Here is a 110,036-nt window from a genome sequence, read left to right as displayed (position 1 = left end):
ACGACCGTGCTCCAAAAGGACACGCCCATGACCGCTGCTTTCCGCCCCTCCGAGACGCCCGCCGATGAAGACCAGCTGCGCTGCGAGACGCGCCGCATTCTGCGCCGTCTGGCCGAGCCGGGCGCGCTCCTGATCGTGGGGCGCGAGATGGACAAGGCCGTGGTGCTTCGCGGCACGGTGCGCACGGCCGTGCTGGAGCGCGCGGTGGCGCAGGCTTTCGCGCTCAAGGACTGGATCGAGGTCGCCCATGCGGGGCGCGTCACCAGCTACGAGATCACGCAGGCGGGGCGCGCGGCGCTGAAACGCGTGCTGGAGGAAGAGGCCGCGGCACGCGGCGAGACCGCCGCCAATCCCTTCGCCGCGCAACATGGCGAGTTCGTCCACGAGACGCGTGCCGACGCGGACGGGCATCAGCGCCGGGTGCGCGCCAATCTGGCCGAAAGCCCGCTCGCGGTGCTGGCGCGGCGACGTGACAAACAGGGCCGGCCGTTCCTCGGCGCCGATCTCGTCGCCGCAGGGGAGCGCCTGCGCGAGGATTTCGAACTGGCGCAGATGGGCCCCCGTGTGGGCCAGAACTGGGAACGGTTTCTGACCGGTGGTGGCGGGCGCGGGCAGTATCGCCCCGAGCTGGCGATGGGCGGCGGCTCCGACACTGCGCGCGAGCGGGTGGCGCTGGCGCTGCGCGATCTGGGGCCGGGACTGGGCGACATGGCGCTGCGCTGCTGCTGCTTCCTCGAAGGGCTGGAGACGGCGGAGAAGCGGCTCGGCTGGTCGGCGCGCTCGGGCAAGATCGTCCTGCGCATCGCGCTACAACGCCTCAAGCGGCATTACGACGACACCTATGGCGGGGCCAGTCCGATGATTGGGTGAACGGCGGTCCGGGCGTGCTGCAAGAGCTATCCGGACGCTCTCACGCGGCCAAACCCTTAATGCCTAACAGTCCGTTAAAGTTAAGGTGGTACCTTAGCTTTGCTTCGCAAGACGCTGATAAAGCGCAAGAAAGGGTTTGAGATTTCCTCGCGCTCTTTCCTTTTTTCGCTGGTCCGCGTCCTGCCGGGCATGGCGCGCACTCTCAAGAGTTCTCTTCGTGGCATGAGCGACCCATGTGAAAATGATATAATGCAAAGTTGTATATTTTTTCGCCTAACGATAATCGAAGCTTATGAACATCACGCTTCGCCAACTCACCTATCTGCGGGCGCTCGGTCAGGCGCGCTCTTTCTCGCGCGCCGCCGAGATCGTCCATGTCAGCCAGCCCGCGCTCTCGGTGCAAATCCGTGAGCTGGAGGAGCAGGTGGGCCAGCCGCTGGTCGAGCGGCGCCCGCGCGATGTCCGGCTGACGCGGGCCGGGCGGCGCGTGCTGGAGACCGCCGAGCGGGTCGCGGGCGAGTTGCGCGATCTGCAGTCCGAGGCGCGGCGCGGGCTGGGGCAGGTCAATCTTGGCGTGATCCCGACCATCGCGCCCTATCTGCTGCCCGCGTCTCTGGCGGGGCTGCGTGCGCAAGGGGGGCTTCGGCTGCGCGAGGCCACGACCGAGTCGCTGCTGGCCGAGATCGCTGAGGGGCGCCTCGATGCCGCGATCATCGCGACGCCCGCGCCGGAACTGTTCGAGACACCGCTGTTCGAGGATCGCTTCCTGCTGGCCGGGACGCCGGATCAGTTGACCATGGTGCGCGGCCTCAGCCCTCAGGCGATCGACCCGGATCAGCTCTTGCTGCTCGACGAAGGTCATTGCCTCGCCGATCAGGCGCTGGCGCTGTGCGGGTTGACGCGGGCGGCGCAGCGCATCGATCTGGGGGCGTCCTCGCTGACCACGCTTTGCGCGCTGGCCGGGCAGGCGATGGGGCTGACGCTGGTGCCCGAGATCGCGAGCTTGCAGGAAACCCGCGCCTTTCCGACGCTCGCGCTCAGCCGGTTCGACGAGGAGCCGGCACGGACCGTAAGGCTGGTCCGTGCCCGCGAAGTTTCCGATGCCGAGGCGTGGTTCGACCCGCTCGCGCATGTCCTGCAAAAAGCGGGCAAGGGGCTGGTCGCGCAGGCACGCAGGCGCTTCTGATCGCCGTGCGCCCCGATCCGTTGGTAGCCGGCCCGATTACGGGCCGGCATAGGATCACGCCGCCGCTTCGGCCTTGGCGTCGACCAGCCAGTTCATGACGGTCTCGGGCGAGGACACGCCATAGGGATCCGCGCCATGGTTGTCTTCAAGGCCCGGCTCCTCGAACCAAGCCTCGATCACGCCGTCATTGACGACAGCCGCATAGCGCCACGAGCGCAGGCCGAAGCCCAGATTGTCCTTGCGCACCAGCATGCCGACGCGGCGGGTGAACTCGCCCGAACCATCGGGGATCACCTTGACGTTCTCGAGGCCCTGCGCCTTGGCCCACTGGTTCATCACGAAGGCGTCGTTGACCGACAGGCAGTAGATCTCGTCGATTCCCTGCTCGGCGAAATCGTCGAAGCCCTTCTCGAAGCCGGGCAGCTGGTAGGTCGAGCAGGTGGGGGTGAAGGCGCCGGGCAGTGCAAACAGCACCACGCGCTTGCCCGCGAAGTAATCCGAGGTGGTCTTGTCCTCCCAACGGAAGGGGTTCGGCCCCTCGATGCTGTCATCGCGCACGCGGGTGTGGAAGGTCACTTCAGGCAGTTTCGAACCGGAAAGCATGGGGAGGTCTCCTTTATCGGTTGGGGAGGTTGCGTTTTGGAGAGTGTCCTGACTAGCGGATGTCCCTTTCGGTCACAATCGCTGACTTTGCAGTTGCGGCATTCGCTGCGCGAGACCCTTTCGGATGCGAGGAGGTGTTCGGCCTCTTTGAATTCGTTATCCTTGTGGTGATCCTGACCGCCGCTTCCGCGCAGGTCAGCCGCGCACCATGTGCATTGCGGCCTTCGGGCCTGCGCATTTGCATCCGACACGCAATCGGCTTATGTGACGATCAACCGCACTCCGAAAGGATGGATCATGCGCGATCTCAAGATGCCCGGTGAACGCCACCCCGAAAAGGCGCATCGCGCCGACAATGCCCAGCCCAAGAAACCCGATTGGATTCGCGTGAAAGCGCCGGTCTCGGAAGGCTACAAGAAGACGCGCGACATTCTGAAGACCAACAAGCTGGTCACCGTCTGCGAAGAGGCAGGCTGCCCGAATGTCGGCGAATGCTGGAGCCAGGGTCACGCCACCATGATGATCATGGGCGAGATCTGTACCCGTGGCTGTTCCTTCTGCAACGTGGCCACCGGTCGCCCCGATGCGCTCGACGTGTTCGAACCGGGCCGCGTCGCCCATGCGGTCGAGACGCTGGGTCTGAACCACGTGGTGATCACCTCGGTCGACCGCGACGATCTGGACGATGGCGGGGCGGAGCATTTCGCCCAGACGATCCGCGCGATCCGTCACCGCTCGCCCGATACCACGATCGAGATTCTGACGCCGGACTTCCTGAAATGCGAGCCCGCCGCGCTGGAGAAGGTCGTCGAGGCGCGCCCCGATGTCTTCAACCACAATCTCGAAACCGTGCCGGGCCTCTATCCCGGCGTGCGCCCCGGCGCGCGCTACTTCCACTCGCTGCGCCTGCTGCAGCGTGTGAAAGAGCTGGACCCGTCGATGTTCACCAAATCGGGCATCATGGTGGGTCTGGGTGAAGAGGCTCCGCAGGTCCGTCAGGTGATGGATGACATGCGCTCGGCCGATGTCGATTTCCTGACCATCGGGCAATATCTGCAGCCGACGCCGAAGCACCATGCGGTGATGCGTTTCGTGACGCCGGACGAGTTCCGCGATTACGAGAAATCGGCTTACGGCAAGGGCTTCCTGATGGTTTCGGCGACGCCGCTGACCCGCTCAAGCTATCACGCGGGCGACGACTTCGCCCGGCTGCGCGAGAACCGGCTGAAGAAGCTCGGCCTGAGCTGAGCGCGCCCCAAGCGATCTGAATGAACCCGGCCCCGCATGGCCGGGTTTTTCATTTCTCCAGCCGCGTGAGTTTTTCGTCCAGGCCGAACAGCGCCCGAAACCCCAGCGCGTCGCGTGCGCCCAAAGCGCGTGCGCCCTGGATGCTCAGATGACCCGCATCGCGGTAAAGCGGTGTGCCGGCTTCCTCCAGCGGGCAGGTATCATCCGGGCAAAGGACGCCGATCAGGTCGAGCACCCGCACCCCCGCGATCGCCCCCAGCCCATCGAGCGCCGCGAAAGCCTGCGCGCGATAGGCCCGCACCTCCGTCTGCCGCATCTCGCAACGCGCGCGGGGGCCAAAGCTGAGAAGCCCGCTCTCCGCCCGCTCGCGACAGGCGAAGAAATTGGTGCCGACGGACGGGGGCGGGCTGACCACGACGATCTGACGGTCGGGGCGCGCGATGGCCTGCACAGCCGCGTGCAAGGCAGCACGGCCCCGGGCGAAACTCATCGCGACGGGGACGATCCGGCCGTGCTCCATCGCGAGGCCCTGCGGTTCAGAGCCGAGGATCTGTGCGACGGGGCTTGAGATGACAACGCGGGTGATCTCGGCATGGGCTTGCAGATAGGCGACGATCGCAGCGTTCGACCGGATGCAGCCTGCGGCCCAGATGGCATCCTGACCGACCTCCGCCTGTATCTGGGACAGGCCGAGCACCGGCGCGCAGGCGGATTTCGTGGCCTGCGCGACGGGGTCGATCTCGGGCGGCAAACTCGCGGCCAGATGCATCGCGTAGCTGTCGCCCCAGAGGAACGTGGTCGGGCGCGGGCCTGTCGTGCACAGCGCCTCCGGGTCGAACGCCCCGGCGAAGTCGCAGCCCGGCGCGATCCCGGTGTTGGCGGCCCCGAGGGCGCGGTAGTCGCGCGGAGGCGTGCGCAGGCCGGGCAGGGCGAGGGCTATCAGCCACAGCGCCACCGTCCCGCCAAGCGCCAGCCCCGCCGCGCGCGGCCATGAGGGCAGCGGCGCGCGGTGCAGCGGGCGCTCGACCCCGACATGCAGCAGATGGCCGAGCCCCAGCGAAACAGAGATCAGGCTCAGTCGCAGCCAGAGCGGCAAAGGCGCATCCAGCCACGCGTTGCGCGTCAGCGCGAAAAGCGGCCAATGCACGAGGTAGAGCGCATAGGAAATCCCGCCGAGCCAGAGGAGCGGTCGCATCACCCGATGATCGCCATTCATCCAGGCGGGCCGCGCCGCGATCACAAGCGCCGTGGCTCCGACCACGATCACCGCGTCCAGCCCCGGATGTACCGAGCCCCAGCCCGCACCCGGCGCGACAGTGCAGACCACCAGCAAAACAATAAGCGCCAAGGGGCTGAGCAGGCGCAGCCCGCGCCCGGCACGCTTTGCGATCTGCGGCTCGAACAGCATCACCACCGCCCCGGCCATCAACTCCCACGCCCGCGTCGGCAGCAGGAAAAAGCTCGCAACCGGGCTGCGCGGGGCCAAAACGAGGCAGCCGGCGAGGCTGACCGTCAGTGCGCCGATCAGCAGCGTCGGCCAATGCCTGCGCGGCGTAATCAGCATGGCGAGGGGCGTGACGAGGTAGAACTGCTCCTCCAGCGACAGCGACCAGCTATGGAGAAGCGGGTTCAACTGCGCACCAGCGGTGAAGTAATTCACGCTTCGCCAGAGCGCGATATTCGAGGTGAAGCTCAGCGCCGCCCCGAGCGTGTCGAGGAACCGCGCCATCTCGGCCTGCGACAGCAGCCACAGCGCGGCCATGGCGGTTGCGAGATAGACGGCAAAGGCCGCAGGCAGCAGGCGCTTGGCGCGCGACAGGTAGAACGCGCGCAAGGAAAACCGCCCCTCGGCCATTGCGCGCGCGATCATCCCGGTGATCAGGTAGCCCGAGATCACGAAGAAGATGTCGACCCCGAGATAGCCGCCCGCGAGGGGCAGTTCCGCGTGATAGAGCACCACCATCGCCACGGCGAGCGCGCGCAGCACCTGAATGTCGCGCCGATGGGGCAGACCCGCGCTCATTCCGAGACCTGTGCGGGGATCGCGCGCAGGTCGGGTGCGATGTCGAGGCTCAGCCAATCGGGGATCAGATCGGGCCGTGGCTCCTGTGCCTCCCAGATCCCGTCCCGCAGCTTGAAGCCGTTCGCGGCATAGACCTCCCGGCACGGCGCGTTGAGGGGGCTCTCGTTGATCCGTCCGTGCAAGGGACGGCGTCCCGGGCGTGCCGCCAGCGCGGTCTGCAACAGCGCCGTCTCGATCCCGTAGCCGAAGGCCCGGCAACTGAGAACGAACTGGGTGATTTCACTCGCCTCGGCTCCATCCGCGATCACGAGCGCGCTCACGATCCCCATCGACCCGAACCTGTCACGCGCTTCGGCGATCAGAACGCGGCGGGAAGGATGGGATAGCTCCTTGGCCGAGATCGGAACCTGCGTCGTGTTGAACTGATTGGTGCGCGCGATCAACTCACCCACCCGGGGCAGATCGCGCCGTTTGGCGGTGCGGATCGCGACCCGTAGTCCAAGCTGGCGATAGGCGGCACCGGGGTCTTCGGAAGGCGTGGCGACATAGGCCTGCCGCGCCGCCCGCGCCTGATAGAGCGTGGTGCGGTCGGAACCCGCAAACGCGGCGCGCTGAACGGCCCAGTCGTCCAACAGTTGCCACGTCTCCGGCGCGTTCGGGTCAAGCGCCAGCAGCCCCGGACACCCGGCTTCGGCCAGCGCACGCTCATCGGCGCGATCGTCGAGAAAGACGAAGCTCTCGGGCGCGAGGTTCAGCCGCGCCGCGATCTTCGCGATATTGCCCGCCTTCGGCGCCCAGTCGATCTCGCACGCGACGAAATCGGAGGCCCGCAGCGCAGCACCCCGCCAATTGACATTTGCCGGATCGTTCTTCGAGGCCACCGCAAGCAGCACCCCGCGCGCCTTCAATCGCAGCAGCAGGGCCTGACGGTCGTGGTGATGCGTGATCGGACCTTCGCCGATTTCGCCCGCCCAGAGCGTGTTATCGAGATCGCTCACCACGAGCTTACGCCGCGCAAGCAGATGCGCCGCACGGCAGGCGCGCAGATAGGGGCCGGATGCAAGCGATGCGGCCAACGCCGTGGGGTGCAGATCGCCCGCCTCGAAGAGAACGCGCCCCGCCGCCGCTCCCAGACGATGCGCCTCTGCAGCCTCCGGGATGCGCAGAAACGGGCGCGCCGCCCGCTGCGCCAGCGCGTCGAGCCTTGCGTTCAGCCACGCCGCCACGCGGGCCCGCCTCCGCGCGCCGATGTGATCCGTCACCGCACCGCGCCAACCCGAAGCCTGACGCGTGCCCGAGACGTCGTGCAGGTAAATCGGGGCATCGGTCCCAGCGAGGAGGTGGGATAGCGTCGCCTCAACCTCATCCAATGCGGCGCGCAAGCCGGGCAGGTCGCGCGCCATAGGGCGCCAGGCGGCACCGGGCGCGAGCGCGCGGGCATAGCTCTGCGCGAAGCCGAAACCGAAGGGCGCGTAGAATACCAGATCGACCGGGCCAGCCTTATCCAGCGCGCGGCGCAATTCCGCCGCGTCGCGCTGGGCGCAGAGATGCGGCGTGATCGCGAGGCCCTCCGCCGCCGCCGCGATCTGAAGCTGGGTCGCGATGTCCCAGATCAGGCAATCCCCGATGAACAGCACCCGCAGCGCACGACCGGGCGGTCGAGCCAGTGTCTCGGTCAACCGCGCCACGCCTTGGATGAGCGTGGTGCGGGCTGCCCCGGACAGCTCCGGGCTGAGCCTGTCGTGCCAGAGAGCGGCGAGCGTCGCGTCGCAGGCCGCCCCTGTCTCGGACAGCCGTGCGGCGCCATAGGTCAGCTTCAGCCACCCCGCCAGAGCCGCGAAACCCTGCGCGGCCTCTCCCTGCGCGAGGTGATGCGCGAGCAAGGCACAGCCCGTGCGCGCCTGCTGCAGTGCCGCAGGGCCCGGCGCCTTCGCCAGCACCTGCAATTCCCCGGCAAGGGCGTCGACTTGCGCACGGATCGCGCGGGACAGCTCCTGCTTACCCCCGTTCATCGCACGGCCCTCCGGGGTTTCAGTCGCAGCCACGCTCTCAGCAGCGAGGGCGCAAGCGCGATCACCAGCGCCTTCACCCAAAGCGCTTTCGGCGCGACCTGCCAATCCACCTGCGCCAGCCGCGCGAGTGCCAAGTCCCGATGGCCCGCATTGGCCTGCCAGATCACCGCATGCAGGCAGGAATAGGCGTGAAACCGCGCCGCGCTCCGCCGTCGTGGCAAAGCGATACGTCCGCGCGCGATCCAGTCCGCGAAGGTCTGGTGCCAATGCGGCACCTCGCCTTGATGCGCGCGCCAGCCGCTCGCGCCGTCTTCGATGTGGTAGCGTGCGACGGGGGCGGGGAGATAGGCAAACCGCGTCTCGCAGCCCAGCCGAAACCACGTGTCGCTGTCCTCGCCGACCGTGACGCCTTCGGGAAATCCGCCCGCGCGGATAAGCGCGCCCCGGCGGATCATCACCGAGGAGGCGGTAACCTCTGGCCCGCCCCGAACCAGATGCGCGAAGTAATCGCTCAGGAAAAGCACCGGGGCCTCGGCCAGCTCCAGCGCGGACAGACTATCCTGCCCCGCTTGGCACACCTCGCCGAAGATCACCTCCGCCCCCGGGACCGTCCGCCTTGCGCTCTCGAAGGTGGCCAGCGCGCCCGGCAGATAGGTGTCATCGGCATCGAGAAAGGCGATCCAGTCGCGCCGCGCCGCCCGCATCCCGGCATTGCGCGCGGCACTCACGCCGCGATTGTCCTGCCGGATCAGCCGAATGATAAGCGGCGAACGCGCGGCGATCCGCTCCACGAGTGCGGCGCCCTCGTCGTTGGAACCGTCGTCGATCACCACCACCTCGGCAGGCGCAGGCCGCTGCGCCTCGATCGAGGCGAGCGTCCGCGCGATGAAGGGCGCCTTGTCATGCAGTGGGATCACCACGCTCAGATCGGCGCAGCGGTCGGGCCCGGCGCTGGGCGTACAGAGGCGGGGCGTGCGGTCCATCCTTGGCGAAAGCGCGGTCATGCGAGGGCGACCTCCTCGGCGAATTCGGTGAAGGCGCGGGCCAGCCCGGCGATCACGCCGTCGATGGCGTCTTGCGGGGCGCAGCTCGCGAGAGCGCACAGATCGGCGAGGCTTTCCGAGCCTGTAAGCGCCGCGGGCTCCCAGCCGCGCCGGGCCACCGCGCTGGCGTAATCGTCGAATTTGAACCGCCCGCCGATCAGCCCCGGCGCGGCAAGCCAGATCGCGGGCAGGCCAAGCGCATCCGCCGCGATGAGCCCGTGCAGCGAGGCCGAGGCGATACGTTCGCATGTGGCGATCTGCGCGATCACCTGCGCAGGCGGCGCGGCGGGCGAGATCAGCCGGATTGCCGCCCCGTGCCGTGCTTTCAGTGCCGCGAATTCCGGCGCGTCGAGATGGGCGTGATGGGCCACCAGCCCGAAGGCGTGGGTCGGCGCGGGCAGGGTGGGCCGTTTCTCGGTCCCTCCAACGAGAAGACGTGTTGCGTAAAGTCCGGGATCGCCGAGGGTCACGCTATGGCCCAGCCCCTCGACCCGGTCCCGGCTCAGCGCGCCGCGCAGCCCCACGATCCGCGCCCCGGTGAAGCGCCGTGTGCTACGCGCATCGATGAACCCGGAGCCGAGGATCGTGCCGCGATATTGCTCGCTCAGGTGTTCGAGCACCGATCCGGTCGCGGTCAGCTGCGCGCGGTCGGGATAGGCATGGACCGGAGTGAAACCGTGATGGCGCAGGATCGCGGGCGTCAGCAGATCGCCGAAATTCAGCGTCTCGCGAAACCAATAGGCGCTGAGCCCGTTGCCCCGCGCCAGCGCAAGACCCTGTTGGGGCAGCCGCTCGGCGAGGTGATAGCTCATCAGCCGGTCGAACCGGTGGCGCAGCATGCGGCTCATTCGCCCGCCCTCCCGAAGAGGTTTGCGATACGCTCGGGGTCTTGCGGCGCAGCACCTTGGCCGCTCCGTGCAGCCTCCGCACGCAGGGCCGCGACCTGCCGATAAAGTGCCGCCATCTGCGCCCCGACCTGCGGCCAGAGATAGGTTCGGGCCACAAGCGCCCGCCCGCGCGCGCCCATCGCCGCCCGCTCAGGTCCGGTGGTCGCACCAAGCGCCGCAATCGCGCCGCCCAAGCCCGCCAGATCGGGCGCGACCCACCAGCCGCAGCCCGATGCGCTCAGTTCACCCCAAGGGCTTCCGGTCGTCGCGATCACGGGACGCGCGGCGGCCAGCGCTTCGGCCACCACAGTGCCGAAATTCTCGGTATGGCTCGGCAGGATCAGCGCATCCGCCGCCGCGATTTCCGCCTGTTTCGCAGCACCCCAGACCGGCCCTGCGAGCGTGATGCGTTCCGCTGCACCCCGCTCGGCGGCGCGCGCGCAAAGCGCCGGGGTCAGGCCGTCCTCGTCGGGGCCTGCGATCCGCAGCTCCCAATTGCGCGGCGCGCAGGCGGCGAAGGCGCGGATCAATGTGTCGAGGTTCTTCACCCGGTGCAGCCGCCCGAGAAACAGGAGGCGTTTGCGCCCGTTCGGGCTGCGCGTCCGGGTTGGCGCACCCTCCGGTGGCAAGGCGATCCCCAGCGGAACCTGCGCGATCCGCGCGACCGGGCAATGCTGCGCGACCGCGTCCGCCTCGGCTTGCGAGGTGACGTGCAAAAGCTCCGCCCGCGCCAGATCGCGACGCTGATACAGGTGCCACGCGAGGTCTTTCTTGCGCCGCTTATGCGCTCGCGCCCATGGCAGCAGCATCCCGTGCGGGCTGACGATCCGGCCCAGCCCCAGATCGATCGCAAGGCGCAGTCCCGCATGGTTCAGCGGATCCCACAGCCCGTGGCTATGCACCACCATCCGCGCGCCGGCCCTCACTTGCGCGCGTATCCCGGCCATCGCCCGCGCCAGCTGCGCGACGTTCGGACCTCGCGTGGGCGCGACGCGCAGGCAGTGCTCAGCGATATCCGCGTCCGGGTCGAAGGCACGGGTCAGAAAGCGGCTCGCGATGCCCTGCGCCGCAAGCGCCTCCGCCAGAGCGGGCGCATTGGCTGCGATCCCTCCGGCGCTGCGGCGCAGGTCCGGCACGACGTGCAGAACCGTGATTTCAGGCGGGGGAGAGGTCATGGGAGAACTCCGGTTGGGGCATCGGGTCGGTAGAGAGATGGTCCATAGCCGCGGTCGCGAGGGCGGCGGTGAACCGGGCAGGGGCGAAGCGCGTGACGTCGGCCTGCAGGGCGGCGCTGAGCCGGGATTGCAGGTCCGCGTCGCGCGACAGGGCCAGCAGGCAGCGCGCGGCCTCTGCCTCGCCCGAGAAGCGGCAGTCCGGGGCGGAGACGATCTCGTCCTGCCCGGTTCCGCGCGGCACCAGAGGGATCATCCCGCTGGCGGCCATCTCGGCGGTGGCGATGCCGAAGGCCTCCACCTCGCAGCAATTGAGCCCGTAGCGCAGCGATCCCAGAAGCGCGGCTTTCGCGGCACCGCTCTGCGGGGGCAGCCGTTCGATCCAATTCTGCCCTGCGATCAGTGCGCGAATCCGGGCAATGTAATCGGGCGGCCCGTCGGGCCCGGCGATCACGAGCCTGCCGCGAAACCCTTGGGCACGGGCGCGCGCGACGATGGCGATGACCCGCTCGATCCGTTTTTCCGGTGCGATCCGCCCGAAGACGAGCACATCCTCCCGCCGCGCCGCCCAGTCGCGGATCGGGCCGGAGGCGGCGGCCAGCGCCACCGGCGGGGCGATAACGCGGACCCGGCCGGGGCAAAGCGGGGCACTCGCCGCAGCCAGCCAGCGCGAATTGGCGATCACGGTGTCATCGGGGCGCGGGCGCAGGGCGGGGCCGTCGATCACGCGGCGCAGGATCTTCGCGCGCGGGCCCATTTGCCCTGCGAGCGCGGGATGCCAATCGCGGGCAGAGAGCAGATGCAGCGCGGGCGCATTCCAGCGGCGGACGCCAGACAACGAGACCCGAAGATCGTAGTCCCGCCCGAGCGCCGCCAGCGCCCGGTTGAACCGCGCGGCCTCAAGCGTGCCGATGCGGCTTCGCGCGGGCAGCGTGAGAACCCGCAGATCGCCGGGAGAGAGGTCGGTGCCCGCCAGCGCGTTGAGCGCCTCGCAGTCGAAGCCGCCGCGGGTGACGAGGGTCAGATCGAACCGCTCGCGCAGCGCCACGAGCGTCCAGGCGGCCACAGCCTCCGCTCCGCCGCGCCCCCAGATCCCATGGGCGAGCACGGCGCGCGGTTTTTGGGGGGGCGCGCTCATGCCGGTCCCTCCGCCGGGCGGCGTCGCAGGAGTGCGGTCAGCCGCGCACGTTCTCGCGCGCTCAGCCCCAGCCGCCAGCTTGCCCCGAGCCAGAGCGCCGCGCAGAGCCCGAGGCTCAGCGCCAGCCGTGGCGCGCCCTCGGGCAGCGTTCCCTGCACCAGCGCCGCGCCAAGCGCCACGGGCAGCGTGCTCGCCACCACCGGTATCAACGTCTCGCGCGCCCAGCGTGTGGCGGTGCCGGGGGAAAGGCGGGTCAGAAGCATAATCCGTAGCGCGGCGATCGCGGTGGTGGCGGCAAGCGCCACCCAAAGCGCCGCGCCGATCTCGCCACTGGCCCGACCTGCGAGGAAGGCGGCGGGTAGGCTCATCACCGCCAGCGCCGCGCCCCAGCCCTGCATCCATGCGATGCGACCGCGCGCGAGAAAGGCCAGCCCCAAGCCCGCGCTCAGCTGATCGAGCGCGAGTGCCGCCAGCATCAGCCGCACCACCAGCGCCATCTCGGGGTTGCTGCGGCCCAGCCAGAGCGACAGCAGCGCCGGGGCGTTCAACGCCATCGGGATCGCCGCCCCGAACGCGATCAGCGCAGCGATCCGGCTGGCGACCAGCGCGCCGGTGACGCTGCCGTCAGAGCCTTGTGCCGCATGATCGGCATAGATGCGCGGGGCCAGAACCTGACGCGTGGCGTCAGAGAATTGGCGCAAAGCGGCGGGGAGTTGGTTGCCCAGCCCATAGGCCGCGCTCGCGACCGGACCGCCCAGCGCGGCCATCAGAAGAACCATGCCCTGCGCCCGCGCACTCGCCGCCAGCCCGCCGAGAACTGACCACGACAGGAGCGCGGCCTGACCGCGCGCAGGGCGGATGTTCAGGATCCAGTGCAGATGCAGCCGCGTCTCGGGCAGGGATTTGCGCACCTGCCACGCCCCCGCAAGGGTTACGCTCAGGCTCAGCCCGGCGGATAGCGCCGCGAAAGCGGCAAGCGGCGGGGTCGGCTGCCCGATCAGAAGATACGCCACCGGGATCAGCGCGACAGCCCGCGCCAGATCGAGCGCGGCGAACAGCCCGAACCGTTCGTGCGCCTGCAAGGCGATCTCGTACGGGGCGAGCGCGATCGCGACGACGCTCGCCGCCAGAACGCAGAAGAAGGCGATCTGGGCCTGATCCGCCAGCGCGGGGGGCAGCTCGAACAGCCCCGCCAGCGCGGGTGGGCCGAGAAACGCACCGATCCCCGCCACGCCGAGCGCGACCCGGAGATGCAGCCCGATCAGCGCATTGAAGAGGCGCGGGCGCTGAGCCAGCGGCGCAAGGGAGAGCGCCCGCAGCGTCGTGCTTTGCAGGGCGCCGGTCACAATGCTCGCGATCAGAGCCAGGGCAAGAGCTGCGAGATAGGCGCCCATCGCTTCGATCCCCAAAGCGGTGAGCGCAAAGCGGGTGCTCAGAAACCGCGCGACCAGCCCGCCTGCGATCTGTCCCCATGCGATAGCCCCATTGCGCATCGCACGCGACGGAGGTGTTTGTGGTGAGGAGGAGGGCAAAGGCCGGGGGGACAATACGGAGACGCTCATCGGACACCTCCTTCCGACGATACGCCATCCGATGCCGCGCGCGGGCCGCGCCCGTCTCCGGCGCTGACATCGCCCAAAACGACGACACGCGGCGGCACGATGGCGCCGGGGCGCAGGACGCGATGCGCCGTGACCCATGCGCTGTCGCCGATCTCGATGGGCCGCGCGAAGAAGCGGAAATCGCCGCGCGCCCAGTCATGGCTGCCGGTGACGATGCGCACCCCTTGGCTAATGCAGACATGTGCGCCGATCCGCACGGGGCCGGGATTGTCGATCCAGACGCGCTCGCCTAGCCAGACATGCGCGCCGATCTCCAGAAGCCACGGGTATTTTATCGTGACGCGTGGCTTGCAGACGAGGCCGGGGCCGACTTTCGCCCCGAACCCGCGAAGGATTGCCGCTTTCGCCCGTGAGGGGATGAGGGCGAAGAGCGACGATTGGAAGAAAAGCGCGTTGACCAGATACCACGCCGCGCGCCAGCCGAAGCGGCGATTACCCGCGATTACCGGGCGGGGAAAGCGGGACAGGTCCTGCGTGGCGATCGGCCGGAAGGGACCTTGCCGGGGGGAGGGGCCCGGTTGCGGCGGGACAGGGACGGGCATGGCGTCACGCATTTGAGCGCACCGCAGCTTGGGGGAAGCGTACCCGGACGGCTTCGATCGCGCCTGCCACGCTCGGGCTGAGCCGAGCGGGCTTGAGCCGGGTGCGAATGCGCTTGGCCAGTGCGGTCGTCATCCCCAGCGCGGTCCAGAAGGCGGGGGTGGCGGCGCCTCCGGGCGAGAGCAGCCATGCCTCGAACTGCGCATGGGTGAAGAGCGCCGCGAGGTAGCCCAGCAACAGCGCCATCAGCACCCGGTCGCTGCGGCGGCGCGCATGTCGGGCCGCGAGAACCGCGCCGCGCGTGATCAGGAGCAGCATTCCGGTGAATAGGACCGCCCCCGCAAGCCCGACCTCTTCGATCAGCGCCAGCGCCGAATTGGTCTTCTCGCGCCCATAGTGCGACGCGCTCGCCGACAGCGCGTAGTCGTCGAACCCATACGAGACGCCGAAGCCCAGCCCGAAGATGCCGCCCGCGCGGGCCCCTTCGAGCGTCGCGGCCCATGTCTCTGCGCGCGAGGCGATCAGGGTCTCGGTCTGTGCGGACGCCTTGAAGAGATAGCGCTGCGTCAGCGCCTCCGCCCGGTTCGGGAAATAAAGCCACAGAAGCGACAGCACGGCTCCGAGCGTTGCCGCCGCCGTCGCCAACCGCTTGAAGCCACGCCCCAGAAGAAAGGCCACGATCAGCACCGTTAGCGACAGCAGGCTCGCCCGCGACAGGCTCATCAGCACCAGCACCGTCAGGATCAGCGCCACAGCCCGCCAGAACAGCCGTCTCTGCCGTCCGATCCGGCGCTGCGCGAGCCGCCACAGCGGCAGTGGCGCGACGGTGAGGATCATCAGGGCGAGGAAGTTGGAATTGGCGCTCAGCCCCCGATAGAGCGAGATATCCGCGTTCATCTCGACCGTGCCGAAGCCCGAGCGCAGCCCGCCGATCCCGGCGAACAGCACCAGCGCCAGCAGCGGCCAGAGGATCGCGAAGAGATCGCGCCGCCGCGTTTGCTGTGCCCAGGCCGCGCCTGCCGAGGCGAAGGCCAGCGCGGTCAACGCGTAGGTCGCGGCTTTCGGCCCGCTCAGATGCGGCACGCTCGACCACAGCGCAGACAGCGCGGCCAAGCCCAGCAGCGCCAGCCGGAAATACATCCCGTCGCCCGGTATCTTGCGCCACAACCGCCCATTGAGGAGAAGCGCGAGGACCAGAATTCCGATCGCCGCCCAACGCGCGCCGGGTCCGAAGAGCATGTTGACATAGATGACGCTCGGCGCGGCGGTGGCGGCGATGCCGAGGCCCAGCAACAGGCCGCGTTTGCGGATCGCGAGCCTCATGCGCGTTTCGCCTTGCGGTTGGGCGCGGGCGCGGCGGTGGCTTCGCGCGTGGTTTCGGGCGCGTCGTGCGTCACCCGCTCGGCCAGCGTGTAGAGCTGGCTCGCCCAACCCGCGCTCGACCAGCCCGCGATGGCCGCAGGCGTATCGGCCCGCATCCGGGCCCGCAGATAGGGATCGGCGCAGACGCGGGCCAGCGCGGCATGCAATGCGCCGGCGTCGCCCGGCGGCACGATCAGCCCGGCCTCGCGCCCGCCCAGCAGGTCGGGAACCGCGCCGCAGGCCCCGCTTGCCACGACACCGCAGCCGGCGGCGAGCGCCTCGCCGATCACCAGCCCGAAAGGTTCGGCGCGGCTTGGCAGGACAAGGCAATCCGCGGCGGCGAGGTGATCGCGCAGCGCCGCCCCTTCGAGCCGCCCGCGCCACAGGATACGGGGATCGCGTGCCGCCGCCTTCGCCAGTGTCTCGCCAAGCGGCCCGTCGCCCGCCACGATCAAACGCGCCTGAGCGGCGTTGAGCTGCGCGAAAGCGTCCAGCAGCAGGTCCAGCCCTTTCTCGGGGGCGAGCCGCCCGAGGAACATCAACACGGGCGCATCGGCCGCGATCCCGAGCCGCGCGCGCATCTTCTGCCGCCCGTCAGGGCCGAGGGTGCGAACGTGGCGCGCGATGGCGGCGGTGTCCGAACTCATCCGTCCGGGGACGATCTTCTCGGGCGGCACGCCTTGGTCGCGAAGATAGTCGGCAGCACGCTGGCCTGCCGGGCAGAAACCGTCGATCATCTCGAGGATCCGACGCTTGAGCACCGCGCGAACCGCGCGTGCAGGGCTGATCCACGTGTCGCTCAGCGCGATGATCCGCGCGCCCGAGAGCTTGCCGAGGACGATCGCAGCCAGCACGGGGACATGCGCCCAACCGGCGACGAAAATGACTTTGGGTCGCGTGCTGCGGATCTCGCGCCAGAGCGAGACGAGGGCAGACAGGCGCCTCGCAGGCAGGACGGTTTCGGGCGGGGCGTCTGCCCAGTTCTGCGTCGCCGCCGCCGAGACATAGCGAACGGTGAGATCGGTAGGCCAGCGCGCGGCCAGCGCGGCGGTCATTGCGACCATGTAGGGCGCGGGCTCGATCAGCACTGCGAGTGCGGGGCCGGGACGGGCTTCGGGGCGGGCAGGCTTAACCGACAAGGCGAGCCTCCTGCGGGTAAGGAGCGGTGCGGGCGCAGGCGACGTGCAGCACTTCGGACAATGCGCGCGCATGGGCGTCCCAACTGGCATGATCGCGGGCGAACCGGGTGCCAGACCGCGCGATCTCGCGCCAAGCGTTGCGCGGTCCGGTCAGCAGTGGGCGCAACGCCTCGACCAGCGCCCCGACCGAGCGCGGCGCGACCAGATAACCGGTCTCGCCGTTGCGCATGAATTGCGCCGGGCCTTGGCCCTCGACCCCGATGCAAAGCGCGCCAGCGGCCATCGCCTCGAGATAGACGATCCCGAAAGCCTCCCGCCATGACGGCAATACGAAAATGTCGCTTTTTCCGAGCGTTGCGAGCACATCTTCATGTGGTTTCTGACCGGCGAGGGTGATCCTATCCCCGAGCCCCTGCCGCGCGATCTGGGCGGCGAGATTGGCACGCTCCGGCCCGTCGCCGATGATCGTCAGATGCCATGGCGCATCCCCCCCGCGGGCAAGCCGTCCGAGCGCCGCGATCAGCAGGTTCAAGCCTTTGGCGGGATGCAGATTGGCGACGCTCACCAGCCGCAGGGGAGCCTCGTCCGGTTGCTGCGGGGCCGGGCGGTCAGGCGTCGGATCGACCCCGTTCCACACCACCTCGATATGATCTGCGCGCCCGGACAGATCGATCGCGAAACGGCGCAGCGGCTCGCCCACGACGATAAGCCGGTCGAGCCCGCCCAGGGCGTCGCGAAACCGCTCGGCCTGCCCGTTGGTCCAGAGATACCGCCAATTGCTGTTCTCGCCATGCAGCACGCCCACCACAGGCAAGCCCATCCGCGCGGCCAGCGCCTGCGCGGCGGGGGCGAGCGTCTCGGTCTGCACCACGATCACATCGGGGCGGCGCGCGGCGATCATCTCGCCCGCCAGTGCCGTGAGCGCCCGATCGAGCGTGCGATTGGTCAGCTTGCGCATCAGCCCGCCGGGCAGCGTCGGGTAGCGCGCGAGGCGGATCTCCTCGATCTCGGGGAAGCGCGCCGCCTCGATCTCGCCGCGATGCTCGGGCGATGCGAGTCGCGCTGTGCCCGCAGGCGTAAGCCCGCGCAACACGCCGACCCGTACGCGGTGACCCTGCCGCGCGAGCGCCCGCGCGCTGTCGGCGACGAAGCGGCTCGGCCAGCCGTCGGGGCGGTTCGGAAACCACGGGGTCAGCATCAGGATGTCGAGCGATGCGCCGCTGATGATCACAATCCCACTCCTTCACTCGGTTCGCGAGGTCGGGAGGCGACGGGGCGCGCGTTTGGTTGACCTCGCGTTAACCGTCGCGCAAGCGAGGTTAATTTGAGGTTAATGGTTGAAAGCATGGCCTGCGGGGGCGGCCAGAGGGCGCATCGGCGAGCGGCCCGCGTGGCCCTGCGCGCTGTGATTTCTCGCGCGCGCGAACCGCGCAGCTGCAAATCTGGTTCCCGCAAAGAAACCTTTGCCGAGGTCCGGCGTTGAAGATATTCCAGCTTCTACGACACGCCGCAGACGGGTTTGTAATGACCAAGATTCACAGGCCCGCGCCTTCGCATGCGGTGTCCTTCCGACAAATCCTGAGACACGAGACCGCCGCCGCGCATGAGGCGGGGGAGGCGCAATTCTCCCAGTTCTTCGCGGCCCCGGCGCAGAAGCTGGGTTGGTTCCTCGCAGCGCAGGCCGCAGGGCTTGGCGTGTTGGCGCGCCATGCGGCCCCCGGCGCGATCTGCGCGGGATTGCTGAGCGATTTTCTCGACCGGCTCGACCGGGATCTGGCGCGGCTGGGCCGTCCGGTGCATCCAATCCCCGACCCGGGGCCAGGCCTGCTCGACCCGCTGGCGGTCGACTATCTCGTGCTTGGCTCGCGGCTCGGGACGCAGGTGATCGACCGTAAGGTCTTCGCCGAGACCCCGGCCGAGGCCAAACCGCTTTATTTTCAGGCCCCCGCCGCTGGGGCGCTGTGGAAACGGCATTGCGCGACGCTCGACGCGCTGAGCCCCGCAGACCCGCGCGCAGCCCGTGTCGTCGCCGATGCGATACGGGGCTTCCATCTTTTCGCGCAGGCTGTGAAGGCGCAGGGTGCGGGCACGCCGCCCGACGCTCTCGCACCAGCGCTTGCCTCCAATTCCATTGACCATCCGCGGCCCGGCAGGATCGCGACAGACACCGATTTGACGCCCAAGGAGCCGACGTGACGTCCGATACCAGCCCCGCCCCCAGCCAGCGCCCCGTCGATCTGACCGATTGCGACCGCGAGCCGATCCACCAACTGGGCCGGGTCCAGAGCTACGGCGCGCTTCTGGCGCTCTCGAGCGACTGGATCGTGCAGCACGCCTCGAGCAATCTCGAGGAGATCCTCGGCATGGCCTGTGAGGAGGCGCTTGGCCGCCCGCTGGCCGACCTGATCGTCTCGGACGGGTTCGATCGGATCCGCGCGAGCCTGCGCACGGCAGAGGGCGGCGAGACGGCGGTGCGGCTGTTCGGTGTGGTACTGAAAGCGAATGGGAAGAGTTTCGACGTCTCGCTGCATGCCTCGGGGCCGTATCTGGTCGTCGAATTCGAGCCGAAGCTGGGCACGCGCGGACGCGATGTGATGACCGATGTCTACCCGCAGATCGCGCGCCTGCGTCGCGACCGGGGGCTGGAGCGGCTTGCGCGCGATGCGGCGATGGGGCTGCAGGCGCTCTCGGGCTTCGACAGCGTGATGATCTACCAGTTCCAGCCCGATCAATCGGGCAAGGTCATCGCCGAGACCCGCAAGGACCAGCAGCGCCTCTATGACGGGCTGCGCTTCCCGGCCAGCGATATCCCGGTTCAGGCGCGGGCCCTGTATAAACGCGCGCTGCTGCGGCTGATCGCGGATGTGGACGATCCCGGTGCGCCGGTGCTGCCGGGGGTCGATCTGAACGGGCAGCCGCTCGATATGTCTCTGGCGGTGACGCGGGCGGTCTCGCCGATCCATATCGAATACCTGCGCAACATGGGCGTCGGTGCCTCGATGTCGGTCTCGATCATGCGCGATGGCGAGCTGTGGGGGCTGTTCGCCTGCCACCATAATCAACCGCGCTACATCGACTACGAATTGCGCACCGCGATCGAGATGTACGCCCATATGTTTTCCTATGAACTCAGCAAGTTCGAGGATGGGGAGCGCAAGAAGGCGCAATCCGATACGGCCAGCCTGCAACGCACGCTGATGGGGCATATGGCCGATGGCAAGGCGCTGTCGGAAAGCCTGATGGCGGTCTCCGACGAGATCCGGCTGGTGATCCCGCATGACGGGCTCGTCCTTTATGAGAACGAGGAATTCAGCGCGACCGGGACGACGCCGACCAAAGAGGAATTCGCCGGGATCGCGCGGATGTTGGACCGGTCGATCGGGTCCTCGACCTTCGCGACCGATCAACTGGGGCGCGCCCACGAACCGGCCCGCGATTTTCCGGAACGGGCCGCAGGGCTGCTCGCCATTCCGATCTCGAAACGGCCGCGCGACTATCTCGTGCTGTTCCGCCGCCAGATCGCGGACACGGTCGAATGGGCGGGCGATCCCACGAAACCCGCGCAGCTTGGCCCGAACGGCGTGCGGCTCACCCCACGCAAGAGCTTCGAGGTCTGGCGCGAGACGGTCACCGGGCGCTCGGCCCCCTGGACGAACCAGCAATGCCACGCAGCGGAGCTTCTGCGCACGGTGCTGCTGGAGATCTTCCTCAAGATCACCGACGCGACCTCGGCCGAGCGCAAGCGCGCGCAGGAGCATCAGGAACTGCTGATCTCGGAGCTGAACCACCGGGTGCGCAATATCCTGAACCTGATGCGCGGACTGCTGGCGCAGTCGCGCAGCTCGGCGCGCTCGCTCGAAGAGTTCACCGACAATCTCGACGGGCGCATTCAGGCGCTGGCGCGGGCGCATGACCAGCTGACGGCGGAGCATTGGGAGCCTGCCTCCCTGCATGGGCTGATCTCGTGCGAATTCGCGGCCTATGCCGACCGCAAGGCCGAGCGTGTGATTATCACCGGACCCGATGCGCTGATTTCGCCGCAGGCCTATACGACGCTCGCGCTCGTGCTGCACGAGATGGCGACGAATTCGATCAAATATGGCGGGCTGTGCGATAGCGGCGGGCGTGTTGAGATCGCGCTCTCCACCGATCACAGCGGCGGTCTGCTGATCGACTGGAAAGAGCGTGGCGGTCCGCCGGTCACCCCGCCGAAACGGCGCGGCTTCGGGTCGATCATCATCGAGAACTCGATCCCGCACGAGCTGCGCGGCGATGCCGAGATTTCCTACAAGATGACCGGGGTGGAGGCGCAGTTCCGCATCCCGCCGACCACCATCGCGGAGCTGATCGATCAGCCCGGCACGGAGGGCGACGTTGGGGCGTCGCCCGCCGCGCAGACCGGCGCTGCATTCCGCCTGTCGGGGCAGGGGCTGGTGCTGGAAGACACGCTCATCATCGCGATGGATGCCGCCGGTGTGCTGGAGGATCTGGGCGCGCGCGACGTCAAGATCACCTCCTCGGTGGAAGGCGCGCTGACATGGCTGGACGGCGCGCGACCCGATTTCGCCGTGCTCGACGTCAATCTCGGGGACGAGCAATCCGTGCCGGTCGCCGAGCGGTTGCACAAGATGGGCGTGCCCTTCGTGCTGGCCACGGGCTACGGGTCTGCGCCTGACCTGCTGGCAATCTACCCGCCCTGCACGGTCGTCCAGAAACCCTTCTCCTCCGACTCGCTCAGAGAGGCTTTGCAAAACGCAATTGCGTGACCCTACGCACAGAACTTCGATCATATCTGACGGTCCAATAACGATTTGACGTATCTGACATGTAAGTTTCCGTGATAATTCTGACCCTGCGGGACTGGGCAAACGGGGGTCGCTATGAATGTGAGTGCCAACACGGTCGGCGGCAGCCGGGCCGATTTCACCGAAGACGAAATCGCGAAGCTCCGCGCGGCGCTGCACACGCTCGGGAATGTCGCCAGTGTCTGCGCCTCCAGCGCCCGCCTCCTGCCGCGATTTTGCGAGGATCAGGCGGCACTCGGGATCTGCGATGGGCTGAACGAGAATGCCGACATCGTCCGCGCCACGATGGAGGATCTGAAAGCGGTGCTGCGCCTCGACAGCCTTCAGTGACGGTCGTGAGACTATGCGCGCGACTCGGGGCAAGTGATCCGGCGCGGCGGTCCTTTGCGTAGCTCTGTCACCCAAGCAAGAGGAGAGTGTCATGCGCCGCCTGTCGATCGCCTTTCTCGCATCAAGCCTTTGCGCTGCGCTCATGCCGAGCCTCGCCCCGGCCTCGATCTTCGGCGGCTGGACCGAGCAGCGGTTTTCGCTGTTCTCCTCCAACGACTGGCAGCAATCGGCCAATGGTGTCGCGATGCGCTCGGACGGCTCGGTGTCGCTGATCTGGCGGGCGCTGCCACAGTCCGAGTGGGGGACGCGCAAGGCCGCGTGGCAATGGTCGGTCAGCCAGAGCGTCCCGCCGACGCCGCTCGACCGAAAAGGCGGGGATGATCGCGATCTGTCGCTCTATTTCGTCTTCATGCCCGAGGCCGTCGCCCGCGCCAATGAAGGGGCCAGCATCCGCAAGCTTCTGGCGGTGAAGGAGGCGCGCGTGCTGATGTATGTCTGGGGCGGCAAGCACGGGCGTGGGGCGCTGCTGCCTTCGCCCTATCTGGGCGCGCGCGGCAAGACGGTGGTGTTGCGCCCGGCGGGTACCGGCACGCATTCCGAGAGCGTCGATCTGGCGCGCGACTACCAACGCGCTTTTGGAGCGCAGCCGACGCAGCTTGTGGGGCTGGCGCTGTCAGGCGACAGCGACGACACCGACAGCGCGATCCGCGCCCGGATCGAGGGGCTGAGCCTGAACTGACCGCGCCACACCGTCCCCGGTGATTTCACACAAAAACACTGCCAAGACATGACTTTGTCGGTAACCTGTGTCAGCAAGGCCCAAAAGGGGGGCAGGATGGCGCTCAATTTCCGACAGTCCGAAATTCTCGAAATCGCGCGCGACGAGGGCCGTGTTGTGGTCGAAGCCTTGGCCGAACGCTTCAATGTCTCGGTCCAGACGATCCGGCGCGATCTGACAGAGCTCTCCGAAGCGGGCCATCTGGAGCGCGTGCATGGCGGGGCGGTGATCCGCACCGGCGTGGTGAATTTCGCCTATGAAGAACGCCGCCGGATGAACGAGGCGGCGAAGGCGGCGATCGGGCGGGCCTGTGCGCAGGCGATCCCCGACAATAGCTCCATCGTGCTGACGCTGGGCACCACGACCGAGGCGGTGGCGCGCGAGCTTCTGCATCACCGCAACATCACCGTGGTCACGAATAACATCAACGTCGCCAATATCCTGCTGGCCAATGAGAGCTGCGATATCCTCGTGGCGGGCGGCAACCTGCGCCGCTCGGATGGCGGGCTGGTGGGCGATCTCACGGCGGATTTCATGGGCGAGTTCAAAGCCGATTTCGCGGTGATCGGGACCTCCGCGCTCGATGCGGACGGGGACATGCTCGATTACGATCTGGCCGAGGTGCGCGTCAGCCGCCGGATCTTGCGGCAGGCGCGGCAGAGCTTTCTGGTGACCGACGCGTCGAAGCTGGAACGCTCCGCGCCAGTGCGGCTTGCCTCGCTCTCCGATATCGACCGGGTTTTCATCGACAAGCCCTTGCCCGACGCGCTCATGGCGCTCTGCGCGCAATGGGACACCGAGATCACCGTGGCGGGGTGAGCCTTAGCGCAGCACGCGCCGCAGCCCGGTCTGCACCCGCGTGAGTTCCGGCAGATAGGTTTCGATCAGGCTCTCCGCCGGATCGACGCTCGCGGCCATCCCGGTGTTGAGCGCGGCCACGACCCGCCCATGCATGTCGTAAAGCGGCACCGCGATGGAGCGCAGCCCGATCTCCACCTCCTGATCGATCACCGCATAGCCGTCGCGGCGCACCTGATCGATGCGCGCAACGATCTCGCCCGGATCGGTCAGGCTGTAGGCCGTGCGCGGCGTCAGGTCCGAGGCCTCCACTGCCGTGCGGGCTTCCTCCGGGGGCAGGGCGGCCAGCAGCACCCGTCCCATCGAGGTGCAATGCGCTGGCAGCCGCGACCCCGGCATCAACCCGATCGACATCACCCGCCGCTGCGCCGCCCGCGCGAGATAGACGATTTCAGTCCCATCGAGGATCGAGACCGAGCAGCTTTGCCCGATCCGATCCGTCAGCTGATCGAGCCACGGCTGCACGATCTGCGGCAGCGGCAGCGAGGCCAGCGCCCCCATCCCGAGCCGAAGAACCTTCGGCGTCAGCGTGAAGAACTTGCCGTCGTATTCCGCGTAGCCCTCCGCGTTCAGCGTCAGCAGGCAGCGCCGCGCGGTGGCCCTGTCGAAGCCCGTCGCCTGCGCCACCTCGGCAATCGAGAGCCGCGGCGTCTCGGCCCCGAAACATTCGATGACGCGCAGGCCTTTCGCGAAAGAGGCGATGAAATCGGTCGATTTGTTCAACATGCGAACAGGTTTTCTCGCGATGCGAACAAATGTCAAGATGCGCACGAAATCCGTGGAAAGCCGTCCCACGCAGGTCTAAATCCGAGGCCTCAGGAGGACCGCAAATGGACAAGAGACTTTCCTCGCTGACCGAGGCCGTGGCCGATATTCAAGACGGCGCCACGGTGATGATCGGCGGCTTTGGCGGCTCGGGGGCCCCGATCGAACTGATCCACGCCCTGATCGACCGCTTTCTCGAAACCGGATCGCCCAAGGGGCTGACCGTGATCAACAACAACGCAGGCAACGGCCATGTCGGCATCGCCGCGATGATCGAGCAGGGTATGGTCAAGAAGATGATCTGCTCCTTCCCGCGCTCGGCCGATCCCACTGTATTCACCGAACGCTATCTGGCGGGTGAGATCGAGCTGGAACTGGTGCCGCAAGGCACGCTGGCCGAACGTATCCGCGCAGGCGGCGCGGGCATTCCGGGCTTCTTCACGCCGACCTCCGTTGGCACCGATCTGGCCGAGGGCAAGCCGGTGCAGCAGTTCGACGGCCGCGACTACGTGATGGAGCGCTGGCTCAAGGCCGATCACGCGCTGATCAAGGCCGAGCAGGGCGACGCGCTTGGCAACCTGACCTACCGGATGGCCGCGCGGAACTTCTCGCCGCTGATGGCGACGGCGGCAGAAAAGGTCGTCGTGCAGGTCACGAAAGCGGTGGAGCCGGGCGAGATCGACCCGGAAGTCATCGTCACCCCGGGCATCTTCGTGGATGCGATCATCGAGGTCGCCAACCCCGCCCAGGAAGAAGAGTTGAACCGCGCCGGAGCCCATCACCCATGACCCAGAAACTGAGCAATGCACAGATCGCCTGGCGCGCCGCCCAGGACATCGAGGACGGCGCCTATGTGAACCTCGGGATCGGCTTTCCCGAGATGGTCGCGCGCTTCCAGCCCGAAGGTCGCGAGGCGATATTCCACACGGAAAACGGTGTTCTCGGCTTCGGTCGTGCGCCCGAACCCGGTCAGGAGGACTGGGACCTCATCAACGCGGGCAAGAAGGCGATCACGCTGAAGCCCGGCACCGCGTTCTTCCACCATGCCGACAGCTTCGCGATGGTGCGCGGCGGGCATCTCGACGTGGCAATCCTCGGCGCCTATCAGGTGGCCGAAACGGGCGATCTGGCGAACTGGTCGACCGGGCCGAAAGGCGTGCCGGCCGTGGGCGGGGCGATGGACCTCGTGCATGGCGCGAAACGCGTGGCTGTCATCACCGACCACGTCACCAAGAAGGGCCAGCCGAAGCTGGTCGAGGCCTGCACCTTCCCGCTGACCGGTGTGGGCTGCGTGACCCGCGTCTATACGTCGCTCGCCGTGGTGGACGTGGTGGATGGCCGCTTCGTCCTGCGCGAAAAGCTCCCCGCGATATCGATGGAGGAGCTGCAAGCCGTCACCGGCGCGACCCTCCATGTCGAGGGCGAGGTGGGTGACCTGATCTGTCCCGAGGAGTTGGCCGATGCGTGACGCTTATATCTGCGACTATATCCGAACCCCGATCGGCCGTTTCGGCGGTGCGCTGGCGCCTGTCCGGGCCGACGATCTGGGGGCGATCCCCTTGAAAGCCCTGATGGCGCGCAACACGGGCGTCGATTGGGAAGCGGTCGAGGACGTGATCTTCGGTTGCGCCAATCAGGCGGGCGAGGACAACCGCAACGTGGCCCGCATGTCGGCGCTGCTCGCGGGTCTCCCGGTGAACGTGCCGGGGACCACGATCAACCGGCTTTGCGGTTCGGGCATGGATGCCATCGTCACCGCCGCCCGCGCGATCAAGGCGGGCGAGGCCGATCTGATGATCGCGGGCGGCGTCGAGAGCATGTCGCGCGCGCCCTTCGTGATGCCGAAGGCCGAGGCCGCCTATAGCCGCGCCAATGCGGTCTATGACACGACAATCGGCTGGCGCTTCGTGAACAAGCTGATGAAAGAGACCCATGGCGTCGACTCGATGCCCGAGACAGCAGAGAACGTGGCCGATGATTTCGGCGTGAGCCGTGAAGATCAGGATGCCTTCGCGCTCCGCTCGCAGGAGGCTGCGGCCAAGGCGATGGAAGCGGGCCGTCTGGCCGAGGAGATCACCCCGGTCACGATCCCGCAGCGCAAGGGCGAGCCGGTCGTGGTCGACACTGACGAACACCCGCGCCCCGGCACCACGCTGGAAGCGCTGACCAAGCTGCGGCCCATCGTGCGGCCCGACGGCACGGTCACGGCGGGCAATGCGTCCGGCGTGAACGATGGCGCAGCGGCGCTGATCATCGCCTCCGAGGAGGCCGTGCGCAAACACGGGCTGACGCCGCTGGTGAAGATCTCCGGCGGGGCGGCGGCGGGCGTGCCGCCGCGGATCATGGGCTTCGGGCCCGCGCCTGCCAGCAAGAAGCTGATGGCGCGGCTGGGGCTGACGCAGGACGCCTTCGACGTGATCGAGCTCAACGAAGCCTTTGCGAGCCAAGGTCTGGCCACGCTGCGCGATCTCGGCATTGCGGATGACGATGCGCGAGTGAACCCCAATGGCGGCGCGATTGCGCTTGGCCATCCGCTGGGCATGTCAGGCGCGCGGATCACCGGCACGGCGGCGCTGGAACTGGTGCGCTGCAAGGGCCAACGGGCGCTTGCCACGATGTGCATCGGCGTGGGGCAGGGTATCGCTGTGGCGCTGGAGGCGGTGTAACGAAAGCAGGGTGCGCGGCGGCCCGTGGGGTGGCGCGCGCCCGTTGTCCGCTGCGGCGGTTTATGCCCGCCACATTCCTCTGAGCTTCCCGCTGGGCACGCCGCCTCAATCGCGCCAGCCCGTCGGGACGGGCCGTCGCGCGCCCTGCGCCTTCGGCGCGCACCGGGCGGGGTGTTAGCTCAGGTCTTGTCCAAGAACGCCTTCAACAGCGCCGCGACAGCCTTGGGCTGCTCGTAACAGGGCAGGTGGCCCGCATTCGCGATCTCGTGGAACGCGGCGCCGCACAGCTCTGCCGTGGCGCGCACCAGATCGGGCGGGGTCGAGGCGTCATCCGCACCCGTCATCGCCATCACCGGCAGTGTCAGCGCCCGTGTCGCCTCGGTCTGATCGGCCCCGGCAATCGCCGCGCAGCAGCCCGCATAGCCCTCGTCGGGCCCACGTTCGAGCATGTTGCGGCAGAGCGCGAACTCCGCCGGGTGGGCCTCGGCGAAACCGGGCGCGAACCAGCGTGCGAGGATCGCGTCGGAGATGCTCGCGATCCCGTCGCGGCGCACATTGGCGATCCGCTCGTTCCACATCTCGGGCGTGCCGATCTTGGCGGCGGTGTCCATCAGGACGAGCGCGCGCAGAAGATCAGGACGGCGCGCGGCGAGGCTCTGTCCGATCAGCCCGCCGATCGAGAGGCCGATAAAGGTCACGTCCCGAAGCCCGAGCGCATCGCAGATCGCGGCGGCATCGCCCGAGAGGTCCTCGATGCTGTAGGGGCCGGGCGGGCAATCGCTCAGCCCATGCCCGCGCTTGTCGAAGCGGATCAGCCGCAGCCCCTCGGGCAGATGCGGGATCAGCGCCTCCCAGAGCCGCAGATCGCTGCCGAGCGAATTGCCGAACATCACCACACGGCCGTCGCGCGGGCCCTGGTCGAGAATGTGGAGCGTCACCCCGTCATGGGTCAGTGCGTGCATGAAAGCCTCCTCTTTGCAGGAGGTTGTAGCGCGCGGGACGGGGGAAGGAAAACATACCGCGGAGGTATCGGGGATTACCCGGGTGATACCTGATGCGGAGGTGGCGCCGGGATCTACTGGCGCGGGGCGACCAGCCCCGGGCCGCGCCAGAGGGCGGCGCCCGACCTCGGGTGGGCGCGTGACGACAGTCGTGGTTCGCGCTTTATCTCGCAAGATCCGAGAGTGATCGGTGCGCGCAGCAGCGTCGCAAAAGCGCCCTCCCGGGGCTGGTCGCCCCGGGCGAGACCGGAGGTCGACGCCATCCCCAAAACCAAAAAGGCCACCCCCGAGGGGATGGCCAGCCTCCGAAACTGCGGAGAGGAATTACTCGGCCGGTTCGGCCACTTCGTCCTTGGTCTCCGCCTCGGCCATCGCGGCCTCGACGATGGGCGTGCCATAGACGAAGAAGTCCTGCGGAAGCTCGCCGCCGAACCAGACACCGCCACCGTTGAAGAAGTTGCTCTCGTCCCAGGTCAGCGTCTTCCAGTCCGGATCGAAGATCAGGTAGCCGGTGTCGCCGAACAGCTCGATGCGGTTGCCGCCGGGCTCGTAGACATACATGAAATAGGCCTGAGAGACGCCGTGCTTCGCCGGGCCCGCTTCGATCGTGACATCGTATTCCTGCAAGATATCGGCAAGGTCGAGCATCTGACCCTGATTGCCATACCAGAAGGCGACATGGTGCAGACGGTTACCCGGACCGGCCTGATCCTTGGTGAAGGCGACCTCGTGCACGAGCGGGCTGACCGAGAACCACGCCGCCAGCTCGTCCGAGCCGCCGAAGACCACGTTCTCACGCTTCAGGAAGCCGAGATTGTCCTGCAGGAACTTGCCGTTCTTGGTCACGTCCGAGCAGAGCAGGTTGACATGATCGAGACGACGCACCGGCACCCCACGCAGCGGACGCTTCTGGGCGCGCGAGAGCAGCTTCGATTTCAGCTCTGCCGGGGCCTCGTAATACTCGACCTCCCAGAACAGATGCTGCTTGTGGCCGTCCGGCGTGGTAAATTCATAGGCGCGGCCGTAACCCTTGTGACCCTCGACCCATTTGCCCGGGTTGCCCGAGGCCTCTAGCACGGCCACGCGACGCTCCAGCGCCTGCGGCGAGGAGGCGCGCCAACCGACCATGCCGATCCCGGCCTTGTCCGAGCGCGTCAGCTTCAGCGAGTGGTGATAGCGGTCCTCGTAGCCGCGCAGGTAGCAGGATTTGCCGTCATCCTCGGTGGGCGTCATGCCCAAAACATCGTGGAAGAACCAGAAGCTTTCCTCGAATTTGGGGGTGAAAAGTTCGATGCAGGCAAGCTGCGCGATATCGTGGATCTGTTCCTGAAAGCTCATGGTGTCCTCCCTAAAGCTCGATACGGTGAATGCGGTCAGTTTGCGGGGGCCTTCTCGTGGCCGTTGGTCGGGGCTGTGCCGTTCGAGGCGGCGGCGGGTTGCTCGCTCGCTTCGACATATTTCGGCTCGCCCGCGACCGCGTAATGGCCCGAGCGCAGCTCGTTGAGCATGATCCGAACGGCCTGCGGCTTGACGCCCAGCGTGTCGACCGCCGCGCGCGTGACCTCGCGCATCAGCGCTTCTTTCTGCGCCTCGGTGCGGCCTTCCATAAGGTTGATCTGGATTACCGGCATGACTGCTCCTCTGTCTCGGGACGCGCCCTCATTCCCCGCGTGTCGGGGCCTCCTCGGCGTGTCCGTGGACCGAGATTGGGGCAGAAGAGGCGATACGATCAAATACCATTTAGTCCGGGTTTCGATACCGAAGGCGCATCGCTCTGGATGAGGGGAACTCCTAGATATGGCATGATTCAGCATCCGGGCTGCGTCCGGCCGGCGACATGAAGATCGTTTTACAGTGCTTTGTTATTGCTGGCTTAAACTGCGTGCGACCTCGAGGAAGTTCGCGACGATCGGGGACGTGTCACCCTCTCGCGAGATGCAGGAGATATCGACCCGCGCGCTGTCGCTCACATCACTGATCGGCAGGCATTTCACGCCCTCCATGATGACCGATGTGATCGATTGCGGGACGACCGAGACGCCGAACCCCGCCGCGACCAGCGCCATCGCGGTAAAGCCGTCGCCCACGACCTGCGCGACATTGGGCGCGAACCCCGCCTCGTGGCAGAGCCCCGTGACCTTCTCGACGAACCCCTGCGCGCGGCTGGCGGGAAACAGCATCATCGGTTCGCGCGCCAGTTCCGACAGCGCGACGCTCTCGCGATCCGCGAAAGGCCCCGGATCGGGCACGACGATATAGAGCGGCTCCGAGGCCAGTTCCTCGATCGCGAGACCCGGCACCGGCGTCAGCATCCGGTTGAAGCCCAGATCGATCGAGCGGTTCTGCAGCCCCTCGATCTGCGCCAGCTTGTCGAGCGCGTGCATCACCACTTTCACATCCGGATAGCGGCGTTTGAATTCGAGGATGATCCGCGGGATGAAGCTGAGGATCGCGGTGCCGAAGATCGCGATGTCGACCCGGCCAAGCCCGCCCTCGGACGCCCGATGGACCCGGTCCGCCGCCTGATCGAGCAGCGCCGCGATGTTGCGCGCCTCATCGAGAAACAGCGCCCCCGCCTGCGTCAGTTCGACACCGCGCGGCGTGCGGTTGAAAAGCTGCGCGCCGAGCTGTTCCTCCAGCGCCTGAATCTGGCGGGTGATCGGCGGCTGAGAGACATGAAGCCGCTCGGCCGCGCGACCGAAATGCAGTTCCTCGGCCACGGCGATGAAATAGCGAAGCTGACGCAGGTTCATGGGTGTCCTCTCCGGCGCTCAGAGTGAGGCACAATCGCGAAGGGGGCAAGCAGGGCGCGCGGCGGCCCGTGGGGTGGCGCATTCTGACATATCAGCGGATGCGCTTTATCCGTGCGGCTTCGCCCATCGCTCGAGCCACGCGCGCGGATGGCAAGGCGCCAGCCCGTGGGGACGGTCCGGCGCGCGCCCTGCGCCTGCGGCGCGCACCGGGCGCGGCTCGCGAGGCTGGCGCTCACAGCTTGATACAGAGGTTCGTCCGCTCGGTGTAGAATTCGAGCGAATGCACCCCGCCTTCGCGTCCGATCCCGGAGGATTTCGAGCCACCGAAGGCCGTTCGCAGGTCGCGCAGGAACCACGAATTGACCCAGACGAGACCCGCCTCCATCTGCCCGCCGACGCGATGGGCGCGGCTGAGGTTTTCGGTGAGGATCGTGGCCGACAGCCCGTAATTGGTGTCAGTGGCCATCGCGATCACCTCGTCTTCGCTGTCGAAGGGCTGGATGTGGCAGCAGGGGCCGAAGATTTCCTCGCGCACGATGGGGCTGTCCTCGGGCAGGCCGGTCCAGATCGTGGGCTCGACGAAGAAACCACCGTTGCGGTAATCGCCATCGGGGAAGTCGGGGACGCCGCCGCCGGTGATGATCTGAGCGCCCAGATCGGCGGCCTTTTTGTAATAGCTCAGCACCTTCTCACGATGCTCGGCGGAGATCAGCGGGCCGATGGTCGCGCCGTCGGTATCCGGTCCGCCTTGGATCAGAGCTTCCGCGCCCGCTTTCAGGCGGCTGACGAATTCCTCGAAGACGGGGCGTTCGACGTAAATCCGCTCGGTTCCCAGACAGACCTGCCCGGTATTGGCGAAACACGAGCGCATCGTGACCTCGATCGCCTTGTCCATATCTGCATCGGCAAAGACGATAGCAGGGTTCTTGCCGCCCAGCTCGAACGACACATCGCGCAGACCCACCGCGGCTTGTTTCATGATCGCCTCGCCGGTGCGGGTCTCGCCGGTGAAGGTGATGCCGTTGACGCCCGGATGCTGGGTCAGCAACTCGCCCGCGCTTTCCGGACCGAAGCCGTGGATGACGTTATAGACGCCTTTCGGGATGCCCACCTCGTTCATCACCTCGCCCAGCAGGGTCGCGGTGGCGGGGCTTTCCTCGGACGGTTTCACGACGACCGTATTGCCGCAGGCCAGCGCGGGGCCAACCTTCCACGTCATCAGCAGGAACGGCGCGTTCCAGGGCGAGATCACCCCGATAACCCCTTTCGGGCGATGCAGTTCGAGATTGGCCGCGCCCGTGCCGTCGGGCGTATCCATGTGGAAATACTCGCCGCCCGTGTTCTTCAGCATCTCCGCGAAGATCCGGAAGTTGGCCGCGCCGCGTGGGATCTCGACCTTCTCGGCGAAACCGCGGGTGTGGCCGGTGTCCTGTACTTCCGCTTCCATGAAATCGGCCTTGCGCGCGTCGATGGCGTCGGCGAGCTTCATCAACAGGTCGCAGCGTTGCGCCTTCGGCATCTTGCCCCAGGGGCCTTTCAGCGCCGCCTGTGCTGCCTCAACCGCGTCATTCACATCCTCGGCCAGCGCCTCATGCACATCGGCGATCTTTTCGCCGGTGGACGGGGAAATCTTGTCGAAGGTCTTGCCCGATTGCGCGGCGCGGTATTCGCCGTCGATGAAGAGCTTATGCGTGGTCATATCGTCCTCCCGTGAGCCACCTCTTGGGCGATAAGCTAGGCAACCTGGTCGATACGCTCCAATGCTTTTGCATCCCGCACGCGATACCGTTTTTGCATGATGCCGCATCGGGGAGCGATGCAAAACCCGTATCAAGCCCGGCCCGTCAAAGTATTGGAGCGTATCGCGCCGCCGTCTTAGCCTTGATCCGGAGGCAGCCCGTATCGGTTTCACCAGACCGACGCAGATGAGGGCCGCGACGGAGGACATATGCTGGACAGCACCAAGATCGAGAGCTTGGGCGATGCGCTTTATGACGCGCTGCGCTCGGGTCGACCGACCCAGAAAATCAGCGCGCTCGAACCCGAGAGCGACATCGAGGACGCCTATCGTATCCAGTTGCGGATGCTCGAGCGGCGTCTCGAGGCGGGCGACGAGGTCGTCGGCAAGAAGATCGGCCTGACCAGCCGCGCCATTCAGGACGCGCTTGGCGTCTATCAGCCCGATTTCGGGCAGGTGACGAAGCGGATGCTGTTCGAGGATGGCGCGACGATCGACCTCAGCAAGCTGATGCAGCCGCGTTTGGAGGGCGAGCTGGCCTTCCGCCTGAAGGAAGACCTGATCGGGCCGGGCGTGACGGTGACGGATGTGATCCGCGCGACCGACTATGTGACGCCGTGCTTCGAGATCGTCGATACCCGGTATCAAGATTGGCAGATCAAGATCCAGGACACCGTGGCGGACAATGCCTCCTGCGGCGTGTTCGTGCTGGGCGAGGCCAAGGCCGATCCGCGCGATCTGGACCTGAGCCTCGCAGGCATGGTGATCGAGAAGAACGGCGAAGTGGTTGCGACAGGGGCCGGGGCGGCCGTGCAAGGCTCGCCGGTGATGGCGGTCGCATGGCTCGCCAATACGCTCGGGCGTCTGGGGATCCCGCTGAAAGCCGGGGAGATCATCCTGTCGGGCGCGCAGGCGCCGCTGCTGGCTGTCACGGATGGCGATCATTTCACTTGCGAGATCGCGGGCATCGGCGCGTGCGAGATGCGTTTTGCCGGGAGGGCGATGGTATGAGCCTCGATCAACCGAAGACCGTCGATGAGGAAGCGATTATCCGCATGGCTGAGCGCGTCGAGACCGCGCAGCGCTACGCGGTGCCGATCCGTAAGCTGACCGAGGATTACCCCGATCTGACCATCGCCGACGCCTATCGCGTCCAGACCGCGCTGCGGCGCAATCTGGAGAAGAAAGGCGAGCGGGTGATCGGCTGGAAAGCTGGGCTGACCTCCAAGCCGAAAATGGCGCAGATGGGCGTCTCGACCCCCGGCGTGGGCTTCCTGACCGATGCGATGGAGCGTCCGGCGAACTCGAAGATCACCGTCAGTGACATGATCCACCCGCGCGTCGAGGCCGAGATCGCTTTTGTCACCAACAAGGAGCTGTCGGGCAAGGTCACCCGAGAAGACGTGCTGGCCGCCACCGATTACGTCCAGCCCGCGCTGGAGGTGATCGACAGTCGCTTCACCGGGTTCAAGTTCGATCTGGAATCGGTGCTCGCCGATAATTCCAGCTCGGCCCGCTATGTGCCGGGCGGGCGGATGATCCGGCCCGATGCGCTCGATCTGCGGACCGTGGGTGTGGTGCTCGAACATAACGGCGAGATCGCCCAGATCGGCGCGGGCGCCGAGGTGCTGGGACACCCCGCCGAGGCGATCGCGATGCTGGTCGGCGTTCTCGATGACATGGGCGAGGTGCTGCCCGCGGGCAGCTTCGTGATGGCCGGCGCGATCACCGCCGCCGTGGCCGTCAAACCCGGCGATTCCATCACCGCGAGATTTTACGAGATGGGCTCGATCACGGTCACTTTCACCGAGTGACCCCGAGCCAAGGAGGTTCAAGATGAACAAGATCAAATGTGCCCTGATCGGGTCGGGCAATATCGGCACCGACCTGATGTTCAAGCTGCTGCGCTCGGACGTGCTCGAGCCGGTCTGGATGGTCGGCATCGACCCCAATTCCGACGGCCTCAAGCGCGCCAGGGACAAAGGGCTGAAGGTCACCCATGAGGGCGTCGACGGGCTGCTGCCCCATGTCGAGGCAGACGGTATCCAGATCGCCTTCGACGCGACCTCGGCCTATGTCCATGCGGAAAACTCGCGCAAGCTCAACGAGTTGGGCGTGTTCATGGTCGACCTGACGCCTGCCGCGATCGGCCCCTTATGCGTGCCGCCGGTGAACCTCGGCGATCTGGCGAAAGCGACGCCGATGAACGTCAACATGATCTCCTGCGCGGGTCAGGCGACGATCCCGATCGTCTCGGCCGTGGGCGCGGTGCAATCGGTCGAATATGCCGAGATCATCGCCTCGCTTTCCTCGAAATCCATCGGGCCGGGCACGCGGGCGAACCTTGATGAATTCACCTTCACCACCTCGAACGCGATCGAGAAGGTGGGCGGGGCGAAGAAGGGCAAGGCGCTCGCCATCATCAACCCCGCCGATCCGCCGATGATCATGCGCAACACGATCTATTGCGAGGTCGAGGGCGAGCCGGACCGGGAGGCGATCACCAGATCGGTGAAGGATATGATCGCGCAGGTCCAGAAATACGTCCCCGGCTACAAGCTGGTGAACGGCCCCGATTTCGACGGCAATCGCGTCGCGGTCTTCATGGAGGTCGCAGGGCTAGGCGACTACCTGCCGACCTATGCGGGCAATCTCGACATCATGACGGCGGCGGCGGCACGCACCGCCGAGATGTTCGCCGAACGGATCCTCGACGGGTCGATGGAACTCAAAAAACTGGAGCCGGCACAATGACCTCAGAGAGCGTGATCCAACAGAAAGTGAAATCCGGCCTCGAGGGCCGCAAGGTCAAGCTGCACGACATGTCCCTGCGCGACGGGATGCATGCCAAGCGCGAGCAGATTCCGGTCGAGATGATGGTGAAGATCGCCAAGGGGCTGGACGCGGCGGGCGTGCCTTACATGCAGGTCACCCATGGCGCGGGTCTGGGTGGCAACTCGATCCAGCATGGCCGCGCGCTGGCGTCCAACGCGGAATATATCTCGGCGGTGGCCGAGGTGGTGAAGCAGGCGGTAATTTCGGTGCTGCTGATCCCCGGTCTGGGCACCATGAAAGAGCTCGAAGAGGCCTATCAGTGCGGTGCGCGCTCGGTCCATGTGGCGACCCATTGCACCGAGGCCGACACCTCGCCGCAGCATATCGCCTTCGCGCGCAAGCTCGGGATGGATGCGAGCGGTTTCCTGATGATGTCGCATCTGAACTCGGCCGAAGGGCTGACCGAACAGGCGCTCCTGATGGAGAGCTATGGCGCCAACACCGTCTATGTCACGGACTCCGCGGGCGCGATGCTGACGCATGAGGTCACCCATGCGATCTCGATGATGCGCGATGCGCTGAAACCGGAGACCGAGATCGGCTTCCACGGCCACCACAATCTCGGCCTCGGCATCGCGAACTCCATCGCCGCTATCGGCGCGGGCGCGACGCGGATCGATGCCTCGCTGGCGGGGCTTGGCGCAGGCGCAGGCAATGCGCCGATCGAGGTGCTGGCCGCCGTCTGCGACCGGATGGAGATCGAGACGGGCTCGGATACCTTCGCGCTGATGGATCTGGCCGAGGATGTTGTGGTCCCGTTCACGGATCACGTCGTGCGCGCCGACCGCGAGGCGCTGACGCTGGGCTTTGCCGGGGTCTATTCGACCTTCCTGCTGCCCGCGAAACGCGCAGGCGAGCGCTTCGGCATCCCGGCGCGCGACATCCTTGTCGAACTGGGCCGCAAGAAGATGATCGGCGGTCAGGAAGACATGATCCAGGACACGGCGATGACCATGGCCCGCCAGCGCGGCCTGCTGAAGGAGAGCGCCTGACGAGACCCTTTCCGCGCGTCGGTCCCAACGGCGCGCGGAAAGCCGGACCGGGTAGGGGAAGAGGAGCCCTGACGCCCGGAGCGACCGGACCAGAGAAACGCGAAGGGAGGAAATCCATGAAACTGAAACGCGCCGCGCTCGCTTTGAGCGCGCTGATGTCGCTTGCCGCATTGCCGGCCCATGCCATCGACGTGGCTCCGGGGGATTACAACATCCTGCCGCCCGGCACGAATATCGGGCTGCTTTATCTGCAGCATCAAAGCGCCGATACGTTCGAGCTCGGCGGGACCAAGGTGCCCGACAGCAAGGCCAAGGTGAATGTGATGGTCCTGCGCGGGCTGCATTATTCCGAAGCCTTCGGGATGCCCGCGCTCTATCAGGCCGTGCTGCCGCTCGTGAATTTCGACACCGCGCGCATCGGCGGTGGGGATATGCCGACCAAATCGGGCGTGGGCGATCTGACGCTGGGCTTCTCGGTCTGGCCGGTACAGCCGGCGAACCCCGAGACCGGAACCACGCTGGGCGTGACCGCCTTCGTGACCGCGCCCACGGGGCGGTATGACGCGGCGAAGGTCAGCGCGGGCTCTGGGACGTGGACTCTGACGCCGCAGATCGGGTTCATTCAGGGGCTCGGGCAGGGGCTCTATTTCGACGCGATGGCCGATGTGGCGGTCACGATGGACCACACGGAGAGCGGCCAGAAGATCGAGCGCAGCCCCGCCACGCAGGTTCAGGCCTATCTGCGCAAGCAATTCGGCCAGAAAACCTCCGTCTCCTTCGGCCTGTCCTCGCAGCGTGGCGGCAAGATCAAGGTGGGCGGCGCCGATACCGGCCAGCGCACCGAGCGCGATCAGCTCCGCCTTTATGCCAATACTTTCGTCACCCCGACCGTCCAGGTGCAGGGGATGCTGGCGAAGGACGTGAACAGCGATGGCGGGTTCCGTAACGACGTGGTCGCGGAGCTGCGTTTCCTGAAGGTCTTCTGATCCTCCCCGGCCGGGCGCGAGCCCTCATTCGTGCCCGGCATTATCCAATACCTTTTGCGATAGTGAGGAGGGTTCCGTTATGACCTATATGGTATCAACGGGAGGAGGCGTGGGAATGGACTTCAAGCGGCTCAAATATTTCCTCGCGGTGGCCGAGGAATTGCATTTCGGACGCGCGGCGAACCGGCTCGATATCGCGCAGCCGCCGCTGTCGCGCCAGATTGCGGCGTTGGAGGCCGAGCTGGAGGTGCAGCTTTTCGACCGTTCGCGCAGCCAGATCCGGCTGACTCAGGCGGGCGAGGTGCTGCAGGATCACGCGCGGCAATTGCTCGAGCGGCTGGATGCGGCCTATCGCGAGACGAAGATGGTGGGCTCCGGTGCGGGCGGGCGGCTGCGGATCGCCTTTGTCGGATCAGCCTCGCATGGGGTGCTGCCGACGCTGATCAAGTCCTACCGCTCCTTCTACCCGGAGGTCGAGCTGCAGCTCTCGGCGATGAACAATGCCGAGCTGCACACCGCGCTGGTCAGCCGCGAGATCGACATCGCGGTGGCGCGCCCGATCCTCGACGACGAGGAGTTCCGCCGCGAGCCGCTCTGCACCGAGCCGCTGATCCTCGCGCTGCCCGACAATTCCGACCTCGGCGCCCGCGCCGAGATCCATTTCGCCGATCTCGCCGATAAGACCTTCGTGCTCTATCCGCGCAAGCCCCGGCCCAGCTATGCCGATGTCGTGCTCGATATCTGCGCGCGCGAAGGGTTCAAGCCGAAGGCGGTCGATCTTGCGCAGGATTTTCAATCTGCGATCAGCCTTGTGTCCGTGGGCGTGGGGATCGCCGTGGTGCCGCAATCGGTGTCGCGCACGCAGCGCCCCGGCGTGATCTTCCGGCCCTATAAGGGCTATAATCCGGGGACCGGCCTGACCGTGCATGCGCGGCTCGACAATCGCGCGCCGCAGGTGATGCACTTCCTTGAGGTGACGCGTAAATTCGCGCGTAAACAGTAGGTTGTGGCGCGAAGTTCAAGTGATGCGTTAAGTTGGGCGCGGGTCGTCGCGGAAGGTCGTGGCCTGCACGGAGGGGCGTTCGGCAAAGCCCGCGTGCCATTCCGCCAGCGCCGGACGGCCCTCGCGCCAGCCCTCTCCCTCGAAGCGGAAATCGAGATAGCACAGCGCGACGCCGATGCTGAGATGGCCAATGTCGAAGGGCCGCTGGGTCAGTCGCGCGGCATGACCTTCCAGCCAATCCGCAACCCGGTTCATCTTGGTCCGGTAGACGGCGAGCATCTGCTCGGACCGCTGTTCCTCGGGCCGCATCTTCAGCTCCACCAGCCACGGCAGCGCCACGTCCAGAAGACCCGTTCCCAGCGCCTCGTCGCGCTCGGCCTCGAGCCGCGCGGCGGGATCGGCGGGGAAAAGCTGCGGGCCGTCCGCGCTTTCCAGATCTGCCCATTCGCAGACCACATGGCTGTCGAACAGCACGCGGCCGTCTTCCAGCTCCAGCGTCGGGATCTTCGATAACGGGTTGATCGCCATCAGCCCCTCATGCGGGATCATCGGATCGGCATGGGTGCGCACGGTCTCGACCTTATCGGCCAGACCTTTCTCATGCAGCGCGACCATCGCTTTGCGGACGTAGGGCGAGCGCGGGGACCAGTGCAGGATCGGCATCGGCTCAGCCTTTCCGCGCGACGGAGGCCAGCACGTCCTCGTTCACCGTGATTCCGAGGCCGGGGCCGGTCGGGCAATGGACGTGGAAATCGGCAAAGCGGATCTCGCCGCCGGTGAGGTCCGTTTTCAGGATTTTCGGGCCGAAATGCTCGCAGCCCCATTCGAGTCGGGGCAGGGTGGAGAACACGGCAAGATGCGCCGCGGCGCCGATGCCGCTTTCGATCAGGCAGCCGCCATACAGCTCCATCCCGCAGGCCTGCGCGATCCCGGCGGCGCGCTTGATTTCATTCAGCCCGCCCGATTTCACCAGTTTCAGCGAATAGACGGAACCGGCTGCAGCGATGCCGTTGGCGATAATATCGGGGCCGGTGAAGGCGGCCTCGTCTACCATGATCGGGATCGCGGCGCGCGCGGCCACGCGCGCGGTGGCCGCAATCAGGCCGGGGCGCAGCGGCTGTTCGATCAGCGAGACACCCATTTCGGCCAGCTGCGGCAGGTAGCGGATCGCGACCGCTTCGGTCCAGCCCTGATTGACGTCGACGATGATCTCGGTGGCTTTGCCCTCCAGCGCCGAGACGATCTTGCGCAGGCGGATCATGTCCTGATCGGGTGTGTTGAAGCCCAGCTTGATCTTGAAGCGGCGATGCTCGCGCGCCTCGAATTTGCGGTTGGCTTCCTCGATCTCCTGATCGGCATCGCCCGAGGCCAGCGCCCAGATCACCTCGATCTTGTCGCGCACCGCGCCCCCCATCAGGACCGCGACCGGCAGATCTAGCGAGTGCCCGGCGGCATCGTAAATCGCGGCATCCACCGCGGCGCGCGCGGCGTTGTTGCGGCTCGCGGCCTTGGCCATCTTGGCGGCGTTCAGCTCGAACTCGAGCGCATTCGCACCCGCCAGCGCGGGCGCGAGATAGGTGTCGATATTGGCCTTCATCGCCTCGACGCTTTCCTCGGCCCAGCGGGGCCCGCCCAGCGTCGATGCCTCGCCCCAGCCGACCGATCCATCGGCCAGCTCGGCGCGCACGATCACATAGGACTGGAAGTTGATTTCCGTGTTGGACAGCTTGTGACGCCGGGTCGTCGGGCAATCGACGATCATAGTCTCGATCTTCGCGATCTGGCGACCCGCATGGGCGTCCGCGCCCTGAAAATGATCTGCGAGTTTCGCAACGCCGGGCGTAGTCATCGGCTCTGTCCTTCGAAATATGTCATTGGTCTTCAAGGTAAATCCGGCGCCACGCGTGCGGCGCCGGGAACTCTTTACGCCACTCGGATCATTCCGCGGCCATCGCCTGAGCCTGATTGCCCAGCGTGAAGTCGAAGCGCAGAACCAGATCGGTGTCCGAACCTTCGGGCGCCTTCTCGAACTTGCCGATCAGGTCCTCTTTCACGGCGAAGACCGAGTCGCTGTCGAGATAGTCGCTATCGGCGTCGTAGATCTGCGAGATCAGCGGGCGGTAGCCCTCGCGCGTGACCATCATGTGGATATGGCCCGGGCGCATGCAGTGGTGGCCCATGTAACGGATCAGCTCGCCCGCGGTCTCGTCGCCGGGGATCGGGTAGGGCACGGGGCGGATCGCGACGAAGGCGTAATGCCCGTTCTCGTCGCTCTCGAAGCGGCCGCGCAGGTTGTATTCGGGCTGATCGGGATCGTGGTTCTCGTAAAGACCGTTCGGCGCGTCTTCCCAGACGTCGATGATCGCGCCGGGGATCGGGTTGCCCTTGTTGTCGCGGATATAGCCCTCGACATAGACGGTTTCCTGACCCTCGAAGTTCTTCTGAACGGTCGAGGCGCCTTTCGGCATCACCGGAGCGTTCTCGCGGAAGAACGGCCCGAGCACGGTCGAGACCGTCTCGTCGCCCGAGATCGGGTTCGAGAGCATGTCGACCAGAACTTCGACGCCGAGAATGTCGCCCAGCAGGATGAATTCCTGACGCTTGTCCGAGCACAGCGCACCGGCGCGGCCCAGATAGTCGCAGGCATAGAGAAATTCGTCATGGGTCAGGTTCACGTCTTTGCAGAACCCGTGCAGATGCTTGATCAGGCTTTCCATGATCTCGCGCTGGCGCGGCTCGAGCGTGGCGTGCTGGCCCAGCGAGTCGATGACCACATCGGTCACATTATCCACGGTTACGTTGCGCATAAGTCTCCTCCTCGGATGCGGCGGGCGGCCCTCCTCCGGGCGGCGCCTTCAATTCGATAAGGGAGATTTGCATGGCGCACGCGGCTTGGGCCAGACGGGTGCGCGGTATCCTGTAATACCTCAAAGGTTCAGTTTGGCCGAAGTTCATACCCCAGGCGTTCGGAAATCGTCCGCGCGGCGCCCAGGGCGATATTGCGGAAGGCGCGCGGCTGGACCTCGTGGCGCGAGCGGGGGACCGAGATGACCAGCACCGCGACGGGCTGGGCGATGTGGTCGCGGATCAGCGCCGAGACGCAGATCACATCCGCCTCGTCCTTCGGCGCGCCCGCGTTGAACCCGTCGCGTGCGAGCGCGTCCAGCTCCGCGCGCAGGCGCGCGCGATCCTCCAGCCGCGAACCGGGCCTTGTGTGCCGGTCGAGATATTCGTCGAGCTGGGCCGGGGAGAACTGCGCCAGATGCAGCATCCCCGGCGGGCTGTCATGCAGCGCGATCCAAGACCCCAGCGCCTCGCGCGAGACCCGCAGTGCCTGCGTGCCCTCCAGCGCGTCGAGCACCAGAAGCCGCCCGTGATCGTGCAAGGTCAGGTGCAGCGTCTCGCCATAGTCGCGCCAGAGCGCCGCCAGCACGGGCCGCGCGGCCTCCGTCAGCGCCGAGCTATCCTCCAGCGCGCGGTTCAGCGTCGCGACCAGCGGGCCCAGCCGATAGCGCCCGCGTTCGACCTTTCGCAGCAATCCGATTCGCGCCAGCCCGTTCACAAGGTCATGCGTGCCGCTCACGGAATTGCCGATCGCGCGCGACAGATCCGTGACCGAATGCTCCGGCTGAGCGGCGGTGAACTGGCGCAAAAGCTCCCCCACCTTGCGTAATGTCTTCATCTGGACCCTCCCGCGGTGATTTCGGGTCTCAGAATTCCGGTATTGCCGGAAAAAGTCGCGGTATTTGTCGATACCTTTCGGTATCAGCCCGGCTCCGGCACCGTGAAGGAGACAGGTCGGACATGTCTTTCGTTCATCCGACCTGATGGAGGAGGAACCATGAAAGACCAAGTGAAAGACGCCCAAAGCGGCGTCACGACCCCCTATACCGGTGACGAATATCTCGCGAGCCTGCAGGACGCCCGTGAGGTCTATGTCCATGGCGAGCGCGTCAAGGATGTGACCAAGCACCCCGCGTTTCGTAACTCGTCGCGCATGGTGGCGCGCTGGTATGACAAGCTGCATGCCGAGAAGGACACGATCGGGCGTCCCACCGATACCGGCTCGGGCGGCTGGACGCACCCGTTCTTCAAGGGCGCGAAGACGAAGGAAGACCTGATCGCGGGCCGCGACGCCATCGCCGAGACGCAGCGCGTCGCCAATGGCTGGATGGGGCGCGCCCCGGATTACAAGGCGGCCTTCCTTGGCACGCTGGGCGCGAATTCCGGCTATTATGGAGAATACGAGCAGAACGCGAAAAACTGGTATGCCAAGTCGCAGGAGCGTCTCGACTACTGGAATCACGCGATCATCAATCCGCCGATCGACCGTCACCTGCCGGCTGAGGAGACCGGCGACGTGTTCATGCAGGTCGAGAAGGAGACCGATGCGGGCATCGTGGTGTCTGGCGCGAAAGTGGTCGCAACCGGCTCGGCGCTGACACATTACAACTTCATCGGCTATTACGGCGTGCCGATCAAAGACAAGAAGTTCGCGCTGACCTTCACCGCGCCGATGGACAGCCCCGGCGTGAAGCTGATCTCGCGCGCGTCCTACGAGCTCAACGCCGCCGTCATGGGCACGCCCTTCGACTACCCGCTGTCCTCGCGCCTCGATGAGAACGACGCGATCCTCGTTTTCGACAAGGTGCTCGTGCCGTGGGAGAACCTGTTCCTCTATGGCGATATTGAGAAGGTGAACGGCTTCTTCCCGGCGTCCGGCTTCGCGCCGCGCTTCACGCTGCATGGCTGCACCCGTCTTGCGGTGAAGCTCGACTTCATCGCGGGTCTGTTCTCGAAGGCGCTCGATGCGACCGGGGCAGGCGGCTTCCGCGGCCCGCAAACCGCGGTGGGCGAGGTGATCGGCTGGCGCAACCTGTTCTGGGGCCTCTCGGACGCGATGGTCATGAACCCCGACGACTGGGTCGGCACCGATGGCTATCTCGCGCCGAAATCGTCCTCGGCGATGGCGTATCGCGTCTTCGCGCCGATGGCCTATAGCCGGATCAAGGAGCTGATCGAGCGCCACGTCGCCTCGGGTCTGATCTACCTGCCGTCCTCGACGCTCGATTTCCAATCGGAAGACGTGCGCCCCTATCTCGACCGCTTCGTGCGCGGCTCGAACGGGATGGTCGCGGTCGACCGGGTGAAGCTGCTGAAGCTGCTCTGGGACGCGATCGGCTCGGAATTCGGCGGCCGTCACGAGCTCTACGAGAGCAACTATGCGGGCAACTACGAAGCGATCCGCATGGAGACCATGTTCACCGCTCAGGCCACGGGCGAGTTGGATATGATGCGCGGCCTCGTCGACAATTTCATGAGCGAATACGACCTCGACGGCTGGGTGTCGAAAGACCTCGTGAACCCCTGGGACGTGAACCGCCTCAAGGGCGGGTTCCAGGCCTGAGACTGAAGGGGCTGCGCGGGATCCTCGCGCGGCCCACGACCCCGGGGAAGGAGGAGCCCCATGAGTTTGGATTTCACAGGGATGAAGACGCAGGTGCTGCGCGACGATCAGATCGCGCTGCCCGCGAGCGTCCTGACCATCGGCGCGTTCGACGGCGTCCATCGCGGCCATCAGGCGCTGATCTCGCGCGCCGTGGCCGAGGCACGGGCGGCAGGCGTGGCGTCGGTCGTCTGGACCTTCGATCCGCCGCCGAAAGTGTTTTTCGGCCGCGCCAAGCAACTGTCGCCCGTCTCGGAGAAACTCGCGCGGATCGCGCGGCTCGGGCCGGATTACATCGTGCTGGCGTCGTTTTGCAAAAGCTACGCGGCGCGCAGCCCGCAGGCGTTTCTGGACGATCTGGCGCGGATCAACCCGGCCCGCATCCATGTCGGCGCGGATTTCCGTTTCGGCGCGAAACAGGCGGGCTGCGTGACCACATTGGCCGAGCGTTTCGACGTGACGCTGGCGCCTGCGGTGCTGTGCGAAGGGGGCGAGGTGATCTCGTCCACGCGCATCCGGGGCCTGCGCGCCGAAGGCCGCGCGCGCGAGGCCGTGGCGCTTCAGGGCTCGACCGATGCCGCCGCGCTGATGTCGGGCGCGCTTCTGACACAGGATATGAGATTTGGGGAGGAATTCGATGTCCGGAATTGATCCGCGCGATCTGCGCGACGCTTGCGGCAGTTTCGCAACCGGCGTGACGGTGATCTCGACGCGCACCGAGGATGGCGATCACGGGATGACGGCCAACGCCTTCATGTCGGTCTCTCTCGACCCGCCGCTGATCACCATTTCGCTCGATCACAATTGCAAGCTGCGCGAGAAGGTGCGCGCCTCGGGGCGCTACGCGGTCTCGGTGCTCAATCACGAGATGGAAGGGCTGGCGATGCATTTCGCGGGCCGCCACGATCCGGCGCATAACGACCCCTTCATTGAGCGCGCCGGGATGCCCGTCGTGCCCGGCGCGGCCTGCGTCTTCGTGACCGAGGTCGCGCAGGAGGTGGAGGCGGGCGATCACACGCTCTTCATCGGCAAGGTCGTCGAGATCGAGCGCGATCTGGAGGCCCGGCCGCTTCTGTTCTGTGGTGGCAAGTTCGGCGCGCTGGCGAGCTAGGCCAACGCTATTGCGCGAAGATATCCCGCCAGCGTTCGAGGAAACGCGCGGTTTTCATCGTGTCGGTGGCAACCAATAGCGGCGGGCCGAGGGCGATCAGGCGTTGCAGGGCCAGCGTCTCGTCGCTGTCGCTGCCGCCACCGTCGCGCGTGATCGGGTCGATCAGCTTGGTCTTCGCTAGCGCCCTCTGACCCGCTGGCGAGAGCAGGAAATCCAGCAGCTTCGCGGCGGTCGGATTGGGCTCGCGCCCCGGCAGATAGGCTGCGCGCGACAGAACCAGCGTGTAATCGGCAGGCGCGATGATGCCCAGATCGGGATTGTCGCGCGCCGCCTGCGCCGCGTAGGAGCCGAGGATATTATAGGCGATCAGGTAGCGCCCGCCCGCGACGCCGTCGATGATCTCGGCCGAGCAGCAGGTGGCGACCGCGCCGGAGCGCGCGAAGGCCTCCATCAGCGCGCCGAAGGTGCTGGCCTCCTGACTGTCGAGGAAAGCGAAGAGGAACCCCAGCCCTGAATCCGCGATGTCATAGGTCGCGACCTTGCCGGTGTAGGGCGATTGCGCAGGTCGCAGCAGGTCCACCAGATCGAAGCGCGTGCGCGGCACGTCCTCGGGCGGGACCAGCGCGCGGTTGTAGATCATCACCGCAGGCTCGCGCGAAATGCCCCAGACCTGATCGCGCCAGCGCAGGTCTTTGGGCAGCGCCGTGGTCTCGGGCGAGACCCATGTGGCGGCGCAATTGTCGTTCACCAGCTTCACGACATGCTGCACGCCCGAGCTGATCACCAGATCGGCGCCGGGTTTGCCGGACGCGCAGTCGGCCTCGGAAATATCGTAGAGGTCGTTCGAGCCCCATTGCTCGAACCGGATCGCGAGGCCGGGCTGGGTGTCGAGAAACGCCTCGATCGCGGGGGCGAGGATGTTGACGTCGGTCGTGGTGCGCAGGGTGATTTGCCGCGCGGGCTGATCGGGGCCGAAGGTGCGGACGGCCTCGGGCTCGGCCGCCGCGACGGCGGAGCTCAGGCCCAGCCAGAGCGTCAGGGAGAAGAGCGCGCGGATCATGTGATTTCCTCCGCCTGGGGCAGGGTGATCGCGATGGTGAAGCCTGCCGCATCGCTCTCCATTTCCAGCGTGCCGCCATAGGTTTCCGCCACCGATTGCGCGATGGCGAGGCCCAGCCCGCTCGACGCCCCGCGCCGCCGCGTGTCCGAGTGTCCCGGCGCGAAACGCTCGCCCAGACGCGCGCGCAGCTCGGGCGTGGGGCCGGGGCCTGCGTCGCGCACCCAGAGCCGGGCGCGCCCGTCGCGCAAGTTCGCGCCGATGGTGACCGGGGCCTCGCCATGCGACAGCGCATTGCCCAGAAGGTTCTTCGCGGCCTCCGACAGCGAAAGCTCATCGGCCAGCACGGGCACCTCCGTCTCGGCGATCTCCAGCCGGATTTCGCTGCCCGGCGCGAGGGTGGCGTGATCGCCTTCCTCGAAGATATCCAAGGCGATGTTGCGCAGATCGACCCGCTCGCGCCGCGCACTGTCGGCGCGGTGGATCACAAGCGCCCGCGACAGCATCTGATCGAGCAGGCGGCTCAGCCGCACCGTGCCGGAATGCATCTTCGCGACGATCTGGTCGCGCCGGGCGGGATCGTCTTCCTCGGCGGCGAGGTCGGATTGCGCGCGCAGGGCGGCAACGGGGGTGCGCAGCTGATGCGCGGTGTCCGAGATCAGGCTTTTCATCGTGGCGAATTGCCGGTCCAGCCGCCCCATGAACCCGTTCGTCGCCTGCACCATCACATCGACCTCGCGCGGCACGGCGGCGCGGATCGGGGTGAGGTCCTGCGGGTCGCGTTCCGAGATGCGATGGGCCAGCCGCTCCAGCGGGCGCAGCGCGCTATGCACGATGATGATCGCGAAGGCGAGCATGGCGATGCCGCCGACCGCCAGTCCGCCAAGCGCGTTGCGGGTGATGCTGAGCGCAAGCTGGGTGCGCGCCCGCAGGGTCTGGCCCACGATCACCTCCACCGTGCCGGAGAACTGGCGCTCCGCGAAACGGCGCGTGACCCGGATGTAGCGCGCGGGCTCTCCCTTGAAGCGCGCGTCGTAAAGCTCGGAATCCTGTGCAGTCGTGTCGGGGCGGGGCAGGTCTTCATAGCCCGTGAGCACCGCGCCTTTCGGGCCGCTCACCTGATAGGCGATGCGGTCATCGGGCGCGAGGGCGAGTAGTTCGAAGGCCGAGACCGGCAGATCGACCACCGGCGCGCCGTCGCGGATCGAGATCGAGGCGGCGATGTCATTGGCCGCGCCCACCAGCAGCCGGTCAAAAGCGTCGCGGGCCGCCGCGCGCCCATAGGCGAAGGCCGCCAATGCGAGGATCAACCCGCCGACGATCATCAGCCCCGACAGCCCGGTCACGAGCCGCGCGGTCAGCGAGCGCGTGGCGGAAAGGCCGGTTTCGCGGGGGAGAGCGCCGTCAGACATCGCCATCCCGTGCCGCCAGACGATAGCCGCGTCCGCGCAGGGTTTCGATCTCGACCCCGCTGCCGGTCAGCTTCTTGCGCAGCCGCGCGATATAAAGCTCGATCGCATTGTCGCCCGGCACCGCATCGTCGAAGGCGTAGAGCCCCTCGTGCAGCCGATCCTTCGACATCACTTGCCCCGCATTGCGCATCAGAATGCCCAGCAGCGCGAATTCGCGGCCCGTCAGCTTCAGCGCCTGATCCCCGACCGTGGCGCTGCCTGCTGTCGCGTTATAGCGCAGATGGCCAAGCTCCAGATCGGCGGAGCGATCGGTTGCCTGCCGTCGCCCAATCGCATGAAGTCTTGCTTCCAACTCACGGTGATCAAAAGGTTTTACGAGGTAGTCGTCCGCGCCGAGCTCGAAGGCGGAGATCTTGTCATCCACCGAGAATTGCGCGGTCAGCATCAGCACAGGCATCGTGGCGGCCTGCGCGCGCATCTCGCGCAGAAGGTCCGTGCCGCTGCCATCGGGCAGGTTGATGTCGAGGATTACCGCGTCATAGGCCTGCACCGCCAGAAAGTCGCGCGCTTCCTCGACGGTGGCGGCGAGATCGCAGGCCATGCCTGAGCGCGCAAGCCGACGTTGCGTGGCCTCGGCCAGCTCCTCGGCATCCTCCACTAGCAAGAGCCGCATTCTTCCTCCCTCATGCGCCTCTGAACCTGTGACAGGTTCGTGACAGGTTCAAGCGGTAAAACCCGGTCCATAGCCCGCTGCGGGAGGCAACGGGCGGACAGTGGAGGATATACCATGGCTTTTAAACTCATGCGCGCGGCGATTGCCGTGGCGGCACTCACCGTTGCGACCGGCGCCTCGGCGCAAGAATGCATCGCGCCCGCGAACCCCGGCGGCGGCTGGGACTTCACCTGCCGTCAGGTCGGCAAAACCATGCAGGATCTGGGCCTCATCGACTCGACCATGCAGGTCGTGAACCTCGCCGGTGGCGGCGGTGGCGTGGCGTTTGCCGAAGTGGTCAACAAGCGCAATGACGACGACAACCTGATCGTCGCGGCTTCCTCGGCCACCGCGACCCGTCTGGCGCAAGGCGCCTATCCGGGCAACTCGATGGATCAGGTCCGCTGGGTCGGCTCGATCGGCGCGGATTACGGCGTGATCGCCGTGGCAGCCGACAGCGACATCCAAACGCTTCCGGAACTGCTCGACAAGATCAAAGCCGATCCGAATTCGGTCTCCGTCGCGGGCGGCTCGGCAGTGGGTGGCTGGGATCACCTCAAGGTGCTGATCGCAGCCGACGCCTATGGCATCGACGATGTGCGCAAGGTCAAATACATCGCCTTCGACGGCGGCGGCGAAGCGGTCACCCAGCTTCTGGCGGGTTCGGTTCAGGCCTTCACCGGCGATCTGTCGGAAGCCAAGGGCTTCGTCGACTCCGGCGATATCCGCGTGATCGCGGTGCTGGCGCCCGAGCGTCTGGACGGCGAATTCTCGGAATTCCCGACCGCGAAAGAGCAGGGCGTTGACGCGATCGGCGCGAACTGGCGCGGCTTCTACGCGCCGGGCGGCATGTCCGACGAGGCTTACCAGATGTGGGTCGACAAGGTCGGCCAGCTCTACGCCTCCGACGAGTGGAAGCAGGTGATGGCGGCCAACGGTCTGGCCCCGCTCGACCTGCAGGGCGCTGAATTCGAGAGCTTCGTGCAGAACTCGGTCCAGCAGATTCAGGACATCTCGCGCCAGATCGGCATCATCAAGTAAGCGAGACAACCCATGCGCGCGGCGGGCTTTCGAGCGCCGCCGCGCCTTCATACCAAGGGAGGGGATCATGAGTGATCGCATCTTCGGCGCCGTCGGCCTGTGCCTTGCGCTGTTCTACGGCTGGGCGACGCTGCAAATCCAAGAAAGTTTCCTGTCGGATGCGGTGGGGCCGAAAACCTTCCCGCTGGTGATCGCGGTGATCCTCGGGCTGGCCTCGCTCGTGATCTTGCTGCGCCCCGATCCCGACCCGGTCTGGCCGAGCCTCGCGCGGCTCGCCGAAATCCTCGCCGCCGTTGTGGTGATGATCCTCTATGCCGAGTTTCTGCCCATCGTGGGCTTCCTGATCGCAACCGCTTTTGCCAGCGCCTACCTGACTTGGCGGTTGGGCACGGGACCGTTGCAATCCGTCGTCGTGGGCGTCGCCACCTCGATCGGTATCTACGTAATTTTCAAGCTGGTTCTGGGCCTCTCGCTCGCCAGCGGCCCCTTCGGCTTCTGAGGTGATATGATGGACACCCTAATGTCACTCGCAGACGGTTTTCACACCGCTCTGACCTTCGAGAACCTGCTGCTCGCCCTGCTGGGCACGTTCCTCGGCACCATGATGGGCGCGCTGCCCGGGCTTGGCCCGTCCAACGGCGTCGCGATCCTGATCCCGCTGGCCTTCACGCTGGGGCTGGGGGCCACGCCCTCGCTGATCCTGCTGACCTCGGTCTATTACGGGGCGATGTATGGCGGGCGGATCAGTTCGATCCTGCTCAATATTCCGGGCGACGAACCCGCGATGATGACCTGTCTCGACGGCTATCCGATGGCCAAGAAGGGCCTTGCGGGCGAGGCGCTGTCGCTCTCGGGCATCGCGAGCTTCGTCGGCGCTTTCATCGCGACCTGGGGGCTGATCCTGCTGGCACCGCAGCTGGTGAAATTCGCGCTGCTGTTCGGACCGGCGGAATATTTCGCGCTCTTCGCGCTCGCCTTCGCCACGCTGGGCGGTGTCTCCTCGACCAATCAGGCGAAATCGGCTTTCGCCGCGATGTTGGGTCTCGGCCTGTCGGTGATCGGGGTGGACACCCAGACTGGCGTGCCGCGTCTGACCTTTGGCGAGGTGCACCTCTATGACGGGCTCGATTTCCTCGTCGCCATCGTCGGCCTCTTCGCGCTGTCGGAAGTGTTCATCTTCCTCGAGCACCGCCACGGTTCGGCCACTGGCGCGGGCCACAAGGTCTCGGTCGGGCGCATCACGCCGCCGTGGAAGATGGTGAAAGAGACGACGCCGACCATGCTGCGTTCGTCGCTGCTGGGCTTCGTCGCGGGCGTGCTGCCGGGGGCAGGGGCGTCGCTTGGCTCTTTCATCTCCTATTCGATGGAGAAGAAGCTGGTCGATCGCAAGAACACCTTCGGCACGGGCGATCCGCGTGGTGTGGCCGCTCCTGAGGCAGGCAACAACGCGGCCGCAGGCGGTGCGTTGGTGCCGATGCTGGCGCTTGGCGTGCCGGGCTCGGGCACCACGGCGGTGCTGCTGGCGGTGCTTTTGTCGCTCAACATCACGCCCGGCCCCTTGCTGTTCCAGAACAACCCCGACGTGGTCTGGGGCCTGATCGCGGCGCTGTTTATCGCCAACTTCATGCTGCTCGCGATGAACATCCCGATGGTGGGCATCTTCACCCGCGTGCTGATGATCCCGCCGCGCATCCTGATGCCGATCGTCGCGATGGTGTCCTTCGTGGGGATCTACGGGATTTCCGGCTCCAGCTTCGATCTGCTGGTGATGATCGGGTTCGGTGTAATGGGCTGGCTGCTGCGCAAGCTCGACGTGCCGCTGGTGCCGATCATCCTCGGGACGCTTCTGGGCAACACGATGGAGAACAACCTGCGCCGGGCCGTCACGATCTCGAACGGCGATTACTGGACGCTGGTCGGCAGCCCGCTGGCGATCGGTCTGTGGACCGTGGCGATCGTGGGCTTCATCCTGCCGCTGTTCCTGAGCCGCTTCGTGAAAGCGCGGATGCATGAGCGCCGCGATGACGAGGGTGCGATCTCGGACTGAGACCGCACCCCCTAGCGCAGGCATCACACCTCCCCCGAGGTGCCTGCGCCGGTTCGAAGGAAGGGGCGGCGGTGGTCAACCCGCCGCCCCTTTCTCACCTCCGAGCCTTATTGCGTGGTCCAACCCCCATCGACCGGGATCGAGGTGCCGGTGACGTTATGCGCGATCGGCGCACAGAGCCACAGCGCGAGCGCCCCGATTTCGGACGGGTCGGAGAGGCGCCGGGTGGGCTGTTTCTCCGCCAGAAGATCCGCGATCCCCGCCGCCCGGTCACCGCCATGCGCCGCCGCGCGTTCCGCGATCTGCGGTCCGAGAATGTCGGTTTCGGTCCAGCCCGGGCAGATGCAGTTCACCGTCACGCCGCCCGCCTCGCGCGTGCCCGCCTGAGCATATTCCAGCGCCGCGACCCGGCTCATGCCGACGAGACCGAATTTCGAGGCGACATAGGGCGCCTTGTTGGCCGAGGCCACGAGCCCATGCACCGAGGCGATGTTCACGACACGGCCATAACCGCGCTCGGCCATGCCCGGCATCGCGCGCCGCATCGTGTGGAACGCGCCCGACAGGTTCACCGCGAGAATGGCGTTCCAGATTTCGGGCGTGGCCTCGGCAAGGCTCGCCGTGCGCTGGATGCCTGCGTTGTTCACGAGGATATCCGCGCCGCCCCAATCCGCGACCGCATCCATCATCGCGTCGATTTGCGCCGGATCGGCCATGTCGGCGTCGAAGAACTTCACCTCCGGCGCGCCCGCTGCCTCCAGCACCGCTGTCGCCTCGGCGACCTGCGCCGCATCGGCGAGACCGTGCAGCGCAATGCGCGCGCCCGCCTCGGCCAGCGATTTCGCGATAGCCAGCCCGATGCCCTGCACCGAACCCGTTACCAGAGCCGTCTTTCCATCCAGTCGCGACATTAGTCCTCCTCCGTCACTTTCTTGCGCAGCTCGGTCTTGAGGACCTTGCCATAATTGTTCTTGGGAAGCTGCGTCACCACACGATACGCCTTGGGGCGCTTGAACCGCGCGATCTGGTCGCAGCAATGCTGATCGAGGGTGGCGGGGTCGATCTCGGCCCCCGGCGCGGGCGTGACGAAGGCCACGACGCTCTCGCCCCATTCCGGATCGGGCTTTCCGACCACTGCGACCTCGTGGACCGAAGGGTGCAGAAGCAGCGCCTCCTCGACCTCGCGGGGGTAGATATTCGTGCCGCCCGAGATGATCACGTCCTTCGAGCGGTCCTGCAGCGTGACGAAGCCGTCTTCATCCATCGTGCCCAGATCACCGGTCCAGAGCCAGCCGTCGCGAAGCGCCTTCGCACTCGCCTCGGGGTTCTGCCAGTAGCCCGCCATCACCGCGGCCCCGCGCACGAGGATCTCGCCGGTCTCGCCCGCGGGCAGGGGGCGGCCTTCGGCATCGGCGATGCGCACCGAAACCGGGCTATGTGCTTGACCGACCGAGGCCAGCCGCTCGCGCCAGCGCGGATGGGTTCGGTCGGCGACCAGCTCGCGCGACAGGGCTGTGATCGTCATCGGGCTCTCGCCCTGGCCGTAAATCTGAACGAAGCGCGGCCCCATCACCTCGACCGCGTCGATGATATCGGCGACATACATCGGCCCGCCGCCATAGACGATCGTCTTGATGCCCTCGCCGGTCTGGCCCGTCGCGCGGGCGCGGTCCACCAGACGGCGGATCATCGTGGGGGCTGCGAACATCGAGACATGTTGCAGCTTCGGCGCAAGCTCGAGGATCTCGTCAGCCTCGAACCCGCCCGAGCGCGGCACCACATGGCGCGCGCCGCGCATCACATGGACGAAGTTGTAAAGCCCCGCGCCATGCGACATCGGTGCGGCGTAGAGGATCGCATCCTGCGGTTCGACGCTGTCGACATCCGAGAAATAGCCCAGACACATCGCCTGCACGTTGGCCGAAGTGATGCACACGCCCTTGGGCCGCCCGGTCGTGCCGGAAGTGTAGAACAGCCAGACCGTCTCGCTTTCCGCGATCTCGACCGGGGCGGGCATCGGGTCATAGCGCAGAAGATCGGCATAGGCCGGGCCTTTGAGGTCCACCGTCTCGACGCCCAGATCAGTCCCCGGATCGCCGGTGAAGGCGAGCTTCGCCTCGGAGGCCTCAATGATCCATGCGGCCTCGCGCGGGTGCAGCTTGCCGTTGATCGGCACCGCCACCGCGCCTGCGAACCATATGCCATAGATCGCCTCGAGATATTCGGGGCAGTTCTTGGCAAACAGCGCCACGCGGTCGCCCGGAGCGATCCCACACGCCACCAGCCCAGCCCCGATGCGGGCGGCACGGTCGGCGAATTCCGCATAGGTGGCGCGCAGCTCCTCGCCCTGCAGCAGCGCGGGGGCGTCGGGGGTGCGGACCGCACTGCGGATCAGCCACTCCGCCGGGTTCATGCCGCGCGCTCCGCTTCGAGGATCGAGCAGTAATTCGCGACGCCCGAGCCGCCCATGTTGAAGACGCAGCCCAGCTCCGCGCCGGGCAGTTGCATCTCGCCCGCCTGACCGGTGAGCTGCATCGCAGCCAGCACATGCATCGACACGCCGGTCGCGCCTACGGGATGGCCCTTCGCCTTCAGCCCGCCCGAGAGGTTCACCGGCAGCTTACCGTCGCGCAGTACCAACCCGTCGTCGATGGCCCGCGCACCGGAGCCTTGCGGCACCAGCCCCATCGCCTCGTAGACGAGCAATTCCGCGATGGTGAAACAGTCATGGACCTCCGCGAAGGAGAGATCGTCGACCCGCACGCCCGCCGAAGCATAGGCGCGGCGAAAGGCCTCTGCCGGGCCCTCGAAAGCCAGCAGATCGCGGCGCGACATCGGCAGGTAGTCATTGACTTGCTCGGCGGCGCGGAAACCGATGGAATTGGCGAAATTGCCCGCGCGGTCGTCGGCGACCATGACCAGCGCGGCCGCCCCGTCGGAAATCAGCGAGCAATCGGTCATCCGCAGGGGCGGGGCGATCATTGGGTTCTTGTCGCTCACCGTGTTGCAGAACTCGAACCCCAAATCCTTGCGCATCTGCGCGAGCGGATTGGCGAGCGCGTTGTGGTGGTTCTTCGCCGCGATCCGGGCGAGTGCGGCGGAACGGTCGCCATGCGCTTGATAATAGGCCTGCGCGAAACGCGCGAAAATCTGCGGGAAGGAGACACCCGCTTCCTCCATCTGGTAGGACGCCCCGGCCAGCGCCTCGGTGACGCCTGCGGTGTCCTTCGCGGTCATCTTCTCCGCCCCGATCACCAGCGCGGCCTTCACCCGGCCCGAACGGATCGCATCGCGCGCGGCATAGATCGCAGCCGAGCCCGACGCGCAGGCATTCTCCACACGGGTCGCAGGCGTGAAGCGCAGCCTGTCGTCGATCCCCAGCGCCAGCGAGCTTGCGAACCCATCCGGCACCAGCCCGGAGTTGAAATGCCCCAGCCAGATGCCGTCGATCTCTGCCGGGTCGATCCCTGCGTGCTCCAGCGCGCCGCCGCCCGCTTCGAGAACCAGATCCTCGAGCGTGCGCCCCTCCAGCTTGCCGAATTTCGTATGGCCCCAGCCGACGATCTTCGCGTCCATGCGGCTCTCCTCCCAATGATCCTCCGTTGCGGGGGAGACTAGCGCAGGGGCGGCACGACCTCTATTCGTAGAACTACGCTATCGGGAGAAGAGGATGGAGCAGGATCTGCTGGACAGCGATGAGATGGCGCTGCTGGCGTTCGAGCATGCGCCGGTCGGGCTGGCGGTCACCCGCGACCGGGTGATCGAGCGGTGCAACGCGCGGTTTTGCGAGAGTTTCGGCTATCGCGAAGACGAGCTGCCGCAGCGCTCGCTCGCGGTGCTCTACCCGTCGCAGGAGGAGTTTCTGCGCATCGGGGAGATCGGGTTGCGGCGAATGCGCGAGACCGGGCGCTATGCCGATGAGCGGATCATGCAGCGCCGCGACGGGTCGCTCTTCTGGTGCCGGGTGCGGGGGCAATCGCTGACGCCCGACGATCCCTTCGCGCGTGCTGTTTGGAGCTTTGCCGATCTGTCGGAATTGCGGCCCGTCGTCGATCTGACCGCGCGCGAGCGGCAGGTGGCGGCCCTTCTGGCCGAGGGGCAGACCAACAAGGAAATCGCGCGGGTGCTGGAGCTGTCACCGCGCACGGCAGAGGCCCATCGCGCGCGGCTGCAGGCGAAACTCGGCGCGCGCAACACCGCCGAACTGGTTGCGCGGCTGACGGGGCTGCCGCTCTAGCCGCGGCGTCCCAAGGAAAAAGGGGCGCCGCTGCGCCCCTTTCTGTCCCAAATCCAAGTCACGAATGCGGTTCAGGTGTCGCCTCAGGTGTCGACCGAGGCGGCCGTTCGCCACGCTGCGGGGTGAGCTTGCTCTGGATGATCGCGAGTGCGCTCGACAGCGAGGCGGCTTCCTGAGAGCTCGTCGCTTCTTCGGGGAAGACGTATTTGCCGTTCGCGATGCTCTTGGCATCCTCTGCCAGCCGCTCGACCGGGCGCAGCAGCAGCTTGAGGAACACCAGCGTCACGCCCAGCAGGCACAGCGCCGCGGCTGCGACCGTCGCCAGCGTCACCTGCGTCAAAACCGGCAGATCGTTCGAGATGTTGTCGCGGCGCAGAACCGCGAAGACGCGCCAGCCGAAGTTGGGCAGTTTGTTCCAGACGAAATCCGGCGCAAAGGCATAGGTCCCGCCGTCCTTGCCGTCGACAAGGTGGAAGACGCCGGAAGACTTGCTGCGCAGGCTCGCGCTCGAGGTCAGGCTTTTGGGCAAGGGCGTGCTTTCGTGACGGGTGTCGATGACGGGATCGCCGTTGATGTCCTGCACGACCACGTCGATGCCAAGCTCCTTGCTCGCCTCGAACAGGAAGCTACGCACCCATGCGATCCGCACGCGGTAGACCAGGACGCCGATCTTCTGGCCGTTCGCGCCCTTCACGGGGGTCGAGAGGTTCAGGAATTGCTCCATCTTGCCGGTCAACGCATTGGTGGCCGTCTCGGTGATCGAGTCGACCGACGGCACGCGGATACCATCGCGGAACCACCGCTTGGAGCTGACATTCTTGCCGACATCATAGCCGTTCGAGCCGGAGATGATCGTGCCATCGGGCGCGGCGAAGCCTGCCCAGGCGACCTGACCCCCGGTGCGGGAGACGGCGTCCATTAACTTGTTGATGTCGTCTTTCGACGCATTGCTGACAATGCGCGCAACGGCATGCATACTGTCCCATTCGCGCATCAGGGCCGTGTTGAAGCTTAGCGCGATCGCATCCGAGCCTCTCAGGACCAGTTTGTGTTCAATGGCTGTCTGAAATTCATGGGCCTGATCCGACACGACCTTGGCGACGAAGACGGCGGTCGCTGCCACGACGAGCACCATCGCCAGAGCGGTGCGTAGGAAAATGCCCCCGAGATTATGATGTCGACGAATGGTCATCTTCGCTTCAATCCTCAGTTGCGGTGGAGAAAGGATCGCCTGATTAGTCATGGTTAATGTCTAATTGAGGCGAGAAAATGGTGGGGAGCACCTCTCTTTAAAATTGTTGAGCTCTCGGGCCGGGTCGCTTGCAAACTGCACGTCGATGCCGAACACTCGCGGGAGAAAGAGGCTCCGCGTCCCGGTGCCTGGCAGCAACGAAAAGTTGCGCCTTTCCGGGGGGATAAAAGTAAATCGAGGGGGGCGTAAAGGTCCCGGGCACAGGCACAGGAATCGAGAAATGCACAAGAATTACGGGGTAAGCGTTGCGATCGCGACCTGTCTGGCACTGACGCTGGGGCCGGTTTCGCAGGCCCGCGCGGACGGCACGTTTCTGCAGTTCGACGCGGCGCAGAATACCTCCGACACGGTCTTTTCGATGTCGCGCGGGAAAGTGAGCTTCAGCGCGAATTTCTCGGATTACGATGGCGGATGGTCGACCGGCGCGGCCGTGACGCGGGACTTCGCGCTCGAGGGAATCGGCACGCTGAAACTCGGCCCCAGCATCGGGCGCACGCTGGACGATGATAACTGGCGACTCGGCGCACGGGTGGGGCTGGAACATTACAGGCCGACCAGCTTCGGGCGTGTCTTCATGCTGGGGCAATACAACACGATCGATCAGGACTGGTTCGCGCTGTTTCAGGCCGGGAACCGCTCCGGGCTGGGGCTAGAACTCTCCGCTGGCGGGAGCGACACCTATTCCGAGCGCACCATCGCGGTGACCCAGAAAATCGACGGCGGGCCGGTCTCGATCCGGGCGGGGTGGCGCGCCCTTGCCAAGGAGGCCTTCGTCGGCCTTTCCATTAACACCTATTAATTCGCGGCGCCCGCAGGCTCACTCGTCCGAGGAGAATTTCGGCAAGAAACGGCGGTAGATGTCGTGCAGAAGCGCGCTCGGGCGAACATGGCTGACGCCCGGCTCGTTCCCTTCGGCATAGAAACGCACGAACAGTTCTTCGCGCTGCTCCTCGGTCGGCAGAAGCTGGAGCCGCGCGCCGTCACGGGTCTTCGCGATGACGTAGCATTTGATCGGGTCGGTGATCTGGTCGATCGTCAACATCCCGCGGGTCTGTTCCGGCAGGGTCAGGCCGCGCAGGCGCACCGTGTCCATCGTGAACGAGGTCATCCAGACCCAGTATTCCGTGCCGTCGGAGACGAAGGAAATCCGCTCGGGCTTGTCGGCCACATGGATTTCGCGCCGGGGTAGCTCGACGCAGGCACGGCAGGTCGCCGCCAGCAGGAACAGGTTATAGACCGTCCAGAACAGGATCACCCATTTGCCGTCGCCCGCGTCGTAATAGGCGAAGCGATCCCAGACGATCCCGATCAGAAGGCCGCCCAGCGTCAGGAAGAACAGGATCAGGAACGGCATCATGATCCGCCATTGCACGACTACTTTCGACCGGTCCCCGCCTTTCGCCGTCACCGAAAACGGGTGGCCATGGGGCCGCAGCAACCCGGTGAAGGCGGCGCGGGCGATCGGGATCGCGCCGATCAGCTGGCTCACGTCGTTCAGGAGCGGCACGACCATGCCTCGGCTGAGCATGTTCAGTATCATCAGGCTCCACAGGTAATAGACCCCGAAATAGCTCAGCACATCCGCGAGGCCCGCATTCACCACCGTGATGTTGAAATACCAGTAGAGCAGGGGGTAGCAGATCGCCGCGATCCGGAAGGGAAAGGTCGTGGTCCAATAGAAGATCGAGTCGATGACGCTCCAGCGGTCGCGCAGCCGCAGATTGCTTTTCGAGAACGGGCCGAGTGAGGACCGCGCGATCTGCATCAAGCCGAGGCACCAGCGGGCGCGCTGGGTGATGTATTCCTTGAGCCCTTCGGGGGCGAGGCCTTCGGTCAGCGGCTCGGCCAGATAGACGGTGCGCCAGCCTGCGTTCTGCAACGCCAGCGTCAGCATGAAATCCTCGGTCACGCTCTCGGTGTTGAAGCCGCCGATCTCGCGCAGCGCGCTCCAACGGCAGACCGAGGAGGTGCCGCAGCAAAAGGCGATCCCCCAGCCGTCGCGCGCGGGCTGCATCTGGTCGAAGAAGAAGCGCTGCTCGTCGGGATAGGAGCTGTCGAGCCGGAAATTGTGCTGGATCGGGTCGGAGTTGAAGAAGTGTTGCGGCGTCTGCACGAGGCCCACTTCGGGGTCGTGAAACAGCGCCAGCGTGCGCGAGATGAAGCCGCGATGGGGCACGAAATCCGCATCGAGGATCGCCACGAAATCGGGCTGCACCTCTTCCTCGGCCAGCCGGTCCAGCGCGTGGTTGATATTGCCCGCCTTCTGCCCCTCATTGTCGGCCCGGCGCATGTAGCGCACGCCCTTGGTCTCGCAGAAATCGCGCAGCCAGTCGCGGCGGCTGTCGTCGCAGACCATGATCATCTTGTTGCGATGGCGCAGGAATTTCGCGCCCACGATGGTGCGTTCGAGAACGTCGCGATCCTCGTTATAGGTGGCGATAAGGATCGCGACGAGCGGCTCCTTCTCCGTCGGGAGATTGGCGTATTGATCCGCTTCCTCGCTGCGCAGCTTGATCCGGGACAGGACGAGAAAGGCGCTGAGCGAGCCGATCATGGTGAAGGCTTCGAGGCCGAAGAGCGACCAGCTCGCCAGGGCATCCAGCGTCAGGCCGGGCGGGGCGAGGGTCTCGGTTCCGCGCCACCAGATATAGCGCAGCGCCAGCACCGCACTGATCCCCAGCAGCACCGCACGGTGCCAGTTGCGCCGCGGTTTGACGAAGCTCGGCAGAATGGCTGTGATACCCACGACGAGGATGAGCTGCATCGCCGCCGAGCCAAGCTCTCCCAGTTGCGGATAGAAGAACATGCCGCCCCGCCCTCAGCGCAGGAAGTCGAGGGGGCGGTGCTCGAAGAACACCCGCCCGGTGCGCCCCACGGGACAGTCGAGGTCGGGATCGGATTTCAGGTCCGGAACGAGAAGGGTCACGTCGTAGCGCTCGAGATGTTTCTGGCTCGGCGCGATGGCAAGGGTCTGGTAGACGCGCGCCGCGCCGCTGCCGGCGAGCCGCGCGATCGTCGCGTCGTAGATCTTGTCGCGCGAGGCCAGCTTGAAGGTCGCGGAATCGCCCACCTTGAGGGTGTTGTAGACGCCTTCGCTCACCGAAGCGGTCACCAGCGAGACATCGCAATCGACGAGCGACATGATGGGGTCGCCCCGCTGCACCGTCACGCCATCCGCCTGCAGGGTCTCCCAGTAGATCCCGTTCGCGGGCGATGTCACCTGGCTCGAGGACAGGGTGTTCACCCGCGTCTGTTCCTTCGACCGGCGCGCGTCGAGCGTCTTGACGCGGGCCTCGGCCTCGGTGAGGTCCGCCTCGAGCGCGGCGATCTCCTCATCGAGAAGCGCACCGCGCTGTTCGGAGCTTGGGGCGTCGTTATAGCCGTCGCCCAGATAGACGCCGGACTTGGCGGCATCGAGCGCGTTTTCGAGCAGCGCCACGTCCTCGCGCGCTTGCGTCACGGGGCCATTCTCCGCCGGGGCGGCAGGGGCGGTCTGCGCGACTTTCGTGGCACTCGTCTCCGTGCTCTGCGCATCGGGCTGCAGCCGGTCGAGCCGCGCGCGGGCGAATTTCAGCTTCGTCTCGATCTCGGCGATGCGATGCGTGCGATAGAGCTTGCTGCGCGCGGCATAGGCGTCGCGTTGCGTGTGCTTGGCGGCGAGGTCGCTTTTGATCCGCGCGACATTCGCCTCGGCATTCGCCAGCTCCATTCGCAAATCTTCGAGCTGCGTCGTGTCCGAGAGGATATCATCGACGGTGGCCAGCCGCTCGCCCTTGTCGACATGGGCGCCGAGCGGTCGTTTCGGCATCGACAGCTTGCCGGCGGTACTGCTGCGCACCGTGACCACGGGCGCATTGACGACGGCATCGGCGCTCACGCCCGACATCTGCTCTCCGACGATCACCCAAAGCGCGCCCGCGACTAAAACGATACCGATGACAGGGCGAAAAGTTTTCAATTCGGGGCTCCTCGAGATGACACGTTACAGCGGGGCGGGGCCAATAGGTTTAACAACCTATAAACGTAACGTAATTGCAAGATGCAACCCAGGGTCTATTGAGAATATTTGGTTTGTGATGCGACGCGGCACGCTAGATCAGCCGCGGCGTGAGGAGGGCGCCTCGCATGAAATGCGCGTCGATAATGCGACGGAAAATCACTCGTTCGTGATATGCTTCCCGGTCTCAGGAGGAGGATTCACCATGACCGATCCAGCCAATGCGCGTCGCTTGACGGCGGCCGATTTCGACCAGGAACTTCTCGATCTCTACGATTACTATGTCCATGGCAAGATCTCGAAACGGGAATTTCTCGATCGGGCGGGGAAATGGGCGGTGGGCGGCGTGACCGCGCTGGCGATCCTCGGCGCGCTCGCGCCCGATTACGCGCTCGCCCAACAGGTGGCCGAGGACGATCCCGAGATTCAGGGCGAAGACATCACCTATCCCAGCCCGAACGGCACCGGCGAGATTGCCGCCTATCTCGTCCGCCCGACGCAGATCGACCCGGACAATCCACCCGCGGCGATCCTCGTCGTGCATGAGAACCGTGGCCTTAACCCTTATATCCGCGATGTCGTGCGCAGGCTGGCCAAGGCGGGCTTCGTGGCGATGGGGCCCGATGGGCTGTCCTCGCTCGGCGGCTATCCGGGCAATGACGACGAGGGACGCACGATGCAGCGCAGCCTCGATCAGGGCGCGCTGCTCAATGATTTCTTCGCCGGGTTCGAGTATCTCCAGATGCTCGACGGCACCAATGGCAAGGTCGGTGCGACCGGCTTCTGCTATGGCGGGGGCGTGGTGAACAAGCTAGCCGTCGCCTATCCCGAGATGGGCGCGGGCGTGCCGTTCTACGGGGCTGCGCCCGACTCTGCGCAAGTCGCGATGATCGAGGCGCCACTGATGATCCAGCTCGCAGCGCTCGACCAGCGGATCAACGCGATGTGGCCGGAGTATCAAAAGGCGCTCGAGGAAAACGACAAGCGCTACGAGGCCTATATCTATCCGGGCGTGAACCACGGGTTCCACAACGACACGACGCCGCGCTACGACGAGGCCGCCGCCAAGCTGGCCGAGGAACGCATGATCGCGTGGTTCCGGACCTACCTCGCCGGGTGATCTGGCGCGCTCGCGACCTGCCGGGGGTGCGCTCCGATTTGGCGCGTGCTACGCCTCTCGCAAGATCCGCGTCATTGCGCGGAGCCGCAAACGGGAGAGAGACGCGCGCATGAGAAACGGTGGTCAGGTTCTGGTCGAAAGCCTCGTGGGGCTTGGTGCGCGCAAGGCATTCGGGGTGCCGGGCGAGAGCTATCTCGCGGTGCTCGATGCGCTGCACGACACGCAGGGCACGCTGGATTTCGTGCTGTGCCGTCAGGAAGGCGGGGCGAGCTTCATGGCCGCCGCTTACGGCAAGCTGACCGGGGAGCCCGGCATCTGCATGGTCACGCGCGGCCCCGGGGCCACCAATGCCTCGATCGGGGTGCATACGGCGATGCAGGATTCTGCGCCGATGATCCTCTTCGTGGGGCAGGTCGGCACCGATATGAAGGGCCGCGAGGCGTTTCAGGAGCTCGATTACAAGGCGGTCTTCGGCACGATGGCGAAATGGGCCGTCGAGATCGACCGTGTCGAGCGCATCCCCGAAATTCTCTCCCGCGCCTGGACGATGGCCGTGAGCGGGCGGCCCGGCCCGGTCGTGGTCGCTCTGCCCGAGGACATGCTGACCGCGATGACCGAGGCCACGCCGCTTGCTGCGCCCGTTCGGATCACCGAACCGCAGCCCGATCCGGCGGCGATGGGCGAGCTGCGCGAGATGCTGGCCGGGGCCAAGCGTCCGCTGATCCTCTATGGCGGGTGCAACTGGCGCGGGGGTAGCACTGCGCACATTAAGTCATTCGCGGAAGTCTCTGATATCCCTGTTCTTTCGGTCTTTCGTTATCAGGACCAGTTCGACAATAACTCGCCCGTCTTCTGCGGCGATGCGGGTGTCGGGATGGCGCCGCATGTGAAGCGCCTGATGCGCGAGGCCGACGTGATCCTCGCGATCAATGCGCGCTTTGGCGAGAATTCGACCGATGGCTACACGCTTCTGGACGTGCCGCAGCCCGCGCAGCGGCTGATCCATGTCCACGGCTCGGATCTGGAGATCGGCAAGATCTACCGTCCCGAACTGGGCATCCATGCCGGACCGAACGCCTTCGCCGCAGCCCTTGGCGCGCTGGAGCCGGTGAAAGGCGATTGGGCCGACTGGCGGGCCGAGGGCCGCGCGGCCTATGAGGCAGGCTTCGATCTGCCCGATCTGCCCTCGCCGGTCGATATGGGCAAGGTCTGCGCCTATCTGCGCGAGGAACTCCCCGAGGACATGATCCTGACCAACGGGGCGGGCAATTTCGCGGTCTGGCCGGGGCGATTCTTCCGCTTCGGACCGCAAGCCACGCTGCTTGCGCCGCAATCGGGCGCGATGGGCTACGGGGTGCCGGCGGCCATCGCGGCCAAGGTGGCGCAGCCCGAGAAGACGGTGGTCTGCTTCGCGGGCGATGGCGATTTCCAGATGACCTCGCAGGAGCTTGCCACCGCCGCGCAGGCGGGCGCGCAACCGATCATCCTGATCCTCAACAACGGGATTTACGGCACGATCCGCGCTCATCAGGAGCGTAATTATCCGACCCGCGTGTCGGGTACTTCGATGGCGGTGAACCCGGATTTCGCGGCGCTGGCGAAGGCCTATGGCTTCCACGGCGAGCGGGTCGAGCGGACGGAGGATTTCGCCGCCGCGTTCGAACGTGCGCGGGCGTCCGAGACCGGCGCGGTGCTGGATCTCGTGATCTCGCCCGAGGCGCTGACCCCGCGCCAGTCGCTCTCGGCCATGCGCGCGGCGGCGCTGGAGGCGGGCAAGGGGCGCTGAGCGCCCGCCGCCTCAGAACGTCTCGACCCATGGGCGCAGCGTGATCTCGTTGGTCCAGGCGCTGCGATCCTGCTCGATCAGCTGGCGATAGGTCTTCGCGATTGCTGCGGGGCGCAGCATCGAGCCGGGTTTGTAGGGCGCCTCGCTGCGGCCCGGATTGAGGATCATGCCGTCGATATTCACCCACGCGACATGGATGCCTTGGGGATGCAATTCGCGCGCCATGCTCTCGGCCAGCCCGCGCTGCGCGAATTTGCCCATCGCGAAGGGGGCGGAGCGCGCGAACCCTTTCACCCCGGCAGAAGCCCCGGTGAACAGGATCGTGCCGCGAACACCTTCGGCGGGCTCGGCTTCGAGCATCCGCCGCGCGGCGTGTTTGCCGGTCAGAAACGCTCCGATTGCGGTGATCTCGACGGCGGCGCGAACCTCGTCGGCATCGAGTTCCGCCACCGGGCCGCGCACCCGGCCGGACGGGTTGTAGACGACGACGCGCGGCGGCGCGGGCAGGGCGTCGAACAGATCGGTAATCGCGGCTTCGTCGGTCGCGTCCAGCTGCACCATGCGCGCGCCGGTCTCCTCGGCCAGTGCCTGCATCTTCTCGGCGCTGCGGGCGGCCAGCGTGAGGTCATAATCGGGCGCAAGCTCCCGCGCCACGGCGGCTGAAAGCCCGTCGCCCACTCCGATAATCACCGCCTGTGCTTTGCTCATGGTCAGTCCTCCTCCAGTTCGCGTTCCCGCGCTTGGCGCGGTTGCCTTACGACATAGCCCGGCGCGACACTGGCCCAAATCGGGGTCGCCCGCATCGCGGACAGCTTAGCCGAAGAGGATCAGATGCGAGCGCCAGATCACGATCAGGCAGACGATCCCGAAGGTGGCGAACCCGGCCATCGACCAGATCAGCAGCCGCCGCATCAGACCCGGCAACGGCCCCGCCAGCGAGGCGCGCTTTTGAAACGGGCTGAGCGCGCCCGCCCCAAGCCCGGCTGCGGTGGCCAGAAACAGCGGGACATAGAGCGCGTAGCCGACATAGCCGTATTCGGGCTTGAGGATGCAGAACGGGCAATGATGGTTGGGGTTTTCATAGATATAGAGCGAGATCGTGGCGACGATCGCGGTCAGTCCCATCCCGAACATCAGCGCCGAGGCCAGCGCGTAAAGCCCGTAGCCGCGCTTGCGGATCAGCGCCGCAATCCCCGCAGCCAAGCCGATCAGTGCGGTGAGGCCAAGCAGCCAGAGCGCCTGCGCCTCGCCGACGCCCGCCATCTGGTTCGCGAGATTGGGATTGTTCGGCGTGAACAGCTTCGAGCAGCACGAGGTGATCACATCGGTCTGCATGTCGAGGAAATAGCCCAGCTCGACCGCGCCATCGGCAAGGATCAGCGGCGTGATCGCGAGAAGGGCTGCGTATTTCACGCGGGTCAGCGGGTAGTCCCGGCCCAGCCTGTCGGCCCGGTCGAGGATCAGCCAGATCACGGCGGCGAAAAACACGCCGATCTTGAGATAGAGCGCGGGGAAGCCGTAATCGTTCACGTTGAGCGTGCCGACCGCACACATTGCGCCGACGAAGAGCGACGACATCCGGTCGGCATTGAAGACGAAGAGCAAAAGCGCCGCGAGCTCGGCCAGCATGACGGCGGCGAAGAGGGTCGAGACCAACTCGGTCATCCGCTCCATGCGCAGCTGGCGCGCGCCCATATCCGTCAGATCCCAGCGGCGCAGAACGGTGACGGCGAAGCCGCCCGCCCAGAGGGCCGTCAGCGCGGCCAGACCCGCCACCAGCAACAGCGCCATGATCGGCGTTTGAAAGATCATGGCTGCGGCTCCTGCTGGGCAGGGGCATCCTCGATCCGCCCGTCGCGCATCGAAACCACCCGGTCGACGCAGTCCGCGCCCCAGACGCGGGGGTCGTGGCTCGACATGATGACGGTGCGCCCGCGCGCTTTCTCCTCGGCGACGATCTGCAGGAAGGTCTCGGAGAGCGCGCTGTCGAGATTGGCCGTGGGCTCATCCGCGATCAGGATCGGCGGATCGTTGATGAGCGCCCGCGCAATCGCTGCGCGCTGCGCCTCGCCGCCCGAGAGCAACTCGATCCGGGTCTGGGCGCGCGGCCCCAGACCCAGCGCCTCGATCCGGTCCATCGCCCGCGCGCGGAGCTCTCCGAAGGGCTGACCCAGCGGCGCGGCTGGCAGCATCACGTTTTCCAGCACGGTCAGACCGCGCACGAGGTTGAACCGCTGGAAGATGAAGCCGAACCGCTCGCGCCGCAGTTCGGTCTGGAAGTGCTCGGGCAGGCCCGAGACGACCTCGCCGTCGAGGCTGACGCGGCCCGTGGAGGGGCGCGCCATGCAGGCCACGACCGACAGGAGCGAGGATTTTCCCGAGCCCGACGGCCCCTTGAGCACGGTGACGGCCCGGCCCTCGATGCTCAGGTCGATCCCGTCCAGCGCGGTCACGGCATTCGGGCGGCCCGCATTATAGGTCTTGGTCACGGATTGCAGAGTGATCATGGGGGCCTCCTCAGCGCATTACGGCATCGGGATCGGCCGACGCCGTGCGCCAGATCGGCACCACGGTCGCGGCGATATAGGGCAGGGTGGTCAGCAGCGCGAGCGTCAGCAGTTGCAGCCCGTCCACATGCGGGCTCAGCGGGAAATCGGGATAGATCACCGCCCAGCCCTTCAGGATCGGCGCGAAGAGTGGGGCGCCGAAGAAGAACACATGGGCGAAGCCCGCAACGGTGCCGATCAGAAAGGCTGCGAGCGAGATCAGCCCGCCTTCCCACATCTTCATCGCGATCACGTCGCGCGTATTCCAGCCCACAGCCTTGAGGATGCCGATCTCGCGCGCTTCTTCGGCCGAGAGCCCGCTGGCTTTTTCGGCGGCGAAAATGACGAAGGCGAGGATGCCCGCGAACGCCAGCGCCGTCAGCAGCCCCTCGCGCCAGTCGAAGAGTTTCTGATAGGTGCGCGCGATATCGGCGCGGGTCACGAAGCGCATCTGCGGCAGCGCGTTCGAGCCTTTCTGGACGATCGTGGCGACCTCGTTGGGGTTGCGCACGCGGGCCACGACATCGGTGTAGCGGCCTTTGGGTATGTCGAAGAAGTCGCGGAAATCAGCCTCGTTCATCAGCATCAGATCCGAGGTCATCAGCGCGGAATCGCGGCTGAAGGTCTTGGCGACGTCGAATTTCTTCAGATCGCCCTCGTAGCGCGACAGGAAAACCGGCGCGCCTGCCCATTCGAGGCCGCGTGCGCGGGGGATGCCCTCGCCAATCGCGATCTGACCGGGGTCGGGCATCATCTCGGGGTCGTCGGGCACCATGACGGTGTAATTCGCGCCATTGATCCGGTCGTAATAATAGCCCCAGAGCCGGGGATGGGCCTCGGTCACACCGCGGATTGCGGCGATCTCGTCCGCGACCGAACCGTCGATCAGGTCCTGACGGCCCAGCGTGATCTTCTGCACGGTAATCTCGGGCGCGCCCTCGAGCACGGTCGTGGTCTCGAACCGCAGGCTGGCGGCGAAGAACATCGCCGAGGCGAGCACGAAGACCACCACGGAATAGACTGCAATCAAGGCGATATTCTTGCCTTTGCGGCGGGCGAGAGCGGCGAGGGTGAAATCGGCCAGCGCGCGCTGGCGGCGCAGGAATGGGGTCATTTCGCGGCCTCGGGTTGGAAGAGGAGCCAGCCCTGTCCGGGCGTGGCGGGGGACGGCACGAAGGTGCCGGAGGGGAAGTGGTCGAAGCTGCCCGGATGATCCTGAAACGGCGTGTTCAGATCGGCGAGGCTGGGGTTCCGGGTATAGCGCGCCTCGGTAAACAGCGCCGGGTCGGTCAGCCCCAGCCGTGCGACCAATGTGCGTTCTTCGAGCAGGCGGCCGTCGCGATGGGGGCGCGCGAAGACGGGGTAATATAGCTCCACCGCCAGCAGCAGCGTCAGGCAACCGAGCGCCGCGAAAACATAGCTAGAGCGGCGCATCAGAACGGGCCGCCCTGATCGAGCGCGTCGAGCAACTCCGGCGAGACCTCGTCATGGCGTAACAGTTTCTGGCCCTTGTGGTCGCGCATGAAATCCTGCGCATCGACCGCGTTCATCAGCGGCACCAGCTCATGGCCCATCGGCCCCAGAACGTCCGAGCCCACGACATAAAGCGCTTCACGCGCGTCGATCAGCTTGAGCCCGTAATACTCGGTCACGCCCATGCCGGTGATCTGGTCGGCTTTGCGGCCGAGGGCGTATTTCTCCATGTCGAACATGTATTTGAAGTAGTCCTTGGCGCCGTCGAAATGATCGGCATAGCCATCCGCGTAGAGCACGGTGGTGACCCATTCGGGGTATTTGTAAACGAACATGCCGCAGACCGGGCAGGTGTCGCCGGGGCCGGGCGGGGGCAGGTCGAGCGTGGGCGCATCGGCGCGCGCAACACTCAGCCCCGGACCGAGCGAGAGGGTGGCGGCGAGGCCCGCGGCGCGTTTGAGCATCTGGCGGCGTGTCGGGCGCGACAGGGGGCGTGCGGGCGTGCCCCCGTGATGGCAGGAATGGTTGCACATCGTCTTGCAACTCCTTGAAACGTATTCGGAAAGTGGCGGGGCCGCGCGGGCCCCGCCTTGAGGCGATCACTGACCGGCGCGGGCGCGGCGCTCGGCGCGGCGTTTGCGAATGTTGATCGTGTCGCGCGCCATGTCGGCATAGGCCATGACCAGCGCCTCGTCGAAGCTCGCCAGCTTGCCCCCGTCCTTGGCCGCCGCATCCGCCTTGGCCGGGTCGGCATAGGCGTATTTCGACGTGCCGGTCATCGTGCCGGGCTTTTTCGTGTCGATCACGTAGGTCATGTCATCGACCACCGCGAGCGGCTTGACCTTGGCCGTGGCCCCCGCATCGCCCGCGTAGATCGTCTTCGGTCCCGCATCCACGTTCAGCGCGAGGCTGATCGCCGCGCAATGCAGCGAGCAGGTGCCGTCGACCGTGTCGTTGTCATAGACGATCAGGTGGCGCGTCTGGCTGAACATCTGCCGCATCATGCCGCAATAGGGGCAGCGGGGATATTTCTCGAACTCGTTCTCGAGCGGCGCGGTGTCGGTCTTGAGAAAGCGGGTCAGCCCGTTCTGGTCGGTCCAGTCCATCGGCGACATCGGCATGCCGTCCATCGGTTTCATATCCTCGGCAGCTGCGCCGGAGGCCACCAGCGCGAGGCCGGTCGAAGAGGTCAGAAGAAAGTCGCGTCGTTTCATTGGGATCATCCTGTCATATCGCAACGCACCGCCATCGAGAGACGGGCGCAGTCGCGAGCCATGTGTCTGGTTTGGAAAAGGCACGTCCGGATCGACGTGCAGGGACGCACTCAGACGACAGGAGGGGCGCGGGCGTGCCGGAAACGGGGCGCGGTCTGCACCGGGAGAGAGAGCCGCTCAAGGGACGCGTGGAGCGGGGCGATCTCGCGGTCGAGACGGGCCGGAGTGACGATCGTGTCGGGGGCTTCAAACGCGCAGACCGAGGCCGAGCCGCAGACCGCGCATTGGCTGTGGACCTGACCGGTGGGCGCGGTCTGGCCGGGCAGGGGCGCGGCCCCATCCGGCGCGGCGACCGTTTCGCCCTGCGGGGTCATGTAGACGATGCCCTCGCCGGTACAGATCTGCAGCAGCCCCATCTGCGCGCCGGGCGCGGCCCGGCCGGTAGCGGCGATGGCGGCAGCGCCCAGATGATCGGTCAGCAGGACGACCTGCAGCAGGATCGCGACGAGCGCGGTCAGCAGCGCCGATTGCGCGCGGCGCAATCCAGCGAAGCGCGGCGCGTGCAGGCGCGGGCCGCGGTCGATCTTGCCGTCAAAGGCTCTGGAGGCGCGTTGGGGTCGGGTCATCACTCAAGCTCGTATCACATGAGGGTGAGCCGAGAATTGATCCGCGTCAAACGCTTGAGGGGTGACTCAGCGTCGCAGTGTCGCGCGCCCAGAGCGCAGGAGGCCAGGCCATGGCCCGGCCTGACCCTGTGCCCTCAGGCCCCGCGCCGCCAAGGCTGCGCGGGGAAGTGCACGGCCTCCCCGGTCTCGATCGAGCGCTGCACCGGGTCTTTCGGGTTCCGCTGCGATATCTCGACACAGCAACTCGGAAACCTGATGATCGGTCGGCAGGCCGGTGCGCTATCAAGCAGGTTGCTTACTTCAGTTGAGTCGAAAAGGAACCGCGAGGGAGAGACGCATGACTGCAGTGCGGATGAGAACGGCTATGTCGCGCCGAACCTTTGGACCGGGGTGGGGCGCGCGCTCCGGCTGCGGTGCGGCGCTGGTGGACTCTCCCGATCAAGTGCTCTCGAAGCTCAAAGAATACCGCGAGATGGGCATTCGCGCCTTCATCTTGTAGGGCTATCCGCATATCGACGAGGCACGCCAGTTCGGCCGTCTTGTGATGCCGCATCTCGACACGGTCTCGCTGCCCGAAATCTATGGGACCGCCCGCAACACCGCTCGCAGAAGGGAAACGCCGCTAATGGAAAAGATCGACCTTACCTCGGATGTCGCGCTCAGCCGGATCGTCTATGGCATGTGGCGGCTCGCCGATGATGCCGACACCTCGCCCGCCCATGTGCGCGCCAAGATCGACGCCTGTCTGGAGCAGGGGATCACCACCTTCGACCATGCCGACATCTACGGTGGCTATACGGCGGAGGGGGTCTTCGGCGCGGCGATGCGCGAGGACCCGTCGCTGCGCGATCAGATGGAGATCGTCACGAAATGCGACATCATCGTCTCGGCAGGCCGTCATTCGCATCGCAAGGTGAAGCATTACGACACCTCGCGCGCGCATATCGAAGCCTCGGTCGAGGCTTCGCTGCGGGAATTGGCCACCGACCGGATCGACCTGCTGCTGATCCACCGCCCCGATCCGCTGATGGACCATCACGAGACGGGAGCGGTGCTCGACGATCTCGTGGCGTCCGGCAAGGTGCGCGCGGTCGGCGTGTCAAACTTCCGCCCGTGGGATTGGGAGCTGCTGCAATCGGGGATGAAGACGCCGCTGGTGACGAACCAGATCGAGATCAGCCTTGGCTGCCTGCAGCCCTTCACCAATGGCGATCTGGCCTTCCATCAGCGGCAGGCGCAGCCGGTGATGGCGTGGTCGCCACTGTGCGGCGGCGCGTTGATGACGGGCGAGGGGCCGGTGCAAAGCGTTCTCGACGAGATCGCCGAGGCGCAGGGCGTGGACCGTGCCGCCGTCGCGACGGCTTTCCTGCTGGCGCATCCCGCGCGGATCATCCCGGTGATGGGCACCAACAATCTCGAGCGGATCGCGAAGCTTTCCGATGCTTTGAAGGTTCAGATCGACAGGGAGACGTGGTTCCGCCTCTACGAGGCCGGGCTCGGTCAGCCGGTCCCATGATGGACGCAATGCTCTAATTTACCCCGCGCCACCCGGCGCGGGGTCTTCTTTTTCGGGAGGGTTAAGTGACCCCTCAGGCCGACAGCCAACCCTCGAGCTTTCCGCTATCCGGCAGGCCGCCCGTATGGACGAGCTTCCCGTCGACCGAGACACCGGGGGTCGACATCACGCCCGCCATGGCGATTGCGCGGGGGTCGGTCACCTTCTCGACCGAGACCTCGATGCCGAGCTTGGCGGCCGCTTCCTTGACCATCTCCTCGGTCTTTTCGCAGCGCTTGCAGCCGGGGCCGTAAACCTTGACGTCCTTCATCTCTTTTCTCCTTAGAACAATGCGTTGAACAGGAAGCCGACGGCGAGGATGCCGCTGGCGACGACCCCGATGAACACAGCGATCAGGCGCAGTTTGAGAACCTGACGGAGGATGATCATCTCGGGCATGGAGAGCGCGATCACCGACATCATGAAGGCGAGAACCGTGCCGAGCGCCGCGCCCTTGCCCAGAAGCGCCTCGACGATCGGGATGACGCCGGCGGCGTTGGTGTACATCGGCACGCCCATCAGTACGGCGGCCGGCACCGACCACCACGTGCCCGAGCCCATGATGCGCACCATCAGATCTTGCGGCACATAGCCGTGGATCAGCGCGCCCATGGCGATCCCGACGATGATCCAGATCCAGACCTTGGCGAAGATCTCGCGTACGGCCTCGAGGCCCAGGCGATAGCGGTCGGTCATACTCAGATCGTCGCTCTCGGCCGCGCCCGGCGTCGTCGCGCCGGAATGGATGTCGCGCACCCAGTCCTGCAGCCAGCCCTCGACATGGAGTCTGCCGATCACCCAGCCCGCGACGATCGCGATGGCGAGGCCGAAGCCGAGATAGACCAGCGCCACGGGCCAGCCGACGAGGCCGACCAGCAGGATCAGCGCCACTTCGTTGACCATCGGGGCGGCGATCAGGAAGGAGAAGGTGACGCCCAGCGGGATGCCCGCGGAGACGAAGCCGATGAACAGCGGCACCGCCGAGCAGGAGCAGAACGGGGTCAAGACGCCCAAGCCCGCCGCCATCACGTTGCCGACGCCCTCGCGCTTGCCCGACAGAAGCGCGCGGGTCTTTTCGGGGCTGAAGAAGCTGCGCACGACCCCCATCGCGAAGACGATCAGGGTGAGCAGCATCATCACTTTCGGCACGTCGTAGAAGAAGAAGGCCAGCGCTTCGCCGGTATGGGTGTCGCGGGCGACTGGCAGCAGCGAAACGATCCATTCGGAGAGTGCCGGGAGCTGGTGGTAGACCACCCACCAAGCGACGAGACCTGCCGCGACGACTGCACTCCACGCCCAGCCGGGCATCCCGCCATGCGGGGTTTCATGCTGTGTCACACTCATGCCGCGGTCCTTTCCGTGTTGGCGCTGGCTTTCATGACCGCGCTCAGAATCTGCTGGATTTCCGGGGAGAGGTCGGGGTTCACCCGATACCGGACCCATTGCGCATCGCGCCGGTCGACCACCAGCCCGGCGGCTTTCAGCACGCTCATATGGCGCGACATGCGCGACTGGGTGGCATCGAGACGCGCCATCAACTCGCAGGCGCAATGCTCGCCCCCGTCATGCAAAAGCTGCATCGCCCCCAGCCGGGTGGGTTCGGCAAGCGCGGAAAGAACAGTCACGATCATCGGTGCCTCCATTTCTACATTCGCATATGCGCATTCGCGCAAATGGAGTCAACGCGCCCGAGGTGGAGCATTCGGTCGCACCCGTCCTCCGGGGGGGGGCGGAAATCTATCGAAGAGAGTGAGCGCATCACGGGCCTCCGACCTTCACGGGATCGGGGCCAGATTAGCGCTGAGGGGACGAGTCGCTTCAATGCGCTCGATCAAGTCGGGTGCGATTTTTCGCGGTCTTTAGCGAAAGGCCATCGTGCCGGTCGTCAGGATTGGCCCTTCGCGATGTTACGCTCCATCAGCCGCTGGAACAGCCGGGGCGAGGCGCGGTTGATCCACCACGCGAGCCGCGCGACGCGGCCCACCGGGATCATCGGGCGGCCGCGCTTCAGCCCAGTAAGGATCACCTGTGCGGCAGCCTCGGGCGTCATGTAATCCACTCCGTCCGCAGCCGCACCGGGGCGCGTGATGCCGTCCGATTGCCGCTCGGCCCGGTCGATATTGGTCGCCACGAAGGACGGCGCCGCGATCTGCACGCGCACGCCATGCGGCGCTTCCTCCGAACGAAGCGACTTGAAGAACCCTTCCAGTGCATGTTTCGACGCTGCATAGGCCATGCGGTGGTAGAGCGGCGAAAACCCCGCGACCGAGGAAATCGCCAGATGCGTGCCGTGGCTTTCGCGGAGCGGTTCGAGGAACTGCCGCGCCATCGCGGTCGCCGCGAAATAGTTGATCTCGAAGACCTTGCGATGCGCGGCCTCGGTCAGCTCGGAGAACGGCCCGATTTGGGTGACGCCCGCATTATAGATCACCAGATCGATGCGGGGATAGCGCGCGCGGATATCGGCGCAGGCGCTGGCAAGCTGATCCGCGTCGGTCAGATCGCAGGCGATCGCCTCTTCGTTCGGCGCGGCGGTAAGGCCCGAAATATCCCGGTCGAGCAGCACGACCTGCCAGCCCTCGGCGCGCAGCCCCGCCGAGAGCGCCTGCCCAAGCCCCCCGGCGCCGCCCGAGATTACCGCAACCCGCGTGCTCATAGCCCGGCCTCGCGCGCCCAGAGATCGAAGACTTCCGCGCTGGTCAGCTCGGGCGTGTAGCCGAAGACCTCCTTCAGCGCGTCATTGGCCAGCACGGGGCGGTATTGCAGGAAGCGCACCTGCTCGGGTCCGTAGCGGCTCAGCCCAAGCGGATGGGCGATGGCTAGCGCCGCCTTGATGCCAAGCGCGGGCAAGCGGCGCACAGGTTTGCCAAGACGCCGCGCGAGATCGCTGACGCCGAGCGCGCCGTCGCCCGCGACGTTGAAGATTCCGGGCGGCCCATCGGTCGCAGCGCGGATCAGGATGCGCGCGAGATCGCGGGTCCAGATGAAGACGAAGGGGCTCTCGCACCCCCTCAGCGCGAGCAGGCGCGGCTTGCGAAAAAGCGCTGTGATCTGGTTGTCCGTGCCCTTGCCCAGAACGGTGCCGACCCGCAGCACGACCTGTTCGAGGGCCGGGTGGGCGGTGCGCGCCTCGGCCAGCATCTCCTCGACCAGCCGCTTGTGATCGGCATAGGCGAACTCGGGATTGCCGCGCACCGGATCGCTCTCGCGCAGCGGCACAGGATTGTCGGCGTGATAGCCATAGGCCGCGCCCGAGGAGGTCACGACGAGCCGCCGAACCCCGACCGAAAGCGCCGCCTCCAGCACCTTGCGCGTGCCCTCCACATCGACCCGGTAGGCCAGCTCGCGCCCCATGCCGGGGCCCGGCGTCACAATGGAAGCGAGATGCACGATCACCTCGGGCCGTTCGCGCGCGATCACCTTGGCGGGGGCGTCGGTGGTCACATCCATCGCCACGAAGCGCACGGCTTCGGGCAGGGTGTCGGGGGCCGCCAGATCGGTCGCGATGACCTCATGGCCGCTCTCAGACAGCTCTGCGGTCAGCACGCGGCCGATCATGCCGCCCGCACCGGTAATCAGGATCCGGGTCATCGCGCGGCCTCCTTTCGTCTCATGATGGTTGAGATCGCGAAGCCCGCGATGATGTGCCAGATGCCCCAGAAGGCCGCGACGATCGCCATGCCGCCCAGGCCCCCGAAGAAGGCGAAGATCAGCACGAGGCCGAGGCCGGAATTCTGGATGCCGGTCTCGATGGTGATCGCGCGCCGGTCGAAGGGCGACAGCCGCGCTAGCGTCGCGGTGCCATAGCCGCCCGCGAAGGCCAGCGCGTTGTGCATCACGACCATCCCCGCGATCAGCCCGACGAATTGCACGAAATACTGCCAATTGGCGCTGAGCGAGAGCGCGACGAAGGCCACGAAAATCGCCATCGAAATCCATTTCAGCGGATCGCGAAGGCGCGTCGTCAGATCGTAGCGGTAGTGGTTCAGCGCGATCCCGGCGATCAGCGGTAAGAGCAGCATGACACCGACGGTGATCGCCACGCTTACCGGGTCGATATGGGTCTCGTGCAGCAGCGCCCGCGTCGGGGCGTACAGGCTTCCCCAGAAGGCGATATTGAGCGGCGTCAGCACGATTGCCGCCACCGTGGCGAAGGCGGTCAGCGAGACCGAGAGCGCCGTGTTCCCACCCGCCCGATGGGTGAAGAAGTTCGAGACATTCCCGCCCGGGCAGGCCGCCACGAGGATCAGCCCCAGTGCGATCGACGGGCTGGGCTGCAGCGCCAGCACCAGCCCGAAGGTGAGCGCGGGCAGCACCAGAAATTGCGACGTGAACCCGACGATCAGCGCCCAGGGCCTGCGCACCAGCGGGCGGAAATCGCGTGGGGAGAGGTCGATCGCGACCGAGAACATGACGATGCCGAGGATCGCGTTGAGCAGATGCAGGGCGCCGGGGCTGAAATTCAGCCGAACCGCGTCGAGCCCCGTCATGCCGCCGCCTTCCCGCCGAGCGCCTTGATCCAGCCGGTGACCGCCTTGCGATAGGTCGCCTTGTCCACGTAATAGGCCATCCGCGCGAGCTTGAGATAGGCCATGCCGCCGGTCGCGCGCTCGAACCCTTCGGCCTTCTTCGCCTGCAGGCGCTTCGCGGCCTCCGAGCCATCGTGCAGCCCGCGAATGTAGCGCGCCACCATCTCGGCCTGTTCGTGGCGACCCTGCCAGCCAAGCCCGCTCGCCTCCAGCATGCCCAGCACGAAGAGATCGTCGCGCTTCGGGTGCATCGCGTTCAGGTACAGATGCGGCGCATCGCCTTGCCAGTTCAGCAGCTCCGGCGCGATGAACGGGTAATGCAGCTTGTAGCCGGTGGCCGCGAGGATCATGTCATACTCGGCCTGCGTGCCATCCTTGAAATGCACCGTGTGACCGTCGAGCCGCTCGATATCGGGGCGCACTTTCAGATCGCCGTGGCCTGCGTGGAACAGAACCAGCGAGTTCACGATCGGATGGCTCTCGTAGAGTTTGTAGTCGGGCTTGGGGAACCCGTATTTCTGCGGATCGCCGACGAACCATTTCAGCAGCGCGCCGTCGATCTTGCGCTTGAGCCACATCGGCAGCTTGATCGCCCCGCCCAGCGTATCGGCGGGTTTGCCGAAGACGTATTTCGGCACGAAGTAATAGCCGCGCCGCATCGAAAGATCGCAGCTCTTGCCGTGGTGGATCGCGTCCACCGCGATGTCGCAGCCAGAATTGCCCGCGCCCACGACGAGCACGCGCTTGCCTTTGAATTGCGAGGGGTCGCGATAGGCCGAAGAATGGATCAGCTCGCCGTCGAACTGGCCGGGGAAGTCCGGCATGTTCGGCTCGGAAAGCGTGCCATTGGCAATCAAGACGCCCGCATAGACCTCCGAATGCTCGCCCTCGCCATCGCGCCAGCTGACCCGCCAGCCTTCGCCATCGCCGCCCAGCGGTTCAAGTTTCGTCACCTCGGCGCCGAAACGGTAATGGCGGCGAATGTCGAAATGATCGGCGAAATCGCGGAAATACTGCGCCATCTCGCGGTGACTGGGATATTCGGCCACCTCCTCGCGCATCGGAAAATCGGTGAATTCCGTCATCCGTTTCGAGGAAATCAGATGCGCGCTTTCATACATCGTCGAATGCGCACCCTCGATATCCCAGAGCCCGCCCACATCGCTGTGCAGCTCGAAGCCCTGATAGTCCACTCCCTGTTCGCCCAGCACCTTGGCCGCGGCCAGACCCATCGGGCCCGCGCCGATCAGGGCGAACGTGCCCCTCGTATTTGTCATGTTGCGTCTCCTCCCAGACATTCTTAAATTGAACCATTGTTCAAAATAAGCAAGCCCCGATCTGATGACGAAAAAGACGACCGAGAAACAACGACTTAGAGCGCCCTCGAAGCGCTCCATCGCGAGTCGTTCACGGATTCTCGATGCGGCGGAAACGGTGTTCGCGCGGGATGGATTCGAGGGCGCGAAGGTGCGCGACATCGCCGCGCTGGCCGAGGTGCCGCTGGGTCTGGTGAACCATCACGGAGGCTCGAAAGAGGCGCTGTTTCGCGAAGTTGTGGAGCGGCGCGCCGAAGAGCTGGCGCGTCTGCGTCTGGAAGCTCTGGCGCAGGCGAAGGGGCAGGGGGCGCTTGACTTGACGGCGATCCTCGGCTGTTTCTTCCGACCCTATCTGGCGAAGGCGGCGGGCAGCGATCCGCAATGGCTGGCCTATGCGCGGCTCGTGGCGATGGTCTCTGCCGATCCGGCCTGGGCGGATATCTCGACCGATCTGTTCGACCCGACCGCGCAGCGCTTCATGGACGAGATCTGCGCGCTGCATCCCAAGGTCAGCCGGGCGGTCGTCGCCGAAGGTTTCGTCTATTCGGTCGCAGCCCTTCTGGCCTTCCTGACCTCGGAATGGCGGATCGCGGCGCTGGCCTCGCAGTCAGATGCGCAAGCCTCCGTCGAGGGGCTGGTCGCCTTCTGCGCGGCAGGCTGTGCGGCGCGCATCGCGCAGGCCGAGACGTGACCGGATGCTGAGCACAACGACCCTGCTGGTCATCACCGCCGTGTTCTTCTCGGCTTTCTTGCGCGGCATCGCGGGGTTCGGCTTCGCGCTGGCCGCGGTCCCGATCGTCTCGCTGATGGTGCCGCCGATCGAGGCGGTGACGCTGGCGGTGCTGCTGCAGGTCGTGGTCGGGTGCCGCGATCTTTTCACCCTGCACGGGCATGTGCACAAACCCTCGCTCGCGCGGCTGTCGCTGGGCGCGATTGTGGGCACTCCGGTCGGGATTTTCGCGCTCACCGCCGTCAGCGCCGATGCCGCGCGGGTGATGATCGCGCTCGCCGTGCTGGCGGGGCTGGCGCTGCTGTTGCGCTACAAGCCTGCGCGCCCGCATCCCCATGGTGGGCTCGCGCTGTTGGCGGGCGTGGCCTCGGGAGCGTTTTCCGGACTGGCCGCGATGCCGGGGCCGCCTGCGGTGGCCTATTATCTGGGCGCGGGCACCACGGCGGTGCAGACGCGGGCCTCTTTGCTTCTGTTCTTCTTCGTGGCCTCGCTGCTGGCCACGCCGGGACTGATCTGGGCGGGCGCGGTGAATGGCGATGCGCTCTGGCTGACGCTGGTCTCGGTGCCCGCGCTGGCTCTGGGGACATGGGCGGGCACGGCTGCCTTCGCGCGGCTCGACAACACGCAGTACCGGACGATCGCCATCGTGGTCATGGCGATTTCGGCGGTGCTGGCAGGCTGGCGGGGGCTGTCGGTCTATCTCTAGGGCCGAGAGCGAGCGCCCGTCTTAGCTGCCGCGGGCGAGGATGAACCACTCGCCGATATTCTCGCGATTGATGAAGCCCACGAAATTGCCGGTCTTGCCGATCACCGCCACGGCCGGAATACGCCCTTTCGCGAACGCGTCGAGCACTTCGTCCATCCCCGTCTTCAGTGACACGACGGGCACATTGTCGAACATGATCTCGGAAACGGGGCGCTGGCGGAATTCAGGGTCGGGCCGGGCCAACACGCTCTCGCGGGTGACGAAGCCGACGAACTGTCCCGCCGGTGTGAGCACGGGGAACTCCGATTGCGAGCTGTGCAGGATCGCCTGTGCGGCGGTGTCGAGCGTATCGTCCGGCGTCAGCGACACGAAGGAGGTGATGACCGCGTCCCGCGCGGCCGAACGATGGGCCAGACCACGCATCGCCGCATCCGAGCTTTCCGCCCCGGCCGCGAAGAAGATGAACGCCGCGATCAGTACGAGGATCGGGTTGCCGCTCGTCAGCCCCCAATAGGCAAAGAGCACGGCGATGACCTGCCCGGTGCGCGCCGCGACCTGCGTGGCTTTCACCCGGTCCATGAACATCGCAAGTGCCGCGCGAAACACCCGTCCGCCATCCATCGGGAAGGCGGGGATCAGGTTGAACGCTACGAGAAGCGCGTTCACTAGCGCGAGCCGCCCCCAGAAGCTTTGGCCTGGATTGTCGAGCGATTGCAGGTCGCTCAGCCAGCCGCTGCCGCCAAGGAAGATCGTCAGGATCAGGAAGATCACCACATTGACCGCAGGACCTGCCACCGCGATCAGGATTTCCTGCTTGGGGTTTTCCGGGATCCGCTCCAGCCGCGCCAGCCCGCCGATCGGCAGAAGGGTGATGTCGGGGGTGCGCACGCCGAACCGGGCCGCCATCGTCGCATGGCCGAATTCGTGCAGCACGACACAGGCGAAGACCGACAGGATGAAGAGCATGTTGATCAGCGCCGCCTGCGGCCCGTCCGCCGCCCAGGCCGAGGCGGTGATCCAGATGATCAGCAGGACGAAGGTGACATGCACCTTGAGAACCGTGCCGCCGATCTTGCCGATTGAATAGGACCAGCTCATGTCATCCCTCTCTTTCCGCCGTGCGGTTGCCCCGAAAGCGGGGCGCGACACACGGATGTCCGCCGCCCTCAATCTGACCCTTCGCTCCGGTCACCACAAGCAAGCAATCCCAATAAGTGACGGGGTTTGAAAAAGCTTCTGCTCGCGCAGATCAGAACTCGGTCACGCGCCGCGTCGTCTCCGGGTCGAGGAAACCCGCGACCGTGGCATCGGTCTCGAGCTCCAGCGCCCGGTGCAGGTCCGGCACCGCGGCGTGATTGAGAACGCGTTTCATCGCGCGCACCGACAGGACGGGAAGATCGGCGAGGCGTTCGGCGGTCTGGACGGCCACCGCGATCAGCGCGGCATCGTCGACCACATTCCAGGCCAATCCGATCTCGCCCATGTCCTGCGCCGAATACCGGTCGCCGAAGATCAGCATCTCGCGCGCCTTGTTCAGCCCGACCAGCGCGGGCAGGAGCGAGGTGACGGCCCCGGTGACGAAGAGGTTCAGCGAGACCTCGGGGAAGAAGCCCTTGGCGCTTTCGGCCCAGATCGGGAAGTCGCAATTGATTGCCCATTCCAAGCCGCCGCCGACGGCCCAGCCGTTGATCGCGCCGACCACCGGCTTCGCGCCCAGCGTAATCGCGTGGGTCGCGCGCTGGATCGCGTGCACGATCTCGCGCGCCTCTTCCTCGGTCTCGGGATGGGTATGGGCCTTGCGGTCGTCGCCCGCGCAAAACGCTTTGCCCGCCCCGGTGAAGATGATCACCTTGGTGGCCGGGTCGGCATTGGCGTCCTCAAAGGCGCGCGCGACATCGGCGACCAGCTGACGGTTCATCGCGTTGAGACGCTCAGGGCGGTTGAGGGTGATGGTGCGCACGCCCTTGGCGCCAAGCTGGCTCAGGACGGTGTCGTAGCTGAAATGGCTCATTGGAAACTCCGGATGACGCGTTTGGTCTTGCCCTCGGTGCGCGGGAAGCTGTGGGCCGGGAGCAGGGTGACGCTCGCCGTTGCACCCAGTTTCGACTTGATCCGTTGCTCTACCTTGCGCGCCAGATCGGGCGTCGCGTGCACGCCTTCCGCCAGTTCGGCGCTGACCGGCAGCGTGTCATAGGGCGGGGGCGTGTCGAGCGTGATGCGGTAGTCGCCCGAAAGCTCGGGGATCTCGTTGAGCACGGCGGCGACCATCGAGGGGAACATGTTGAGGCCCCGCACGACCACCATGTCATCGGAGCGCCCGACGACCGAGAAACGAAACCCGGTGCAGCCGCAGGCGCAGGGCTCGGTCTCGCCGATGGTGATGATGTCGCCCGTGCGGAACCGCACCAGCGGCTGGCAGTCGCGCACGAGGTGGGTCAGAACCAATTCGCCGCGCGCCCCGGCCTCCAGCGGGATCGGCGCGTCGGTATCGGGGTCGATCAGCTCGGGATGCAGCACGTCGGCGGCCATGAAATGCAGCTTCGTGTCATGCGGGCATTCCGCCGCGAAGTTCGAGAAGACGTCCGAGACGCCGTAATTCGCGTTGCGCGGCTCCATCCCCCAGGTCTCGCGCAGGCGGGCGCGGAAGGCGGGGTCGTCGAGCCCCGGCTCGCCCCCGAACAGACCCAGCTTGAGGCCCAGATCGCGCGGCGTCAGTCCGGGATGTTTCTCGGCGATGACCCGTTCGAGCACGGACGGATAGGAGGGCGTGCAGGAAATCGCGGTGATGCCGACCTCGCGGATCGTCTGGATCAGCAGCTCGGTCGAGCCGACGCCGAACGGCACGACCAGTGCGCCCGTCGCCTCCAGCGTCATGTGATCGGTCAGCCCGCCCATCCACATCTGGTAATTCAGGCAATGCACCACCGTATGCTCGGGCGTCAGCCCCGCAGAGCGGTGACAGCGCCCGCCGACCTCCTGCGTCACCAACGCGTCGCGGGCCGACAGGGCGAGGTTCATCGCCTGACCGGTGGTGCCAGACGTCCGATGCAGGCGGTTGGCGGTGCTGCGCGTGGCGGCGAGGTAGTCGCCGAAGGGCGGATGCTCGGCCTGCGAGATCCGCAGTTGCGATTTGTCCGAGAGAGGCAATTCGGGCAGGTCTCGCAGATCTTCGGGCGGCCCGCGTCCCTGCCAGAGCCTTTGGTAGAAGGCAGAATGCGCGGCGACATGGGCGCGCTGAGCCTGCCAGCGGCGTTCGATCTCGGGCTGCAGCTCCGCGCGGGAGAGTTTTTCGGCGCGAGGAATGGTGCTCATGCCGTCATCCCCCGGTCCCAGAGCAGCGAGAGCGTCTCCAGCACCGCATCGCGATCCTGCGATATCTCTATCACGGCCGGGTCCTTCGCCAGCAGAAGGTTGGAGAGGTATTGGTCGACCATGCCCCCCAGCGCATAGGCGCGGCGCAGCAATTCGTCGTGCGGGGGTGCCGTCTTGCCCTCCTGCCGCTGCCTGCGTTCCACGGAGGCGACCACCGCCTCGATCCATTCCCGGTTCAGCGTCTGAAACGCCGCCTGCGCCTCGGGGAAGCCGTCGGTCGGGTGGATCAAGCTGCGCATCAAACCGCTATTTTGTTCGAACAGGCGGAGATAGGCGCGGGTCGCCGCGCGCGGCGCATCATGGCCCTCGCGCTCGCTCGCCGCTCTCATCGCCAGTTGGAGGAAGGCCACGAAGTCGCGCAACAGGCTGTCGAGCAGGGCGTTACGATCCTTGAAGTAAAGGTAAAACGTGCCGTTCGAGACGCCGGCTTCCTTGCAGATTTCCGCGACGGTCAGGCCCTGCGGCCCGCTGTCCTGCAAAACCTTGCAGGCGGCAATCTGCAGCTGGGCGCGGGTGCGCTCTCCCTTCGGGCGTCCGGCGCTGGTCGTGGCAAGATGCTCCGGAAAAGAGAACACGGCGGCGTCCTGCGACGCATTTGCGAGAGTGGGGGACACGTTCCGGCTCCCAAAAAATGAAACTGACGTCAGTTTTATATTTAGGGAAGACCAACCCGTCAACGCTGACGTGGCTCTGCGTCGCGTCAGGGCAATGCGCTCAGGTCGTGGAGGGTGCCAGATAGACCTCGCCCGGGGCGAAGGGGAGGAAGCGCTCCGCCGCGATCCCCGAGGCTGCGAGGCTTTGACCCAGCAGCGCGGGCGGCTCCTCGCGCGGCTCGTCGGTCAGCTGAAACGTCCCCCAATGACAGCCAAGCGCCTGTTTGGGGCCGATATCGGTGAAGATGCGCACGGCTTCTTCGGGCGCGACATGCTGGGGATGCATGAACCAGCGCGGCTCATAGGCCCCGATCGGGATCACCGCGATGTCGGGCGCGCCGTGCCGGGCGCGGATATCGCGAAAGAGCGCCCCGTCGCCATAGCCGGTATCGCCCGCGAACCAGATCCGGCTCTGCGGCGTGTCGATCCAGAACCCGCTCCAGAGCGCCATGCGCCGGTCGCCGAGCCCGCGCGCCGACCAATGGTTCGCAGGCGTCAGCGTGACCGAGACCTCGGAAGTCAGCGCGATCCGGTCATGCCAATCCCCGGTCTCGATCTGTGCCCCGCGGACCGCTTTTCGCACCGTCGCATCCGTGCCCAGCGGCATCACCATCTTCGGGCGGTGACGCTTATGCAGTTTGCGCAAAGTGAAGGTGTCGAGATGGTCGTAATGGTTATGGCTGATCAGAACCGCGTCGATGGGCGGGAGGTTGTCGAAGGCGATACCGGGCGCGGTCACCCGTCGGGGCCCGGCAAAGCGCAGCGGGCTCGCGCGCTCCGACCAGACCGGATCGGTCAGCAGGTTGAGCCCCGCGACCTGAATGAGAACTGAGGCATGCCCGACCATGGTCACCCGCGCCGCGTCGCTACGCGCGGGCGGGATGTTCGGCTCGACCGGGACATGCTTGGGCCAGCGCGCCCGCTGACCCTCGCGGTGCCATTTGAGAATGTCGCGAAAGGAGCGGTCGGTAGAGGGCTGGCCATGCGGGTGAAACCGCTCGCCGTCGAAATGGTCCGTGACCGGGCCGGAATAGTAGCGGTTACGTGCCATCTCGTGCCTGCCTTTGTCTTTCGGGGGGAGCGGACCGGACCCGGCCTGTCGCGTCCCGGGATATCAGCGCGCCAAGGCCTCGAGATGAGCCGCAGCGCCTTCCGCGAGCGCGGTCGGGTTATAGCCGCCCTCCAGACAGGAGACGATGCGACCCTCGCAACAGCGGCGCGCGACGCTCCGGATCGCATTGGTCAGCCACCAGTAATCGCCCGCGGTCCAGAGCAGCCCGGAGATATCGTCCTCGCGATGCGCGTCGAACCCGGCGGAGACGATGATCAGCTCGGGCTTGAACGCCTCGAGCCGCGCGAGCCCGTCCTCCCAGGCCACCTTCATCTCGGAGGCGCCGCTTCCGCTGGCCAGCGGCAGGTTGAGCACGTTGTCATGCGCGCCCGTCTCCGAGCGCGCCCCGGTGCCCGGCCAGAGCGATTTGGGTTCCTGATGCGACGAGATGAACAGGCTGCGCGGCTCGTCCCAGAGGATATCCTGCGTGCCATTGCCGTGATGCACGTCGAAATCGAGCACCGCGACGCGCGAAAGGCCATGCCGTTCGAGCGCATGCAGCGCCGCAAGCCCGGTATTGCCATAGATGCAGAACCCCATCGCCCGCGTCCGCGTCGCATGGTGCCCCGGAGGGCGGGTCGCCACGAAGACGCGCTTGGCCTCGCCCGAGAGGACAAGATCGACCGCCTGCAAGGCACCGCCCGCGCCCAGACGGCTCGCACGGCGCGACCCGGGCGAGACATGGGTGTCCGAGTCGAGATCGGCATGCTCTTGCCGCGCGAAGACCTCTTCGAGCGCTTCGAGATAGGCCGGATCATGGCCCAGCAGGAGGTCCTCGTCATTGGCCTCGCGCGCCTCGATGACGGGCAGCTCCATCTCGTCGATCAGTCCGCGCACCGTCTCCAGCCGCCACGGACGCTCGCGATGATGAGGCCCGGTGTCGTGGCCGAGGCAATCCTCGTGGGTGATCGTGACGAAACTGCTCATGAAGCTCTCCAGAGAAGGGGCGTATCGGGGCTATAGGCGCGAGTCGGACCCCGCCGCACCGTTACTCGTCCGGTGCTGCCCGTTGCGAAGCTGCGTCAGCCTTGGGGAAATGACAAGCACCCCCAAGGACGGAAACGCGCTTCCGCCGTGACTTTGAAGGGACGTCGCCTAAACGCGGCGCATTGCTGTCAGCAGGGAGGCCCGATCAGAAACACGGGCGGCAGCTCGCGCGCGCGGCGCTCTGCCAGCCGTCGTTTCGCGGTGGCCAGCTTGACCTGCGTGACCTCGAGGCGCACCAGCGCCCGGCTGCGCGCGTCATAGAGCCGCCGTATCGGTGAACCCGGATTTCCGATCATTCCCGGACGACGGTTCGCACTCGGCGGAAACCAGTCGTTCAAGGCCACAAGCGCGTCTCGCCACGCTCTGTCCGCCTCGATGTACCGCTCGAACGCAAGACGCAAGGCGCGGCGGCGCGTCGTGAGTTCCGGTCGCATTCTCTCTCCTCCCCAGAAGATTCGACATTCATCAATTATAGCAGAAACGCGGCGAGTCGTCAGGTTTTGCTGGGCTCCGCGGCGATCACCGTCTCGAACACGGTTTCGCGAGCAGCGCAGGATTTCCTTGTCTCGACGCTTTAGGGTTGCATTAAATGAACCATCGTTCATTTAATATGAGCGCCCCCATGGAGGATCGTTGGCCCAATTTGCCGGCGATGGGGTGTCAGAGGAGGAAATCATGCATAGCGAGACGAACCCGCACCCTGAACTCGGTGTGGCCCCGAAACGCGGTCTGGCCCATGTCGCCGGACCGACCGATACCCCGCTGATCGAGGATACGATCCCGGCCGTGTTGAAGCGCACCGCCGCGCGCTGGCCCGATCGCGAGGCTGCCATCTTCACCTCGGAAGGGATCCGCTGGAGCTGGGCGGAATTCGCGGAACGGGTCGACCGGCTCGCCTCCGGTCTGCTCGCGCTCGGTCTGCGGCATGGCGACCGGCTCGGCATCTGGTCGCCCAACCGTTCGGAATGGCTGCTGACGCAATTCGCGACGGCGCGGATCGGGGTGATCCTCGTGAACATCAACCCGGCCTATCGTCTGCACGAGCTGGAATTCGCGCTACGCAAGACCGGTTGCCGGGGGCTGGTGCTGGCGGAGACCTTCAAGAGCTCGGATTACCTGTCGATGATCCAGCGCCTGCTGCCGGAGCTTGAGAAGAGTGAGCCCGGACAGCTGGAAACCATGAAACTGCCCGACCTGCGCGACATCATCACTCTGGGAGAGACCCAGCATCCCGGATGCCATCGCTTCTCGGATGTCGAGGCGCTGGGCGAGGCGCAGGACCGCAGCGCGCTCGATCCGATCACCGAACATCTCGACCCGAACGAGCCGATCAACATCCAGTTCACCTCCGGTACGACCGGGTCGCCGAAAGGCGCGACGCTGACCCATCGCAACATCGTCAACAACGCGCATTTCGTGACCCACGCGATGTTGGCGACCGAGCAGGACCGCGTCTGCATCCCGGTGCCGTTCTATCACTGCTTCGGCATGGTGATGGGCACGCTGGGCTGCGTCACCAAGGGCGCGACCATCGTCGTCCCCAGTGAGGGCTTCGATCCCCAGAGTGTGCTGGAATGTGTCGCCGCCGAGCGCTGCACCGCGCTTTACGGCGTGCCGACCATGTTCGTCGCGATCCTGGAACATCCCGATTTCGCGAACCACGATCTGTCCTCGCTGCGCACCGGCATCATGGCGGGCGCGCCCTGTCCGATCGAGGTGATGAAGCAGGTGCAGTCGAAGATGCACATGTCGGAAGTGACCATTGCCTACGGGATGACCGAGACGGCGCCGGTCTCGTTCCAGTCGGCCACCGATACGCCTTTGGAGAAACGCGTCTCCTCGGTCGGGCTGGTGCAGCCGCATCTCGAGGTGAAGATCGTGCGCGAGGATGGCTCGCTTGCCAATGTGGGCGAGCAGGGCGAGCTGCTGACGCGCGGCTACTCGGTCATGTGCGGCTATTGGGGCGAGCCCGAGCGCACGGATGAGGCGCTCGATGCGGACGGCTGGATGCATACGGGCGATCTCGCCCGGATCGACAGCGAGGGCTATTGCAACATCACCGGCCGGGTGAAGGACATGATCGTGCGCGGTGGCGAGAACGTCTATCCGCGCGAGGTCGAGGAGTTCCTCTACACCCATCCCGATATCAGTCAGGCGCAGGTCTTCGGCATCCCGGATCACAAGTTCGGCGAGATCGTCGCGGCATGGATCGTGCCGCGCAACGGCGCCGAGTTGACCGAAGATGCTATCCGCGCGTTCTGCCGCGATGAGATCGCGCATTTCAAGGTTCCGGCGGTGATCCGGTTCAAGGACAGCCTGCCGCTGACGGTCTCGGGCAAGCCGCAGAAATTCGTCATGCGCGATGCGATGATCGAGGAGCTGGAACTGGAGGTCGAGGCGACCGCCTGAGCTGTCTCAAGCGTTGCGCGGGGTCTCCGCGCGGCGCTCTCTGAGTCAGCCCGCATCCTTGGGTTTATGCGTGCCATTGAACCGCGAGCGCAGCGGCAACAGGCTCAGCGCCGCTGTCGTCGCAAAACCCGCGCCCGCCAAGAACGTCCATTGCGCGCCGCCGATTTCCCAGAGCGCCCCGGCAAGCACGCTTGCGATCAACAGCCCCACGCCGGTCACGAGGTTGAACATGCCGAACGCGGTGCCGCGCAGCTCTGCCGGGACCGCTTCGGCTACCAGCGCGGCCAGCAGCCCCTGGGTGAAGCCCATATGCATCCCCCAGAGCAGCACGCCGACCGCAAGCCCGCCGATCCCGCTGACCAGCGCCAGCGTCAGGTCCGCCGCGATCAACAGCCCCAGCCCGACCAGCAGCAGCCCCACGCGCCCGACCCGGTCGGAAAGCGCACCCACCGGATAGGCGATCAGCGCATAGACCGCGTTCATGCCCACCAGAACCAGCGGTACCAGCATCACCGGAATGCCGTCGTCATTGGCGCGCAGGATCAGGAAGGCCTCGCTGAACCGGGCGAGGGTGAAGAGCGTCGCGACCACCACGACCCACCAGAACATAGGGCCCAGGAGCTTGAGTTCCGAACGGGCGAGGGGATTGCGCACGCGGCGTTGCGTGCGGGGATGGACAGGCTCTTTCACCACGAACAGGATCAGCCCGAGCGACAGGAAGGCCGGGATCACCGCGACCCAGAAGACCGAGCGGAAATCGTCCGAGAACAGCCACATCAGCCCGATCGCGGCGAGCGGCCCGAGGAACGCACCCACCGTGTCGAGCGATTGCCGCAACCCGAAAGCCGCACCGCGCATTTTGCCTGGCGCGAGGTCGGCGATCAGCGCGTCGCGCGGCGCACCGCGGATGCCTTTGCCCACCCGGTCGATGAAGCGCGCGGCCACCAGCCAGTCGAATGTCGGGGCGAGCGGAAAGATCGGCTTCGTCACCGCCGCCAGCCCGTAGCCGAGCGCGGCCAGCTCCTTGCGCCGCCCGATCCGGTCCGACAGCGCGCCCGAGAAGACCTTGGTGATCGCGGCGGTGGCCTCGGCGATCCCTTCGATTACGCCCACCGCCAGCGCCGTCGCCCCAAGCCCGGTCATCAGATAGACCGGCAGCAGCGCGTGGATCATCTCGGAGGAGATGTCCATGAAGAGCGACACGAACCCCAGCGCCCAGATGCCCACCGGCAATCCGCGTCCAAACTTGCCCGCTGGCGTGTCCTGTGCCTCTTGCACGTCGTCCGTCATGTGCCTCCTGCGCGCGCCGTGAGGGGCTCAGTGCCCGCGCGCCTGTGCTCTGCGATCATAAAGCGCGCGTATGAGCAAGGCCATCGCCCCTTCGAGGGGCAGCCAGACGAGGCAATAAAGCCAGACCAGCAGCGCAGGCCCCCAGCCGATCGGCGTCACGAACAGCCCATAAACCGCGATCAGCGTGCCCAGAAGCTGCGTGGCCTCGGTCGTCGCGAATAGCCGCAGCGCCGGGAAGGGCCGCCGCCAGAACCAGCTTTGGTGGCGCGTGACGAACAGCGTCATATGCCCCGAGACGAGAAGCTTGAGGAAGATGATCGTCTGGATCTGGTCGCGCGGCAGGCCGAGATAGGCATCGACGAACCAGAACAGCACGAAGGTCTCGATGACCCCGGTCACGCCAAGCGTCGCCGCCACCGTCAGCACGCGGCGCATGTCCCAGCGTACCGGGCGCTGCGAGACCGAGACATTGTCATAGGCGATCATCATGATCGGGAAGTCGTTGAGCACCGCCAGCAGCACGATCATGATCGCGGTGACGGGGTAGAAATCGAAGATCAGGATCGAGAGCGTCATGAACAAGAGCACACGGATCGTCTCGGCCACGCGGAAGGTGGCGTAGCTCGTCATCCGCTCGAAGATCCGGCGGGCTTCCTCGATGGCGGTGGTGATGATCGACAGGCCCTTGTCGGTCAGCACCAGATCGGCGGCGGCGCGCGCGGCATCGGTCGCCCCGCTCACCGCGATCCCGGCATCGGCCTTGCGCAGGGCAGGGGCGTCGTTCACCCCGTCCCCGGTCATCGCGACGATGGAATGCCCGGCCTGCAGCACCTCGACGATGCGGAACTTGTGCTCGGGCAGGACGCGCGCGAAGCCGTCGGCGGCGCGGACATTGGCCTCCACCGTGGCCGGGTCGCCATCGAGCAGCTGGCCCGCCGGGTAGATTTTCTGCCCGAGATCGAGCTTGCCCGCGATCTGGCGCGCGATCGCCTCGTGGTCGCCGGTGATGATCTTGACGTCGATCCCCATGTTGCGGGCTTCTGCGATGGTGCTGGCGGCATCGGGGCGCGGCGGGTCGATGATCGGCAGCAGGCCGAGGAATTCCCACGCCTGCCCGGCGCGCTTCTGTGCGGCCCCGAGCGCGCGGTAGCCCTGCTGCGCAAGGGTTTCGACCTCGTCCTCCACCGCCTTGCGCGCCTCATCTGTGAGGGCGGCAAGCTCCACGATCACCTGCGGCGCACCTTTCGCGACCTGCCAGCGATCGGCTTCGTGCTTGACCTCCGCCTCGCTGCGTTTGCTGACCGGATCGAAGGGCGTGAAGCTGAGCGTCTCGATGGCGTCGAGCGCAATGCCCTCCGCCGCCGCCAGCACCGCCTTGTCGATCGCATCGGGCACGTCGCGGTCGCAGGCAAGCGCCGATGCGCGCAGCAGATCGTCGACCGCGATGCCCTCTGCCGGGCGCGGGTCCTCGACCGTCAGCTCGTTCAGCGTCAGCGTCCCGGTCTTGTCCGAGCACAGCACATCGACGCCCGCCAGTTCCTCGATCGAGACCAGCCGCGAGACGATCGCCTTCATCCGCGCAAGCCGCTCGGCGCCCACCGCCATCGTCACCGACAGAACCGTGGGCAGCGCGACCGGGATCGCCGCCACCGTCAGGATCAGCGCGAACTGGATCACCTCGAGCGGCGGATTGTGCCGCTGGAAGGAGACGATCACGATCATCGCCACCAGAACCAGCGCCGCTGCGATCAGGAAATTCCCGATCTGCATCACGGCCTTCTGGAAATGCGACTTGCCGTTCGTGGTCTGCACGAGAGAGGCCGTGTGGCCGAAATAGGTTTCCATCCCGGTCGCGGTGACCTCGCCGGTCATCTCGCCCAGCTTCACCACCGAGCCGGAATAGGCGCTGTCACCGACCGCCTTGTCGACGGGCAGGGACTCGCCCGTCAGCGCCGCCTCGTCGATGGAGAGATACTTGCCTTCGAAGAGCGTCAGATCCGCCGGGACGATCTGGCCGATCGAGAGCCGCACGATATCGCCCGGCACAAGATCGCGCGCGGCGATCTCCTGCCATTGCCCGTCGCGTTTCACGCGGGCGCTCGGGGCCAGCTGCGCCTTGAGCGCCGCGATGGCCGAACTCGCCTTGCTCTCTTCCTTGAATCCCACGGCGGCGTTGAGCAGCAGCATCACGAAGATCACCGAGAAATCGGACCAGTCGCGCAGCACGAGCGACAACAGCGCCGCCAGTTCGATCAGCCACGGGATCGGCCCCCAGAAATAGCCCGCGATCCTCTGCAGCAGGGTTTTCTCGTCGCTCTGGAGCGCATTGGGACCGTATCGCTCGAGCCTCTGTGCCGCCTCTGCCGCGCTCAGACCTGTCTTGCGGTCCGTTTCCGGCACATCCTGCGTCATCGGTTCAGCGACGGTCTGGTCCATTATTCGTGTCTCCAGCTTTGGCCCCGAGCTTGCCGAGCCACTGGCCGATTTCCGGCCAGACATTCGAGAGGGTATGGCTGCCCATGAAGAGGCCGATATGCCCGCCCTCGACGAGGCGGCTCACGATATCCTTGCGCGGCGTGCCGAGCAGCGTCTCGGCCGCGAAGACCTGTTCGCGCGTGGTGATGTCGTCCGCCTTGCCCGCAAGCAGAAAGGCCGGGCAGGTGATCGCGCCCAGATCGAGCTTGCGCCCGAGGCCCACGAACTCGCCCTTGGCGAACAGGTTCTGTTTGAACAGCAGGTCGATCGCCTGCAGGTAATAGCGCCCCGGCAGGTCGATGGGATTTTCATACCAGCTCTCGAACCGTTCGGTGCGCTTCATGAAATTGCGGTCGTCGATATGCTCGTAGAGATCGACGAACTTGCCGAAATACTGCTGATCGGCATGCATGTTCTTCCAGCCGGTGAGCATGAACCGCCCCGGCATCCGGCCCTCACCGGCCTCGACCATTTCCTGATAGGCCGAGAGCGGCATCTCATGGGCCAGCTTGCGGATCGGGCCGTGCCCGGCATCGGTGTCGATGGGCGAGCCGGCAAGTACGAGACCCGCGACCTTCTCGGGGAAGCGCGCGGCATACATCGCCGACATCCAGCCGCCCTGACACAGCCCCACCAGCATCACCCGCCCGCCGAGCTCATCGACTGCGACATTGATCTCGGCGAGGTATTTATCGATGTCGAAATCGCGCATCTCGGGCGTCGCGCTTTTCCAATCGGTGCAAAGGACGCGGCCGAGACCTGCATCCAGCAGCGTCTCGATCAGGCTCTGGCCCTTGGCGTAATCCGCGATGGTCGAGGAGTGCCCGGCATAGGGCGCGTCGACAATCACCGGAATGCCGCCGCCCGTGCCGCCGAAATCGCGCAGCCGCATCGTGTCGAGATCGAGCAGCACGTCGTTCTTGGTGGCCCATTTCGGATCGGGCGGGTGCGTGATCTTCGCCGCCTCGTCGAGATAGGTCAGCCCTTTCTCGACCGCGTCGAGCCCGATCTTCTGCCATTCCATCGCCGCCGCCATCGGCCAGAAGAAGGGAACGCTGTGTTCGTAGGTATTCTTGGCATCGCTCATGTTCGACACTCGCAAGACGCTTTGGTGCACAGATGCACTCTTTTGAGACCCCAAGGCCCGTTAGAATGCAAGCGCAGCAAAGCTCGAGCGCGCGAACGTGAAGCTGATGTGTGGAACGGTGAGGCGGTTTTGGCGGCGGGTGACGCTTTCTTAATCCGTGCTCAGAAGCGCCGTGACCAGCGCGCTGGACGGATCGGACAGCTCCTCGATCACGTCGAAATGGTGCCGCCCGTAGGCCGCGACCAGATCTGCTTCCGGCCAGTGCTCGGCGAGCAGGGACGACTGGCGCAGGAATTCCGGACGCTCCGCCGCGCCGACCCAGACGGTGACTTTCACGCCGGGGCGCAGCTTCAGCAGGGCGGGGCTCTCGCTCGCGGCGATCTCGGGCGTGATCCCCAGCCGCGCGTTCATCGAATGCATCTGCAGCGGACGCAGATCATGCACGCCGCTCACCGAGATCACCCGCCGGATGCGCGCTGCGGTTTCGTCTGACAGCGCGCTGCCCTCGGACACCGAGCGCGTTACCAGATGCCCGCCCGCAGAATGGCCGACGAGATGGATCGGGCCCTCCACGAGCCCCGCCGCGTGATCGATCGCCCGTGCGATCTGCTGCGCGATGCCGGGAATGCTGTTCTCCGGGGCGAGCGTGTAGCCGGGCAGGGCGACGGTCCAGCCCTGTGCCAGCGCGCCTTGCGCCAGATGAGACCACATGTCCTTGCTGAATTTCAGCCAGTAGCCGCCATGCACGAAGACCACGAGCCCCTTGGACGCGCCTTCGGGGCGGAAGAGGTCGATCTTTTCGCGGGACGCTTCGCCATAGGCGACCTCGGTCATCCGATCGGCATGGCGCGACCGGAACTCGGCGGCGCGCTTGGCCCAGAGATCGGGGTAGGCGCTGCCATTCTCGATATAGCCGCCGTTCTCGAAAGCGTCTTCCCAGTCGATCCCGCTCAGGTCTTCCATGTTCCCTCCCGCTCATTTTGCGTCCCATTCGGAGACAGAGCATATAGCGCGGGATATTGCGAGGGCATGGTTGCGCGGGTAGCGTGCGCCGGAGCCGAAACTTTCGTGATCCATCAGCCGATTGCCGGGTTTCGAGACGCGCTTTCGGGCCGTGAGAACAAGAGGAAGACGACCATGCCGAACCTGCCGAGAAAGCATCTTTTCGATCTGCCCGAGGGGGTGATCTATCTCGACGGGAACTCGCTCGGGCCGCTGCCGCGCGGCGTGGCGGAGCGGCTGGAGAGTTGCGCGCGCGACGAATGGGGGCAGATGCTGATCCGGGGCTGGAACGAGGCGCACTGGATGGATCAGCCCGCCCGCGTCGGCAATAGGATCGGTCGGCTGATCGGCGCGCCGGAGGGCTCGGTCGTGCTGGGCGATACGCTCTCGATCAAACTCTATCAGGCGCTGGCCTCGGCGCTGGAGATGCGCCCCGACCGCAAGGTGATCCTGTCGGACAACGGCAATTTTCCGACCGATCTCTACATGGCGGACGGGCTGATCCGCTCGCTGGATCGCGGGCACGAACTGCGCACGCCCGCGCCCGAGGACGTGGCCGACGCGATCACCGAAGAGGTGGCGGTGGTGATGCTGACGCAGGTCGATTACCGCACCGGACGGATGCACGATTTCGAGGCGATCACTCGCAAGGCCCACGCGGTCGGCGCTGTGATGATCTGGGATCTCGCCCATAGCGCGGGCGCGGTGCCGGTGGACATGACGGCGAACGGGGCCGAATTCGCGGTCGGCTGCACCTATAAATATCTCAACGGTGGGCCCGGCGCCCCGGCCTTCATCTATGTCCGGCCCGACATCGCTGGGACGGTGCGCCCGGCGCTCAGCGGCTGGCTCGGCCATGAGGCGCCCTTCGCCTTCGATCTCGACTATCGCCCCGGCCGCGCGGTCGAGCGGATGCGCGTCGGCACGCCGCCGGTCCTGCAGATGACTGCGCTCGAAGAGGCGCTCAAGGTCTGGGACGGGCTGACGATGGAGGAGGTGCGCGCGCGCTCCGTCGAGCTGTCGGAGCTGTTCATCCGCGAGGTCGAGGCGCGCTGCCCAGACCTCACGCTGCTCAGCCCGCGCGACCCGGAGGTCCGCGGCAGTCAGGTGTCGTTCGGTTTCGCGGATAGCTACGCCGTCGTTCAGGCCTTGATCGCACGCGGGGTGATCGGAGATTTCCGCGCACCCGATGCGATGCGCTTCGGCTTCACGCCGCTTTACCTTGATGAGGCCGATGTGACCCGCGCCGCTGAAATCCTCGGCGAAGTGATGGCACAGCGGGCCTGGGATACCCCTGCGTTCAAGGCGCGCGGACGGGTCACCTAGACGTAGGTCTTTGCGCAGCCGTCAGCCCGGCGTCGTAAACTCGGCGACCAATTCGCGGATCAGCTCGCGCAGCCAGACATGACCCTGATCCCGGCGCAGATGCGGGTGCCAGGCGATCTGGCTGGGAAAGGTGCCGAGGTCGACCGGCACGGGAACATCGCGCAAGCCATAAGGTCCGGCGGTCATCGCGGCGACCCGCGCGGGCACCGTGGCAATCCCGCCCAGCCGAGCCACCGCAGGTGCGGCGGTCAGGAAATGCGTGACCACGACAGCCGTGTTCCGGTGCAAACCTGTCGCCTCGGTGCGTTTGTGAACTCCGGTGCGCCACTTGCCGGGCGGGGCGACGACGACATGCGGCAACGTCTCATAGAGGTTCCGGTCGAGCGACGCGCCCTCGGGTAAAGCCTGTGGGGCCACGATACAGCGGAACCCGTCCTCGAACAGGTCGGAGACCACGAGATCCTCGGGCGGGGAGTCGAACCGCCCGACCGCCAGATCGAAGGCCCGCCCGGCAAGCGCGCGGGGGTCCAGATCTGGCCCGATAGGCGAGATTTCGAGACGAGCCGACGGGGCCCTGTCGGCAAAGGCCGCCGCGAGTTCTGGCGCGAGAACGATCTCGGCATAGGGCCCCAGCAACAGCCGGAAGCGGCGCGTGGTGCGCGCGGGGTCGAAGGGCTCTGCGGCGCGGAAAGCCTGTTCCAGCCGCTCTAGCCCGGCGGCGATGTCGGGCGCGATCTCGAGCGCCTTCTCGGTGGGCTCCACGCCGTAGCGGGCGCGCAGGAACAGCTCGTCGCCAAGCGCCGCACGCAGACGTGACAGCGCCGCGCTCACGGTGCTCTGGGATTGGCCGAGCCGCTGGGCCGCGGCGGTGACATTGCGTTCTTCCATGACCGCATGGAATACGCGCAGAAGCGATACGTCGGGTGTCATATCTCCGGAATATCGATTTCTGACGTTGTCTGCATCAATTTCTCGATCAGCGAACGCAACCTATCTCTGTTGGGACGCGTTGACGGCTCGAAGCGAACAGGGCCGGAAATGCCCTCACATTCATGACGAAGGAGGCCAAACCCATGGCACGTATTCTTATTCTTTCGACCGCAGCCGACGCTCTGGGCGACACCGGCAAAAAGACCGGCGTTTGGTATGAGGAACTGGCGACGCCCTATTACGCCTTCCTCGACGCAGGCCACGAGGTGAAAGTGGCGACCATCGGCGGTCGCGCGATCCCGATCGACCCGAATTCCGACGTGACCGGCGATGACGCGCCGGCCTCGGTGACGCGCTTCCGGGATGACGCCGACGCCAAAGCGGTTCTGGAGAACCCGTCGCGGATCGAGGACGAGGACATCACTTCCTATGATGCGCTCTACATCCCCGGCGGCCACGGCGCGATGTATGACCTCGCCGAGAGCGACATCTCCGCGAAGGCGATCAGCACGGCTTGGGACGGCGGCAAGATCGTCGCCTCGGTCTGCCACGGCCCCGCAGCCTTCGACAAGGTGAAGGACAAGAACGGCGACTCCATCGTGAAAGGCCGCAAGGTTTCGGCCTTCACCGATAGCGAAGAGCGCGGCGTGGGTCTTGCAGACGCGGTGCCCTTCCTGCTGGAAACCCGCCTGCGCGAGCTTGGCGCGAAGTTCGAGAGCGTCGACGACTGGCAGCCCCATGCGGTGGCCGATGGGCGTCTGGTGACCGGCCAGAACCCGGCGTCGTCCGAGGCGGCTGCGAAAGAAGTTCTGGCCCTGCTGGGCTGATATCGAGAGGCGCCGCCCAGTCCGGGTGGCGCCTTCTTCGTTCCCACAATTCAGAGAGGCTGACATGTCGAAAATCATTCTCATCACCGGCGCCTCCACCGGGATCGGCGAGAGCTGCGCGCGCCATGCGGTCGAAGCGGGTCACAAGGTGGCTCTGGCCGCACGGTCCGAGGAGAAACTCGAAGCGCTCGTCAAGGATCTGGGCGAAGACAACGCCCTCGCGCTGCCCACGGATGTCACCGACCCCGACGCTCAGGAACGCATGGTCGCGCGCGCGGTCGAGCATTACGGTCGTCTCGACGTCGTGCTGGCCAATGCGGGCGTCGGCGCCTCGGCGCGCGGGACCGAGGCCGGATCGGTCGAGAGCTTCCAGAAGATGATCGAGGTGAACTGCCTCGCCGTGACCTACACCGCGAAATTCACGCTGCCGCATCTGCGCGCCTCGAAAGGGCATATGGTGCTGACCGGTTCGAAGGCGTCTCAGGGCGCGATGTTCGGCTCGGTCTATTCGGCGACGAAGTGGTTCATCCGCGGCTATGCCGACAATCTCGGCGAGGAACTTGGCGCGGCAGGCGGCCGCGTCACTTGCCTGCATCCGGGCATGGTCGACACGCCGTTCTTCGACGAGGCAAAGCCCGACGCGCTGCGCCCCGACGATGTCGCGCGCGCCTTCCTCTTCGCGATCGATCAGCCCGATCACGTTCTGATCCCGCATCTGCCGGTCTATCCCAAACCGAAGACGGACTGATCGGGGCGGGCCGCGTCTGCGGCGGACCGACATTGAAAGGAGCCGGCCCATCGGGGTCGGCTCCTTGCTGTTTCGACCCTCTGAGAGCCCGGCTCAGATCGGGTAATGCTGCTTGGGGTCCTCGACGGTGATCCAGCGCAGATCGGTAAATTCGGCAATGGCCGCGCGCCCGCCGAACCGCCCGTAGCCCGAGGCCTTGACCCCGCCGAAGGGCATCTGCGGCTCGTCGCCCACCGTTGGGCCGTTGATATGGCAGATCCCGGTTTCGAGCCGGTTCGCCAGCGCCATCGCGCGCGAGACATCGGCGCTGAAGATCGCGCTCGACAGCCCGTATTCGGTGTCATTGGCCACTTTCAATGCCTCTTCGTCGCCCTTCACGCGGATGATCGATTTGACCGGGCCGAAGCTTTCCTCGGCATAGATGCGCATGTCTTCCGAGACCCCGTCGAGCAGCGTCGCCGCAACGATCGTGCCTTCGCGCGACCCACCGGCGACCAGCTTCGCGCCTTTCCCGGTCGCATCGGCGATCAGCGCATCCATCTTCTCGGCCGCCGCTTCGGAGACAAGCGCCCCCAGCGCCACATCGCCACGGGGATCGCCCGCGGGCAGGGCACTGGCACGTGCGGCGAGCTTCTCGACGAAGGCATCGGCCACTTTCTCGTCGACGATGATCCGCTCGGTCGACATGCAGATCTGGCCTTGGTTCATGAAGGCGCCGAAAATCGCGGCATTCACCGCCCCGTCGAGATCGGCATCGTCGAGCACGATTAGCGGCGCTTTGCCGCCCAGCTCCAGCAGCGAGGGCTTCAGATGCTCGCCCGTAAGCCGTCCGATGATCCGGCCGACGGCGGAAGAGCCGGTGAAGTTCACATGCTTGACCGCGGGATGCGCGATGAGCGCCTCGACGACATCGGCCGCGTCCTCGGGGGCGTTGGTCACCACGTTGAGCGCGCCCTCGGGAAGTCCCGCTTCCGCGAAACATTCCCCGATCAGGCGATGCGTCGCGGGGCACATCTCGGACGCTTTCAGCACCACGGTATTGCCGCAGGCAAGCGCCATCGCGACCGCCCGCGTGCCGAGAATGACGGGCGCGTTCCACGGCGCGATGCCGAGGCAGACGCCCTTGGCGCGCGCGACGCCCATCGCCATCGTGCCGGGCTTGTCGGAGGGGATGATCTCGCCGCCGATCTGTGTCGTCATCGCCGCCGCTTCGCGGATCATGCCCGCGGCGAGATGGACGTTGAACCCGGCCCAGGGCCCGGTCGCGCCGGTCTCGGTGATCATCGCCTGAATGAAGTCGTCGGCGCGCGCCTCCATCACGTCAGCGGCTTTCAACAGGATCTTGCGCCGCCCGTTCGGCCCGGTTGCGGACCAGCCGGGAAAGGCGCGCGCGGCAGAGGCCACGACGGTTTCGACATCGTCACGACCGGCCGCAGCGGCGCGGGTGGCGACCTCTCCGGTCACGGGATCGATCCGGTCGAAACTTGCGCCCGAGGCGGCAGGGGCGGAGGCCCCGTCCAGCAGCATTCCGATCTCTTTCATGGGTAGTCTCCTCCTCGATTTCTGTCGCATTTGCGGAGTACCGCGCGCGTCCGTCGGGTGTCGCGTCTTCCCCGGCAATCACAGCGATAGTCCGGGCACCGAGGTGCGGATTGCAAGGGGGGATGACGTCACAAAGCCGAAGCGGCGGTGGTACCCTCCAGGCGGAGAGCGTCAGGCCGACGCTCTCCGAACCAGATCGGGCGAAGACCTCGGTCAGACGCGCAGGGCGTCGGCGGGGTGCTCGACAGAGGGGGCCGTCTCCTCGGGCTCTGGATCGGCGGTTCGGATGCCGAAATCCTCCAGCACGGCGAGGATCGCCGGGGTCACGAAGAGCGACAGCACCGTGGCCGCGCTCAGACCGAAGGCGAGGCTCGCCACGATCGGGCGCAGGAATTGCGCCTGCGTCGAGGTCTCCAGCAAAAGCGGGCCAAGCCCGACCACCGTCGTCAGCGAGGTCAGGAAGATCGCGCGGAAGCGGTCGCGCACGGCCTCCTTCCCGGCCTCGAGCATCGGGGTGCCGGTCGCACGTCGCTCGCCGATGAACGCGTCGAGCAGGATCGCGTCGTTCACCACCACGCCCGCCAGCGTCGCCAGCCCCACGAGGCTCGGCAGTGAGAGCGGAAGGCCAAGCAGCACATGCCCCCACATCACGCCGATCAGGCTGAGCGGGATCGTCGCGATCACCGCGATGGGGCGGATGAAGCTGCCCATGTAGAAGGCCAGCAACAGATAGACCCCGATTGCCCCCGCCGTCATGAAACGCACGAGCGACGCCCCGGTGGTCGCGGTGTCCTGTTCTTCGCCCAGAACCTGCACCTTCACGTCGGGCCGCTTTTGCGCCAGTTCGGGCAGGTAATCGGCCCGCATCGCCGCCATCAGCTCGCGCGAATTGGCCCGCGTCGGGTCGATCGTGCCCTGCACCGAGACCGCGCGTTGCCCGTTCACATGGGTGATCGTGGTGTAGCCGCGTGTCTCGCTGACCGTCGCCACGGCCGAGAGCGGCACCAGCGCGCCGTTCTTGCCGGGCACCCGCAGCGCGAGAACATCGCCGATAGCGCGCCGCTCGGAGGGCGCGAGCCGGGCCACGATATCGACCTGACCGCGCGCATCGGCGAAGCTGACGGCGCTGTCGCCACGGAAGGCCGCGCGTAGCTCACCCGCCAGCGCAGCAGGCGTCACGCCCAGCAGGTTCGCCACCGCCGGTTTCATCCGCACCACCAGCTCGGGCTTGCCCGGCTGCAGATCGAAGGTCACATCGCGCACCCCGTCGAAGCCGCGGAAGAAGCGGCGCAGTTCGCGCGCGGTGGTTGCCAGTTCGCCAAGATCCGGGCCGGTGACGAGCAGATCGATCGGCTTGCCTCCCGCACCGCGCTCCTTGTCGGTGATCCGGAAGGCGGCCATGTCGGGCATCTTGCCGACCAGCTGCTTCCAGCGGTCGAGCACCGTGCCGACATCGGTGGTGCGCGTCCCGGCAGGCAGCAGCGAGGCGCTCACCGTGGCCATGTTCGGCCCCGTGGTCGGGCTGTCGGCATTGCTGCCATAGGTGATGGTGTAGCTTCTGACGAGGGGCTGGCCGTCCGGCTGAGCGGGGCTCAGCTCGGCATCCATCTCCTTGAGCGCCTTGACGACCTTGCTCACCCGCGCCTCGGTCAGCGAGAGCGGCGCGCCCGCGGGCAGCAGAAGCCGCGCCTCGACCGTGTCGCTCTCCAGCGTCGGGAAGCTCTGGTATTTCAGGAAGCCCCCGGTGAAGGGCGCCACGGAAAGCGAAACGAGCAAGATCGCAAGCCCAAGCGTCAGATAGCGCCAGCGAAGAGCGACCCCGGCAAGCGGGACGATGACACGGTCGCGCAGCCGCTCGAAGACGCCGTTGACCGCGCGTTGCACGGGGCCGGGGCGCATGTCGTGTTTCAGCGAGTGGCGCATATGGGCGGGCAGGATCAGGAAGGCTTCGATCAGGCTGACCGTCAGCGTGATCAGCAGCACGATCGGGATGTATTTCAGCAGCGCGCCGATATTGCCGGTCAGGAAGCTGAGCGGCCCGATCACCATCGCGGTCGTCAGGAAAGACGCCAGAACGCCGGGAAAGACCTGCATCGTGCCTTTGACGGCGGCGACGCGGGCGGGCTCTCCCGTTTGTCGCCTGCGCACGATGTTTTCCGAGATCACGATGGCATCGTCCATCAACAGCCCGGTGGCGACCAACAGCGCCACCATCGTCATCATGTTGATCGTGTAGCCGAGGAACTGCATCGCGAAGATCGCGCCGAGGAAGCTGATCGGCAGGCCCATCGCGACCCAGAAGGACATGCGCAGCCCGAAGAACAGCCACATCGCGACGAGCACGAGGATCAGACCCTGCAAGCCGTTAACTCCGATGATGCGCAGGCGCTCGACGATGTTGCGCGTGGAATCCGCCGAGATCGCGAGCTGGATATTGCCCGGCGCCTCGGCCTGCGCCTGTGCCATCTCGCGATCGAGTGCGGCCCGCACCCGCAGCGCATCCTGCGAGGCGGTCTTCTGGACCGAGACGATGGCGGCGCGCTTGCCGTCGAAATAGGTGGCCTGCGAGGGATCGGCGAAGCCTTCGCGGATCGTCGCGACATCGCCCAAGCGCACCTCGCCGCCCGCGGCACTGCCCGCAATCGGGATCTGCGCAAGCTCGGCAGGCGTGCGCCTCTCGCCGAGGAAGCGGATCGCCACCTCGCCGGAGCGCCCTTCGAGCGAGCCCGCGGGCATGTCGAGGCTGTAGCGCGCCAGCGTCGCACCGACAGAGCCCATGTCGAGCCCGAAGCGTTCGAGCGCGGCGCGGTCGAATTCGATCGCGATCTCGCGGTCGGAAAAGCCGTTCACCGAGACCAGCGAGATTGCCGGATCGGCACGGAGCTGATCGGCGAAGCTTTGGGCATAGGCGTAGAGCACCGCCGGATCGTCCGGCCCGGTCACCGCCACCGACGAGACCGAGGCGGTGCGCTCGACGATCTGCACCACCGGATCGTCGGCCTTGTCGGGGAAGGAATTGATCCCGTCCACCGCATCCTTGATGTCGTTGTAGAAGCGCGTCATGTCCGCACCCTCGATCATCTCGGCGGTGATCTGGGCGCTGTTGTCGCGCGCAAGACAGGTCAGTTTCGCAAGGTTCTCGACCCGAGTCAGAACCGGATCGGTCACGGTGCAGATGCCGGTCTCGACCTCCGAAGGCGCGGCGCCGGGATAGGTGATGCGGACCGAGACATCCGAGGGTGGCGTGGCGGGGAAAGTGTCGCGCTGCAGGCTCGGCAGCGCCATCAACCCGAGGCCCGCAATCGCGATCATCGCGATATTGGCCGCCGTGCGATGACCAGCAAAAAGCGCTATCATTGCGCATCTCCCGCGGGTTTGGCGGCGCTGTCTCCGCTGGGTGCGGCGTCGCCTTCGGGCGCGGTGCCCTTGCCGCCGCCGCCACCTCCGCCGCCACCGCCACCGCCACCGCTGCCCGGTTGCGGGCTGGTGGCCGTCTGGCCGAGCGCCTCGGCGGCAATCTCGGCCTTGCGCGCCTCATCCTCGGTCGCTTTCACCGTCATGCCCGGCACGGCGATCGAAGGATCGGTGACGACCAGCTTGTCGCCCGCCTTGAGGCCCTGCGCGATCACCGCCAGATCGCCCGAGACGAAGCTGGTCTTCACCGCGCGCTTCTCCAGCGTGCCATCTTCCGACACCACCATCGCACTCCCGCCCGCGACCGCCTCGGCGGGCACGACGAGCAGGCTCTGCTTCGGCGCGGCGAGTTCCACCGCCACCACCATGTTGCGCCGCAGGGGCGGGCGCTCGCCCGCCTGCGCCTGACCCAGCGGATCGTCGACGCGCACCACGACGGGCGCGCTTTGCGTGGTCTCGTCGATCGCTTCGCCCATCCGCTCGACCCGGGCCTTCCAGACAATGGGATGCTCGGGTTCGGGCAGGGTGACGCGCGCCTTTAGATCGGTGACCTTGGTGCCGTCGCCCGCGAGCCGGAGCAGGGGGCCCATCCGCCCGATCGGGAATTGCGCCGAGATATCGACCGCCGCGACGCCTTCGCCACTCAGCAGAACCTGACCGCGATTGACATATTGGCCCAGATCCGCGTCCAGCGCGTTCACCCGCAGCTCGAAGGGCGCGGTGATCGTCGACAGCCCGATCGAACGGTCGATCGTCGCCGCCTGCGTATCGAGCACCTCGCGTTCGGCCTCGTTCAGCTTCAGCTGGCTTTCGAGATCGGTCACCTTGGTCTGCGCGGTCAGCTGCTGGCGGCGCGCCGCGTCGAGCTGGGGCTGGGTGATCCGGCCCAGATCGTGCAGCGTCTTCTGGCGGTCGAGCTCGTCCTGGGCCAGCGCAAGGTCGGAGCGCGCCAGTTCGAGGCTCGTGCGCACCGTCTCATCCTTGACCTTGGAGGCCGCGACCTGCGCCTCGAGACTGGCGCGCTGCAGCTTCAGATCGCTGTCGTCGATGGTGAAAAGCGGCGTGTCCTTCGCCACGATATCGCCCGGCGCGAGCGGCTTGGCGATGTCGCGGATCTCTCCCTCGATCCGGGCGACGGCGCGCCACTCGCGCACCGGCGCGACCGTGCCATAGCCGGTGACGCGCGGGATCATCTCGATGGGCGCGAGCGTGATCACCCGCACCAGCGTTGCCGGGCGGTTCGCCTCGCTCGGGCTGGGCAGAGATTTCAGATCGCCCGCAAAAACGATCGCCGCCACACCAAGTGCGCTCGGCACCGCCACCATCGCGAGCCGTGCGAGGCCCGTACCAATTCCAACCATGACGTCCCTCTTCGCGCATGTCTTTTGACTACTTATGCAAACCTTGGCGCGTCGGGCTAGCGCAAATGTGACGCACCCCCTGAAAGGCCCCGTGGCCGGGCCGGGGCGTCGCATGCGGCTGGTGGGTCGGGGGAGGCTTGGCGGGCGCGGGTCGGGCCCTACCTCAGGCAGGATCACGTCTCGAGACACGCACAGACATCAGTCAGGGAGCCAGACCAGCCATGAAATATCCTCTCATCGTGGCCGCTGCGGTCTTCGGGGGCGCGCTCGCCTCCGCCGCGCAGGCCGATATCACCGTCTCGTCCAAGATTGACACCGAAGGCGGTCTCTTGGGCAATATCATCGCGCTATCGCTGGAAAATGCCGGGATGCCGGTGGAGCGGCGGCTGCAGCTGGGTGGCACGCAGGTCGTGCGCAAGGCGATCCTCGCGGGCCAGATCGACATCTATCCCGAATATACCGGCAATGCGGCCTATTTCTTCAACGAGGCCGATAGCGACATCTGGAAGGATGCGACAAAGGCCCATGACCGCGCCGCCGAGCTGGACAAGCAGAACGATATCACCTGGCTCGACTCCGCGCCGGCCAACAACACCTGGGCGATTGCCGTAACGGGCGCGCTGGCCAAGGAAAACGACCTCACCACCATGTCCGATTTCGGCAAATGGGTGTCGAATGGCGGCGATGTAATGCTCGCGGCCTCGACCGAGTTCGTCTCGTCGCCCGCCGTGCTGCCCGCGATGCAGAAGGCCTACGGGTTCAAGCTGAGCCCCGATCAGACGGTGGTTCTCTCGGGTGGTGACACCGCGGCGACCATTCAGGCAGCGGCGCGCGGCACGTCCGGCGTGAACGCGGCGATGGCCTATGGCACCGACGGCGGTGTCGGCGCGGCGGGGCTCGTCGTGATGGAAGACGACAAGGGCGTGCAGCCGGTCTACGAGCCCACCCCGATCGTGCGCGACGCGGTGCTCAAGGACTATCCGAAGATCCCCGAGGTGCTGAACCCGATCTTCGACAAGCTCGACATGCAGACGCTGCAAAAGCTCAACGGTCGTATTCAGGTCGGCGGTGAGCCCGCCGAGGCGGTCGCGAAGGACTACCTGACGCAGATCGGAGTGCTGAACTGACTGCGGCGGCGCGCAAACGGGCGGGCACAGGCTCCGCGATGGCGGGGCTGTCGCCGCCCGGCGTGCTGTTCGCGGTGCTGGGTCTGGCCGCGATCTTCGCGCCCTTCATGACCTTGGCGGCGAACCGGATCGTCGCCGGTGAGGGCAGGGCGCTCTGGACCCTCGCCGCGCCGCAGATCACGGGGCCGGGGATCGCGCTGATGCTGCTGGGGCTTGCCTTGGGCCTGCCTGCCGCGCGGCCCTTTCTGCGTATCGCGGGGGCTGCGCTTGGCCTTGCGGGGCTGGTCTGGCTACTGGTTCTCGGCGCGTCGTCCCTGCTTGCAGAGGCGGGAGACTATGCCCGCGTCTCTCCGGCGGCGGGATTCTGGTTCCTGCTGGTCGTCTTCGCGCTGATGATGGCCGATGCGCTTTCCGCGCTGTCGCCGGGGCCTGCCGCGCGGGCCGGGCTGCTGGTTCTGGTGATCGCGCTGGTCGGCGCGCTGCTATGGTCGGGGGCGCTGAGCAATCTGTCGATCGCGCAGGAATTCGCGAGCCGCAAGAATGCGTTCTACACCGCGAGCCTGCGCCATCTGGGTCTCGCCTTCGGCTCGCTTCTGGCGGCGGCGGTGATCGGCCTGCCGCTGGGCGTGCTCTCCCACCGCAACGCCGGGCTGCGCCGCGCGCTGCTGCCGGTGCTGAGCTTCCTGCAGACGATTCCCTCGCTCGCGATGTTCGGGATCATGATCCCGGTTCTGAGCTGGCTGAGCGGCGTCATCCCCGGCGCCCGCGCGATCGGCATCGCCGGGATCGGCTTCGCGCCGGCCTTCCTTGCGCTCACCCTCTATTCGCTGCTGCCGGTGGTCGCCAACGTGCTGGCGGGTCTGCGTACCGCGCCTGCTGCCACGCTCGAGGCCGCGCGCGGAATGGGCATGACATGGCGCCAGCGCCTGACCCGGGTGGAACTGCCGCTGGGCCTGCCGGTCGTGCTGTCGGGGCTGCGCATCGTGCTCGTGCAGAATATCGGGCTGGCGGTGATCGCCGGGCTGATCGGCGGCGGCGGGTACGGCACATTCGTGTTTCAGGGGCTGAACCAGACGGCGGGTGACCTGATCTTGCTGGGCGCATTGCCCACTGTCGCGCTGGCGCTGGTTTCGGCCATCGCGATGGACATCCTCGTCGAACTGACGACCCCCCGAACGGAGCGTGAAGAATGATCGAAATCGACGAGATCACGAAGCTCTATGAGGGCACGGCAGCGGTCGACCACGTGTCGATGACGGTCGAGACCGGCACGATCACGGTGATCGTGGGCACCTCCGGCTCGGGCAAGACCACGCTTCTGCGGATGATCAACCGGCTGATCGAGCCCAGTTCCGGCGAGGTGCGGATCAACGGCGAGGCCACAAGCGCGCTGGCCAAGCACGAGCTGCGCCGCCGGATCGGCTATGTCATTCAGGGCGACGGGCTGTTTCCGCATTACACGATCGCGGGCAATATCGGCGCGGTGCCCAAGCTGCTCGGCTGGACCAAGGACAAGACGCGCGCCCGCGTCGACGAGCTGCTGGACCTGTTCTCGATGGAGCCCGCGCAGTTTCGCGACCGCTACCCGGCGGAGCTGTCGGGCGGCCAGCAACAGCGCGTCGGCGTGGCCCGGGCCTTGGCGTCGCGGCCCGATCTGCTGCTGATGGACGAGCCCTTCGGCGCGCTCGACCCGATCATTCGGGCCCGGGCGCAAGCCGATCTGCGCCATATCCAGCGGCAGCTCGGTTCGACCATCGTGCTCGTGACGCATGACATGGAAGAGGCGATCCATCTGGGCGACCGGGTGGCGGTGATGGATGGCGGAAAGCTGCTGCAACATGGCACGCCCGCCGAGATCATCGCCGCGCCCGCCACCGATTTCGTCGCTCAGATGGTGGGCGGGGTCGATCGTCCGCTGCGGCTTTTGTCGCTGATCCCGGTGTCGGAGGCGTTGGAAGACGGCACTGCTGACGGTGAACCGATTGCGCCCGACACCAGCCTGCGCGATGCGCTGTCGCTGTGTCTCTGGCGCGGCGTCGAGGCGCTGCCGGTGGCCGACGGGGACACCCCGCTTGGCCGGGTCACGCTGGCAACGATCCGCGCCCGCGCGGCGGAGCTGGCATGAGCCGTAGCGGCATGATCCGGGCCGCCTGCGTGGCGCTTTTGCTGGCGCTGGTCCTGCGCCCACATTGGTTCACGCCGGTCTTCGCGCCTTTCGCTCCGGCGGGCGGCCCGGTGATCTACGAGCGCGCCTCGATCCTGTCGCTTTCGCTGAGCCATCTGGGGCTCGTGGCGCTGGCCTCGGGGCTGGCGACGCTGGTCGCGGTGGGCCTTGCCATCCTCGTGACCCGGCCGGCGGGGGCGGCCTTCCTGCCGCTGTCGCGCACGATTACCAATATCGGGCAGACCTTCCCGCCCGTCGCGGTGCTGGCGCTGGCGGTGCCCGCGCTCGGTTTCGGGGCCGGGCCGACGCTGGTGGCGCTGTTCCTCTACGGGTTGCTGCCGATCTTCGAGACGGCCATCGCGGGGCTTTCGACCCTGCCGCCCGCCACGATGGAGGCCGCCCGCGGCATCGGCCTGACTCGATGGCAACGTCTGATCCGGGTGGAATTGCCGCTGGCCTTGCCGGTGATCCTGACGGGCATACGGCTGTCGGTAGTGATCGCCATCGGCACGGCGACGGTCGGCTCCACCGTGGCCGCGCGCACTTTGGGCGAGGTGATCATCGCGGGGCTTCTGACGAGCAACACCGCCTTCGTCCTGCAAGGCGGCGTGATCGTGGGGCTGTTCGCGGTGCTCGTCTATGACGCGCTGAGCCTGTTGGAGACCGCTCTGACGCGGCGCTTGGGCAGGCAGTCCGCTGGGGCGGAAGCGTAGCGCGATGCCGGGGCAGAGCGCGCCTTTTCGCAACATCGGGGAGGCGCGCAACCCTATGTCGGATGACAGTGTTTCGCTGCGCCCGCATGCCGTGGAACAGGCTTTCCACCGCGCGACACGGTGCTGGAATTCGTTCCGCTCCCGCCATGCGAGAGGGAATAAAAGACTAATTTTATCATATGTTTGCCTGCCGCATCGACTTCGCCTTGCCGCATTACTAGGTAAGGCGCCTGTTATTCTGACCCGCCACAGGGCGGCGTCTTCGACCTATCGGAGGTATCTCGCATGAAACCCATTCGCACCCTCATCGCCATCGCAGCCCTTGCCGGGATCGTGGCGCCCGCAGCCCAGGCCGCGAGCCTCGCCGACATCCAGAAAGACGGCGTCTTCCGCGTCGGCACCGAAGGCACCTATCCGCCCTTCACCTACCACGACGAGTCCGGCAAGCTGACCGGCTTCGACGTCGCCATCGCCCGCGCAATTGGCGAGAAGTTGGGCGTGAAGGTGAAGTTCCTCGAAGGCCGCTGGGACGGTCTGATCGCTGGCCTCGACGCCGACCGCTACGACGCGGTGATCAACGAGGTGGGCATCACCGATGCGCGCAAGAAGAAATACGATTTCTCCCAGCCTTATATCGCGTCGAAAGCGGCGCTGATCGTGCGCGAAGGCGAGACCGACATCACCAGCTTCGACGATCTGAAAGGCAAGACCGCAGCGCAGACCCTGTCGAGCAATTTCGGCAAGATCGCTTCCGATCACGGCGCCGAACTGATCGGAACCAATGGGTTCGATCAGTCGATCGCGCTCGTCTTGCAGAACCGCGCGGATGCGACGGTGAATGACAGCCTGTCCTTCCTCGATTTCAAGAAGCACAAGCCGGATTCCCCGGTGAAACTGGCCGCGACGCAGCCGGACGCGAACTATTCCGGCGTGATCATCGCCAAGGAGCAGCCCGAGCTGCTCGCTGCGATCAACAAGGCGCTCGACGAGATGAAGGCGGACGGCACGTATCAGAAGATCTCGCAGGAATATTTCGGCGAGGACGTCTCGAAGTAAGGCGCATGTAGAGCCGCGCGCGCCTCGGGGTTCGGCCCGGAGGCGCGCGTGAGGCTCTCGGAAAGGATCCGCTATGGCTGACTGGTTGCCCCTGATGTGGTCGTCGCTCGTGCCGCTTTTGCAGGCGACGGTGACCTTCACGATCCCGCTGACGCTTATCACCTTCACGCTGGGCCTTGCGCTCGGGCTGCTCTGCGCGGTGATCCGTCTCTTCGGTCCGCGCCCGCTGGTGTGGATCGTGCGGTTCTATGTCTGGGTGATCCGGGGGACGCCGCTTCTGGTGCAGCTGTTCCTGATCTTCTACGGGCTGCCGAGCCTCGGGATCACGCTCGATGCTTTCGTGGCGGGGCTGATCGGCTTCACGCTGAATGTCGGCGCCTACACGTCCGAGATCCTGCGCGCGGCGCTGTCTTCGGTCTCCAAAGGCCAGTGGGAAGCGTCCTATTCCATCGGCATGAACTGGCGGCAGACGATGACCCGCACCATCGTGCCGCAGGCCTCGCGGGTCGCGGTGCCGCCTCTGTCCAACAGCTTCATCTCGCTGGTGAAGGATACGTCGCTCGCCGCCGCGATCACCGTGCCGGAACTGTTTCAAGCGGCGCAGCGGATCGTCGCGACCACCTATGAACCTCTCGTCCTCTATGTCGAGGCGGCGCTGATCTATCTCGCGCTCTGCTCTGTCCTGTCGGCGCTGCAGGGGCGGCTCGAGCGGCGCCTCGGCCAATATGGCGGCTTTCTGGAGGAACGCACATGATCGAGCTGTCGAATATCACCAAGCGGTTCGGCGAGAACGAGGTGCTGTCGGGGATTTCGCTGTCTCTGCCTGAGGGCTCCGTGACCGCGCTGATCGGCCCCTCGGGCGGCGGCAAGAGCACGCTCTTGCGCACGATCAACCTGCTGGAGGTGCCCACGAGCGGAACTCTCGCCATCGGCGACGCCTCGGTGACGCTGACCGAAGGCGGCAAGCTGTCGCGCGCCCAGATCCAGAGCATCCGGCAACAGACCGGCATGGTGTTCCAGAATTTCCAGCTGTTCCCGCATCGCACGGCGATTGAGAACGTGATGGAAAGCCTTGTGACCGTGCAAAACTGGCCTGCCGCGAAAGCCCGCGAGCGGGCGATGTCGCTGCTCGAGAAGGTCGGCATGGCGCATAAGGCCGATGCCTGGCCCGCGACGCTTTCGGGCGGTCAGCAGCAGCGGATCGCGATTGCGCGCGCGCTGGCGCCGTCGCCCAAGGTGCTGCTCTGCGACGAGCCGACCTCGGCGCTCGATCCGGAACTGGCCGCCGAAGTCGTGGACGTTCTGGCGCAGCTTGCCCGCGAGGGCACAACGATGGTGATGGCGACGCACGACCTGCGGCTGGCCTCGCAAATCGCCGAGACCGTGGTGGTGCTGGAAAGCGGCGGTGTGGTCGAGACCGGTCCGGCGCGGCAGGTCTTCGATGCGCCCGAGCGCGAGCGCACCAAGCGGTTCATCGCCACGCTGAAATCGGGCGGCGAGACAGCGCCGTCTGATACCGACCCGCGCCCCGTCTGAGGCGCGGTCCGCCGGCAGGGCTTCAGAACGCCCAGTCTTCGTCCTCGGTCGCGACCGCCTTGCCGATCACATAGCTCGACCCCGAGCCCGAGAAGAAGTCGTGGTTCTCGTCCGATCCGGGCGAGAGGGCGGCGAGGATCGCGGGGTTCACGCGGGTGGCCTCGTCGGGGAATAGCGCCTCATAGCCGAGGTTCTGCAGCGCCTTGTTGGCGTTGTAATGCAGGAAGTGCTTCACATCCTCGGTCAGGCCCAGACCGTCATAGAGTTGCTCGGTGTAGCGGCCCTCGATGTCATAGAGGTCGAACATCAGCGAGAAGGCGAAATCCTTGATCTCGGCGCGCTCGGCCTCGGTCACATGTTCCAGTGCGCGCTGGAACTTGTAGCCGATGTAATAGCCGTGGATCGCTTCGTCGCGGATGATCAGGCGGATCAGGTCGGCGGTGTTGGTCAGGCGTGCGCGGCTCGACCAGTGCATCGGCAGGTAGAAGCCCGAATAGAACAGGAAGCTTTCCAGAAAGACGCTCGCGACCTTGCGTTTGAGCGGGCTCCCGGTGGCGTCGTATTCGTCGAGGATCAGCCGCGACTTGGCCTGCAGATGCGGGTTTTCTTGCGACCAGCGGAAGGCCTCGTCGACCTCG

The 110,036-nt window shown here is 66.3% G+C and carries 103 protein-coding genes and 1 pseudogene (2 of these 104 only partly in view); 42 read left to right on the top strand and 62 right to left on the bottom strand.

Annotation, left to right across the window (positions count from 1 at the left end):
• Together BMI91_RS01160 and BMI91_RS01155 are read left to right on the top strand one after the other, a co-directional pair.
• On the top strand, window positions 1-870 hold the 3' portion of the coding sequence (locus BMI91_RS01160; protein ID WP_078603715.1) for a DUF6456 domain-containing protein. 255 nt of this gene lie to the left of the window's left edge; 870 of the gene's 1,125 nt are visible here — the last part of the coding sequence; the start codon falls outside the window, past its left edge; the stop codon is at window positions 868-870.
• A 292-nt stretch (window positions 871-1,162) separates the two neighbouring features.
• Complete coding sequence (locus BMI91_RS01155; protein ID WP_078603714.1) at window positions 1,163-2,056, top strand: hydrogen peroxide-inducible genes activator; 894 nt, start codon at window positions 1,163-1,165, stop codon at window positions 2,054-2,056.
• 54 nt (window positions 2,057-2,110) lie between these two features.
• Here the strand turns inward: BMI91_RS01155 and BMI91_RS01150 are convergent, their stop codons facing one another.
• Window positions 2,111-2,659 (bottom strand): peroxiredoxin, encoded by a 549-nt coding sequence (locus BMI91_RS01150; protein ID WP_078603713.1) that lies wholly within the window; start codon window positions 2,657-2,659, stop codon window positions 2,111-2,113.
• A gap of 297 nt (window positions 2,660-2,956) precedes the next feature.
• Between BMI91_RS01150 and lipA the strand changes: the two genes are divergently transcribed.
• Window positions 2,957-3,907, top strand: a complete 951-nt coding sequence (lipA, locus tag BMI91_RS01145) for a lipoyl synthase (RefSeq protein ID WP_078603712.1) — start codon at window positions 2,957-2,959, stop codon at window positions 3,905-3,907.
• Window positions 3,908-3,956: 49 nt separating this feature from the next.
• Here lipA and BMI91_RS01140 read toward each other — a convergent pair whose 3' ends face one another.
• The 11 genes from BMI91_RS01140 to BMI91_RS01095 form a co-directional block, all read right to left on the bottom strand.
• On the bottom strand, window positions 3,957-5,930 hold the full coding sequence (locus BMI91_RS01140; protein ID WP_078603711.1) for an acyltransferase family protein: 1,974 nt from the start codon (window positions 5,928-5,930) through the stop codon (window positions 3,957-3,959).
• Window positions 5,927-7,942: an HAD-IIIC family phosphatase gene (locus tag BMI91_RS01135; RefSeq protein WP_078603710.1), complete on the bottom strand. Its 2,016-nt coding sequence runs from the start codon at window positions 7,940-7,942 to the stop codon at window positions 5,927-5,929. The genes BMI91_RS01140 and BMI91_RS01135 overlap by 4 nt, the downstream gene beginning before the upstream one ends.
• Entirely contained in the window at window positions 7,939-8,946 is a 1,008-nt protein-coding gene (locus BMI91_RS01130; protein WP_158522061.1) for a glycosyltransferase family 2 protein, read from the bottom strand. The genes BMI91_RS01135 and BMI91_RS01130 overlap by 4 nt, the downstream gene beginning before the upstream one ends.
• The gene (locus BMI91_RS19770) at window positions 8,943-9,833 is read right to left on the bottom strand and encodes a polysaccharide pyruvyl transferase family protein (RefSeq protein ID WP_146683978.1); all 891 of its coding nucleotides are present in this window, start codon (window positions 9,831-9,833) and stop codon (window positions 8,943-8,945) included. The genes BMI91_RS01130 and BMI91_RS19770 overlap by 4 nt, the downstream gene beginning before the upstream one ends.
• Window positions 9,830-11,047 (bottom strand): glycosyltransferase, encoded by a 1,218-nt coding sequence (locus BMI91_RS01125; RefSeq protein ID WP_078603708.1) that lies wholly within the window; start codon window positions 11,045-11,047, stop codon window positions 9,830-9,832. Before BMI91_RS01125 ends, BMI91_RS19770 begins: the two co-directional genes overlap by 4 nt.
• Window positions 11,028-12,182 (bottom strand): glycosyltransferase family 4 protein, encoded by a 1,155-nt coding sequence (locus BMI91_RS01120; protein WP_078603707.1) that lies wholly within the window; start codon window positions 12,180-12,182, stop codon window positions 11,028-11,030. Before BMI91_RS01120 ends, BMI91_RS01125 begins: the two co-directional genes overlap by 20 nt.
• Window positions 12,179-13,675 carry a lipopolysaccharide biosynthesis protein gene (locus BMI91_RS01115; RefSeq protein WP_078603706.1) on the bottom strand — a complete coding sequence of 499 codons (1,497 nt, stop codon included), beginning with the start codon at window positions 13,673-13,675 and terminating at the stop codon, window positions 12,179-12,181. Before BMI91_RS01115 ends, BMI91_RS01120 begins: the two co-directional genes overlap by 4 nt.
• A gap of 65 nt (window positions 13,676-13,740) precedes the next feature.
• Window positions 13,741-14,358 (bottom strand): LbetaH domain-containing protein, encoded by a 618-nt coding sequence (locus BMI91_RS01110; RefSeq protein ID WP_146683976.1) that lies wholly within the window; start codon window positions 14,356-14,358, stop codon window positions 13,741-13,743.
• Complete coding sequence (locus BMI91_RS01105; protein WP_078603704.1) at window positions 14,351-15,667, bottom strand: O-antigen ligase family protein; 1,317 nt, start codon at window positions 15,665-15,667, stop codon at window positions 14,351-14,353. Before BMI91_RS01105 ends, BMI91_RS01110 begins: the two co-directional genes overlap by 8 nt.
• On the bottom strand, window positions 15,664-16,845 hold the full coding sequence (locus BMI91_RS01100; RefSeq protein ID WP_158522060.1) for a glycosyltransferase: 1,182 nt from the start codon (window positions 16,843-16,845) through the stop codon (window positions 15,664-15,666). The genes BMI91_RS01105 and BMI91_RS01100 overlap by 4 nt, the downstream gene beginning before the upstream one ends.
• On the bottom strand, window positions 16,835-18,076 hold the full coding sequence (locus BMI91_RS01095) for a glycosyltransferase family 4 protein (protein ID WP_078603702.1): 1,242 nt from the start codon (window positions 18,074-18,076) through the stop codon (window positions 16,835-16,837). Before BMI91_RS01095 ends, BMI91_RS01100 begins: the two co-directional genes overlap by 11 nt.
• Before the next feature lie 293 nt (window positions 18,077-18,369).
• Between BMI91_RS01095 and BMI91_RS01090 the strand changes: the two genes are divergently transcribed.
• The 5 genes from BMI91_RS01090 to BMI91_RS01070 all read left to right on the top strand — a co-directional run bounded on the left by BMI91_RS01090 (window position 18,370) and on the right by BMI91_RS01070 (window position 23,577).
• Window positions 18,370-19,041, top strand: coding sequence for a heme oxygenase-like domain-containing protein (locus BMI91_RS01090; RefSeq protein ID WP_078603701.1), 672 nt, complete (start codon window positions 18,370-18,372; stop codon window positions 19,039-19,041).
• Window positions 19,038-21,611, top strand: coding sequence for an HWE histidine kinase domain-containing protein (locus tag BMI91_RS01085; protein WP_078603700.1), 2,574 nt, complete (start codon window positions 19,038-19,040; stop codon window positions 21,609-21,611). Before BMI91_RS01090 ends, BMI91_RS01085 begins: the two co-directional genes overlap by 4 nt.
• Before the next feature lie 114 nt (window positions 21,612-21,725).
• On the top strand, window positions 21,726-21,980 hold the full coding sequence (locus tag BMI91_RS01080) for a hypothetical protein (RefSeq protein ID WP_078603699.1): 255 nt from the start codon (window positions 21,726-21,728) through the stop codon (window positions 21,978-21,980).
• Window positions 21,981-22,071: 91 nt separating this feature from the next.
• A complete protein-coding gene (locus BMI91_RS01075) occupies window positions 22,072-22,719 on the top strand; it encodes a DUF3047 domain-containing protein (RefSeq protein ID WP_078603698.1) in 648 nt (215 codons plus the stop codon).
• Window positions 22,720-22,815: 96 nt separating this feature from the next.
• The gene (locus BMI91_RS01070) at window positions 22,816-23,577 is read left to right on the top strand and encodes a DeoR/GlpR family DNA-binding transcription regulator (protein ID WP_078539379.1); all 762 of its coding nucleotides are present in this window, start codon (window positions 22,816-22,818) and stop codon (window positions 23,575-23,577) included.
• A 3-nt stretch (window positions 23,578-23,580) separates the two neighbouring features.
• Here BMI91_RS01070 and BMI91_RS01065 read toward each other — a convergent pair whose 3' ends face one another.
• Entirely contained in the window at window positions 23,581-24,342 is a 762-nt protein-coding gene (locus tag BMI91_RS01065) for an IclR family transcriptional regulator (RefSeq protein ID WP_078603697.1), read from the bottom strand.
• Between the two features lie 104 nt (window positions 24,343-24,446).
• On the opposite strand from BMI91_RS01065, the gene BMI91_RS01060 reads away from it, so the two are divergent.
• From BMI91_RS01060 to pcaF, 3 genes are read left to right on the top strand one after another with little or no spacing between them, the layout of a single operon-like run.
• Entirely contained in the window at window positions 24,447-25,169 is a 723-nt protein-coding gene (locus BMI91_RS01060) for a 3-oxoacid CoA-transferase subunit A (RefSeq protein ID WP_078519252.1), read from the top strand.
• Window positions 25,166-25,849, top strand: a complete 684-nt coding sequence (locus tag BMI91_RS01055) for a CoA transferase subunit B (RefSeq protein WP_078603696.1) — start codon at window positions 25,166-25,168, stop codon at window positions 25,847-25,849. Before BMI91_RS01060 ends, BMI91_RS01055 begins: the two co-directional genes overlap by 4 nt.
• Window positions 25,842-27,047 (top strand): 3-oxoadipyl-CoA thiolase, encoded by a 1,206-nt coding sequence (gene pcaF, locus BMI91_RS01050; RefSeq protein ID WP_078603695.1) that lies wholly within the window; start codon window positions 25,842-25,844, stop codon window positions 27,045-27,047. The genes BMI91_RS01055 and pcaF overlap by 8 nt, the downstream gene beginning before the upstream one ends.
• A gap of 179 nt (window positions 27,048-27,226) precedes the next feature.
• Here pcaF and pcaD read toward each other — a convergent pair whose 3' ends face one another.
• The 5 genes from pcaD to BMI91_RS01025 form a co-directional block, all read right to left on the bottom strand.
• Window positions 27,227-28,009 (bottom strand): 3-oxoadipate enol-lactonase, encoded by a 783-nt coding sequence (pcaD, locus tag BMI91_RS01045; protein ID WP_078603694.1) that lies wholly within the window; start codon window positions 28,007-28,009, stop codon window positions 27,227-27,229.
• Between the two features lie 363 nt (window positions 28,010-28,372).
• Window positions 28,373-29,386: a VOC family protein gene (locus tag BMI91_RS01040; protein ID WP_078603693.1), complete on the bottom strand. Its 1,014-nt coding sequence runs from the start codon at window positions 29,384-29,386 to the stop codon at window positions 28,373-28,375.
• 35 nt (window positions 29,387-29,421) lie between these two features.
• A complete protein-coding gene (locus BMI91_RS20270; protein WP_078603692.1) occupies window positions 29,422-29,862 on the bottom strand; it encodes a 2-hydroxymuconate tautomerase in 441 nt (146 codons plus the stop codon).
• Window positions 29,863-29,910: 48 nt separating this feature from the next.
• A complete protein-coding gene (locus BMI91_RS01030; protein WP_078603691.1) occupies window positions 29,911-30,801 on the bottom strand; it encodes a LysR family transcriptional regulator in 891 nt (296 codons plus the stop codon).
• A 232-nt stretch (window positions 30,802-31,033) separates the two neighbouring features.
• On the bottom strand, window positions 31,034-32,500 hold the full coding sequence (locus BMI91_RS01025) for a 2-hydroxymuconic semialdehyde dehydrogenase (RefSeq protein WP_078603690.1): 1,467 nt from the start codon (window positions 32,498-32,500) through the stop codon (window positions 31,034-31,036).
• A 249-nt stretch (window positions 32,501-32,749) separates the two neighbouring features.
• Between BMI91_RS01025 and BMI91_RS01020 the strand changes: the two genes are divergently transcribed.
• The 6 genes from BMI91_RS01020 (at window position 32,750) to BMI91_RS00995 (ending at window position 38,355) form a co-directional block, all read left to right on the top strand.
• Window positions 32,750-33,550, top strand: a complete 801-nt coding sequence (locus BMI91_RS01020; RefSeq protein ID WP_279627320.1) for a fumarylacetoacetate hydrolase family protein — start codon at window positions 32,750-32,752, stop codon at window positions 33,548-33,550.
• Window positions 33,547-34,353, top strand: coding sequence for a 2-oxo-3-hexenedioate decarboxylase (gene dmpH, locus BMI91_RS01015; RefSeq protein WP_078603689.1), 807 nt, complete (start codon window positions 33,547-33,549; stop codon window positions 34,351-34,353). Before BMI91_RS01020 ends, dmpH begins: the two co-directional genes overlap by 4 nt.
• A gap of 22 nt (window positions 34,354-34,375) precedes the next feature.
• Window positions 34,376-35,293, top strand: coding sequence for an acetaldehyde dehydrogenase (acetylating) (locus BMI91_RS01010; RefSeq protein ID WP_078603688.1), 918 nt, complete (start codon window positions 34,376-34,378; stop codon window positions 35,291-35,293).
• Window positions 35,290-36,366 carry a 4-hydroxy-2-oxovalerate aldolase gene (gene dmpG / locus BMI91_RS01005; RefSeq protein ID WP_078603687.1) on the top strand — a complete coding sequence of 359 codons (1,077 nt, stop codon included), beginning with the start codon at window positions 35,290-35,292 and terminating at the stop codon, window positions 36,364-36,366. Before BMI91_RS01010 ends, dmpG begins: the two co-directional genes overlap by 4 nt.
• Before the next feature lie 116 nt (window positions 36,367-36,482).
• Entirely contained in the window at window positions 36,483-37,352 is an 870-nt protein-coding gene (locus BMI91_RS01000; RefSeq protein WP_078603686.1) for a transporter, read from the top strand.
• Between the two features lie 115 nt (window positions 37,353-37,467).
• Window positions 37,468-38,355, top strand: coding sequence for a LysR family transcriptional regulator (locus BMI91_RS00995; RefSeq protein ID WP_078603685.1), 888 nt, complete (start codon window positions 37,468-37,470; stop codon window positions 38,353-38,355).
• A 27-nt stretch (window positions 38,356-38,382) separates the two neighbouring features.
• Here the strand turns inward: BMI91_RS00995 and BMI91_RS00990 are convergent, their stop codons facing one another.
• The 4 genes from BMI91_RS00990 to BMI91_RS19765 all read right to left on the bottom strand — a co-directional run bounded on the left by BMI91_RS00990 (window position 38,383) and on the right by BMI91_RS19765 (window position 42,037).
• Entirely contained in the window at window positions 38,383-39,018 is a 636-nt protein-coding gene (locus BMI91_RS00990; RefSeq protein ID WP_078603684.1) for a glutathione S-transferase family protein, read from the bottom strand.
• A gap of 4 nt (window positions 39,019-39,022) precedes the next feature.
• Complete coding sequence (locus BMI91_RS00985; RefSeq protein ID WP_078603683.1) at window positions 39,023-40,204, bottom strand: muconate/chloromuconate family cycloisomerase; 1,182 nt, start codon at window positions 40,202-40,204, stop codon at window positions 39,023-39,025.
• 88 nt (window positions 40,205-40,292) lie between these two features.
• The gene (locus BMI91_RS00980; RefSeq protein WP_078546917.1) at window positions 40,293-41,162 is read right to left on the bottom strand and encodes a dioxygenase family protein; all 870 of its coding nucleotides are present in this window, start codon (window positions 41,160-41,162) and stop codon (window positions 40,293-40,295) included.
• Window positions 41,163-41,290: 128 nt separating this feature from the next.
• Complete coding sequence (locus BMI91_RS19765) at window positions 41,291-42,037, bottom strand: IclR family transcriptional regulator (protein ID WP_158522059.1); 747 nt, start codon at window positions 42,035-42,037, stop codon at window positions 41,291-41,293.
• Between the two features lie 159 nt (window positions 42,038-42,196).
• On the opposite strand from BMI91_RS19765, the gene BMI91_RS00965 reads away from it, so the two are divergent.
• From BMI91_RS00965 to BMI91_RS00955, 3 genes are read left to right on the top strand one after another with little or no spacing between them, the layout of a single operon-like run.
• Entirely contained in the window at window positions 42,197-43,762 is a 1,566-nt protein-coding gene (locus BMI91_RS00965; RefSeq protein WP_078603682.1) for a 4-hydroxyphenylacetate 3-hydroxylase N-terminal domain-containing protein, read from the top strand.
• Window positions 43,763-43,822: 60 nt separating this feature from the next.
• Complete coding sequence (locus BMI91_RS00960) at window positions 43,823-44,452, top strand: FAD synthetase family protein (protein WP_078603681.1); 630 nt, start codon at window positions 43,823-43,825, stop codon at window positions 44,450-44,452.
• Window positions 44,439-44,912: a flavin reductase family protein gene (locus BMI91_RS00955; protein WP_078519234.1), complete on the top strand. Its 474-nt coding sequence runs from the start codon at window positions 44,439-44,441 to the stop codon at window positions 44,910-44,912. Before BMI91_RS00960 ends, BMI91_RS00955 begins: the two co-directional genes overlap by 14 nt.
• Window positions 44,913-44,919: 7 nt before the next feature.
• Here the strand turns inward: BMI91_RS00955 and BMI91_RS00950 are convergent, their stop codons facing one another.
• Genes BMI91_RS00950 through BMI91_RS00940 form a run of 3 tightly spaced genes read right to left on the bottom strand, consistent with a single transcriptional unit; the run spans window position 44,920 to window position 48,054 of the window.
• On the bottom strand, window positions 44,920-45,972 hold the full coding sequence (locus BMI91_RS00950) for an ABC transporter substrate-binding protein (RefSeq protein WP_078603680.1): 1,053 nt from the start codon (window positions 45,970-45,972) through the stop codon (window positions 44,920-44,922).
• Window positions 45,969-47,381, bottom strand: coding sequence for a sensor histidine kinase (locus BMI91_RS00945; RefSeq protein ID WP_078604433.1), 1,413 nt, complete (start codon window positions 47,379-47,381; stop codon window positions 45,969-45,971). Before BMI91_RS00945 ends, BMI91_RS00950 begins: the two co-directional genes overlap by 4 nt.
• A complete protein-coding gene (locus tag BMI91_RS00940; RefSeq protein WP_078603679.1) occupies window positions 47,374-48,054 on the bottom strand; it encodes a response regulator transcription factor in 681 nt (226 codons plus the stop codon). The genes BMI91_RS00945 and BMI91_RS00940 overlap by 8 nt, the downstream gene beginning before the upstream one ends.
• 114 nt (window positions 48,055-48,168) lie before the next feature.
• Here BMI91_RS00940 and BMI91_RS00935 point away from each other — a divergent pair, with 114 nt between their 5' ends.
• The 3 genes from BMI91_RS00935 to BMI91_RS00925 all read left to right on the top strand — a co-directional run bounded on the left by BMI91_RS00935 (window position 48,169) and on the right by BMI91_RS00925 (window position 51,181).
• On the top strand, window positions 48,169-49,134 hold the full coding sequence (locus BMI91_RS00935; protein WP_078603678.1) for a Bug family tripartite tricarboxylate transporter substrate binding protein: 966 nt from the start codon (window positions 48,169-48,171) through the stop codon (window positions 49,132-49,134).
• Between the two features lie 67 nt (window positions 49,135-49,201).
• Complete coding sequence (locus BMI91_RS00930) at window positions 49,202-49,633, top strand: tripartite tricarboxylate transporter TctB family protein (protein ID WP_078570398.1); 432 nt, start codon at window positions 49,202-49,204, stop codon at window positions 49,631-49,633.
• 9 nt (window positions 49,634-49,642) lie between these two features.
• Window positions 49,643-51,181 carry a tripartite tricarboxylate transporter permease gene (locus BMI91_RS00925; protein ID WP_078547322.1) on the top strand — a complete coding sequence of 513 codons (1,539 nt, stop codon included), beginning with the start codon at window positions 49,643-49,645 and terminating at the stop codon, window positions 51,179-51,181.
• A 107-nt stretch (window positions 51,182-51,288) separates the two neighbouring features.
• Here the strand turns inward: BMI91_RS00925 and BMI91_RS00920 are convergent, their stop codons facing one another.
• From BMI91_RS00920 to BMI91_RS00910, 3 genes are read right to left on the bottom strand one after another with little or no spacing between them, the layout of a single operon-like run.
• Window positions 51,289-52,092 carry a 3-hydroxybutyrate dehydrogenase gene (locus BMI91_RS00920; protein WP_078603677.1) on the bottom strand — a complete coding sequence of 268 codons (804 nt, stop codon included), beginning with the start codon at window positions 52,090-52,092 and terminating at the stop codon, window positions 51,289-51,291.
• The gene (locus tag BMI91_RS00915; RefSeq protein ID WP_078603676.1) at window positions 52,092-53,594 is read right to left on the bottom strand and encodes a class I adenylate-forming enzyme family protein; all 1,503 of its coding nucleotides are present in this window, start codon (window positions 53,592-53,594) and stop codon (window positions 52,092-52,094) included. The genes BMI91_RS00920 and BMI91_RS00915 overlap by 1 nt, the downstream gene beginning before the upstream one ends.
• Window positions 53,591-54,757 (bottom strand): acetyl-CoA acetyltransferase, encoded by a 1,167-nt coding sequence (locus BMI91_RS00910; protein ID WP_078603675.1) that lies wholly within the window; start codon window positions 54,755-54,757, stop codon window positions 53,591-53,593. Before BMI91_RS00910 ends, BMI91_RS00915 begins: the two co-directional genes overlap by 4 nt.
• A gap of 94 nt (window positions 54,758-54,851) precedes the next feature.
• Here BMI91_RS00910 and BMI91_RS00905 point away from each other — a divergent pair, with 94 nt between their 5' ends.
• Window positions 54,852-55,418 carry a PAS and helix-turn-helix domain-containing protein gene (locus BMI91_RS00905; protein ID WP_244176527.1) on the top strand — a complete coding sequence of 189 codons (567 nt, stop codon included), beginning with the start codon at window positions 54,852-54,854 and terminating at the stop codon, window positions 55,416-55,418.
• 58 nt (window positions 55,419-55,476) lie between these two features.
• On the opposite strand, the gene BMI91_RS00900 is transcribed toward BMI91_RS00905, so the two are convergent.
• On the bottom strand, window positions 55,477-56,610 hold the full coding sequence (locus BMI91_RS00900) for a cache domain-containing protein (RefSeq protein ID WP_078603674.1): 1,134 nt from the start codon (window positions 56,608-56,610) through the stop codon (window positions 55,477-55,479).
• A 280-nt stretch (window positions 56,611-56,890) separates the two neighbouring features.
• Between BMI91_RS00900 and BMI91_RS00895 the strand changes: the two genes are divergently transcribed.
• Window positions 56,891-57,469, top strand: coding sequence for a hypothetical protein (locus BMI91_RS00895; protein WP_078603673.1), 579 nt, complete (start codon window positions 56,891-56,893; stop codon window positions 57,467-57,469).
• Between the two features lie 18 nt (window positions 57,470-57,487).
• Here the strand turns inward: BMI91_RS00895 and BMI91_RS00890 are convergent, their stop codons facing one another.
• Both BMI91_RS00890 and BMI91_RS00885 read right to left on the bottom strand, forming a co-directional pair.
• On the bottom strand, window positions 57,488-59,476 hold the full coding sequence (locus BMI91_RS00890) for a glycosyltransferase (RefSeq protein ID WP_078603672.1): 1,989 nt from the start codon (window positions 59,474-59,476) through the stop codon (window positions 57,488-57,490).
• Between the two features lie 12 nt (window positions 59,477-59,488).
• Window positions 59,489-60,628, bottom strand: coding sequence for an HlyD family secretion protein (locus tag BMI91_RS00885; RefSeq protein WP_078603671.1), 1,140 nt, complete (start codon window positions 60,626-60,628; stop codon window positions 59,489-59,491).
• A gap of 244 nt (window positions 60,629-60,872) precedes the next feature.
• Between BMI91_RS00885 and yghX the strand changes: the two genes are divergently transcribed.
• On the top strand, window positions 60,873-61,787 hold the full coding sequence (yghX, locus tag BMI91_RS00880) for a YghX family hydrolase (RefSeq protein ID WP_078603670.1): 915 nt from the start codon (window positions 60,873-60,875) through the stop codon (window positions 61,785-61,787).
• Between the two features lie 109 nt (window positions 61,788-61,896).
• Window positions 61,897-63,573 carry a thiamine pyrophosphate-binding protein gene (locus tag BMI91_RS00875; RefSeq protein WP_078603669.1) on the top strand — a complete coding sequence of 559 codons (1,677 nt, stop codon included), beginning with the start codon at window positions 61,897-61,899 and terminating at the stop codon, window positions 63,571-63,573.
• A 12-nt stretch (window positions 63,574-63,585) separates the two neighbouring features.
• Here the strand turns inward: BMI91_RS00875 and BMI91_RS00870 are convergent, their stop codons facing one another.
• The 8 genes from BMI91_RS00870 to BMI91_RS00835 all read right to left on the bottom strand — a co-directional run bounded on the left by BMI91_RS00870 (window position 63,586) and on the right by BMI91_RS00835 (window position 69,432).
• The gene (locus BMI91_RS00870; protein WP_078603668.1) at window positions 63,586-64,281 is read right to left on the bottom strand and encodes an SDR family NAD(P)-dependent oxidoreductase; all 696 of its coding nucleotides are present in this window, start codon (window positions 64,279-64,281) and stop codon (window positions 63,586-63,588) included.
• A gap of 105 nt (window positions 64,282-64,386) precedes the next feature.
• Window positions 64,387-65,385, bottom strand: coding sequence for a hypothetical protein (locus BMI91_RS00865; RefSeq protein ID WP_078603667.1), 999 nt, complete (start codon window positions 65,383-65,385; stop codon window positions 64,387-64,389).
• Window positions 65,382-66,080: an ABC transporter ATP-binding protein gene (locus tag BMI91_RS00860; protein WP_078599161.1), complete on the bottom strand. Its 699-nt coding sequence runs from the start codon at window positions 66,078-66,080 to the stop codon at window positions 65,382-65,384. The genes BMI91_RS00865 and BMI91_RS00860 overlap by 4 nt, the downstream gene beginning before the upstream one ends.
• 10 nt (window positions 66,081-66,090) lie before the next feature.
• The gene (locus BMI91_RS00855) at window positions 66,091-67,233 is read right to left on the bottom strand and encodes an ABC transporter permease (RefSeq protein WP_078603666.1); all 1,143 of its coding nucleotides are present in this window, start codon (window positions 67,231-67,233) and stop codon (window positions 66,091-66,093) included.
• On the bottom strand, window positions 67,230-67,553 hold the full coding sequence (locus BMI91_RS00850; RefSeq protein WP_078603665.1) for a hypothetical protein: 324 nt from the start codon (window positions 67,551-67,553) through the stop codon (window positions 67,230-67,232). Before BMI91_RS00850 ends, BMI91_RS00855 begins: the two co-directional genes overlap by 4 nt.
• Window positions 67,553-68,125 carry a nitrous oxide reductase accessory protein NosL gene (locus BMI91_RS00845; RefSeq protein WP_244176526.1) on the bottom strand — a complete coding sequence of 191 codons (573 nt, stop codon included), beginning with the start codon at window positions 68,123-68,125 and terminating at the stop codon, window positions 67,553-67,555. The genes BMI91_RS00850 and BMI91_RS00845 overlap by 1 nt, the downstream gene beginning before the upstream one ends.
• Before the next feature lie 66 nt (window positions 68,126-68,191).
• Entirely contained in the window at window positions 68,192-68,806 is a 615-nt protein-coding gene (locus BMI91_RS00840; RefSeq protein WP_078599157.1) for a nitrous oxide reductase accessory protein NosL, read from the bottom strand.
• Window positions 68,807-68,916: 110 nt separating this feature from the next.
• Window positions 68,917-69,432, bottom strand: a complete 516-nt coding sequence (locus BMI91_RS00835; RefSeq protein WP_078603664.1) for a DUF2946 family protein — start codon at window positions 69,430-69,432, stop codon at window positions 68,917-68,919.
• Window positions 69,433-69,780: 348 nt separating this feature from the next.
• Between BMI91_RS00835 and BMI91_RS00830 the strand changes: the two are divergent.
• Both BMI91_RS00830 and BMI91_RS00825 read left to right on the top strand, forming a co-directional pair.
• Window positions 69,781-70,058 (top strand): annotated as a pseudogene (locus BMI91_RS00830) (LLM class flavin-dependent oxidoreductase); the annotation flags it as partial.
• Window positions 70,058-70,948: an aldo/keto reductase gene (locus BMI91_RS00825; RefSeq protein ID WP_078603663.1), complete on the top strand. Its 891-nt coding sequence runs from the start codon at window positions 70,058-70,060 to the stop codon at window positions 70,946-70,948. The pseudogene BMI91_RS00830 and the gene BMI91_RS00825, both read left to right, overlap by 1 nt.
• 73 nt (window positions 70,949-71,021) lie before the next feature.
• On the opposite strand, the gene BMI91_RS00820 is transcribed toward BMI91_RS00825, so the two are convergent.
• From BMI91_RS00820 to BMI91_RS00790, 7 genes are all read right to left on the bottom strand, one after another.
• Window positions 71,022-71,258 carry a thioredoxin family protein gene (locus tag BMI91_RS00820; RefSeq protein WP_078546966.1) on the bottom strand — a complete coding sequence of 79 codons (237 nt, stop codon included), beginning with the start codon at window positions 71,256-71,258 and terminating at the stop codon, window positions 71,022-71,024.
• A gap of 11 nt (window positions 71,259-71,269) precedes the next feature.
• Window positions 71,270-72,331, bottom strand: coding sequence for a permease (locus tag BMI91_RS00815; protein WP_078603662.1), 1,062 nt, complete (start codon window positions 72,329-72,331; stop codon window positions 71,270-71,272).
• Window positions 72,328-72,618, bottom strand: a complete 291-nt coding sequence (locus BMI91_RS00810; RefSeq protein WP_078603661.1) for an ArsR/SmtB family transcription factor — start codon at window positions 72,616-72,618, stop codon at window positions 72,328-72,330. Before BMI91_RS00810 ends, BMI91_RS00815 begins: the two co-directional genes overlap by 4 nt.
• 254 nt (window positions 72,619-72,872) lie before the next feature.
• On the bottom strand, window positions 72,873-73,643 hold the full coding sequence (locus tag BMI91_RS00805) for an SDR family NAD(P)-dependent oxidoreductase (RefSeq protein ID WP_078603660.1): 771 nt from the start codon (window positions 73,641-73,643) through the stop codon (window positions 72,873-72,875).
• Complete coding sequence (locus BMI91_RS00800; RefSeq protein WP_078603659.1) at window positions 73,640-74,578, bottom strand: SDR family oxidoreductase; 939 nt, start codon at window positions 74,576-74,578, stop codon at window positions 73,640-73,642. Before BMI91_RS00800 ends, BMI91_RS00805 begins: the two co-directional genes overlap by 4 nt.
• Window positions 74,575-75,477, bottom strand: coding sequence for a bile acid:sodium symporter family protein (locus BMI91_RS00795; RefSeq protein ID WP_078603658.1), 903 nt, complete (start codon window positions 75,475-75,477; stop codon window positions 74,575-74,577). The genes BMI91_RS00800 and BMI91_RS00795 overlap by 4 nt, the downstream gene beginning before the upstream one ends.
• Window positions 75,474-76,793: a flavin-containing monooxygenase gene (locus BMI91_RS00790; RefSeq protein ID WP_078603657.1), complete on the bottom strand. Its 1,320-nt coding sequence runs from the start codon at window positions 76,791-76,793 to the stop codon at window positions 75,474-75,476. The genes BMI91_RS00795 and BMI91_RS00790 overlap by 4 nt, the downstream gene beginning before the upstream one ends.
• A 64-nt stretch (window positions 76,794-76,857) precedes the next feature.
• On the opposite strand from BMI91_RS00790, the gene BMI91_RS00785 reads away from it, so the two are divergent.
• The gene (locus BMI91_RS00785) at window positions 76,858-77,523 is read left to right on the top strand and encodes a TetR/AcrR family transcriptional regulator (protein ID WP_208607937.1); all 666 of its coding nucleotides are present in this window, start codon (window positions 76,858-76,860) and stop codon (window positions 77,521-77,523) included.
• A gap of 4 nt (window positions 77,524-77,527) precedes the next feature.
• On the top strand, window positions 77,528-78,268 hold the full coding sequence (locus BMI91_RS00780) for a sulfite exporter TauE/SafE family protein (RefSeq protein WP_078603655.1): 741 nt from the start codon (window positions 77,528-77,530) through the stop codon (window positions 78,266-78,268).
• Window positions 78,269-78,289: 21 nt separating this feature from the next.
• On the opposite strand, the gene BMI91_RS00775 is transcribed toward BMI91_RS00780, so the two are convergent.
• The 7 genes from BMI91_RS00775 to BMI91_RS00745 form a co-directional block, all read right to left on the bottom strand.
• Window positions 78,290-79,366, bottom strand: coding sequence for a site-2 protease family protein (locus BMI91_RS00775; protein ID WP_078603654.1), 1,077 nt, complete (start codon window positions 79,364-79,366; stop codon window positions 78,290-78,292).
• A 151-nt stretch (window positions 79,367-79,517) separates the two neighbouring features.
• Complete coding sequence (locus BMI91_RS00770; protein ID WP_078603653.1) at window positions 79,518-80,279, bottom strand: enoyl-CoA hydratase/isomerase family protein; 762 nt, start codon at window positions 80,277-80,279, stop codon at window positions 79,518-79,520.
• On the bottom strand, window positions 80,276-81,580 hold the full coding sequence (locus BMI91_RS00765; RefSeq protein WP_078603652.1) for a phenylacetate--CoA ligase family protein: 1,305 nt from the start codon (window positions 81,578-81,580) through the stop codon (window positions 80,276-80,278). The genes BMI91_RS00770 and BMI91_RS00765 overlap by 4 nt, the downstream gene beginning before the upstream one ends.
• Window positions 81,577-82,254, bottom strand: coding sequence for a TetR/AcrR family transcriptional regulator (locus BMI91_RS00760; protein ID WP_244176525.1), 678 nt, complete (start codon window positions 82,252-82,254; stop codon window positions 81,577-81,579). Before BMI91_RS00760 ends, BMI91_RS00765 begins: the two co-directional genes overlap by 4 nt.
• Before the next feature lie 100 nt (window positions 82,255-82,354).
• On the bottom strand, window positions 82,355-83,344 hold the full coding sequence (locus BMI91_RS00755; protein ID WP_078603650.1) for an MBL fold metallo-hydrolase: 990 nt from the start codon (window positions 83,342-83,344) through the stop codon (window positions 82,355-82,357).
• 63 nt (window positions 83,345-83,407) lie between these two features.
• On the bottom strand, window positions 83,408-84,331 hold the full coding sequence (locus BMI91_RS00750) for a histone deacetylase family protein (protein ID WP_078603649.1): 924 nt from the start codon (window positions 84,329-84,331) through the stop codon (window positions 83,408-83,410).
• 188 nt (window positions 84,332-84,519) lie between these two features.
• Window positions 84,520-84,825: a hypothetical protein gene (locus BMI91_RS00745; RefSeq protein ID WP_078603648.1), complete on the bottom strand. Its 306-nt coding sequence runs from the start codon at window positions 84,823-84,825 to the stop codon at window positions 84,520-84,522.
• Window positions 84,826-85,066: 241 nt separating this feature from the next.
• Between BMI91_RS00745 and BMI91_RS00740 the strand changes: the two genes are divergently transcribed.
• Window positions 85,067-86,800, top strand: coding sequence for an AMP-binding protein (locus tag BMI91_RS00740; protein ID WP_078603647.1), 1,734 nt, complete (start codon window positions 85,067-85,069; stop codon window positions 86,798-86,800).
• 45 nt (window positions 86,801-86,845) lie between these two features.
• Here BMI91_RS00740 and BMI91_RS00735 read toward each other — a convergent pair whose 3' ends face one another.
• The 4 genes from BMI91_RS00735 to BMI91_RS00720 form a co-directional block, all read right to left on the bottom strand.
• Window positions 86,846-88,090 (bottom strand): MFS transporter, encoded by a 1,245-nt coding sequence (locus BMI91_RS00735; RefSeq protein ID WP_078603646.1) that lies wholly within the window; start codon window positions 88,088-88,090, stop codon window positions 86,846-86,848.
• A 27-nt stretch (window positions 88,091-88,117) separates the two neighbouring features.
• Window positions 88,118-90,526 (bottom strand): plasma-membrane proton-efflux P-type ATPase, encoded by a 2,409-nt coding sequence (locus tag BMI91_RS00730; protein WP_078603645.1) that lies wholly within the window; start codon window positions 90,524-90,526, stop codon window positions 88,118-88,120.
• Window positions 90,507-91,652 carry an alpha/beta fold hydrolase gene (locus BMI91_RS00725; RefSeq protein ID WP_208607936.1) on the bottom strand — a complete coding sequence of 382 codons (1,146 nt, stop codon included), beginning with the start codon at window positions 91,650-91,652 and terminating at the stop codon, window positions 90,507-90,509. The genes BMI91_RS00730 and BMI91_RS00725 overlap by 20 nt, the downstream gene beginning before the upstream one ends.
• Window positions 91,653-91,802: 150 nt before the next feature.
• Window positions 91,803-92,615 carry an alpha/beta hydrolase gene (locus BMI91_RS00720; protein WP_078603644.1) on the bottom strand — a complete coding sequence of 271 codons (813 nt, stop codon included), beginning with the start codon at window positions 92,613-92,615 and terminating at the stop codon, window positions 91,803-91,805.
• A gap of 174 nt (window positions 92,616-92,789) precedes the next feature.
• Here BMI91_RS00720 and kynU point away from each other — a divergent pair, with 174 nt between their 5' ends.
• Window positions 92,790-93,980: a kynureninase gene (gene kynU, locus BMI91_RS00715; RefSeq protein WP_078603643.1), complete on the top strand. Its 1,191-nt coding sequence runs from the start codon at window positions 92,790-92,792 to the stop codon at window positions 93,978-93,980.
• Between the two features lie 21 nt (window positions 93,981-94,001).
• On the opposite strand, the gene BMI91_RS00710 is transcribed toward kynU, so the two are convergent.
• Window positions 94,002-94,910, bottom strand: a complete 909-nt coding sequence (locus BMI91_RS00710; protein WP_078603642.1) for a LysR family transcriptional regulator — start codon at window positions 94,908-94,910, stop codon at window positions 94,002-94,004.
• A 143-nt stretch (window positions 94,911-95,053) separates the two neighbouring features.
• On the opposite strand from BMI91_RS00710, the gene BMI91_RS00705 reads away from it, so the two are divergent.
• Window positions 95,054-95,737 carry a type 1 glutamine amidotransferase domain-containing protein gene (locus tag BMI91_RS00705; protein ID WP_078603641.1) on the top strand — a complete coding sequence of 228 codons (684 nt, stop codon included), beginning with the start codon at window positions 95,054-95,056 and terminating at the stop codon, window positions 95,735-95,737.
• Between the two features lie 64 nt (window positions 95,738-95,801).
• The gene (locus BMI91_RS00700; protein WP_078603640.1) at window positions 95,802-96,485 is read left to right on the top strand and encodes an SDR family oxidoreductase; all 684 of its coding nucleotides are present in this window, start codon (window positions 95,802-95,804) and stop codon (window positions 96,483-96,485) included.
• Window positions 96,486-96,578: 93 nt separating this feature from the next.
• Here BMI91_RS00700 and BMI91_RS00695 read toward each other — a convergent pair whose 3' ends face one another.
• The 3 genes from BMI91_RS00695 to BMI91_RS00685 form a co-directional block, all read right to left on the bottom strand.
• Window positions 96,579-98,027 carry an aldehyde dehydrogenase gene (locus BMI91_RS00695; RefSeq protein ID WP_078603639.1) on the bottom strand — a complete coding sequence of 483 codons (1,449 nt, stop codon included), beginning with the start codon at window positions 98,025-98,027 and terminating at the stop codon, window positions 96,579-96,581.
• A 213-nt stretch (window positions 98,028-98,240) separates the two neighbouring features.
• The gene (locus BMI91_RS00690) at window positions 98,241-101,384 is read right to left on the bottom strand and encodes an efflux RND transporter permease subunit (protein ID WP_078603638.1); all 3,144 of its coding nucleotides are present in this window, start codon (window positions 101,382-101,384) and stop codon (window positions 98,241-98,243) included.
• On the bottom strand, window positions 101,381-102,802 hold the full coding sequence (locus BMI91_RS00685; RefSeq protein ID WP_158522058.1) for an efflux RND transporter periplasmic adaptor subunit: 1,422 nt from the start codon (window positions 102,800-102,802) through the stop codon (window positions 101,381-101,383). Before BMI91_RS00685 ends, BMI91_RS00690 begins: the two co-directional genes overlap by 4 nt.
• 221 nt (window positions 102,803-103,023) lie before the next feature.
• Between BMI91_RS00685 and osmF the strand changes: the two genes are divergently transcribed.
• The 7 genes from osmF (at window position 103,024) to BMI91_RS00650 (ending at window position 109,398) form a co-directional block, all read left to right on the top strand.
• Window positions 103,024-103,929: a glycine betaine ABC transporter substrate-binding protein OsmF gene (osmF, locus tag BMI91_RS00680; RefSeq protein ID WP_078603636.1), complete on the top strand. Its 906-nt coding sequence runs from the start codon at window positions 103,024-103,026 to the stop codon at window positions 103,927-103,929.
• A gap of 38 nt (window positions 103,930-103,967) precedes the next feature.
• Window positions 103,968-105,122 (top strand): ABC transporter permease, encoded by a 1,155-nt coding sequence (locus BMI91_RS00675; RefSeq protein WP_244176524.1) that lies wholly within the window; start codon window positions 103,968-103,970, stop codon window positions 105,120-105,122.
• Window positions 105,119-106,054 carry an ABC transporter ATP-binding protein gene (locus BMI91_RS00670; protein ID WP_078599131.1) on the top strand — a complete coding sequence of 312 codons (936 nt, stop codon included), beginning with the start codon at window positions 105,119-105,121 and terminating at the stop codon, window positions 106,052-106,054. Before BMI91_RS00675 ends, BMI91_RS00670 begins: the two co-directional genes overlap by 4 nt.
• Window positions 106,051-106,806 (top strand): ABC transporter permease, encoded by a 756-nt coding sequence (locus BMI91_RS00665; RefSeq protein ID WP_078599130.1) that lies wholly within the window; start codon window positions 106,051-106,053, stop codon window positions 106,804-106,806. The genes BMI91_RS00670 and BMI91_RS00665 overlap by 4 nt, the downstream gene beginning before the upstream one ends.
• A gap of 285 nt (window positions 106,807-107,091) precedes the next feature.
• On the top strand, window positions 107,092-107,862 hold the full coding sequence (locus BMI91_RS00660; protein WP_078599129.1) for an amino acid ABC transporter substrate-binding protein: 771 nt from the start codon (window positions 107,092-107,094) through the stop codon (window positions 107,860-107,862).
• Between the two features lie 73 nt (window positions 107,863-107,935).
• The gene (locus tag BMI91_RS00655; protein WP_075774679.1) at window positions 107,936-108,616 is read left to right on the top strand and encodes an amino acid ABC transporter permease; all 681 of its coding nucleotides are present in this window, start codon (window positions 107,936-107,938) and stop codon (window positions 108,614-108,616) included.
• On the top strand, window positions 108,613-109,398 hold the full coding sequence (locus BMI91_RS00650; RefSeq protein ID WP_078603635.1) for an amino acid ABC transporter ATP-binding protein: 786 nt from the start codon (window positions 108,613-108,615) through the stop codon (window positions 109,396-109,398). The genes BMI91_RS00655 and BMI91_RS00650 overlap by 4 nt, the downstream gene beginning before the upstream one ends.
• A gap of 22 nt (window positions 109,399-109,420) precedes the next feature.
• On the opposite strand, the gene nrdF is transcribed toward BMI91_RS00650, so the two are convergent.
• Window positions 109,421-110,036: the 3' portion of a class 1b ribonucleoside-diphosphate reductase subunit beta gene (gene nrdF, locus BMI91_RS00645; protein WP_078603634.1), read on the bottom strand. It continues 374 nt past the right edge of the window; only the last 616 of its 990 coding nucleotides appear in the window; the start codon falls outside the window, past its right edge; its stop codon occupies window positions 109,421-109,423.

Source organism: Thioclava sediminum (assembly GCF_002020355.1).
Lineage (GTDB): Bacteria > Pseudomonadota > Alphaproteobacteria > Rhodobacterales > Rhodobacteraceae > Thioclava > Thioclava sediminum.
This window is presented reverse-complemented; position numbering and strand designations above follow the sequence as displayed.

What these genes read in the sequence shown, in the direction of transcription:
- BMI91_RS01125 (WP_078603708.1), bottom strand. Translation starts at nt 11,047, where the DNA reads ATGACCTCTCCCCCGCCTGAAATCACGGTTCTGCACGTCGTGCCGGAC.
- osmF (WP_078603636.1), top strand. Translation starts at nt 103,024, where the DNA reads ATGAAATATCCTCTCATCGTGGCCGCTGCGGTCTTCGGGGGCGCGCTC.
- BMI91_RS00905 (WP_244176527.1), top strand. Translation starts at nt 54,852, where the DNA reads ATGGAGCAGGATCTGCTGGACAGCGATGAGATGGCGCTGCTGGCGTTC.
- BMI91_RS00780 (WP_078603655.1), top strand. Translation starts at nt 77,528, where the DNA reads ATGCTGAGCACAACGACCCTGCTGGTCATCACCGCCGTGTTCTTCTCG.
- pcaF (WP_078603695.1), top strand. Translation starts at nt 25,842, where the DNA reads ATGCGTGACGCTTATATCTGCGACTATATCCGAACCCCGATCGGCCGT.
- BMI91_RS00920 (WP_078603677.1), bottom strand. Translation starts at nt 52,092, where the DNA reads ATGTCGCGACTGGATGGAAAGACGGCTCTGGTAACGGGTTCGGTGCAG.
- BMI91_RS00915 (WP_078603676.1), bottom strand. Translation starts at nt 53,594, where the DNA reads ATGAACCCGGCGGAGTGGCTGATCCGCAGTGCGGTCCGCACCCCCGAC.
- BMI91_RS00840 (WP_078599157.1), bottom strand. Translation starts at nt 68,806, where the DNA reads ATGAAACGACGCGACTTTCTTCTGACCTCTTCGACCGGCCTCGCGCTG.
- BMI91_RS00900 (WP_078603674.1), bottom strand. Translation starts at nt 56,610, where the DNA reads ATGACCATTCGTCGACATCATAATCTCGGGGGCATTTTCCTACGCACC.
- BMI91_RS00725 (WP_208607936.1), bottom strand. Translation starts at nt 91,652, where the DNA reads ATGAGCGATGCCAAGAATACCTACGAACACAGCGTTCCCTTCTTCTGG.
- BMI91_RS01080 (WP_078603699.1), top strand. Translation starts at nt 21,726, where the DNA reads ATGAATGTGAGTGCCAACACGGTCGGCGGCAGCCGGGCCGATTTCACC.
- kynU (WP_078603643.1), top strand. Translation starts at nt 92,790, where the DNA reads ATGCCGAACCTGCCGAGAAAGCATCTTTTCGATCTGCCCGAGGGGGTG.
- BMI91_RS00805 (WP_078603660.1), bottom strand. Translation starts at nt 73,643, where the DNA reads ATGAGCACGCGGGTTGCGGTAATCTCGGGCGGCGCCGGGGGGCTTGGG.
- BMI91_RS01150 (WP_078603713.1), bottom strand. Translation starts at nt 2,659, where the DNA reads ATGCTTTCCGGTTCGAAACTGCCTGAAGTGACCTTCCACACCCGCGTG.
- BMI91_RS00910 (WP_078603675.1), bottom strand. Translation starts at nt 54,757, where the DNA reads ATGGACGCGAAGATCGTCGGCTGGGGCCATACGAAATTCGGCAAGCTG.
- BMI91_RS01120 (WP_078603707.1), bottom strand. Translation starts at nt 12,182, where the DNA reads ATGAGCGCGCCCCCCCAAAAACCGCGCGCCGTGCTCGCCCATGGGATC.
- BMI91_RS01055 (WP_078603696.1), top strand. Translation starts at nt 25,166, where the DNA reads ATGACCCAGAAACTGAGCAATGCACAGATCGCCTGGCGCGCCGCCCAG.
- BMI91_RS00705 (WP_078603641.1), top strand. Translation starts at nt 95,054, where the DNA reads ATGGCACGTATTCTTATTCTTTCGACCGCAGCCGACGCTCTGGGCGAC.
- BMI91_RS01030 (WP_078603691.1), bottom strand. Translation starts at nt 30,801, where the DNA reads ATGAACCTGCGTCAGCTTCGCTATTTCATCGCCGTGGCCGAGGAACTG.
- BMI91_RS00965 (WP_078603682.1), top strand. Translation starts at nt 42,197, where the DNA reads ATGAAAGACCAAGTGAAAGACGCCCAAAGCGGCGTCACGACCCCCTAT.
- BMI91_RS00750 (WP_078603649.1), bottom strand. Translation starts at nt 84,331, where the DNA reads ATGAGCAGTTTCGTCACGATCACCCACGAGGATTGCCTCGGCCACGAC.
- pcaD (WP_078603694.1), bottom strand. Translation starts at nt 28,009, where the DNA reads ATGCACGCACTGACCCATGACGGGGTGACGCTCCACATTCTCGACCAG.
- yghX (WP_078603670.1), top strand. Translation starts at nt 60,873, where the DNA reads ATGACCGATCCAGCCAATGCGCGTCGCTTGACGGCGGCCGATTTCGAC.
- BMI91_RS00690 (WP_078603638.1), bottom strand. Translation starts at nt 101,384, where the DNA reads ATGATAGCGCTTTTTGCTGGTCATCGCACGGCGGCCAATATCGCGATG.
- BMI91_RS00850 (WP_078603665.1), bottom strand. Translation starts at nt 67,553, where the DNA reads ATGCGCCGCTCTAGCTATGTTTTCGCGGCGCTCGGTTGCCTGACGCTG.
- BMI91_RS00770 (WP_078603653.1), bottom strand. Translation starts at nt 80,279, where the DNA reads ATGAGCCATTTCAGCTACGACACCGTCCTGAGCCAGCTTGGCGCCAAG.
- dmpH (WP_078603689.1), top strand. Translation starts at nt 33,547, where the DNA reads ATGAGCCTCGATCAACCGAAGACCGTCGATGAGGAAGCGATTATCCGC.
- BMI91_RS00685 (WP_158522058.1), bottom strand. Translation starts at nt 102,802, where the DNA reads ATGGTTGGAATTGGTACGGGCCTCGCACGGCTCGCGATGGTGGCGGTG.
- BMI91_RS00660 (WP_078599129.1), top strand. Translation starts at nt 107,092, where the DNA reads ATGAAACCCATTCGCACCCTCATCGCCATCGCAGCCCTTGCCGGGATC.
- BMI91_RS01040 (WP_078603693.1), bottom strand. Translation starts at nt 29,386, where the DNA reads ATGAGCTTTCAGGAACAGATCCACGATATCGCGCAGCTTGCCTGCATC.
- BMI91_RS01105 (WP_078603704.1), bottom strand. Translation starts at nt 15,667, where the DNA reads ATGAGGCTCGCGATCCGCAAACGCGGCCTGTTGCTGGGCCTCGGCATC.
- BMI91_RS01075 (WP_078603698.1), top strand. Translation starts at nt 22,072, where the DNA reads ATGCGCCGCCTGTCGATCGCCTTTCTCGCATCAAGCCTTTGCGCTGCG.
- BMI91_RS00720 (WP_078603644.1), bottom strand. Translation starts at nt 92,615, where the DNA reads ATGGAAGACCTGAGCGGGATCGACTGGGAAGACGCTTTCGAGAACGGC.
- BMI91_RS00940 (WP_078603679.1), bottom strand. Translation starts at nt 48,054, where the DNA reads ATGCGGCTCTTGCTAGTGGAGGATGCCGAGGAGCTGGCCGAGGCCACG.
- BMI91_RS01155 (WP_078603714.1), top strand. Translation starts at nt 1,163, where the DNA reads ATGAACATCACGCTTCGCCAACTCACCTATCTGCGGGCGCTCGGTCAG.
- BMI91_RS00980 (WP_078546917.1), bottom strand. Translation starts at nt 41,162, where the DNA reads ATGCGCAACGTAACCGTGGATAATGTGACCGATGTGGTCATCGACTCG.
- BMI91_RS00710 (WP_078603642.1), bottom strand. Translation starts at nt 94,910, where the DNA reads ATGACACCCGACGTATCGCTTCTGCGCGTATTCCATGCGGTCATGGAA.
- BMI91_RS00865 (WP_078603667.1), bottom strand. Translation starts at nt 65,385, where the DNA reads ATGATCTTTCAAACGCCGATCATGGCGCTGTTGCTGGTGGCGGGTCTG.
- BMI91_RS01070 (WP_078539379.1), top strand. Translation starts at nt 22,816, where the DNA reads ATGGCGCTCAATTTCCGACAGTCCGAAATTCTCGAAATCGCGCGCGAC.
- BMI91_RS00835 (WP_078603664.1), bottom strand. Translation starts at nt 69,432, where the DNA reads ATGACCCGACCCCAACGCGCCTCCAGAGCCTTTGACGGCAAGATCGAC.
- BMI91_RS01020 (WP_279627320.1), top strand. Translation starts at nt 32,750, where the DNA reads ATGCTGGACAGCACCAAGATCGAGAGCTTGGGCGATGCGCTTTATGAC.
- BMI91_RS01000 (WP_078603686.1), top strand. Translation starts at nt 36,483, where the DNA reads ATGAAACTGAAACGCGCCGCGCTCGCTTTGAGCGCGCTGATGTCGCTT.
- BMI91_RS00815 (WP_078603662.1), bottom strand. Translation starts at nt 72,331, where the DNA reads ATGAGTGTGACACAGCATGAAACCCCGCATGGCGGGATGCCCGGCTGG.
- BMI91_RS00990 (WP_078603684.1), bottom strand. Translation starts at nt 39,018, where the DNA reads ATGCCGATCCTGCACTGGTCCCCGCGCTCGCCCTACGTCCGCAAAGCG.
- BMI91_RS00955 (WP_078519234.1), top strand. Translation starts at nt 44,439, where the DNA reads ATGTCCGGAATTGATCCGCGCGATCTGCGCGACGCTTGCGGCAGTTTC.
- BMI91_RS01140 (WP_078603711.1), bottom strand. Translation starts at nt 5,930, where the DNA reads ATGAGCGCGGGTCTGCCCCATCGGCGCGACATTCAGGTGCTGCGCGCG.
- BMI91_RS00695 (WP_078603639.1), bottom strand. Translation starts at nt 98,027, where the DNA reads ATGAAAGAGATCGGAATGCTGCTGGACGGGGCCTCCGCCCCTGCCGCC.
- BMI91_RS00825 (WP_078603663.1), top strand. Translation starts at nt 70,058, where the DNA reads ATGGAAAAGATCGACCTTACCTCGGATGTCGCGCTCAGCCGGATCGTC.
- BMI91_RS00775 (WP_078603654.1), bottom strand. Translation starts at nt 79,366, where the DNA reads ATGAGCTGGTCCTATTCAATCGGCAAGATCGGCGGCACGGTTCTCAAG.
- BMI91_RS00735 (WP_078603646.1), bottom strand. Translation starts at nt 88,090, where the DNA reads ATGACGGACGACGTGCAAGAGGCACAGGACACGCCAGCGGGCAAGTTT.
- BMI91_RS01065 (WP_078603697.1), bottom strand. Translation starts at nt 24,342, where the DNA reads ATGTTGAACAAATCGACCGATTTCATCGCCTCTTTCGCGAAAGGCCTG.
- BMI91_RS19765 (WP_158522059.1), bottom strand. Translation starts at nt 42,037, where the DNA reads ATGAAGACATTACGCAAGGTGGGGGAGCTTTTGCGCCAGTTCACCGCC.
- BMI91_RS00655 (WP_075774679.1), top strand. Translation starts at nt 107,936, where the DNA reads ATGGCTGACTGGTTGCCCCTGATGTGGTCGTCGCTCGTGCCGCTTTTG.
- BMI91_RS01060 (WP_078519252.1), top strand. Translation starts at nt 24,447, where the DNA reads ATGGACAAGAGACTTTCCTCGCTGACCGAGGCCGTGGCCGATATTCAA.
- BMI91_RS00665 (WP_078599130.1), top strand. Translation starts at nt 106,051, where the DNA reads ATGAGCCGTAGCGGCATGATCCGGGCCGCCTGCGTGGCGCTTTTGCTG.
- BMI91_RS00890 (WP_078603672.1), bottom strand. Translation starts at nt 59,476, where the DNA reads ATGTTCTTCTATCCGCAACTGGGAGAGCTTGGCTCGGCGGCGATGCAG.
- BMI91_RS00950 (WP_078603680.1), bottom strand. Translation starts at nt 45,972, where the DNA reads ATGATCCGCGCGCTCTTCTCCCTGACGCTCTGGCTGGGCCTGAGCTCC.
- BMI91_RS01090 (WP_078603701.1), top strand. Translation starts at nt 18,370, where the DNA reads ATGACCAAGATTCACAGGCCCGCGCCTTCGCATGCGGTGTCCTTCCGA.
- BMI91_RS00800 (WP_078603659.1), bottom strand. Translation starts at nt 74,578, where the DNA reads ATGACCCGGATCCTGATTACCGGTGCGGGCGGCATGATCGGCCGCGTG.
- BMI91_RS00845 (WP_244176526.1), bottom strand. Translation starts at nt 68,125, where the DNA reads ATGTGCAACCATTCCTGCCATCACGGGGGCACGCCCGCACGCCCCCTG.
- BMI91_RS00755 (WP_078603650.1), bottom strand. Translation starts at nt 83,344, where the DNA reads ATGGCACGTAACCGCTACTATTCCGGCCCGGTCACGGACCATTTCGAC.
- BMI91_RS01025 (WP_078603690.1), bottom strand. Translation starts at nt 32,500, where the DNA reads ATGACCACGCATAAGCTCTTCATCGACGGCGAATACCGCGCCGCGCAA.
- BMI91_RS20270 (WP_078603692.1), bottom strand. Translation starts at nt 29,862, where the DNA reads ATGCTGAATCATGCCATATCTAGGAGTTCCCCTCATCCAGAGCGATGC.
- BMI91_RS19770 (WP_146683978.1), bottom strand. Translation starts at nt 9,833, where the DNA reads ATGAGCCGCATGCTGCGCCACCGGTTCGACCGGCTGATGAGCTATCAC.
- BMI91_RS00785 (WP_208607937.1), top strand. Translation starts at nt 76,858, where the DNA reads ATGACGAAAAAGACGACCGAGAAACAACGACTTAGAGCGCCCTCGAAG.
- BMI91_RS00985 (WP_078603683.1), bottom strand. Translation starts at nt 40,204, where the DNA reads ATGACTACGCCCGGCGTTGCGAAACTCGCAGATCATTTTCAGGGCGCG.
- lipA (WP_078603712.1), top strand. Translation starts at nt 2,957, where the DNA reads ATGCGCGATCTCAAGATGCCCGGTGAACGCCACCCCGAAAAGGCGCAT.
- BMI91_RS00855 (WP_078603666.1), bottom strand. Translation starts at nt 67,233, where the DNA reads ATGACCCCATTCCTGCGCCGCCAGCGCGCGCTGGCCGATTTCACCCTC.
- BMI91_RS00730 (WP_078603645.1), bottom strand. Translation starts at nt 90,526, where the DNA reads ATGGACCAGACCGTCGCTGAACCGATGACGCAGGATGTGCCGGAAACG.
- BMI91_RS00960 (WP_078603681.1), top strand. Translation starts at nt 43,823, where the DNA reads ATGAGTTTGGATTTCACAGGGATGAAGACGCAGGTGCTGCGCGACGAT.
- BMI91_RS00935 (WP_078603678.1), top strand. Translation starts at nt 48,169, where the DNA reads ATGGCTTTTAAACTCATGCGCGCGGCGATTGCCGTGGCGGCACTCACC.
- BMI91_RS00995 (WP_078603685.1), top strand. Translation starts at nt 37,468, where the DNA reads ATGGACTTCAAGCGGCTCAAATATTTCCTCGCGGTGGCCGAGGAATTG.
- BMI91_RS00765 (WP_078603652.1), bottom strand. Translation starts at nt 81,580, where the DNA reads ATGAGCACCATTCCTCGCGCCGAAAAACTCTCCCGCGCGGAGCTGCAG.
- BMI91_RS00675 (WP_244176524.1), top strand. Translation starts at nt 103,968, where the DNA reads ATGGCGGGGCTGTCGCCGCCCGGCGTGCTGTTCGCGGTGCTGGGTCTG.
- BMI91_RS01130 (WP_158522061.1), bottom strand. Translation starts at nt 8,946, where the DNA reads ATGACCGCGCTTTCGCCAAGGATGGACCGCACGCCCCGCCTCTGTACG.
- BMI91_RS00740 (WP_078603647.1), top strand. Translation starts at nt 85,067, where the DNA reads ATGCATAGCGAGACGAACCCGCACCCTGAACTCGGTGTGGCCCCGAAA.
- BMI91_RS00650 (WP_078603635.1), top strand. Translation starts at nt 108,613, where the DNA reads ATGATCGAGCTGTCGAATATCACCAAGCGGTTCGGCGAGAACGAGGTG.
- BMI91_RS01115 (WP_078603706.1), bottom strand. Translation starts at nt 13,675, where the DNA reads ATGCGCAATGGGGCTATCGCATGGGGACAGATCGCAGGCGGGCTGGTC.
- BMI91_RS01110 (WP_146683976.1), bottom strand. Translation starts at nt 14,358, where the DNA reads ATGCGTGACGCCATGCCCGTCCCTGTCCCGCCGCAACCGGGCCCCTCC.
- BMI91_RS01010 (WP_078603688.1), top strand. Translation starts at nt 34,376, where the DNA reads ATGAACAAGATCAAATGTGCCCTGATCGGGTCGGGCAATATCGGCACC.
- BMI91_RS00745 (WP_078603648.1), bottom strand. Translation starts at nt 84,825, where the DNA reads ATGCGACCGGAACTCACGACGCGCCGCCGCGCCTTGCGTCTTGCGTTC.
- BMI91_RS01135 (WP_078603710.1), bottom strand. Translation starts at nt 7,942, where the DNA reads ATGAACGGGGGTAAGCAGGAGCTGTCCCGCGCGATCCGTGCGCAAGTC.
- BMI91_RS00945 (WP_078604433.1), bottom strand. Translation starts at nt 47,381, where the DNA reads ATGTCTGACGGCGCTCTCCCCCGCGAAACCGGCCTTTCCGCCACGCGC.
- BMI91_RS00670 (WP_078599131.1), top strand. Translation starts at nt 105,119, where the DNA reads ATGATCGAAATCGACGAGATCACGAAGCTCTATGAGGGCACGGCAGCG.
- dmpG (WP_078603687.1), top strand. Translation starts at nt 35,290, where the DNA reads ATGACCTCAGAGAGCGTGATCCAACAGAAAGTGAAATCCGGCCTCGAG.
- BMI91_RS00810 (WP_078603661.1), bottom strand. Translation starts at nt 72,618, where the DNA reads ATGATCGTGACTGTTCTTTCCGCGCTTGCCGAACCCACCCGGCTGGGG.
- BMI91_RS00860 (WP_078599161.1), bottom strand. Translation starts at nt 66,080, where the DNA reads ATGATCACTCTGCAATCCGTGACCAAGACCTATAATGCGGGCCGCCCG.
- BMI91_RS00870 (WP_078603668.1), bottom strand. Translation starts at nt 64,281, where the DNA reads ATGAGCAAAGCACAGGCGGTGATTATCGGAGTGGGCGACGGGCTTTCA.
- BMI91_RS00790 (WP_078603657.1), bottom strand. Translation starts at nt 76,793, where the DNA reads ATGACAAATACGAGGGGCACGTTCGCCCTGATCGGCGCGGGCCCGATG.
- BMI91_RS00930 (WP_078570398.1), top strand. Translation starts at nt 49,202, where the DNA reads ATGAGTGATCGCATCTTCGGCGCCGTCGGCCTGTGCCTTGCGCTGTTC.
- BMI91_RS00700 (WP_078603640.1), top strand. Translation starts at nt 95,802, where the DNA reads ATGTCGAAAATCATTCTCATCACCGGCGCCTCCACCGGGATCGGCGAG.
- BMI91_RS00875 (WP_078603669.1), top strand. Translation starts at nt 61,897, where the DNA reads ATGAGAAACGGTGGTCAGGTTCTGGTCGAAAGCCTCGTGGGGCTTGGT.
- BMI91_RS00895 (WP_078603673.1), top strand. Translation starts at nt 56,891, where the DNA reads ATGCACAAGAATTACGGGGTAAGCGTTGCGATCGCGACCTGTCTGGCA.
- BMI91_RS00795 (WP_078603658.1), bottom strand. Translation starts at nt 75,477, where the DNA reads ATGACGGGGCTCGACGCGGTTCGGCTGAATTTCAGCCCCGGCGCCCTG.
- BMI91_RS00820 (WP_078546966.1), bottom strand. Translation starts at nt 71,258, where the DNA reads ATGAAGGACGTCAAGGTTTACGGCCCCGGCTGCAAGCGCTGCGAAAAG.
- BMI91_RS00925 (WP_078547322.1), top strand. Translation starts at nt 49,643, where the DNA reads ATGGACACCCTAATGTCACTCGCAGACGGTTTTCACACCGCTCTGACC.